We start from the raw sequence: 113,065 nt of genomic DNA, 5'->3' as shown, positions 1-113,065 counted from the left end.
CCGCGATTAATATCAACCCAATGATGTGTGTCTTTTTCATTTGTTACGTTTTTCTAATTCAGTGACTTTTCTCTCCAAACGGAATAAATAGGCAAATAAGCCAATCAATACAACGCTAACCACCGCGATCACCACATAGATTTTTCCATCTGCACGGAATTGATCTGCCATCTCGATATCACTCGCTTGAGCGTTGGCCGTAAAACTTAACGTAAAACTTACTAAGAATAAAAAGAATGATTTCATTATAACTCGTTTTGTTGTTCAATGTTTTTAATGCGGATGCGCAATTGCGCGATCCAATAGCCCAATAATGTCCAACCAATAACCGCTGGATAAAACACCATTCGCATGCGGTTATCTAAGTCCATTTTGGAAAAAGCAGGATTTCCGCCATTTCCTGGATGCAATGAATCGGTCATCCGCGGCAAGATCCAAATCAAGACCATAAAGATCACGAAGGCAAAGATGTTATAAACAGAAGAGATACGCGCTTTTTGCATCTCATCTGGCATGGACGAACGCACTAATGAATAAGCTAGGTAGATCAGTAAGCCGATGGCCACCGAATTCAATTTAGGGTCGTTCGTCCACCAATCACCCCACGTAAACTTTGCCCAAACACTTCCCGTAATCAAACCTAAAATCGCAAACACCATTCCCACCTCCACATAGGTACTTGAAATTAGATCGGATTTCAAATCAGATTTGCGCAAATATTGAATCGAATGATATACGGATGTTCCAAGCAAGAAGATCATCGTGAACCACATGGTTACGTGAAAATACAGATTACGTATCGTCTCGTTCAAAATCGGTTGGCGCGGCACTTGTCCGTTAAAACCGGCATAGACGGTGTAGATCAATAAAATGATCGACAAAATTTTCCAATACTGGCGTTTTAATGTTTCCATATATACGGGAAAAGGATCCCAGAAAATACAATGACTATGATATCTAGCGCTCCTAAAATGGCGATCTCATCCCAGTTTTCTGAGAGCGAGATGCCGTCTAAGGCACTTTTAGATAATTTCAATAATAATAAAAGTAACGGAATGATGAGAGGAAAGCTCATCACCGCCATCAAGGTGGCTGAATTTTCTCCCTGCGCCGCGATTCCTGCGACTAAAGAAAGCGTCGAAGCAAACCCAATTGCGCCCAAAAGAAGGGAGATTAGGTAGAGTGGCATATTACCCACCGGGTTACCCATTACCCAAGAATAAAAGAAAATACCGACCAATGAAACGCCCAACATGACCAAGGTATTATAAATGATTTTACTAAAAATCACCGATTCTGGCTTCGCAAAGGTGTAATAGAAGATGTTGCGGTTCGCAGATTCTTGTGTAAAACTCTTGCCCACTGCATTCACGGCAGAGAATAATAGGATGATCCAAAACAGCGTATTCCACATAATCGGGTGGATGGAATGTTGCTTTGCTTTAAAGGATAAATAGCAGATGAAAATCGTCGCCGCTAAATACAGCACTAGCCCGTGGATCGCATACTTGTTGCGCCACTCTAATTGCATCTCTTTGCGAATTAACACGAAAATTTCAGTTAAGGCCATGAACCTGCAATTTACGACAGAAAAAACTATTTGTATCATTTTTTAGCTCAGAAATACTTAGTACATTTGTGTCTAATTTTGAATTATTCTAAATAGTGAGCATGGCAAATTTGGCCGACTTGAAGATTGGTGAAAAAGGGGAGATTGTGGGCTTCACGGACGAATTGCTTTCTTTAAAGCTATTGGAAATGGGATGTTTGCCAGGAACTGAAGTCCTATTGACTCATTTGGCACCTTTCGGCGACCCTATCGCCATTCGCGTTTCTGGTTCATATACCCTCTCTATGCGGAGAGAAGAAGCGGAAACGATGTTGATTAAACGAACTTAAATTTTGGCAAAAACACCTAAAATAGCACTGATTGGCAATCCCAATGCAGGAAAATCCTCTCTTTTCAATTCCTTAACGGGATTGAATCAGAAGACGGGTAATTTTCCGGGGGTGACGATGGAGAAGCTGACGGGCATTTGGGAATTAGAACCTAAACGTCCGGTAGAGATTTTAGATTTGCCAGGTATTTACAGTATCTACCCGAAGTCCATCGACGAGGAATTAGTCATTAATATCTTAGGCGATCCCAAGCATCCTGATTTTCCGGATATGGCGATTGTCGTCGCTGATGCCTCTAATCTAAAGCGCAATTTACTCTTATTTTCACAAGTGAGAGACTTAGGAATTCCGACAGTCTTAGCTTTGAACATGATTGATGTGGCTGAAAATGAGGGTTATGTCATTAACTCCATCAAATTAGCGCGCGAGTTGAACGTGGAAGTAGCCGAGGTAAATGCTAAAAAAGGGATAGGCCTAAATGGATTAAAGCTAGCTGTTATTAAGACCTTAACGAATCGCTATGCCTCTAATGATGCGTTGCCTTTACCTATTTCAGAGGAACTTATTCAGGACGTTCAAGCAGAATTCGAGGAGGCCGAGCCCTACCGTTCACTATTGTGGTTAATGGAACATGATCGCATGAAGATGTTCTCGAAACAGCAAAGGGAGTTGTTAGATGCTATTCAAGCTAAACACCAGTTTTCAGGGAAAAAATACCAGTCGGAAGAAACGGTAAAGCGTTACGAACAAATAACCGAAGTCGTGGATCGCTGTGTGATTAATTTAAATCGCCAGTGGGATGCGGTGCCTGTTAAAACCTGGACGGATCGTTTAGATAAATTCTTTTTACATCCGGTAGGCGGCTATGTATTCTTTCTAGCTATTCTTTTTGTGATGTTCCAGGCGGTATTTACCTGGGCGACTTACCCAATGGATGCGATTGATGGCGGTGTTGCTTCGTTAAATGATTGGCTGAAAGGGATCTTGCCTGCCTCCGCTTTGACGGGATTATTGACAGATGGTCTGATTGCCGGTATTGGGGGTGTGTTGATTTTTATTCCGCAGATCGCCTTCTTGTTTTTGTTTATCTCCTTGTTAGAGGAAACAGGTTATATGTCGCGCGTGATGTTCATTATGGACAAATTGATGCGTCGCTTTGGCTTGAATGGAAAGTCGGTTGTGCCCTTGATTTCGGGAGTTGCTTGCGCGGTACCGGCGATCATGAGTACGCGTTCGATTGGTTCGTGGAAGGATCGCTTGATTACGATTTTGGTGACACCTTTGATGTCGTGTTCGGCTCGTTTGCCTATTTATACGGTTTTAATTGCCCTGGTGGTGCCAGAGAAAAATACGTTGTTTGGCTTATTTAACCTGCAAGGTGTTGCCTTGTTCGGGTTGTATTTGTTAGGGTTCTTCATGGCACTGGTTTCTGCCTGGGTGATGAAAGTGATTTTGCAGGCCAAAGAAAAGAGTTATTTCATCATGGAATTGCCTACCTACAAGGGCCCTCGATTTAAACACGTAGCCTTGACCATTTGGAATTCGGTGAATGCGTTTGTGTTTGAGGCGGGTAAAATTATTGTGGCTATATCCATTGTTTTATGGGTGTTAGCGAGTTATGGACCTGGGGATGAGATTTCCAAAGCAGAAACCAGAATTCGCCAAGAAAATCCAACTTTAACGGGTTTAGGATTAGAGAATAAAATTTCAGCTGAGAAGTTAGAAAAGTCCTATGCGGGGCATTTTGGGAAGTTTATCGAGCCAGCGATTCGACCACTCGGTTATGATTGGAAAATCGGAATTGCCTTAATCACTTCCTTTGCAGCCCGCGAAGTATTTGTGGGGACGATGTCCACCATCTACAGTATGGGAGGCGAAGTGGACAATGAAAATGCGACCATCAAAAATCGGATGCGTGCGGAGATTAATCCAGCGACTGGAAAGCCGATGTATGATGCGGCGCTTGGATTCTCTTTATTGATATTCTACGCTTTTGCGATGCAATGTATGAGCACGCTGGCTACGACTTACCGCGAAACAAAATCGTGGAAGTATCCTTTGATCCAGTTTAGCTATATGACGGCTTTGGCCTATTTATCAGCCTTCGCCGTCTACCAACTGTTATCTTAGAAAGAAAAGGGAATCGAAGTTGCCGCTAGGTTACTAACTCCTTTTGCGAGCAATTTGCCTTCGGCATTGTGTAATTTAGCCTCGATGTTTGCCACCTTTTTCCCTACCCGGTGAATTTCCGTAGTAACGGTAATTTTCTCGTTTGCCTTGGCGCCGTATAAAAAATCGATGTATAAATTGATCGTCACATACAGGTGATCAATCTTAGCGGTGATCAAGGTCATCCCCATCATCTCGTCTAACATCGCTGAAATAACACCCCCATGAATCACACCTGCGTGGTTTAGGAAGTCAGGGCGCACAACAAATTCAGCGGTTAACTTGCCTGCTTCAGCCTTCACCAAGGTTCCATCTAACCATTTTCCAATGGGCGCTGGATTTCCGTCAGCGATTTTCTTGTTTAAATTTTGATTGAGATAAGCTAATACTTGTTCGTTTGGTTCCATTTTAGGCGGTATATACTATTAAGATCGAGACCAGGTAGATGTTCTTCCAAACATCGAGATTCCTACGAAACCACGAATGTCCAGTGTTTTGTTCCCGTTTTTAATTTTTAGAATACAATCGTAGGTTTTACCTGAATTCGGATCGTAAATAGTTCCATTTTCCCAAGAGGATCCAGTGAACTTGAAGTTTTTTAAGATGACTGCACCTAATAATTCACGACCACGTAATTTTTCGTCTGGATTTTTCCCATCTCTTCTGCCAGTTGTTTTACCCCAGGAAATTTTTCCGAAGTATTGTTCGCCTTGTTTGAAAATGATAATTTTTCCATCTTTTTCCTGTGAAAGCCATTCTCCAAGAATAGCATCAGCGCCTGAATTGGCAAAGCTTGAAAGGGAAATTAAAACGAGTGTGATAAGGGAGAAAATAGTTTTTTTCATCTTTTTGAGGTTTTAGTGAAACAAATATACAAACGAATCTAGTTTATCAGGTTTGTGGCAATCAAATGGAATGCTTATTTTTGTAGATATTTGGCACAAAACCGTACCAATCCATTAATAAACTATATGAATTATCATTTAAATCAAATTCCTGAACGTACAACTAAACCGCGTCAAAAAGGTTTAACGATGGTGATGGATAAAGGACTAAGTCTGCGTCAAGTAGAAGATTTCTTAGAGACTGGCGCTGATTATACCGACATCGTGAAATTAGGCTGGGCAACATCTTATGTCACACCTAATTTAAAAGAGAAATTAGCACTATATAAATCAGCTGGTATTCCGGTCTATTTTGGAGGCACGCTTTTTGAAGCCTTCTATATCCGTGGTCAATTCGAGGATTACCGTCGTCTTTTAGACGAATTCGGTATGGAGCATGCAGAAGTTTCGGATGGTTCGATCGAAATGGAGTCTGACATTAAGTGTGAATTAATCCGTACGTTAGCTACTCAAGTAACTGTACTTTCTGAAGTGGGTTCTAAAGATGAAGCAAAAATCATCCCTCCCTACAAGTGGATCAAGTTGATGCGCATGGAATTAGAAGCTGGTGCTTGGAAAGTAATCGGAGAAGCGCGTGAAGGTGGTAATGTGGGTTTATTCCGTGCATCTGGAGAGGTTCGCCAAGGATTAGTAGAAGAAATTTTAACGGAAATTCCCGAGGAGAGAATCATCTGGGAGGCGCCGCAGAAGTCGCAGCAAGTTTGGTTCGTGAAACTCGTTGGAGCGAACGTAAACGTTGGAAATATTGCTCCTCAGGAGGTTATTTCATTAGAAACGATTCGTTTAGGATTACGTGGCGATACGTTTGACCACTTCTTAACGAAATAGTTCGGATGCTACAACTTTTGTTAGATCTCTTAAAGGATCCCTTGACTTTTTTGTCGGATTTCATTGCCGCTCACGGCGCATTGACCTATGGTCTCTTGTTTGCGATTGTATTTGTAGAGACCGGATTAGTCGTAATGCCCTTTTTGCCAGGTGATTCCCTATTATTTTCGGTGGGTTTATTAGCTGCGGCAAGTGGTGAGTTATCTTTAGGTACGGTGATTCCCTTGTTGATCGGGGCGGCTCTTTTAGGGGATCAAGTCAACTATTTTATTGGTAAATACTTTAGTAGTATCATTCGAGAGCGCGAACAGGTCTTGTTTTTGAAGCGCAAACATATTGAAGAGACAGAGGAGTTTTATGCTAAATATGGCCCGAAAACGGTTATCCTGGCGCGTTTCATTCCTATTGTTCGTACCGTAGCCCCTTTCGTGGCGGGTGCGGGTCGCATGTCTTATCCGGTCTATTTGTTGTACGGCTTTTTAGGGGCAACCCTGTGGGTCAGTAGTATCTCTGCGGCTGGGTATTTCTTAGGTGACAATGAATTTGTGAAGGCAAATTTTGAAAAAGTCGTTTTAGGAATTGTAGGTGTTTCTGTTCTTCCTATTGTTTGGGGATTGATTTCAAAACGCAAATAAGATGGCTATCTCACATTTATATGGTCTGATCGGCTATCCATTAGGTCATTCTTTTTCCAAAGCCTATTTTACCGAAAAATTCGAAAAACTGGGTCTCTCTGAAACTCACGCCTACGAACAATTTCCCATTCCTAGCATCGAGGAGTTCAAGTTGATTCTAGCGGCTAACCCGAATCTGAAAGGACTAAATGTGACCATCCCTTACAAGCAATTGGTGATGCCTTTGCTCGATGAGATCGATTTAGCGGCCGCTCAAATAGGCGCCGTCAATACGATCAAAATCGCCGCTGACGGATATACCCGTGGATACAATACCGATTATTGGGGGTTTCGTACGACGGTCGAGTTTTGGGACAAATTCAAAAACTTTGGATCTCTAAAGGCCTGCGTTTTAGGGCAAGGTGGTGCTGCGAAAGCGATCATCGTGGCCTTAGAGGATATGGGATTCGAGGTGATTAAGGTTTCTCGTCAGGCATCAGATGAAACGGTAAGCTACGAACAAATGCCTGAGTTGATGGAGGAAATAGGGTTGATCGTCAATACAACTCCACTCGGAATGTTCCCGAAGGTGGATGACAAGCCACCTATTCCTTATGAATTGCTAAACAAGCAACATTATCTATACGATATCGTCTACAATCCATTAGAAACTGCTTTTTTAAGAGCGGGACTGGACCAAAAGGTGGGAGGCATTTATGCCGGATTGGAGATGTTGCAAGGCCAGGCCGATAAGGCTTGGGAGATTTGGCAAAAAAACTAAGCTAAATACACTCCTCTTTTTGCAGGATCAGTTAAGATCACTTGGACATGCTCAGAGAGCGTCGTTGAAAGCTCGTATCCTTTGTAATCGGCTGATATAGGGAAGCGCTTGTAGTTCCGATCCACGATCACAGCTACTTGTATGCGTTTTACGTGCATGCTCAGGAATGGAGCCAAACTGTAAGAAAAAGTGCGGCCCGTATTCAAAACGTCATCTACCACGATGATCACCTTATTTTCTAGGGCATCTGTCCCTCCTTCGAATTTCACCGGGCGCTCGTAGGGAAGCTCTTTATTTAAGTCAATTTTGACTGGAATGGCTTTAATCTTGGAGATGCTTTTGATTTCCTCACAAAGTATTTCTGCGAATGCAAAACCCTCACCTACAATACCCGCAATAACAATTTCGGTCTCTTCGAAGTTATTCTCATAGATCTGGAAGGCGATTCTCCGGATCTTTTGAAGAAGGGCAGGGCCATCAAGTACTTGTTTGGCAGACATAGGGATTGCTTTAATTCAAATTGTACGCTTTAAAATTACCAAAATTATCCAATTTTCGTACCTTTACGCCTAAATTAGCGTTTAAAAATCATTTCATATGTCTAAAATGTACGGTGCTCAACAGCGCCAAATGCAAGCACCTTCGAATCCATTAGCGATTAAAACGAAGAAATTCGCATTAGAAAAAAACAAGTTTGTAGGCTTGTGTATGCGTCAGCTTTTCTCTAACCAATGGAAGTTTGCGTTTATTCCCTTAGTACTTGTTTTAGGTAATGTGGCTTTGAATTTAACCGGAACGTATAAAAACTACTGGATCTATATTTTCATCGCGGTTGGTGTCATCGGATATATTCTTTTCTGGTTGATTCAATTTACCGGTATCACGCAATTAGCACAATACAAGCAATTATTTGACAAATACCGCTACGAAATCGATAGCCGTCAAATCTTCATGAAGCTTTCTGACAAAGAAGGCGGAATGATCAAATGGGATATGATTGTAGGAGCGTATAAGGATAAGGATTCGTATATTTTGGAAATGGGTAAATACCAATTCTTGCACTTGCCATTTAGCGTATTCAATAACGATAATGACAAAAAGTTACTGGATAAAATTTTGCGCGACAAGGGATTTTTGAATTCCTAAGATGGGGCGCATTCTAGCGATTGATTTTGGGTTAAAACGAACGGGCATCGCAGTCACGGATCCCTTGCAGATTATCGCCAATGGGTTAGATACGGTTCCTACGCATACCTTACTAGCTTTTCTTCAAAGCTATTTTGTGAAGGAAACGGTGGATCAAGTAGTCATCGGAATGCCAAAAAATCTCGATAATACGGACACGGATTCCACTGCCGGGGTTCGCATTTTTATCAAAAGCTTCCGTAAGAAGTTTCCTTTAATCCCTCTAGAAGAACATGATGAACGTTTTACGTCTAAGCTTGCGATGCAGGCCATGATAGCGGGAGGGATGTCGAAGAAGGATCGAAGAGAAAAGGGGACGGTCGATCGGGTATCTGCCACGATCATATTGCAATCCTATTTAGAATCAAAGTCATAAAAAAAGCGGCCCTTCGAAAAGAGCCGCTTTTTTTTATTTCGTTACCACCTTTGCAAATCGGTGGTAGAATGGAGTCTTACTTTGATCCGTTTTCGGTTTGTATTTACCCGTGATAATCGGGACATACATCACACGACGACGGGATTTTTCACCCACGTTAGGAGAAACTTCCACGCGGTGCCATAAGCGGCCATCGTGTATGGTTAAATCGCCACGTTCGATCTCGAATGCCGCTTCTCTTGGATCTGGTTTGTGGTCGATGAATTGCTTCTTACCGAATAGCAACTTCAAAACCCCTTGCGTATGTGTGCCTGGAAGTACGCGTAAACCACCATTCGAAGAAGGGCAATTGTCTAGGTGAATCCCCACGTTTAACATCGGAAGGATTTTTTGGCCTAAGAATAAATCACGCGGGCTATCGGTATGCCAGCCCATTTGGCTGAACTTAGAATTAGGTTCGTTTATGTAGTGATTGAAAACCAAGCCATCTTTTTCGTCCTCACTGATTCTGCCTTCGTAGGGAGCTAACAATTCGATTAATAATTGCAGGCGTGGATCTCTGATTAATTCGGCTAAAACGGGGCTAAACTGATTCGTGAAGCACATGCGTTGAATCATCGGGTTTCCTTCGTGGTCTTTACCAAACTTTAATGGAATCCCCTTTACTTTTTCAATGCCTTCTTCTAGCCATTGCTTCTCAATTTTCGCTAATTCCGAAATGAAAAGTTCCGCTGTTTCAGGCTCAATAAACTTCTTAAATTGAATTACTCCATACTTCTTGAAGTATTCTTTCTGCTCTTCCGTCAGCTTTTCGCCTAACGTAAAGGTTTTGTTTTCAAATTTCGCAGATGGTTTTCTCATAAGATAATGGTAATGAATTCGGGATGCAATTTACGGCAATATGTACGAATTATAGTTATCGTCGTTCGATTTTCTGATCAAAATCAAGTTTTTGGCCTAAAAAATAGCGACCTTAGCTGACTGAATTTAGAATCACCCCCATGAAAAAATTGCTATTTATTGCCACACTAAGTTTGTGTAGTCTTACTTCTTTTTCTCAACAAACGAATAAAAAAGGTTCTTATTATATCACTTGGGGGTATAATCGATCTACTTATGCAAACTCGGATATCCGTTTTGTGGGTCCAGGTTATGATTTTACTTTACTTAACGCTGAAGCACTGGATGCCCCTACGCCATTGAGTGAATTTAAAACCTATGTTGATCCCGGTTTATTATCTATACCTCAATTTAATTTTCACGCTGGATATTTCATTAAAGATAATTTATCCATTAGCATCGGTTGGGATCACATGAAATACGTGGTAACAGATGGACAAACAGTTAGAGTGACTGGCTATGTTAATCCGCAGACTTCAACTCCTGCCATTGCAGTAAACCCAGCTTATGTGGGTACGTTTAATCAAACACCTTTAGAATTAGATCCTGATAAATTTGTCCATTTAGAACATACGGACGGCTACAATTACGCTTCGATTGAAATTGAACATTATAAATCCCTTTTCCAGAGTAAGAAGAGTCGTTTTGCGATCGATTGGATGCAGGGAGTTGGGATAGGTGCCTTAGTTCCTCGCTCGGATGTCTATGTTTTTGGCGTAGGTAAAAATAATTATTGGAATCTGGCAGGTGGTGGTGCTTCTTTGAAGACAGGGTTAAAGTTTAATTTCTCTAAACTTTTATTCTTTGAAACGACAATTAAGACGGGGGCGACTAAATTATGGGATATTCGCACGACGGGCCGTTCAGTCGATCATGCGGAGCAGTCTATCTATTTTATGGAATTTTACGGGGCATTAGGATTTACATTAAAAGGTTCTTCTAAATAAATTTTTAGACTAAACTAAAAAATACTATCTTCGAGAATGTTTACTCGGATTGTATTCTTTTTGCTTTGGTCTGTCGTCACTCTTGCTCAGAGTGAGGGGCGTATTGAAACTGATCGCCCAGATCAGACAGAATGCCCTTTCATCGTTAAAAAGGGGTTTTTGCAGGCCGAAATAGGTTTCAATCGCTCTAATCGAGAATATTTATTTCCTACTTCTTTATTAAAATACGGAGTAAGTAAGCGATTTGAATTGCGCTATGTTTCTGTTTTGGCTCAAGAACCTGGAATGGAAACCCGTTTTCAAACAGAGGCAATTGGATTTAAGTGGGCGCTGATTCAACCTTCGGGATGGACACCCCGTACCTCTGTGATCGTTCACTATAATTGGGATCACCAAAACCGTGATTTTTCGGAGAAAAACTTGCGGGGACACTCGATAGGTGACGTGGTTTTTACGATGCAAAATGATTTCAATGAGCGGTCTGGAATTGGGTACAATCTTGGAACGGAAATGCATTCGAATGGATCATTTGAAGGGCTATATCGGGTAGCACCCAATGTGTTGATCGGTAAAAAGGGCTATGCCTATGTGGAGGTTTTCGGTCGGTTTCCTGCGTCTGAATTTGCGGATCATTCCTATGATGCCGGGTTTGCCTATTATGTGAATGATGACTTAAAATTAGATATATCAGCCGGCCAAAGTTTTTTACATCCTGAGGATCATTATTTCGCTATTGGACTATCTTTTCGCTTTCGAGTTATTCGATAATGCGGTCAATGCTGTAGGATTTCTTAAATTGCAGCAATGAGACGGATTTTCTTTTTCTTCACGTTCTTTTTAATCGCCTTCACAGAGTCGCGTGCACAAGCTACTTTGCTCGTGGGGGAGAAAGCTATTACGCTGGAAGAGAATTTTGCTTTATCCTTTGTTTTTAAATCCGCGAATGCAAGCGTAGAAACACCTACTTATAAATTCCCTGAACTTCCGGGACTACGAAAACTAGGGGTTTCGCGTTCGAAAGCCACCGATATTCAAAACGGAGAGCCAGTTTATTCTTACACGTTCTCGCAATATTACCAAGCCTCTAATCCAGGGACCTTACTTATCCCACCCGCTGAAATCATCGTGAATCAGCAATCCTTAAAGATGGATGGATTTGCCCTGCAAGTCAGTGCATCAGAACAAAAGGAGGAAGTGATAGAAGAAAATAAAGCTCAAATTGAAGAGCTTTTCAAGGGTCAAAACTCTGTCTTCTTAGCCCTGACCTCCACCCAATTTCAACCCTTTGTAGGCCAAGGATTCACCCTGAAATTCTCCTTATTTATCCCGGACGACAATTCAACGCGCTATAGTTTTGATCGAAATGACATTCAAATACCAGCCTTGATTCAGAAATTAAGGCCTAAAAACTGCTGGGAAGAGAGTTTTGGACTCCAAGAAGTGAAAGTGTCGAAAGTGGTTTACAAGAGTAAAAAATACACCGAGTACCGCTTCTTTCAATCATCCTATTTTGCCTTGGATGCAAAGAAGATTTTTATTCCATCCGTAAGTTTGCAGATGCTGAAAAACACGGAAAAGGTGGTTTTTAGTTCGAAGCCTATCGTGATTAGTCCGAAGGAATTACCTAACCACCCTTTGAAAGGGAAGGTGCCCGTGGGGGATTTCCGCTTGGTAGAAAGTTTGACAGGAAATCAAGTACAAACAGGGGATTCCGTTGTATATGTGTCTAGCGTCATTGGGGATGGGAATAGTATTCTTTGGGATGCCAAATTAGTGGAGTCAGATTACTTCCTGAATTTCTCCCCCTTAGGTACTCAAAGTTTCGTTTATCCCTACGGCGACAAAATGTTAGGCAATAAAACAGAGAAAATACTGATTATTCCATCGCAACCGGGTAAATTTGCACTGAAATCCTATTTTAATTGGATCTACTTTAACACGCGAACGGCGAGCTATGATACCTTGCGTTCTGGGATGACCTTAGCGGTAAGTGGTCAACCCTCCGATCGCGTGCTGAACACGCAGTCGGAAACGATGTTGTTATACCGTGGATTAGAGAAATTAGCCGCGGAAAGGGTGATTGGCTATCGCTGGATGGATTGGAAACAGATTTTTAATGCTTTTTTAGGGCTGGTTTTACTCTGGCTTGTCATTTTGATGATTAAGGCCAAAAGAAAATAATATGGGCAGTATATACGGTAAAATATTTCAAATTAGCACTTTTGGCGAGTCGCATGGTGCTGCGGTAGGGGTGGTAGTAACGGGGTGTCCGGCGGGAGTTGATTTCGATATGGAATTTATTCAATCGGAATTAGATCGACGCAAGCCGGGTCAATCGCGCATTACGACACAACGTAAGGAAGCGGACTCAGTGGAAGTGGTTTCCGGTGTTTTCGAAGGCAAAACGACGGGAACGCCCATCGCGATGCTTGTTTGGAATGGAGACCAGCGCTCGAAAGATTATTCACATATTGCAGATCAATTCCGTCCCTCGCACGCCGATTTTACCTACCAGGAGAAATATGGTGTTCGCGATTACCGTGGAGGCGGCCGTAGCTCGGCGAGAGAAACGGTGGCGCGGGTGGCTGCTGGGGCTTTGGCAAAATTAGTATTAAACCAATTAGGGGTTAAAATTACCGCCTACGTTTCGCAGGTAGGAACTTTAAAATTAGCAACGCCCGTAGAGCAACTAGATTTATCGGTTGCAGAAACGAACGCCGTGCGTTGCCCTGACACTAAATTAGCGGAAGAAATGTTCACCTATATCGACGAAATCCGCAAGCAAGGGGATTCCGTGGGAGGTGTCGTTTCTGCCTACATCACGGGTTGCCCGGTGGGTTTAGGCGAACCTGTTTTCGATAAATTACACGCTGAATTAGGCAAGGCGATGTTAAGCATCAATGCCGTCAAAGGCTTTGAATACGGCTCCGGATTTGATGGAGTTGAACTTCGCGGATCTCAGCACAACGATATTATTGTCAAAGACGAAGCTGGCAAAGTGAGCACGGTTACCAACCATTCGGGTGGTATTCAAGGAGGGATTTCGAATGGAGAGCCCATTTATTTCCGGGTAGGATTCAAGCCAGTGGCTACGATTATGCAGGATCAGGATAGTTTGAACAATTCTGGAGAAAAGATTGTTGTATCAGGCAAAGGTCGTCACGATCCTTGTGTGGTGCCACGCGCCGTACCTATCGTGGAGGCGATGTCAGCGATCGTGTTATTGGATTTCTATTTGCGTAATCGGTTGACAAAATTATCAGACGTTTTATGATTCCAAACGAGGATGAATATTACATGAGACTTGCGCTAAAACAGGCGGAGCGGGCTTTAGAAGACGAAGAGATTCCGGTAGGAGCGGTCGTAGTTTGCCAGGGGAAAATCGTGGCAAAGGCCTACAACCAAACGGAAATTTTGACCGACGTAACGGCGCACGCAGAGATGATTGCGATTACCTCTGCCGCCCAAACGATCGGCGCTAAGTATTTGAAAGATTGCACGCTTTACGTGACGCTGGAACCTTGCCTCATGTGTGCAGGAGCCATTTATTGGTCACAGTTAGGGCGATTAGTATACGGTGCTTCAGAAGAGAAGCGCGGTTTTGAAAAACTAGGAACAGGCATTTTACACCCGAAGACTGAGATTGTTGGCGGGGTTTTAGCAAACGAATCAGAACAACTATTAAAGGAGTTCTTTTCGATGCGACGATAATAAAATGGTAAATGGTAAGCGGTGAATGGTAAATGAAAAGTCAAAAACATTTACCATTCACCATCTACCATTCACCATCTACCATTCACCATTTAAATTATACTATTATGTCATTTACATTAGCCCCATTACCGTATGCAAATAATGCGTTAGAGCCGCATTTCGATGCATTAACGATGGAAATTCACCACGATCGTCACCACAATGCGTATGTGACAAATTTGAACGCAGCTGTAGCTGGAACGGAGTTAGAAGGAAAATCTTTAGAAGAATTATTTACTTCTATCTCTAAATTATCTCCAGCAGTTCGTAATAACGGCGGTGGTCACTTTAACCACGATTTATTCTGGAATATCTTATCGCCAAACGGTGGTGGAGCTCCAGTGGGCACATTAGCCAAAGCGATTGATGCGAAATTTGGTTCTTTTGATGCCTTCAAAGAAGAGTTCAAAAAAGCAGGTTTAACGCGTTTTGGTTCTGGCTGGGCGTGGTTAGTTGCGCAGAAAGATGGTTCGGTAGCGGTTTCAAGCACGCCTAACCAAGACAATCCATTGATGGATGTGGCTGATGTAAAAGGCTTCCCTGTGATTGGATTAGATGTTTGGGAGCACGCTTATTATTTGAAATTCCAAAATAAGCGACCAGATTACATTGATGCATTCTGGAGTGTAGTGGATTGGAACAAAGCGGAAGCGCGTTACCAAGCCGCTCAGAAATAATTGATTAGGACGGGAGGGTGAAAATTCTCCCGTTTTTTTCTGCTTTCTTTTGCAATATTGGAAGCTTTGCGTATTTTTGCAGTCCCAAATGGCGGTTGTAGCTCACTCGGTTAGAGCACTGGTTTGTGGTACCAGGGGTAGTGGGTTCGAATCCCATCATCCGCCCAAAATGCCTCAGTAGAAATGCTGGGGCTTTTTTTGTGTTAATTTTTCTACATTTGTAGCGAAAACTAGTATATGAATCCTGTATTTCTAAAACGTTTTTTGATAGTCTTGTATGCTTCCGGTCTTATCGGGATGCATTTGCCTGCGACTGCGGCCTTATTTACCTCCTTAGTGCCTTTGACACTATGGTTTACGGCCTTTATCTGCGTGGTGTATTTTCCTAAGCCCTCGTTTCAAGCGTATCTTTTTTTAGTAACTCTGGCCATAGCGGGTTGGTTTTTAGAAGTGCAGGGAGTCAGGACGGGTCAAATTTTTGGGGTTTATAGTTATGGCAAGACCATGGGATTTAAGTTGATTAACGTGCCCATCACCATTGGTTTGAATTGGCTTGTGCTTGTCTTAGCGACTAGTGCCTTAGTGGAAGAATGGAATATTGCAGGTAAAATCAGCAAAGCGGCGATAGGCGCTGGTCTGATGACAGCCTTGGATTTTTTAATTGAGCCGGTGGCTGTACATTTTGATTTTTGGACTTGGGCCGGAATTCAGGTACCTACGCAAAACTTTTTAGCCTGGTGGATGGTCTCTTTCTTTTTTCATTTGGCCTATCAAAATACGCCTTTCCCTTCCAAATCAAGCCTTTTTAGACTTATTGCAGCCTTACAATTTTTATTCTTTTTAGGACATTGGTTAATTCTTCAATGGAATTCGTAAACATTTTCTACGTTAGGATGTTACCATGTGGATGAACGTTTACTCGATTAAAGATTTAGAGAATTTCAGTGGTATAAAAGCTCATACGATTCGTATTTGGGAGCAACGCTATCACTTACTTACTCCTGTCCGTACGGAGACAGGGATTCGTACCTATTCTGATGTTGAGTTAAAGCGAATTTTGAACATTGCGACCCTTCAAAATAAAGGAGGAATCAAGATTTCCAAGATTGCCGAATTATCCGAAGCCGAAATTTCCGAGAAAATTCTTCAGCTTTCCGGTGGTGATTTAGATTATCCAGAACACATTCAAGCCATTACCGTGGCGATGATGGACTTGGATGAGTACCGTTTTCAAGAGTTAGCGAAGTCTATTACTGATGCGTATGGTTTTGAAAACTTTATGCTTCGGGTGATTTATCCATTTTTGACGCGTTTAGGCACTTTATGGCTTTCTGGTTCGGTTGGACCAGCTCAGGAGCACTTTATCACGCACTTGATTCGTCAAAAAATTATTGCAGCCATTGATTCTCAAATGGCAAAACCTAAAGCGAATGCAAAGAAATTTTTATTGTATTTGCCAGAAGGGGAGATGCACGAAATTGGATTGTTATTTGCGAGTTACTTAATCCGCGCTCGCCAGCATTCAGCGGTATATTTAGGCCAATCTTTGCCTTTTGATGAATTATGTTTGGCCTACGAAATACACCAACCTGATTATGTCTTCAGTGTATTTACAACTGAACCTTCACAGGATGTATTACCCGCCTATGTGGCAGAATTAGACAAGCATCTTCCAGATGCCCAAATATTATTGACAGGATACAATGTCTTGCACTCTCCTGAACCTATTCCTGCTAGAATTCAATTGATTGGAGATTTCAATACCTTAATTGAAATGATTGAATCTTAGCTGAAGCTAGTATCTAGCTTTGTCGCATCTTCCACGAATTTTTTCACTTGTTGCTCCTGGTCTTTAGGGCAAATCATTAATACATTTCCGTGTTCGGCTACGATGTAATTCGATAGGCCGTGTATCACAACTAATTTATCTTTAGGAGCCTTAATGATGCAATCCTTTGTTTCATACAACATGGCGTTCGCATCAACTGCATTTAATTGATCATCTTTTTCATTGATCTCATGCAAAGATTTCCACGTGCCTAAATCCGACCAGCCAATATCCGCCAAGATCACTTTTACATCGCGTGCCTTTTCCATCACCCCATTGTCCATTGAAATGCTCTTACAAACGGCATAGACCTTTTTAATAAAACCAGGCTCTTCTTCGGTATAATAGAAGGCTCTACCTTCTTCGAATTGCTCAGCAAGTCGAGAAAGATGTTTGGTTAGTTCATGTTTGAAGGTGGGAATGGAGAAAACGAAAATTCCTGCATTCCATACATAGTCGCCACTTTCTAAAAAAGCCTCAGCTAATTCTAAGTTAGGCTTCTCCGTAAATGTTTTTACCATTTTTGCCGCCGCTGCGTTGTCATGGTATTGAATATAGCCATAACCTGTATCAGGTCGAGTAGGAACGATTCCTAAGGTCACTAGCACCGGTTCATTTTTAGCCACTTCAATGGCTTCGTTAATCCGGGCTTTAAATGCCTCTTCTTTTAAGATCACATGATCTGCTGGGGCTACAATTAGCTTTGCTTTTGGGTGCTTTTTGCTAATCTTATAGGCCGCATAGGCGATACAAGGAGCCGTATTTTTACGCTGGGGTTCTTTTAAAATTTGATCTGGGCTAAGAAAAGGGAGTTGTTCTTGAACGATACCTGCGAATTCTTCACTGGTAACGACATAGATATTTTCTTTGGCAACAATTCCATCAAAACGTTCTGCCGTTTGTTGAAGCATGGTTTTTCCCACGCCTAAAACGTCGTGGAATTGTTTCGGATAATTACTTCTGGAGATGGGCCAAAATCGGGTTCCGATTCCGCCCGCCATGATTACAAGGCAGTTAGGCATAAGCTTATTTTTGGCTGAGGAACGTGTTAACACGCAATACAGCGTTTTCTCTAATATTTTGGTAGTATAAATTGATGTCCGCCTTGTGCCAGTTTTTCAATTTGACAAAAGAACGACCTGGGACATAGGGTGTGTTTGTCCACAAGACACCTAAATGGTTTTGCGCATCCGCAAATTCTTTTACGTATTTAAATCCATAGGACACCCCTCCTATGTTCTTCTCTTTGGAGGCAAAACCCTCATCTGTAGACCAGGTTAATGGATTCACCGAAGCCAATTCCGTCACCGTGCCAGGATGCCAAGGCGGTAAATAACCTTGTAAAAAAGTGGTATAAGCAATAAAGCAACCTGTTTGACTAGGGCTTGTGCAAACCGGTATTTGGTTAAATGTATTTTTAGGAGTCGCAATTCCAATGATGTAAGCAGCTACGAGTTGCTTGCCTAATTCTTTTCCATCAAAGTATTCCTTTAATAATCTAGTCGCGTGAACCGTACCTTGGCTGTGACCTGCAATGATGATCGGGCGACCCTTGTTTTCTTTGGCTAAATAATACTCAAAAGCTCTTTTCACATCTGAATATGCAACATCTAACGCAGCTGCTTTGTCCTCTTTGTATTCAGTAACAAAAGCTTGGTAATGTGCCTGACGATAGCGTGGTGCAAAAACACGTCCTGCTGCATTAAACGCAGTGGCCTGATTTAAGATAGTTGAACTATCAGTGCGCATATTTAACGCTGCATCTGTCATAGAAGCATTCCAAACGTATTCGTTTTCTGGTTTATACGTAAATATGGTGGGGTGAATAAAGAAGACATCGGCTTTAGATTCAGCCTGATTATCTTTCAAAAAGGACTTGCGCGGGACTAAATCTGCCGCGTCAAAGCGAGAAGGCAAGGCTGACCAAGAAGCAGGATCTGAATAATCAGCTGGAGCAGGTTGAGGGGCATCCTTCCAACGAGTAGACAACACATAAGGTGTCTGATTGCTCGCGCAGGCACTTAACAGGAATAGAGAAAAAATGAAGAGTGCTCTCATTGGTTAAATTTATAGACAAAGCTACAAGTTTAATCCTCCTTTTTAAAATAAAATAATGGGGCGGTCCATTGCGATTAAATTATTTTTTAAAAGCAGTAAATTTTTTCAATTAACGAAATCATTCATTTAGTATTTTACTTCGAGTACTCAGTTTGAAAAAATAGACACCAGATTTTCAAATTACATTACAGGACTTAGCATTTTTTCTCTCAACTGTGCAAGAACATTTGTCGCAATTAAAATTAGTTTGAGTCTGCCCCTTTAAGTGGAGCCTCTTTTTTTGTACCTTTGTGGATCGATCGATTCCCAACCTATGGCTTCAAAAGCGTCAGATTCTACCGGATTTTCCCACATTCAAGTGCTGGGTGCACGTGAGCATAATTTAAAGAATATTGACGTTTCCATTCCGCGCAATCAGCTCGTGGTGGTGACGGGTATTTCGGGTTCGGGAAAATCGTCTTTAGCCTTTGATACCATTTATGCAGAGGGCCAAAGGCGCTACATGGAATCCTTCTCCGCCTATGCTCGTTCTTTCCTCGGAAACATGGAGCGACCAGACGTAGACAAGATCGAAGGGCTTTCGCCGGTGATCTCCATCGAGCAAAAGACCACCTCTAAAAACCCGCGCTCCACGGTAGGAACGACCACCGAAATCTACGATTTTCTGCGTCTACTCTATGCCCGTGCCGGAGAGGCTTTCTCTTACCTTTCAGGCGAGAAAATGGTCAAGCAATCCGTCGACCAAATCATCGAGACCTTATTAACCCAATTCAACAAAGGTAAAGTCGTTTTACTCGCGCCCGTAGTCAAAGGCCGCAAAGGACATTACCGTGAGTTGTTCGTGCAAATCGCGAAGTGGGGATATACGAAGGTTCGAATCGACGGTGAAATCATGGACATCGAACCGAAGATGCAGGTCGATCGGTTTAAAGTGCACGATATCGAAATAGTGGTCGATCGTTTAGTGGTAACAGAGGACGAACGCTTGCGTTTATCCCAAAGCCTGCAAACGGCGATGAACCAAGGCAAAGGGCAAGTCTACGTTCTAGATGCCAAGAATAAATTACATTACTTCTCCCAGACTTTAATGGATCCGGCGACCGGCTTGTCTTACGATGAACCTGCACCGAATACCTTCTCTTTTAACAGTCCGTATGGCGCCTGCCCTTGTTGCAATGGCTTAGGTGTGGTAGAAGAGATTACGGAAGATTCGGTCATTCCAGATCGTTCTTTAAGTATTATTCGCGGGGCGATTGCGCCCATCGGGGAATACCGAGAGCTTTGGATCTTCAAGCAATTAGAGGTTTTATTGAAGCCCTTTAAAGTGGGACTTTCTACGCCTATAGCAAAGTTTCCAGCGGAGGCCGTGGAGTTGATGTTGTATGGTTCTGATGCGCCTGTGGCTGTTCCATCGAAGAAATACGAGGGAACCGAATGGAATACGAAATACGATGGTATTGTAAACTTCTTAAAGCGCCAGCAAGAGTCAGGTTCTGAGAAGACCCAAGACTGGTTAAAGGATTTCATGATTATCAAAAAATGTCCAGAATGCGAGGGCTATCGCTTAAAGAAAGAATCCTTGCACTTTCGCATAGCGGATAAACACATTGGGCAATTAGCCCAAATGGATATCACTGAACTGGAGGCCTGGTTCGCTGACGTGGAAACACGGATGAGCGATCGCCAGCAGCAGATCGGGGTGGAGGTCTTGAAAGAAATCAGAAAACGCGTGGGCTTTTTGACCCAAATCGGCTTGACCTATTTGACGCTCGATCGACCGATGAAAAGTCTTTCTGGTGGAGAGGCGCAGCGGATTCGTTTAGCGACGCAGATAGGAACGCAACTCGTGGGTGTTTTGTACATTATGGATGAGCCGAGTATCGGTCTGCACCAGCGTGATAACGAGAAATTAATACAGGCTTTAAAAGATTTAAGGGACTTAGGTAATTCAGTGCTAGTCGTGGAACACGATAAGGACATGATGCTAGAGTCTGATTATATTTTGGATATCGGTCCAGGTGCAGGTCGCCACGGAGGAAATGTGGTGGGTTCCGGTACACCAGCTGAGTTCTTAAAACTGAAGACGCCTACGGCGGCTTATTTGAATGGCGCTTTGGAGATTGCGGTGCCAGCCGTTCGCCGCAAAGGCAATGGTCTGAGTATCGAATTGAAAGGGGCGACTGGGAATAATTTGAAGAACGTGTCGGTGAAGTTCCCGTTAGGGACTTTGACGGTCGTGACCGGTGTTTCTGGGTCCGGCAAATCGACTTTGATTCACGATACCTTGGTATTGAAATTGAAGCAGCATTTCGATCGCACGAAGCGAGATGCGATGCCACACAAAGCAATTACGGGTTTAGAAAATATCGATAAGGTAATCGAGGTGGACCAAAGTCCCATCGGCCGCACCCCTCGTTCTAATCCAGCCACCTATACGAATATGTACAGCGACATTCGAACGCTGTATTGCGAATTGCCAGAATCGAAGATTCGCGGATACAAGGCGGGACGATTTAGTTTCAATGTGAAAGGTGGCCGTTGTGAAGGTTGTGAGGGAGCGGGTCGCAAGAAGATTGAGATGGAGTTCTTGCCAGATGTGTTAGTGGAATGTGAGACTTGTAAAGGAAAGCGATTTAATCGGGAGACCTTAGAAGTACGCTTCAAAGGAAAATCAATTTCGGATGTGCTCGATATGACGGTGGAGCAGGCTTTGGAATTCTTCGAAAACCAACCGCGTATTTTCCGCCGTGTGCAGACCTTAGCTGAAGTAGGTTTAGGCTATATCACTTTAGGACAACACGCGACCACCCTTTCTGGAGGTGAGGCGCAACGCGTAAAACTAGCAGAAGAACTTTCCAAAAAGGATACAGGTAAGACTCTCTATGTCTTAGATGAGCCTACGACGGGCTTGCACTTTCAAGATGTACGTCTTCTTTTAGATGTATTGCAGAAACTAGTGGATAAGGGGAATACGGTCTTAATCATCGAACACAATATGGACGTCATCAAGGTGGCCGATTACCTAGTCGATATGGGTCCTGAGGGCGGAAACGCAGGAGGGCAATTATTAGCCAGCGGAACTCCAGAGCAAATTGCCAAAGAAAAAAATAGTCACACGGGACGCTTTTTGAAAAAGGAATTATCGTAGATTTTTTTTACATTTATGTACTTTCTACATCAACGATGAACTATTTGCCTCAGATACTATTTATCGCCCTTCTAGGGGGTATGTCTTACCTGATTTTTCAGCGATTTTCCCTTATCATACAGACGATTCGTTTAGCTCGTCCGGTGGAATTATCGGACCATCCGTCTGAACGTTTTAAACGTATGGCACTTTTGGCTTTCGGTCAAAAGAAAATGTTTTCCAAGCCGATCGTCGGCTTTTTTCACTTCCTGCTCTACATCGGATTTGTACTGATTAATATCGAGATTCTCGAAATCATTTTAGACGGCATTTTAGGTACGCATCGCCTTTTTGCACCGTTTTTAGTTTCGCTCTACCCTGGATTGATGAATTTTTTCGAGATCTTGGCGGGTGGCGTTTTTGTGGCATGTGTGTTCTTTTTTCTCCGTCGTGGGGTATTTCGCACCGGTCGTTTACAAGCCGCTAATCATAAAGAGTTAGCCGGTTTTCCCGTAAAGGATGCGTATCAAATATTGCTGATTGAGGTTGTTTTAATGCTGGCCTTGTGGACGATGAACGGAGCGGACTCGGTGTTGCAAACACGTGGTGTGGAACATTACCAGCCAGTAGGATCTTTTGTGATTTCTGGTCAGTTAGTTGGCATTTTTGCGCAGCTTTCGACTTCCGCTTTAATCTTGCTTGAGCGCGCCGCTTGGTGGTTTCACATCATCGGAATTTTGTCCTTTGCTTTATACGTTACCTATTCAAAACACTTACACATCTTTTTTGCTTTTCCATCGGCGTATTTCTCTAGTCTAGAATCGTCTGCGAAGATGTCTGCGATGCCAGCGGTAACGCATGAGGTCAAATTGATGCTGGGTCAACCAGTAGAAGAGCAGCCAATAACGAACGCGAAGTTTGGTGCTAAAGATGTAATGGACTTAACCTGGAAGAACGCCTTAGATGCGTATTCTTGTACGGAATGTGGCCGTTGCACAGAGCAATGCCCGGCGAATCAAACCGGTCGCGCCTTGTCACCACGTAAAATTATGATGGATACCCGGGATCGATTAGAGGAAGTGGGTGGTATTTTGAAGGCAAATAAAGGGGCTTTTGTGGACGATGGGAAATCATTATTCGACAGAATTTCTGCCGAAGAGTTACGCGCCTGTACGTCTTGTCAGGCTTGCGTGGAAGCATGTCCGATGGAGCTTTCTCCGCTGAGTATCATCTTAGAGATGCGTCGCTTCCAGATCATGGAGCTTTCGGATGCGCCGGGTGCCTGGAATGCCATGTTTGCGAATGTGGAGACGAACCAAAGTCCGTGGAAATTTAACCCTGCCGATCGTTTGAATTGGGCAAAAGAATAAGCTATGAAGAAAATACTGGTTGTTTTAATTTTATTAATAGGCGCCTATTTCGTAGGTCCTAAACCGGAGGCTCCGGTGCTTACGCCTAGTGCGAGTTGGACGGATATCCCGGATTCAGTTAGTCAAATCGATGCCTACATCGCATTTAAAGAATCGAAGACGGTGTTGAAGCCAGGGAATGAGGCGCGTGTTATTTGGGCAGATTCAACTCAGCCTAAAAAGACTAAGATCGTATTAATGTACGTGCATGGATTTTCTGCATCACCTATGGAAGGTGATCCTTTGCACCGCGAGGTGGCGAAGAAATTCGGTGCGAACTTATTGCTTGCTCGTGTGGCGGGTCATGGGGTGCCAGATTCGGACTCAACCTATGCCACGGTGACGGCGGATGACTATTACCAAAGTGTCGAAAACTACTATGCGATCGCGAAGAAATTAGGTGATGAGGTAGTTGTTTTAGGTACGTCTTTCGGTGGTGCGATGTCGCTCGTTTTAGTGGCTAACCATCCAGAAATAAAGGCTTTGATGCTCTACGGTCCTTGCATCGCGATTAAAGACCCGAATGCGACTTTATTAGATAATCCGTGGGGATTGCAAATGGCCCATCTGATAACGGGTAGTGATTACCGGGATATTCCGGTGATGGCGCCAGGTCACGCGGAGAATTGGAGTTTGCATTATAGACTGGAGGGCGTGGTGGCCGTTCAAAATTTGTTGACGCATGCGATGACGAAAGAAGTCTTTGAAAAAGTAAAAATCCCCGTTTTCATGGGCTATTATTACAAAGACGAGGAGCACCAAGACAACGTGGTTTCGGTAGATGCGATGAAAGTGATGTTTGAACAATTAGGTACGCCAGCGGGTTTAAAAAAGTCAGAGGCATTTCCTAATTCAGGGAATCACGTAATAACGTCGAACCTGCTGGGTAAATTAACGGATAAACCAATTGCATCGTCAGAGGCTTTCTTACGCGATGTGGTTAAACTAAACTAAGATGGGTCCTACTTTAATTTTATACGCTGTTCCATTTTTCCTTTTCACGGTCCTACTTGAGTCATATATCCTATATAAAACGCACCGTGATTACGTGGAGGCGAAGGATTCGATGACTTCAATTGGTTTAGGTTTAGGTAATTTAGGGATCGGATTTGTGACGAAGGCGATTACTTTTGGAGCCTCATTTTATGTCTACAATAACTGGAAATTGTTTGATTTAGGCCAAACCTGGCCTGTGTGGGTATTGGCTTTCTTCGGAGAGGATTTAACCTATTATTGGGTGCACCGCATCTCACATGTGATTCGTTTTTACTGGGCCTCTCACATGGTACATCATTCGTCCCCTAAGTATAATTTAGCGGCGGCCTTGCGTCAAACGTGGACGGGAAATCTATCAGGGGGTTTTGTCTTTTGGCTTTGGTTGCCTTTGATAGGTGTGCATCCATTTATCGTGATGTTCTTCCAACAAACCAGTCTACTGTACCAATACTGGATTCACACGGAATTGATTAACAAGATGCCGCGTTGGTTTGAATACATCTTGAATACGCCGTCGCACCACCGCGTGCACCACGGGACTGATTTAGATTATCTAGATACGAATTACGCGGGGGTGTTGATTATTTGGGATCGGATGTTCGGCTCCTTTGTTACAGAAAATCAGCGGCCTTCTTATGGATTGACGAAACAGATTGAGAGTTATAATCCAGCAAAAATTGCCTTTTATGAATGGGTACAGATGATTAAAGATGTGGCCAATGCCAAAAGCATGAAAGGTGTTTTAGGGTATGTTTTCGGGCCTCCAGGCTGGAGTGAAGATGGAAGTCGATTAACGGTGACCCAAATGCGCGAGCAACAGAAGAAATAATGGAGACGATAAAAACGATGGCTGAGTTCGCCGCAGCGGGGGAGCAGCCGGAATTTCTTTTTTGGGTAGGATGCGCGGGTTCTTTTGATGACCGCCATAAGAAAGTGACGAGAGCTTTTGCAGAGATTTTGCAAAAGGTAGGTATCAGTTTCGCCGTTTTAGGGACAGAAGAATCGTGTACTGGGGATCCAGCTCGTCGCGCAGGGAATGAGTTTTTATTCCAAATGCAGGCCATGTCTAACATCGAGGTATTAAACCTCTATGCAGTGAAGAAAATAGTGACGGCATGCCCGCATTGTTTTAATACGTTAAAGAATGAATACCCTACCTTAGGTGGAAATTATGAGGTGATCCACCACAGCCAGCTTTTGGCAGAATTAATCAACTCAGGCAAAGTGAAGGCCTCCGATGGCTCGTCTTTAGAACAAGTGGCCTACCATGATTCCTGCTATTTAGGAAGGGCAAATGGGATTTATGAAGCACCTCGGGAGATCATTTCAGGATTAAAAAAGGATTTAGTCGAGCTGAAAAGCTGTAGAACAAAGGGTCTTTGCTGTGGAGCGGGCGGCGCACAAGTATTCAAAGAACCGGAAACGGGCGGAGAAGACGTGCAGGTGAAAAGAGTTCAAGAAATGGTCGATTCCGGAGTGAGCAAAGTGGCCTTAGCGTGCCCATTCTGCATGGTTATGGTCCAAGACGGCTTGAATAAAGTAGGCAAAGAAAAACACATCCAAGTAGTAGATTTAGCTGAGTTAGTGCAGCAATCCATGTAATATTATGTATTTACCCATCGAAGAAATGCCCGATGATTCCCGCGTATGGGTCTACCAGGCGAACCGTAAATTTACTGTCTCGGAAATCCAAGCGATTCAACAATACCTAGCCCCAGCCTTAACCCAATGGGCGGCGCACGGAGCTGGATTGAATGCGTCTTTTGAGATTCGCTTTCAACAAGTGATCGTCATCGCAGTGGACGAAACCGTGAATGCGGCCTCCGGCTGTTCCATCGATGCGTCTACGCGATGGTTTAAGGAGATGGGAGCAAATCTAGGAATCGATTTCTTCGATCGCAGCACTGCAGTGGTGGAGGGCGAAGAACTTACATTGATCCCTCTGACAGCATTAAAAAATAATCCCTTATTAGCTCCAACCGCTCAGATTATTCCACTCCAAACGGAATCCTTAGGCACTTACCGCGCAGGCTGGTTGCAAGCCGCAAATACCACTTGGTTACAACGTTATTTCGCATAATATGGCAGAGGATTTAGTAAAAATAGACGGAACCCGCGCAGAAAAATACGCAGCCCTGTTTCCCCAAATTCAATCGCTCCTAGCAGGCGAAACTGACAAATATGCGAATTTAGCCAATATCGCAGCAGCGGTGCACGAGGTGTTTGGCTTTTTCTGGGTGGGTTTCTACTTAACGAAAGAGAATCAATTAGTACTCGGGCCATTCCAAGGTCCAGTGGCTTGCACCCGAATTCCATTCCATAAGGGAGTTTGTGGACATGCGTATACCACAAAAGAAACGGTTTTAGTGCCAGATGTGGAGGCATTTCCTGGGCATATTGCCTGCGCCTCAGCGTCGAAATCAGAAATTGTTTTACCTGCGATCGTGAATGGCGAAGTCGTACTCGTTTTTGATCTAGATTCAGATCAATTAGCAGACTTTTCTGAAGTGGATCAGCAAGGTCTTGAAAAGATAATTGGATTAATCGAGGAGTCTTGGACTACGTGGTCTTAGGCTAATTTTGCAATCACCGTTTCGCCACCTACCGGTTTGTCGTCGATGTTTACACAGATTTCTGCGTCTAAAGGCAAGTAGATATCGATACGGCTACCGAATTTGATAAAGCCAAATTCCGTCCCTTGCACGACCGAATCCCCTTCTTTCGCATACCAACAAATACGTTTCGCTAATGCACCCGCGATCTGACGGAATAGAACTTCCGTTCCATTTTCATGCTTTACAACGTAGGTTGTACGCTCGTTTTCGGTACTCGATTTAGGATGCCAAGCGACTAAGAACTTGCCTGGATGGTATTTGAAATAAGATACAATTCCAGAGATCGGATTGAAATTTATGTGCACATTGATGGGTGACATAAAGATCGAAACCTGGCGGCGTGGACCTTTGAAATATTCTGTTTCGACTGTTTCTTCGATCACGACTACTTTGCCATCTGCTGGAGCGATGATATGTTTAGGATTCAGCTCGGTGTGACGCTTAGGAACACGGAAAAATTGTAGGATAATCAGGTAAAATAAGGAGGTGATGACAACGATAGCCTCTCTTAAGTAAACATTTTCAGGGAAGTAATAAGCAACCAGGCCATTAATACCTAATACGATGAGTAATGAAGTGAATAATAGGGTCCGTCCTTCTCTGTGTAATGTCATGCGTTGAATGCTAAATAACCTTGTTAATTTACAAAATTAGTTATTTTTGGGGACGCAACCACAATTCCATGTTAAAAAAAGCGAGTCTGTTTCTCTTCTTGTTTATCCAAATCGCTTACCATGGGCTTGGACAGTATATTAAATGGCAGGAGGATCATTCTGTAAATTATTTGCGCTTAAACCTTATTACGCGTGAAATTGATCGGTTTAATCAGGCCACAGGTTGGGTGAAATTAGATACCGTTAAGTCAGAAAATGCGGATTTTCGTGAAATTCTTCCTACTGCTGAGGGTATTCATGAATTCCGGATTAATCAAACTTCTACCTACTATTTAACGATTCATTGTACTGGACAAGTATATCTGTTAGATAAATCTAATTGGACCTTAAAGCGTATAGATCAGACCTTTTTTCGCGGAGCTAATTGTAAGAGTAGTGTGTTTATTCGGGGAGAGGATATGTATTCCTTTGGTGGCTACGGCTTTTGGAGATCAACGAATATCATTACTAAATATGATTTCATTGCCAAAGAATGGTTAAGTATTGCCGCGGAAGGAGAGGTGCCTGAGTCAATATTCGATGGAATGGCAGGGTATTCATCAAAAAAAGATCGATTTGTTCTTTTGAGTACTGTAAATATGAACGATACAGAAAAGAAGACCGCTTTTAATCGTGATTATGGCATTTATGAATATGATTTTTTTAACCAAAAATTCACTCGAACCGGAGAAATTAAGTTACCAATGGTTTTGAATTTTCTTGACTCCAAGGAAACCAAACCCTTCGTATTTAATGGCCGGTATTTCATTATCTCTGATAAACCGAACAATGAATTTGCCTATGATACCATGTTTTTCATTGATGTAGAAGATAATTACAAGGTCTACCAATGGAAAAATCCTCACCGTATTTACCTAAATGCGCAACAGGGGGATGAATCAGAATCTTATATGCATGTGAGTGGAGATTCCCTTATTTGGTCGAATAATTTAGTAAAAGCTTCCCTAGATGAGCCTGGATATACGGTAGCTTCCGTGCAAACTTTATTAAATGAATCGGAATACATTGGTACATTGGATGAAGGGACCTGGGTTGAAAAGTTTTCGATTTTGGGTGGAATCACTATAGGAGTCTTGGTACTTATTTTTATTTTCATTGTTTACAATCGATACCAACTGAACAAGCTAAATAAGTCGATTCGATTAATGCTGGGAGCAAATGAGCGGTTATTTTTAGATTTTTTGATCCTGAATTACGATCAAGGATTTGTGAATGGACATCAAATCATTGCTTTTTTTGGAAAGCACAAAAGTTCTCCTGAATCTCAAAGACAGTTCAGAGCTAAATTAATTGAGAACTTTACCAAAACCCTAGGTTTGATTTTTTCTGATCAGGAAATTTTAGACATTCAATTAGATGAACGGGATCAACGGATGTTTACGTACCGTTTGCAGTCAGAAATCTACAAAAAACTTAAAAGTCTCTAATCCTTAAAGATGATGATCGGGTCTGTTTCAATCGTGTTACTTTGATTGAATGCGTTATCTCTGATGAAAATTTTGAACTTCAAGGTATCGTTCTTCGCTGTAAACTGTGGGCTATAACCCTTATAAAAGGCATAGACAAATTGTGTAGAATAGTCTATGCTGCCTTCAATAGGTCCCGATTTTTGATTCGGCTTAAAGTTGAAATTCATCAAACCACCTAGTGCAGGAGTAAATGTGATGGGAATAAAGACTCCATTCTTCTGTAGTAGAACCGCTACTTCGAAATTGCGAAAATCCTTGTATTTAACGTCGGATTTTAGTTGAGATTCTGTTAATCCTAAATCACCTTCAGCATCTTGAAAATTAATACTCATGATGACCGAGTCGATTTTTGTGGTTCCGCCAAAACCATCATTACTCGTTTTTGTAATCTTCTGAATGGACTTAAATGAAATTGCAGGCGTAGAGCTAAAGCTAGGTTCTTGTATACAAGCTCCCAGACTCACTAAAATAATCACTACAACTCCGGCTAATTTTCGCATTGATTCATTCGAATTTCGACAGTAAAGTTAATGATTTGCGTTAATTTTGCGCTACATCAGGTAAAATCAAATGGATCAAAAGATCGCACAGGAAAGAGAGAGTTTAAAAAGGCGGGTCTTGCACATGCAGGCAGCTGATTTTGACGCGCTTGCTTTGGACGTGTTTCGTTTTCAGGCTGCTTATAATCCACTTTATCAGCAGTATATGCAAATGTCAGGTGTTTCACCAGAAGAGGTGACACACTGGACACAGATCCCTTTTTTACCGATTGAATTATTTAAAAATCACCAGGTGTTAAGTGGTTCGCAGCCTGTTTTATTTTCTTTCGAAAGCTCAGGAACAACAGGTCAAATCCCCTCCAAACACCCCGTTTGCGATCCCGGATTTTACCAAGAAATTTCGAAAATCGCCTTTGAGCGGGAGTATGGCTCACTCAGCGATTACCATATTTTTGCCTTGTTGCCTTCGTATTTAGAGCGCTCTACTTCTTCGCTGGTCTTCATGATGGATCATTTCATTAAGGCATCCGGGTCAGATTTGTCTGGTTTTTACTTGAATCAGTATGAGGAACTAGTGCAAGCTTTGCGGGAGGCCTTGGCGACGGATAAAAAAGTCTGGTTGATGGGAGTGACCTTTGGTTTGTTAGATTTAGTGGATTCCGGTATTGATTTATCTTTTTTACAAGAGCACAAGGATCGCTTGATCGTGATGGAGACGGGAGGAATGAAAGGTCGCCGCGAGGAGTGGATTCGCGATAAGGTGCACGCCTATTTACAAGAGAAGATGGGACTGGATTCGATCGCTTCTGAATATGGGATGACCGAGTTGTTTTCGCAGGGCTATGCCAAATCTCAGGGTATTTTTTCTCCTGCTTATACGATGCGGGTTTGTTTGCGGGAGGTGGGCGATCCGTTTGCCTTAGTAACTCAGCCGCATAAAACGGGAGGGATTAAAGTCGTGGATTTGGGCAACATCGATTCCTGTTCCTTCATCGAAACGAGAGATTTAGGCTCCTTAGAAGACGATGGGATCCGATTTAAAGTGCTAGGCCGCTTCGATAATTCCGAAATGCGTGGCTGCAGTCTGATGGTTTCAGGGATGGGGAACTAGCCACGATGAGCCGTCCTCATAGAATTCATTTTTCCAAATAGGCACTTCCTGTTTAAGGGTATCAATCAACCATTCGCAGGCTTTGAATGCTTCTGCACGGTGTACGGAGGTTACTCCAATCAATACAGCAATGTCTCCGATTTCCAAAGGACCCGTTCTATGAACTAATACGATACGCTCGATGGGCCATTTTTCGGCCGCTTGATCACACAATAATTCGATTTGCTTCAAGGCCATGGGAGGGTAGGCCTCCATCGTCAATGCTTTGACGTCTTTTCCTTGATTTTTATTTCTGATGGTCCCAATAAACAGACATATGCCACCTGCAACCGGATCCTGTAGGAATTGGTAGTAGTGGTCGATTGAAATCGCCTCCGCGCTCAAGTCGATTTTATGTATCATTTTCTGCTGTAGGTCAAATAGCTGTATTGGTAGGTGTTTTTTTCATCCGTCACTCCGTGTTCTTTTTCCGTTACGCTCCATTGATCCGCTGAAATTTCTGGGAAAAATGCATCCCCCTCGAAAATGTCGTGTAGTTGAGTGACTAAAATTTGATCTGCCACCGCTAGAGATAGGGCATAAATTTCAGCTCCACCCACGATGAAAATATCTTCGCGGCTGAGCGATTTTGCCTTTAAAATGGCCTCTTCGATGGAAGTCGTGCAGATGACGCCTTCAATTTGTAAGCCGGATGTACGCGAAATAACAATCGTCGTACGATTAGGAAGTGGCTTTCCAATGGAATCGTAGGTTTTACGCCCCATGATGATCACGTGACCCGTGGTTAAAGCCTTGAATCTTTTCAGATCCGCAGGCAAATGCCAAATCAGTTCATTGTTTTTTCCAATGACCCGGTTTTCATCAAAAGCTACGAGTATTTTTATCACGATTTCTACAATTTGTTGTCAAAAATAAGGGAAATTTTGGGTTCTGCCTCACCTACACAAAAGTCTCTTTTTTATTTTGCAAATCGACCCTAAAACGCTAACTTTGCACAATTTTGGAGCTTAACCAAAAGCATCCAAAAATACCTATACATTCAGCTTTTAATTTATACCCCCTGTGCCTAAAGATTCCTCGATTAAATCCGTCCTCATTATTGGTTCTGGTCCTATTGTGATAGGTCAAGCTTGTGAATTCGACTACTCTGGTTCCCAAGCCGCTCGTTCCCTGAGAGAAGAAGGCATCGAGGTGATCTTGATTAACTCCAATCCTGCGACGATTATGACCGATCCGATGAACGCGGATCACGTGTATTTGAAGCCCTTAGAGAAAGCGTCGATCATTCACATTTTAGAAAAGCATAAAATAGATGCTGTTTTGCCTACCATGGGAGGTCAAACAGCCTTGAACTTGGCGATTGACTGTGATGCGGCTGGGATTTGGGAAAAATATGGAGTTCGAATCATCGGTGTAGATATTAAAGCCATCGAGACGACAGAAGATCGCGAGAAATTCCGTTTGAAGATGATCGAAATCGGAGTAGGCGTTTGTAAAGGACGTACGGCTCGTTCGTTCCTGGAAGGAAAAGAGATTGCACAAGAGACTGGTTTCCCTTTAGTGATTCGTCCATCGTTTACTTTAGGTGGAACGGGTGGCGGTTTCGTGCACGATCCTAAAGATTTTGATGCTGCCTTGAACAAAGGTTTGCACGCATCACCTACACACGAGGTGTTAGTGGAGCAATCCATCATGGGCTGGCAAGAATATGAATTAGAACTTTTGCGCGATAATTTAGGCAACGTAATCATTATCTGTTCGATCGAAAACTTCGATCCGATGGGTATCCACACGGGTGATTCCATCACGGTGGCGCCTGCGATGACACTTCCAGACACGATCTACCAACGTATGCGCGATATGGCCATCAAGATGATGAACGCCATCGGTCAATTTGCAGGGGGATGTAATGTGCAGTTCTCGTTGAATCCGGAAACAGATGAAATTATCGCGATCGAGATTAACCCACGGGTGTCTCGCTCTTCGGCTTTGGCCTCTAAAGCAACCGGATATCCGATTGCGAAGATCGCTGCGAAAATGGCGATCGGTTATAATTTAGATGAATTAACGAATGCGATTACGGGGACGACGTCTGCTTACTTCGAGCCGGCTTTAGATTACGTGATCGTGAAAGTGCCACGTTGGAATTTTGACAAATTCAAAGGTGCAGATCGTACATTAGGGTTGCAAATGAAATCCGTAGGTGAAACGATGGGTATCGGTCGTAATTTCCAAGAAGCCTTGCAAAAAGCGTGTCAGTCTCTCGAGATCAAGCGTAACGGAATGGGTGCAGATGGAAAAGAATTACGCGATCAAGATGCGATTTTATATTCTCTGGCGAACCCATCTTGGAACCGTTTATTCCATATCTACGATGCCTTCAAAATGGGCATTTCGTTCAAAACGATACAGCAATTAACGAAGATCAACAAATGGTTCTTGAACCAAATCGAAGATCTAGTGCGTGTGGAAAAAGAGATGGAGAAATACTCGATCCACACTATCCCGACGATTTTATTAGAAGAAGCGAAGCACAAAGGTTTCGCAGATCGCCAAATCGCCCACACCTTGCGTTGCCTAGAATCAGAGGTATACGACAAGCGTAATGCGGTAGGCATCAAGCGTATTTACAAATGCGTAGATACCTGTGCGGCAGAATTTGAAGCGAAGACACCGTATTACTACTCGACATTTGGTCAAGAAGGAGCATCGGCGGTTTTAGATAACGAATCCGTGTCCTCAGGACGTAAAAAGGTAGTCGTTTTAGGTTCAGGTCCTAATCGTATCGGTCAAGGGATTGAGTTTGACTACTCGTGTGTGCACGGCGTATTAGCCGCGAAGGAAGCGGGTTACGAGACGATTATGATCAACTCGAATCCAGAGACGGTTTCGACAGACTTTGACATCGCAGATAAATTATACTTCGAACCGGTATTCTGGGAGCACGTGTACGATATCATCCAGCACGAGAAACCGGAGGGAGTTATCGTTCAATTAGGAGGCCAAACAGCCTTGAAATTAGCTGAGAAGCTTTCGAAATACGGTATTAAAATCTTAGGAACTTCGTTCGAAGCCTTGGATTTAGCGGAAGACCGCGGGGCATTCTCTAGCTTGTTGAAAGATTTAAACATTCCATACCCTAAATTTGGGGTGTGTGAAGATGCAGATAATGCGGTGGTGTTAGGTCGCGAATTAGGTTATCCATTATTAGTTCGTCCATCGTATGTATTAGGTGGTCAGTCGATGAAAATCGTGATCAACGAACAAGAATTAGAGCAACACGTAGTGGATATCTTGCGCGATATCCCAGGTAATAAAATTTTATTAGATCACTTCTTAGAGAATGCGATCGAGGCGGAGGCAGATGCGATCTGCGATGGCGAAGACGTGTACATCATCGGAATGATGGAGCACATCGAGCCAGCGGGTATTCACTCAGGTGACTCTCACTCGGTCTTGCCTCCATTCGATTTATCGGAGCATGTGATGAAGCAAATCGAAGATCACACGCGTAAAATTGCAGTAGCTTTGAAGACCAAAGGTCTATTAAACATCCAGTTCGCCGTTAAAGACGAAGTGGTGTACATTATCGAAGCGAATCCACGTGCCTCTCGTACCGTTCCATTCATTTGCAAGGCTTACCAAGAGCCTTACGTGAACTATGCAACGAAAGTAATGTTAGGGGACAAGAAGGTGAAGGATTTCGATTTCAAGCCGGTGAAGAAAGGATTTGCCATCAAAATCCCGGTATTCTCTTTCTCTAAATTCCCGAACGTAAATATGGAATTAGGGCCGGAAATGAAGTCAACGGGTGAAGCAATCTATTTCATTGATGATTTGAAAGACGATTTCTTCCGCAAAGTGTATGGTGAAAGAAACTTATATCTAAGTAGATAAGATGTTAAAACTGATTGCGATCATCTTGGTTATGATTTATGTGGTTATACCGCTACTTCGTTTTTTGATGAAGGGCTATGTAATCACGCAAGTGCACAAAAAGATGTCAGAGCAGGATATTCGCTCGAAGCAAGCTTCGAAGGCACGTAAAGAAGGGACGATTGACGTGGATTTTGTTCCGCCTAAATCGAAACCTAAAACGGATGATGTGGGAGGCGATTATGTTCCCTACGAGGAAATTAAAGATGAATAGGATGCGTCGCATTTTGCTTTATTTCATGTTGTTTTGTTGTCTTTTAACTAAAGATGGACTTTACTATGCATTTGATGTTTTAAAGCAAACGGTAGATATTTCTGTCTTGGCTGACCCTGCCTGTGAAGATACCCTAGAGGAAGAAGGAGCACCGGAAGATTGGTTGGATCACGCAGCCTCAATCAACGTAAATCTTCAATTGCAAATACCTAACCTAAAAAAGACTTCTTTTCCAGAGCGAAATGAGTCTGAATTAAACGTGCTCCTCGAGCAAGTGAGTCCCCCTCCCCGGCTGGCCTAATTTCGAGCCTGCTTTATTGAAACAAAATCATTAAATCTTCTTGTGATCTGTGCATTGCGCACAGGTAAATTATTTCGTTATGAAAACATGCGTATTGACGTCTATGTTTATCTGCACTGTTTTTGTTGGCTTCAGCCAAGGAAAAAACTATAAAAATCAGATAAACCGGACTTTGACCGAAAAAATTAATTTGCAACGACCTGTTGAAGAAAAAGAAATTAAACCTTCAACACAAACACCCAAATACCAGCCTAAATCATCCAATGTGGAATGGGCAGATACGGTGAAAAAGAAAAACCAACCGCCTTCCTATAAGCAACATGGAGGAAGGCCTAACTAAGTAGATATGAAAAAATTCCTATTGGGATTGTTAATTCTGAGTGCTTGCACAGCTAAAAAAGAAGACGCTGTAGAAACGCAAACGCTAGAAGTATCATCCCCTATATCCGTCGATACAACGATCCAGCAGGAGTTTGTAGCCGATATTCATGCCGTTCAAAATGTAGAAATTCGTGCTCGAGTTAAAGGGTATTTAGATCGAATTTTGGTAGACGAGGGCAAGCAAGTGAAGAAAGGGCAAGTGATGTTCACCATCAATAGCCAGGAGTATGTGGCTGATTTAGCGCGCGCAAAAGCGGTGTTGAGTCAAGCATCTGCCGAATTAAAAGCGGAGGAATTGACCTTAGTGAATACACGTTTATTAGTGGACAAAAATGTCATTTCCAAAAACCAATTAGCCATCTCACTCGCGAAAGTAGATGGTTTAAAAGCGAAACGCGAGGAGGCATTAGCCCATGTGCGTGCCGCGGAATTGAAAGTGGAGCATTCGAATATTCGTGCGCCATTTGATGGAATCGTAGACCGCCTGCCCTTTAAAAGGGGGAGTTTAGTGGATGAAGGAACGTTGTTGACCACTTTGTCCGACAACCAAAACGTATTCGCCTATTTCAATGTATCAGAACAAGAATACTTAGCCTTCAGTGATCAAGGAGGGGTAAACAAATCAGCCACGGTTAGTCTAGTTTTAGCGAATGGAGAAAGCTATCCCCAACAGGGCCTAGTCGAAACAATCGATGGAGAATTTGATAAAAACACCGGAAATATTGCTTTCCGTGCGCGTTTCTCTAATCCGAATAAACTACTTCGCCATGGAGCATCTGGAAAGGTGCAATTACCGAAGAAGGTATCCGGCTATTGGGCCATTCCCCAAAAGTCAGTTTTCGAAATTCAAGAGAAAAGTTACGTGTTTGTCAAGGATGCTGGAGGTATTGTCAAGATGAAAAGTATCGTCCCAGACTTACGCATCCCGCATTTTTACTTGGTTAAAAGTGGATTTTCAGCGAAAGACACCGTGCTAATTGAGGGTATCCAATTGGTGAAGCAAGGTCAGAAAATCAAGTCGACCTTCAAGCCGATGCGCCAATTATTAACGGAATATAAAGCACTGTAACATGGTCCAACAATTTATAACCCGACCGGTATTATCGATCGTTGTATCGATATTTATCGTGATTTTAGGGGTGATTGCCATGAAGCAATTGCCCATTACGCAGTTTCCGGATATTGTTCCGCCTGCGGTAACGGTGACCACCAAGTATACGGGAGCAAATGCCGAAGTATGTGCGAAAGCCGTGGTGACGCCACTTGAGCGCGCCATCAACGGGGTGGCTGGGATGACCTACATGACTTCCGTTTCAGGTAATGACGGAACGAGTATTATTCAAGTCTATTTTCAGGTTGGTACTGACCCTGACGTGGCCGCGGTAAACGTGCAAACACGTGTGCAAACCGTACTAGACGAATTACCCGAAGAGGTTATTAAGGCCGGAGTAATCACCGAGAAAGAGGTGAATAGTATGTTGTTGTACGTGAACCTATTGAGTGAGGATACTGATATCGATGAGAAGTTCATTTTTAACTTTGCCGACATCAACGTACTGCCCGAGCTCAAGCGTATTGATGGAGTTGGTTTTGCGGATATTATGGGCCAAAGAGAATATGCCATGCGTATTTGGTTACATCCAGATCGTCTCTTTGCCTACAAGCTCTCAGCTGAAGATGTCATTCAGGCCTTGCGCAATCAAAACGTGGAGGCCGCCCCAGGTAAAATTGGAGAAAGCTCCGGCAAGCATCCGCAAGCCTTGCAATATGTGATGCGTTACACCGGGAAGTTTACCCAGGTGGCACAGTATGAGAATTTGGTTATCAAGGCAACCGAGACGGGCCAAATTTTACGCTTGAAGGATTTAGCCGACGTGGAGTTTGGGTCATTGGATTACGATGTACTTTCGAAAGAAAATGGCCGACCGTCCGCTGCGATTTTATTAAAGCAACGACCAGGTTCGAACGCCGCGGAGGTCATTGAGAATGTAAAGAAACGCTTAGCAGAATTGAAGACGACAACCTTCCCACCAGGTATGGGTTTCACGATTTCGTATGACGTGTCTCGTTTCCTAGATGCCTCGATTCAAGAGGTAATCAAGACTTTATTGGAGGCCTTTTTATTGGTAGCGCTCGTGGTATTTATCTTCTTGCAAGATTGGCGGGCGACGCTCGTGCCCATCATTGCGGTGCCGGTTTCCTTGGTTGGTACGTTTACGTTTATGTTGGCCTTTGGGTTCTCCATTAACTTATTGACCCTATTCTCTCTGGTATTAGCCATCGGTATTGTGGTGGATAATGCGATTGTCGTCGTAGAGGCGGTCCATGCCAAAATGGAGGAAAAAGACATGCCTGTTCTTGCCGCCACGCAAGAGGCAATGCACGAGATTTCTGGAGCGATTTTAGCGATTACCTTGGTGATGGGAGCGGTGTTTGTTCCGGTAGCCTTTCTTTCGGGGCCGATCGGGGTATTCTTCCGACAGTTCTCGGTAACGATGGCAATATCGATTGCTTTATCGGGCTTAACGGCTTTGACCTTAACTCCGGCACTTTGCGTGTTGTTGTTGAAAAAGCCAGAGCATAACCAGAAGAACTTACTCGGTAAATTCTTCCATGCTTTCAATCACCGCTATGATCAAATCGCTCAAAAGTATTTGGTTTGGGTAGGTGTGCTGATCAGTAAGCGGTTGTTGATGTGGTTGATTTTGCTTGGATCTGTGGTGGGAACAGCTGTTCTATCGGGTATCGTTCCGAGTGGATTTATTCCTTCGGAAGATCAGGGAACCTTGTATGTGAATGCGACGACTCCGGCTGGAGCGACCTTAGAGCGTACCGAAAGTGTGATGGATCAGGTCTACAAATCGATTAAAGGGGTAGATGCGATTGAGTCCTTTTCTACTTTGGCCGGATTTAGTTTGTTGACCGATGGTTCTGGAGCTTCTTATGGAACGGGAATTATCACCTTGAAACCTTGGGAGGAGCGTAAAGAGACCGTAGATGAATTAACGGAAATCATTCGTTCGAAGACGAATGGAATCAAGGATGCCAGCATTCAGTTTTTCCCTCCGCCGGCTGTTCCGGGTTTTGGAAACGCGTCTGGTTTTGAATTTAGAATTCAGGATCGAACTGGTTCGGGGGATTTGCAAAAGCTCGCATCCGTATCAAATGAGTTTGCTAAAAAACTTAATGAGGCGCCTGAAATTCAGAATACGTTCTCGAGTTTTGACCCGTTCTTTCCACAGTATATGTTGGAAGTAGACCAAGAAGCTGCCGCGCAAAAAGGCGTGAATGTGCTTCCGGCCATGGATAACCTGCAGACCTTGTTGGGTAGTTTCTACGCAACCAACTTCATCCGCTTTGGCCAAATGTACAAAGTGATGGTCCAAGTGGATCCGCGTTATCGCGCGCATCCAGATGATGTGCTGAAGTTTTATGCTAAAAACAAGGACGGCGAAATGGTGCCTTATTCCTCTTTCGTCAAAATGAAGCGTGTCTACGGACCGGAGCAATTTACCCGTTACAACATGTTTACATCGGCGATGGTGAATGGCGAACCGGCACCCGGATTTTCTTCAGGAGCGGTGTTGGATATCATCCGAGCACAGGCTTTGAAGAGTTTACCGCGCGGGTATACGTTGGAGTGGTCGGGCATGACGCGGGAGGAAGATTTGGCAGGAAATCAGGCCATTTTCATTTTCGCGATCTGTTTGTTATTCGTGTATCTCTTGCTGGCCGCGCAATATGAATCCTTCTTATTGCCATTTCCAGTGCTACTATTCTTGCCGATGGGTGCGATGGGAACCTACGCGTTCTTGTATCTATTTGGCTTGCAAAACAACATTTATGCCCAAGTAGCGCTCGTGATGTTAATCGGTTTATTAGGAAAGAATGCCATTCTAATCGTTGAGTTCGCCATTGCGAAACAGAAGGAAGGGGCATCGATTATCGAAGCGGCGAAAGAGGGAGCTTTCTCTCGTTTGCGCCCCATTTTGATGACTTCTTTTGCCTTTGTCGCGGGCTTAATTCCGTTGATGATTGCTTCTGGCGCAGGTGCGATTGGAAATAGAACCATTGGAACAGCTTCTGCTGGAGGGATGATTTTAGGTACAGTGGGAGGTTTATTAGTAATCCCGGGTTTGTATGTGGTTTTCGCTACACTCTCGGCTAAATGGTCTAAAAATGAGAAATAGTTTAGTTGCTTTTTGTTTTGTATTTGCTCTAAGTTCGTGCACCTCGGGTCTACTCAAGGAGCAGTACAAATTACAGTCGGAGTTAAGTACTTACCGAGATCCTGAAGAGGAAAAGTCTGTTTCTGATGTACAAGAATGTTGGAAGCGGGATACCTTACTTGTTCAATTGATAGATTCGGTATTAGTCCGCAGTAACGATATCAAGATTGGATTTCTGCAGCTAGCGATGGCGAAAGCGGATTTTGGTTACCAAAGAGGATTGATGAAACCTACCGTCAATGGAATTGTTCAGCCCAGTTTAAGGCGCTTTGGTAAATATACCATGGATGGTGTAGGTAATTATGACACGCAATTCTCTACGAACATTACCCGTGATCAGATTATTCCGGAACATCTGCCTGATCTACAAATTGGGCTTCAATCCAGTTGGGAGTTAGATATTTGGGGTAAGTTAGCCAAACGAAGGAAGGCGAGTGCTCTTCGGTATTTAGCAACGGAGTCAGGGCAGCAATGGTTGATTACCTCACTAGTGGCGGAGGTGGCTAATGCCTATGGGCAATTGATCGCCTTAGATAAGGAGCTCGATATTTTGAAAACCAATATCGAAATTCAACGCAAAGCTTTCGAATTAGTCCAAGTGCAAAAGGAAGCTGGATCGGTGAATGAATCTGCGGTGCAGCAACTGGAAGCGCAGTGGTTGAACTCCCGTGCGCAAGAGGGGAATGTATTGCAGCAAATCACGAGTTTAGAAAATGACATTCGCTTGCTGTTAAACAAGCCCAATACCTCCATTCAGCGATCGAAATTTCCTTTTCAATGCGCCTTGGATACGACTTTGTTTGCTCAATTGAAAATAGATCAATTAGGGCGTAGGCCAGATATCAAACAAGCGAAGTTAAATTTGATGGCGGCGTTTGAGACGAAGGAAAGTGCTGCTTTGGCCCTAAAACCATCGATTGTTTTATCGGGCATTTTAGGGGTGCAAGGTTTTCAGCCGGCCTACCTCTTTCAACTACCTGCTTCCATGGCCTATCAATTGTTAGGAGGAATAACGACGCCTTGGTTAAATCGTTCGGCGATTACTGCAGACATGTTGCGAACCGAGTCCTCTTGGAAGTCACATGATTTAGCCTACCAAAATGCGTTAGTGAAAGGTTATTTGGAATGGGATACCCAAGTTAAATCTTTGGCCTATTTACAAAAACAACAGCAGCTAAAACAACGGGAAGTTTTATTAACTAAAGGAGCGATTAATACGGTCGGAACCCTCTTCTTAACAGCTAACGCAAGCTATTTAGAGGTATTGACGGCACAACAAAACGCCTTGCGCTCGGAATTAGAGCTCTTAGAAATATCTCGAAATCAATGGATGCGCGCCATTACTTTATACCGCGTATTAGGAGGAGGCTGGTAAAACAAGCGATTCGATCACCTTAGGGAAATCGCGGTGCTCTAATACCTGACCTTTTTTAGCGACATCTTCTGGAGTATCACTCGGTAACACCGGGAAAGAGCTCTGGAAGATGGTTGCACCTTCATCATAGTGCTCGTTTACGTAGTGAATAGTTATCCCCGATTCCTTTTCGCCTGATGATACGACTGCCTCATGTACGAAATGTCCGTACATGCCTTTCCCGCCAAATTTAGGCAATAAGGCCGGGTGAATATTCACGATTCTTTGAGGGAAGGCCTTGACGAAATCAGCTGGTATCAACCATAAAAATCCGGCTAAAATAATCCAATCCGTCCGCAGCGATTGAACTTCTTTTAACACCGTTCCGTTCTTATAGGATTCTCTGTCAAAAACGCGGCATGGCACACCTAATCGCTCTGCTCGCTGAATAATCCCCGCTGAAGGGTTATTGCAGTAAATGTGAGTGATTCGAACTTGATCGGATCCTTTGAAATGTTCGATGATATTTTCGGCATTAGAACCAGAACCAGACGCAAATAGGACGAGATTTTTCAAAGGTTATCAGTTGTTTATTACAAATTTACATTCTTTCAGCTAAATTTAAGGCATGAAAATAGGGATCGTTTGTTATCCGACGTATGGCGGAAGTGGTGTGGTGGCAACAGAACTGGGCAAAGCATTAGCATTGGCAGGTCATGAAGTACACTTTATTACGTATACGCAACCCCCGAGATTGGATATTTTTTCGGAGAATATCTTTTACCACGAAGTTTCTGTGGCTTCTTACCCCTTATTCGAATACCTGCCTTATGAGTCTGCCTTAGCCAGTAAAATGGTGGATGTTACCATCAATGAGAAGTTGGATTTAATCCACGTGCATTACGCGATTCCGCATGCTTCAGCTGCTTATTTAGCCAAGCAGATTTTGAAATACAAGGGCATTCACGTGCCGGTCATCACCACTTTGCACGGTACTGATATTACGTTAGTAGGTCGTGATCCGTCTTTTGAGCCGGTGGTTACTTTCTCGATTAATGAATCCGATGGGGTAACAGCTGTTTCAGAAAGTTTGAAGAATGATACGTATGATGAATTTGAGATTTTGAGTCATATCGAAGTAATTCCCAATTTTATCGATTTACAACGTTTCCAAAAACGTCCACACGAGCACTTTAAGAAATCCCTTTGTCCGAACGGCGAGAAGCTGTTAATGCACACGTCGAACTTTCGGAAAGTGAAGCGTATTGAGGATATCGTCCGCGTTTTTGCGCTAGTGCGCAAAAAGATTCCTGCAAAATTAGTCTTAATCGGTGATGGTCCGGAACGTTCAGGAATTGAAGTTTTATGTCGTGAACTGGAGGTGCAATGCGATGTCCGTTTCTTAGGGAAGATGGACGGGATTGAGGAGGCTTTGTCTTTAGCGGATCTATTTTTACTCACCTCTGAAAAAGAAAGTTTCGGTCTAGCTGCCTTAGAAGCGATGGCCTGCGAAGTACCTATTATTTCATCCAATGCCGGCGGTATTCCAGAAGTAAATATTCACGGGGTAACTGGTTACGTAAGTGAAGTAGGTGATGTGGAAGATATGGCGGCTAATGCCATTAAAATGCTATCTGACCCTTTATTGCATGATCAAATGAAGGCGAATGCCCTGAAACGTGCGCAGGAATTTGATATCGTAAAGATCTTGCCCCTGTACGAAAAGTTCTATGAACGCATTACCTCGAAAAGTTGGAAATTTCCTAAACAGAACGATTAACCTGGCTGCTATCTTCGCATTCTTCTAATAAGGCTAGCATAGTTTTGTTCGAAGCAGGGTATGTAAAAGAGGGTGCTATCTCTGCCAGCGGAGCTAGAATAAACTTACGTTCAGCGATACGCGGATGTGGAATACTCAAATCGGATTCTGCGATGATCATATCCCCAAAAAATAAAATATCTAAATCAAGCGTTCGCGGTCCCCAGCGTTCTTTCCGCTCTCTTCCAAACTCCCGTTCGATGGCAAGTAATTCTCCTAAACAAGCTTGAGGTTGCAGCCCAGTACTCACTAATAAAACTTGATTTAAGAAGTCAGCTTGTGGGATGGGTCCCCAGGCTTCGGTTTGGTAAATGGAGGAGTAAACCGAAATTTTTCCTATTTTTTTTTCAATTAGCGGGTAGGCACCCTCGAAAATTTCCCGGGTATTTCCTAGATTGCCGCCTAAAGAAAGGAAGAGCTGAGTGATCATCTCTTAAAATTACTAATTTCTGCGCTATGCACCCGAATTATTCTGTGGAGGATTTAGAACCCGGCATGCTTTTGTTAGCCGAGCCCTTCTTAGAGGACCCCTCTTTTCATCGTTCGGTGATTTTGCTTTGCGAGCACACGAATGCACATTCTTTCGGTTTGGTGCTGAATAATAAACAAGAAATTGTGTTCGATTCTTTTGTGGATGAGAAGGTGCTGGAGGATGTTCCTTTGTATTCAGGAGGGCCGGTGGATCCTACGATTATGCAGTTTGTACACCGCAGGCCTGATTTAATTCCGGATGGGGTGTTGATAGGGCCAGGAATTTATTGGTCCGGAAGTTTCGAAGTGGCTATCGATAAAGTGGTGGCTGGGGAGATCGGATTTGATGAAATTAAATTCTTTATTGGCTATTCGGGTTGGGGAGCGGGTCAGCTGGAGCGCGAGGTGAAGTCGAATGCTTGGATTTTACATCCGGGGAATGATAAATTAGTGTTTGATGAGTCGCATGAGCGTTTATGGCGTAAGATTATGTATGCCAAAGGTGGTGATTTCAGAGTACTCTCCACCTATCCAGACGATCCTAATTTGAATTAAGAAATTCTTGCCCAGTTGGTCGTGTCTTTTCGCTGGGAACGGACTTGTTCCCGGATCATTTGATAACCAGGCTTTTCAAGATTAGGATCCTCCTCTAAGATTTTTTGGGCTGTTTCCCGGGCTACTTTTAGTATTTCGCCATCTTTAGCCAGGTCAGCGATCATCAAATCGATGGCACCGCTTTGGCGGGTGCCGGAAATGTCTCCTGGACCACGCAATTGCAAATCTACCTCGGCGATCTCGAATCCATTATTGGTTTTAACCATCGTTTCGATCCGCTTTTTGGTGTCTGCGCTGATTTTATAGCCGGTCATCAAGATGCAATAACTTTGTTCTGCTCCTCGACCCACCCGACCTCTGAGCTGGTGTAATTGCGATAAGCCAAATCTTTCCGCGCTTTCGATGATCATAATGGAGGCGTTAGGCACATTTACGCCTACCTCGATCACGGTGGTGGCTACCATAATTTTTGTCTCGTTTTTCACGAAACGAGCCATCTCTATATCCTTATCAGCAGGTTTCATTTTGCCGTGCAAGATTCCCAAAGGAACCTCGGGGAATGCCCGCGAAATACTTTCGTAACCATCCATTAAGTCCTTGAAGTCCATTTTCTCGGATTCTTCGATCAGCGGATAGACAATGTAGATCTGTCGGCCTTTGCTTAACTCGTTTTGGATAAAGCCAAATACTTGTAATCGGTGACTGTCGTAGCGATGTGTGGTCTGAATAGGCTTGCGCCCCACGGGTAATTCGTTAATTATCGAAATATCTAAATCTCCATAAAGCGTCATAGCTAAAGTCCGCGGAATCGGTGTCGCCGTCATGACTAAAATGTGGGGATGGAACGTTTTGTTTTTGTCCCAAAGTTTCGCCCGCTGCGCCACCCCAAACCGGTGCTGCTCATCAATAATACACATTCCCAGGTTCTTGAACTGTACAGAATCCTCGAATAAAGCATGTGTGCCCACCAAAATCTGTAATTTCCCAGACTGCAAATCCTCATGTAATCCCACGCGGTCTTTCTTCTTGACAGACCCGGTCAGCTTCGCAATCGTGATGCCCAATAAATCGGCAAACTGCTTTAAACCTTGGTAATGCTGGTCAGCCAAAATCTCTGTAGGTGCCATCAAACAGGCTTGCGTCCCATTATCAATCGCCAAAAGCATGGAAATAAAGGCCACAATCGTCTTTCCAGACCCTACATCTCCTTGTAGCAATCGATTCATCTGCTGTCCAGACCGCATATCGGCAAAAATCTCGCGTATCACCTGCTTCTGAGCATTGGTTAATTCGAAAGGCATATGCTCTTGGTAGAACGTCGTTAATAACGCTGCTGAAGAGAAGACTTGTCCCGGGAAAGCGACTTTTCGAATCAAATTCTGCTTAATCAAGCGCAATTGATTATAAAAGAGCTCCTCGAATTTCAACCTGCGGCGAGCCTGGTGAAGCCACGTTTCGCTTTGGGGTAAATGAATATGGTATAAAGCCTCCTGCTTGGAAATTAACTTAAACTGAGAGGTTACATCCCCCGGCAAAGTCTCTCTTATGTAAGGAAACGCAATTTCTAGTAAGTTTTTTTGTAGGGTAGCTATCGCTTTGCTGTCGATGTATTTCTTGCGAAGCTTCTCCGTTAGGGGATAAACGGGCTGGAAATATTTCCCCGATGCCTGTTCCCCTTTGTAGACCTCCATCTCTGGGTGGGTCATTTGAATCGTACCATTGAAGCTGGTGGGCTTGCCATAAAAGAGGTAGTCGACACCCGTATTCAAGGATTTTTCGAGCCATTTTACCCCTTGAAACCAAACGATTTCGATGCAACCCGTTGCATCACACACTTGTGCGACAATGCGTTGACGATGTCCTGCGCCTATTTTTTCTTTGAAACGAATTCGGCCCACAAACTGAGCATGTTCCATCTCGTCCGTAATGGAGGCGATGGGATGAACTACCGTGCGGTCTTCGTATCGAAATGGAAAATATTGAATCAAGTCACCATAGGTGAACATCCCTAGTTCGGTCTGAAGCAGCGTTAGCTTCGCTTGGGTCATCCCGCGGAGTTTAGCTAAATCAGTATCGAAAAAAGGTACGAGTGACATGCACGAAAAATTTTGTGAATTTAGGTATATTTACAGAACGATTGCGAAAATAACCCCAAACATGAAGAGTTTTTTAGACCAAGAATTTGAATCCGACGGCTTTGTGTTGAGCAATGTGGAGGATTTATTTAATTGGGCGAGGGCTAGTTCGCTATGGCCCATGAGTTTTGGTTTAGCGTGTTGCGCGATTGAAATGATGCAAGCATTTGCATCAGGATATGATTTAGATCGTTTTGGGGTCTTCCCAAGGCCTTCCCCGCGACAATCTGACGTGATGATTGTGGCCGGAACCGTCACCTTTAAAATGGCGGATCGCATTCGCCGTCTGTACGAACAAATGCCAGAGCCTCGTTATGTGATTTCCATGGGTTCTTGCGCAAATTGTGGAGGTCCTTACTGGGAACACGGCTACCATGTGGTGAAAGGAGTGGATAAAATTATCCCGGTAGACGTCTACGTTCCGGGTTGCCCTCCACGTCCCGAGGCACTTTTAGGCGGCATCATTAAATTACAACAAAAGATCAGCCAGGAGACCCTTGTGGCTCCTACACGCATATTAGAAGCCTTAAACAAATAGGATGGAACTCTCAGCGATTCAAGCATTCTTGCAAGCAGAATTTGGTTTCGAATCCCAGTGGGAGGAGGAATTAAGTCGATTGACTTTGCCTGCGGAGCAGATTTTGCCGGTTTGTGATTTCTTGTGGAAAAATCCAGCCACCTATTTTGATTCTCTTTCCTGCATCACGGCCATCGATCAAGGCCCAGAAGCGGGTAAAATGGAGGTTGTTTATACCTTGTATTCTATCCCGAATCATATCACTTTACATTTGCGAGTGATTTTAGATCGAGCAAAACCTAGCGTATCCTCTGTTTCATCAGTCTGGAGAACGGCGGATTGGCACGAGAGAGAGGCGTTCGATTTCTTTGGCATCGAATTTACAGGTCATCCTGATTTACGCAGAATATTGCTTCCAGAAGACTGGGAGGGACATCCATTGCGCAAAGATTACGTGGAACAAACGAAATACCACGGTATTCAAGTGAAATACGATCGATGAAAATAGCCGGATTTACCTTTATTCGAAATGCGGTGAAGAACGATTATGCCATCGTGGAAGCCATTACGTCTATTTTGCCCATCTGTGATGAGTTCGTGGTGGCGGTGGGGAAGTCGGAAGATGAGACTTTGGCCTTAATTCAATCAATTCCCTCTGATAAAATTAAAATTCTAGAGACCGTTTGGGATGACTCGAAACGTGACGGAGGTGCCACATTCGCCCTAGAAACGAATAAAGCACTTCAGGCGATTTCTCAAGATGTGGATTGGGCTTTCTACATCCAAGGCGATGAATGTGTACACGAAGCTGATTTGCCCATAATAAAAGCATCGATGGAGTCGAATTTAGCGGATAAAAACGTGGAAGGTCTACTCTTTCATTACCGCCATTTTTATGGTTCCTACGGTCACGTGGCTGTTTCGCGCCGTTGGTATAGAAGAGAAATTCGAGTAGTAAAAATGCACTCGGGTATTCGTTCTTATAAAGATGCACAGGGATTTAGAAAAGACGGCCAAAAGCTAAAAGTGAAATTAATTCCGGCCCATATAAATCATTATGGCTGGGTGAAACCGCCAGAAGGGCTGAATAATAAGGTGCGTAACTTTACGCAATTCTACCACGATGATGATTGGTTAGCAGAGAATGTACCGGCAGATTACCAGTTTGATTACGGTAATGCAGAACGCCTGTTCCGATTTGAAGGCACGCATCCAGCCGTGATGGCGGACCGCGTGGCACGATCGAACTGGCCATTCTATTTTGATCCGGTCGAATTAGAAAAGAAAATGACTTTCCGCCGCAAGATTTTGCAGAAGATCGAAGACCTCACGGGTTACCGCGTGGGTGAATACAAAAACTACCGCATGCTGTAATGGAAGAGTCGATTCAATTTTTCCCAGCATCCCAGGCGCCCACTAATCCCTATTTTTCCATCCTCATTCCGAGCTGGAATAATTTGGCCTACTTGCAATTATGCATCGCGGCCATCCGAAAAAATTCGACCACTTCATTTGAAATCATTTTGCATTTAAATGAGGCCAAAGACGGCTCGAAAGAATGGGTCGAATCACAAAAGGATATTGCTTTTTCGTATAGCGGTGAAAATGTGGGCGTTTGCTATGCGATGAACGCGATGGTCAAGCTAGCACACGCGGATTATTTCTTGTATTTGAACGACGATATGTACGTGCTGCCTAATTGGGACGGTTTTCTGAAAGAGGAAATCGAACTCATCGGACACACGGAATTCTTTTTATCAGCCACAGCTATCGAGCCTAAAGCCCAAAGCGCTTGTTCCATTCAGGCCGATTACGGCCGGAATATGGCCACTTTCGAGGAAGACAGGCTTCTAGAAACTTATAAATCGTTGCCTTTCGAAGACTGGCAAGGAGCGACTTGGCCGCCTAACGTGGTGCACCGTTCCTTATGGGATAAAGTGGGAGGTTATTCGAATGAATTTACGCCTGGGATGTATTCAGATCCTGACTTTTCGATGAAATGCTGGCAAGCAGGTGTCCGCTTGTTTAAGGGAATTTCCCGGAGTAGGGTCTACCATTTTGGATCGATTTCCGTGAAGCGTGTGAAACAGAACAAGGGCTATTATCAGTTTATTCGCAAGTGGGGGATGACCTCGTCTACTTTATCAAAATATTATTTACGAAGGGGGGAGAAATTCGATGGGCCGCTTGTGCAAGGTCCAATTCCAATTCCGGTGCATTTGAAAAATTTGTATTACCGTTTAAGTCTATTTTTTAGAAAATAGAAATAAGTAGCTTAAAGCAATACAGTATATTTCCTAGGTCAGATTTTCCTTTATAAGCTAACATCGTTTGGCGATTTGTAAATAAAATACTAAATCTTTGAATACTTTTTGAAATGGAAGATCCAGCGCAAGCAGAAGCGAACTTTTTCAGCACTTCTTTGTTTTGTCCTACAGGACATCTTTCATAAATCAAGTTTAGTCGCGCTAAAATGAGCGCTTTCCGCTCTTTCTTCGATATAGATTTTTTGGAAGTCTTGTTTAAATTAGCTCCAATGGTATTTGTGGCGTGTTGTCGGTAATGAACTAAGGGTGTGGGTAGGTAGGTAATTCCGCTAGCACACGTTGCCGCAAATCCAATTAAATAATCATGTGTAACAAAATCTACCACAGGTAAAGCAAAGGGCAATAGATCCTTTCGAAATAACATACTATGACCAGGAGCCCAAGCCCCTAAAGTGTACATTAATGGACTGCTATAAGCAATCTGTCGTTTAAGGTCAGACATTTTTTTACCCATCAGATTCCCAGAACTATCGACTAGTTCAGAGTCTGAATACACCAAGGAATGATCTCCAATCACGGCAACTAATTCAGTGATTTTGGATGGAAGCCAGTAATCATCTTGATCTGAAAGCGCTATAAATTCTCCTTGCGCTTTTAAAATGCCCGTTTCAAATGTTTTACGATACCCTTGATTTAGCTTATTTTGGATGAGTAAAATTCTTTTATCCGTAGCTGCATAGCTTGAAAGTAGTTCCCAAGTCCGATCTGTCGAGGCGTCATCCACAAAGATGAATTCTAAATTCGAATAGTTTTGCGCCAGTAAACTGTCGACCTGTTCTGGGAGGTATTTTTCCCCATTAAAGGTGGCCATTACAATGGAAATTAAAGGCGACATTCGGATTAGTTTCTGAAAATTGTCGTAATTTGACCAAAATTTTGATAAAAAGCCGCATTGAAAACATATTTTCGTTTATTGAGCTATGCCGTTTCAATCCGTAAGTATGTGATTCCATACTTTGGGTTTTCTTTGCTAGCAAGTTTGTTTGGCATCTTAAATTTTACCTTGCTGATTCCTTTGCTAAACGTACTGTTTGACCAATCAGCACCAGAGAATTTCCAGATTTACCGCGTTCTACCTGCTTTTTCGCTAAGCCCCTCTTATTTCTCTTTATTGTTCAATCACTATTTTTATGGTGCATTGGAGAATTTTGGTCGAATTGGCGCATTGCAATATGCCTGCGGAGCCATTTTGGCTTCGGTGATTTTGGCGAATTTTTTCCGTTATTTCTCACAAAGAGTGCTTAAAAGGGTTGAAGCGGATACCATTTTCTCGTTACGTCAAGCCGTTTTTGAAAGAGCCATCCGTTTAGATTTAAGCTATTTCACTGAGCAGAAAAAAGGAAACCTGATGTCTCGTTTAACGACGGACGTTCAGGAAGTGGAAAATAGTATTGGCCGAGCCTTTACGGCAACTTTTAAAGAGATCTTTACGTTGGTTTTATTCTTCGTTTTCCTGGCAAGTATGTCGGTAAAACTTACCTTATTTTCATTGATCATCTTACCACTCTCGGGGTCTGTCATAGCCACAATTTCGCGAAGATTAAGGCGAGCAGCTGGCGAGGTTCAGCAGCATTTGAGTGGAATTATTAGTTTGCTCGATGAGACTTTCGGGGCGATGCGCGTGGTGAAGGCTTTTCGGGCGGAGAGAATGATGGATGCGCGCTTTTACGCAGGAAATGATCGGTACCGAAATTCCTTGTTGAGGATGGTTTTTCGCCAAGAATTAACATCACCCACCTCTGAAGCTTTAGGGGTATTCGTTCTAACGGGTATTTTATTGTATGGAGGTAGTTTAGTTATTAGCGGCGAAGGTGAATTGACGGCTTCTACCTTTATTGCCTTCATTGCTACTTTTTCTCAGGTAATGCGTCCTGCTAAGTCAATCGCTGATGCTTTTAGTGGCATTCAACGTGGAATAGCTTCTGCAGATCGCATTATTGAAATATTAGATACGGAATCTGAAATCGTAACGGAAGAACCGATTACGAAAGTGGAAGTATTTACGGATAAAATCAGCTTCCAAAAAGTCGGTTTCGAATATGTGAAGGGGCGCTCTGTGTTGAAAGAAGTGAGTTTTGATATTCCTAAAGGTAAAACGATCGCCCTAGTTGGAACTTCTGGAGGAGGAAAGTCCACATTGGCGGATCTATTGCCTCGTTTTTACGATCCATCGTCAGGTGTGATTACTTTGGATGGAGTACCGCTGAAAAATATACCTTTGGACGACTTAAGGGGCTTAATGGGCATTGTGACCCAGGAATCGGTCTTATTCAATGATACAATATTCAGTAACATCGCTTTTGGGGCGGAAGCCACTTTAGCAGAGGTGCAAGCTGCTGCAAAAATTGCGAACGCACACGATTTTATTTCAGCGAATCCGGAAGGCTACGAAACGATCATCGGGGATAGGGGTTCTAAATTATCAGGGGGCCAAAGACAACGCATCTCCATCGCCCGCGCTGTTCTCAAAAATCCACCCATCTTGATTCTGGATGAAGCAACGAGTGCTTTAGATAACGAATCTGAAAAATTGGTACAAGAGGCTTTAAGTCATTTGATGGAAAACCGCACGGTTCTAGTCATTGCGCACCGCTTGTCTACAATCCAACATGCTGACCAAATTTTAGTCGTTCAGCAAGGTGAAATCATCGAGCGAGGTACTCACGAAGAATTGATGAAGATCGAGAAAGGGGCCTACGCGATTTTGGCACAAGGTATTACAGCCTAATTTTTACACATTTTATTAGCTTATCCGTCTGCAAAAAAGTAATTTTGCAGTCGATTTTATATACAAATATTCGTTTCTAAATACCATGTCACAAGCACAATTAGCCCAAAGAATTCAAGCATTAGAAGAATCCTCTACTTTAGGGATGACGAAAAAAGCGCGCGAATTAGCAGCTCAAGGTCACAAAGTAATCAGCCTTTCCGTAGGAGAGCCGGATTTTAAAACACCAGCTCACATCTGTGAGGCAGCAAAAAAGGCAATTGATGATGGTTTTCACGGGTATTCACCTGTTGCAGGTTATCCAGACTTGCGCATGGCGATCGCGAATAAATTAAAGCGTGATAACAACTTAGAGTGGGGTTCAGAAAATATTGTAGTGAGCACGGGCGCAAAACACTCCCTAGCAAACGCAATTGCAGCTTTAATTAACCCAGGCGATGAAGTAATCATTTTCTCTCCGTATTGGGTTTCATACTCGGAGATGGTGAAACTAGCGGAAGGAACTTCGGTGATCGTTCAAGGTGCTTTTGAAAATAATTTCAAAGTTACGCCAGAGCAATTTGAAGCTGCCATCACCCCTAAAACGAAAATGGTGATGTTCGCATCTCCTAACAATCCAACAGGATCGGTTTACACAGAATCAGAATTGCGTGATATCGCAAACGTGGTAGCACGTCACGAAAATATCTTCGTCCTAGCAGATGAAATCTATGAATACATCAACTTCACACAAGGTGGTCACTTTTCAATCGGATCTATTCCAGAGATCAAAGAACGAGTGATCACGGTGAATGGAGTGGCGAAAGGTCACGCCATGACAGGTTGGAGAATTGGTTTTATTGCAGCCGCTAAATGGATTGCAGACGGAATTGAAAAATTACAAGGTCAAGTCACTTCAGGAACGAACTCGGTCGCTCAAAAAGCGGCGGTAGCAGCCTTTAACGGTACATTGGATCACGCGTACGAAATGAAAGCGGCTTATGATCGCCGTCGTAAATTAGTGGTTGAAAAATTACGTGAAATCCCAGGATTTAAAGTGAATATGCCGGAGGGTGCATTCTATGCCTTCCCTGATATTTCTTATTACTTCGGAAAAACAGATGGTACTACGGTGATCAATGATTCAGATGATTTCTGTTCATGGTTATTAGCCGATGCTTTTGTGGCAACAGTAGCGGGTTCTGGTTTCGGTGCACCAGATTGCATGCGTATTTCAACTGCTGCTGCAGACGAACAATTAGTAGAAGCTTGCGATCGCATTAAGGCGGCCGTGGCTAAATTAAAATAAGATGGGAATCGCGTCCATTATTTTCTTTATTCTAGGATATTTAGCTATTACGTTAGAGCATCCTCTAAAGATTAATAAAACAGCTACTGCCTTGGTTACCGGTGTACTTGTTTGGACGCTCTATGCGATTTCTACAGGAGATGCCACTGAATTAGGGCATCATTTAGCGTCTACTTCGGAGATCTTATTCTTTTTGTTAGGTGCGATGACGCTAGTGGAATTAGTCGATGCCCACCAGGGTTTCTACTTCGTCTCTCGATTAATTAAAACTGACAAGGTGATTAAACTGCTATGGATAGTGGGTTTGATCACCTTTTTTATGTCTGCCGTTTTAGACAATTTGACAACCTCCATCGTGATGGTCACCCTGCTTCGTAAGTTGATTAGCCATAGGGAAACACGCAAGTATTTTGTCGGTATCGTAGTCATCGCTGCGAATGCTGGAGGTGCCTGGTCACCCATTGGTGATGTGACGACGACGATGCTGTGGATTGGAGGCCAAATATCAGCTACCGGCATTATTCAAAGTTTATTATTACCTTCTTTGGTTGCTTTATTTGTCCCTTTATTCATCGCTTCTTTTGTCTTGAAAAAACAAGCTATTGGGCAGCCGGCAGTCTCTGCAGCCTTAAGTTCGATAGAAGAGCGAGATGGAAAGATCATGCTTTTCGCGGGTGCAGGGTCCTTAATTGGTGTTCCCATCTTCAAAACATTAACTCATTTGCCTCCCTATATGGGTATTTTGTTGGCCTTGGGTTTGGTTTGGATTTTGTCAGAACTATTGCATTCAGAAAAAGATGAGGAAGCTAAAAAGCATTTGAGTGTGGGTTATGCCTTAACTAAAATAGATACCTCCAGCATTCTCTTTTTCTTGGGAATTCTTTTAGCCATTGGCGGTTTGGAGTCTTTCGGTTATTTGCACGCACTTTCTGATCAATTAGCACACGCATTAGGTAATCAAAACCTAATCGTCACCATCATTGGTTTGGCTTCTGCCGTGGTTGATAATGTACCTCTTGTGGCAGCTACGATGGGAATGTATACGTTGACTGATTTTCCGATGGATCACACGATGTGGGAATACTTGGCATTCTGTGCCGGAACGGGTGGTAGTATCCTGATAATTGGATCTGCAGCAGGAGTTGCCGTCATGGGAATGGAGAAAATCGAATTCGGCTGGTACCTGAAAAAAATAGGCTTTCTTGCCTTAATGGGGTATTTTGCAGGTGCTGGCTTGTATTTACTATTGCACTAAAATCCAACAGTCATACGCGCACCATAATACGCTGGTGCCACTTGAGGTGTCAAGGTAAAACGATTCAGTTTTTGCCATTGTGTACGCACTTTAGGGTACAATATATAGGCTAATTCTGCCGAAGCGATACCAATAGCCGAACCCATTAACACATCTGTTACCCAATGCTTATTGTTTGCGATGCGTAAAGCCCCAGTTGCGGTGGCCAAAGCATATCCAGCAATGACAAATTCGGGATGTGTATCTCGGTATTCATGCGCTAAAATAGTCGCTCCGAAAAAGGCGGTGGCTGTATGGCCAGAAGAGAACGTTTTTTCCGTTCCGTCAGGTCTAGCCTCTGTGATCGCTAATTTTAATCCTTGAGTAGTCGCTACATAAATTCCGGTACCTAGAAGAAATACTCCTGCTTGATCGAAAGCCTCTTCTTTGCTCTTAAATTCAGCGATATTTAAGCCCACATACATCGCTGCAGGTCCGTATTGAATATAGTCATCCAGTGGAGTGACATGACCCTGAGCCACAATTTTCGTTTGAATCTGTTTTGCAAATGGGTTGTAGGTTAATCCACTTGCGATACCTAAAGCTAGAGGAGTCTTCCACTTTTTAAAAGACGGTTTCTCTGCAAATGCAGAAAAGGGAATAAGGCAAATTAGGGCTAGAATTTTCATTATTTCTCAGCTAAAAGGCTCTGAATCGTATGCTCAAATTCAGCAATCCAATCCACATAATATTTCCCGGTTCCAGGCCCGGAGAATCCGGTTTGAATCACTCTAACAATTCCTTTTTTATCGATGATAAAAGTGGTCGGATAGCCGTTCATCTTACCAAGCATAGGTAGCACTTGAGCAATCGTTTTGTCCTCTGCCGTACCTGCAAATAGGAGGGGATAGCTGATGCCGATTTTCTTTTGGAAGTTATTTATTTTCGGACCAGAAATCGCTAGGTCTGCTGAATTTTCAAAGGAAAGACCTATCACCTCTACGCCTTTATCCTTGTATTTCTTGTAAAAAGGAGACAAATACCTTGACTCATCCAAACAGTTTGGACACCAAGACCCCATTAATTCAATAACGACCACTTTATTTTTGAAGCGCTCATCTTGCAAACTAATAAGCTCGCCTGACGTAGTAGGTAATTTGAAATCGATTCGGTCGTAACCTGGTTTTAGGAAGCTCAATTTCTTCAAATCCGGTAAAGCCGCTGCTGGGTTAAGTGAGGCAAGCATATTTCTTTCACCATTTAATCCAGAGGTGAATTTTCCAGCGAGTTTAGTGCCTGTAATTTTGGTTTTTATTAAATACAAGTTGCTACCATCGAAATAACTAAGCAATAAGCTGTCTCCACTGACATTTCCTTGCAGAAATCGGTAATCACCTGAGATGCGTAAAACAGTTCCACTCACTTGGCTGCCGTTTTGTTCGAACACGCCTACTCCTGGACTATGGTTTGTGGCATCGTTAAAGAAATCGGCCATCCATTTGCCGCTGACGTTTACCGTTGCTGGCTTAAGGTTTAAAAACCGGTCTGCGATGCCTGATTTTGCTGTAACAGCTAGTTTAAATAGGGTACTTCCATTTTTTTTCTTGACGAAAAACCCCTTCATCTCTGAGGTTTTTGAAATGTCAAAGACTAATTCTGATTCATATAAATCAAATGGAACTACTAAGGAGTCCGCTCTTAAATAGGATTCACCTAGGCTTGATTTTTCGGATCCATTGATCAATTTAATATCCCATTGTCCAGGAACTGATCCCGCATTTACTTCAAATTGAAAAGGTAATGGCCCTCCATGTGTAGAAATTTCCGCTCGCCAAAATCCCGTCAACGGAGATTGTGCAGTGCAATAAAATGAGCTCAAGATTAAAAGTAGAAGTATCTTTTTCATTCAGGTATTTGAAAGGCGTTTGGGCAAAGATACGGGTTCGAAACTAGTCACAAAAAAAACCGCTACAAATTCATAATTTGATGGCATAGCCGAGGGATAATTTGTATTTTTGTTTTCAGCCAAAAATATGTCAGAAAACACCTACCATACCTCCGTCATGTTGCACGAATGCATCGATGGTTTACACATTGATCCTTCGGGTACTTATGTGGATGTGACCTTTGGAGGAGGAGGACATTCTAAAGCAATTCTAGCTAAACTGGGTCCAGAGGGAAGATTGTTTTCTTTTGACCAAGATCCCGATGCGTGGGAGCAGGCAGAAAAGATCGATGACGAGCGTTTAACATTAATTACGGCAAATTTCCGCCACTTAGAGAAATATTTGCGGTTGCAACGCGTGAAACAGGTAGATGGTATTTTAGCGGATTTTGGAGTATCCTCCTTTCAATTAGATGCACCTGAAAGAGGCTTTTCGATTCGTTTTGATGGCCCTTTGGACATGCGGATGGGACCCTCGGCGTCTATGACTGCTGCGGAATTATTGAACAGCTATTCTGCTGACGAATTACAACGCATTTTAGGCATGTATGGGGAAGTGAAAAATGCCCGAACTTTGGCCCAAGCTATTATACAAGCCCGTACAAGAAAAGCCCTAGAGACCACGCAGGAATTTAAAGAAATTTTGAATAAATTAGCTCCTAAACACCGGGAGTTTAAATACTTCGCTCAGGTCTTTCAGGCGATTCGAATTGAAGTGAATCAAGAGCTAGCCGTCATCGAAGAATTTTTAGCACAAGCCCCAACCGTTTTGAAACCAGAAGGTAGATTAGTCATCATGTCGTTTCATTCGTTAGAGGATCGTTTGGTGAAGAATTTTATTAAAGCAGGGAATGTGCAAGGGAAAGAAGATAAGGATTTGTTCGGGGTGGTACACCGCCCCTTGGAGTCGGTGATTCGCAAACCAATCACCGCCTCGGAAGAAGAATTGAAATTAAACCCGCGCTCTAGAAGCGCTAAATTAAGAATAGCGTCTAAATTATAATATGGCAACACCGATCGAACCAAATCAGGAAGGGGCTAAGCGAATTTCATCACCTAAAAAGGAGGGGATCTTTGATTCCATCTTCAATATCGATTATTTCACGGGTGGTGAGCTGCCTGTCATGTGGGTGAAAAGAATTGCTTTCGTAGCCTTTTTGACCCTCGTTAATATCTATTATTCGATGTTAGCGGATGGAAAACTACATCAAATACAGAAGGAGAAAAGTGCATTAGAAGAGGATCGGGCAGATTATACAACGCAAAAAGCGGAGTACATGAAAGTAAGTAAGCAAAGTAATTTGGAAGAAACCTTAAGGCGTTACCAGATAGGTGTAAGCACGATTCCTCCTACTAAAATCATCATTAAAGTAGACAAAGATTAGTAATGGCTAAAGAGAAAAGACCTAATATTCGGGGCTTAATTACAAGACGTTTTTATTCGTTTTTTATTATCATTTTGGCTGTTTTCTTGTACCTACTTTTCAGTTTGTACAAGGTGGTCGTTTTAAAAGGACCTAGATTTCGCTCGGAGGCAATGGCTACCTATGTAAAGAAGCGGAAGATCGAGGCGACGCGAGGTAACATCTATTCAGATGACGGAAGTTTGTTGTCTACTACTTTGCCTAAATACCGTTTAGGGATGGATCCCTCTGTATTGACAGGGAATACGAAAGCTGATGAGTTTTACAAGCAGCACATTGATGGCCTAGCTGCGGCGCTTTCTAATTTCTTTAAAGATCGCACAGCAGATGAATACAAGGAGAAAATTGCGGCTGCTAGACGCAGTGGTCGAACTTATTTGCTGTTGAATAATCGCCTATTGGATTACCAAGAAAAGAAGAAGGTATTGAGTTTCCCTTTGTTTAAGGATGCAAAAACATCGAATCAATCGGGGGTTGTTTTTGATAAGATTAATGTGCGTTACGCACCCTTTGGCCAAATGGCTTATCGTACCGTCGGATATCTAAAAGACTTGCGTGATAAGGGCCGCGTGGGAATTGAAAATAGTTTTGACAAGGAATTACGTGGTGAGTTTGGTGAGGGGATGTATGAGAAAATGGATAATAACACCTGGCGTCCAGAGCCTGGCGATGAGCCTAAGCTGCCGGTAGCTGGGGTAGACTTACACTCTACTTTGGATATTAATATCCAAGAGATAGTGGAATCTGCCTTATTAAATGGGATGAAAATCTTTAAGGGGAATTATGCGGTGGCGATTGTGATGGAGACCAAGACTGGTAAAATCAAGGCTTTATCGAATATTGCAGCTAATCCGCTCTCACCCACAGGTTATTCTGAAACCTATAATTATGCTTTATTGGAGGCACGCGATCCCGGATCGGTATTTAAGTTACCATCGATTATGGCGGTTTTGGAAGAAAAAGAGTATGCTTTAACCAAGATGGTAAATACCGGTGATGGGAAGTTTCGTCTGTATAATGGTGTGATGTCGGATTCCCATCCGCTCGGAACCATTTCCTTAGAGCAAGTGATCACAAGCTCTTCTAATGTGGGTACGATGAAATTAGTGCAAGAGGCTTTTGGAACTTCGAATAACGAGAAGTTTTACAATTACTTGAAAAAATATCACCTGATTGAATCGTTAGACTTTCAATTAAAACCAAGTAGAAAACCTGTTTTTCCTGTCCCCTCTAAATGGGATGGATTGCAACTTCTTTGGTCTTCTGTAGGTTATTCGACGCAGTATACACCCTTACAAATTCTAGCCTTTTATAATGCGATTGCGAATAATGGCTACTGGATACAGCCTTTGATAGTTAGTAAGGCGACGCGTGGAGATGAGGTCGTGGTGGATTATACGGCCTCTCAAGTGCGTGACTCGAAGCCTTTGTGTTCGCCAGAGACCTTACAAAAATTAAGAATTATGTTGGAGGGTGTTGTGACGAAAGGAACGGCTAACAATATCAAGGGTTCTGTCTACGGTATTGCCGGAAAAACAGGAACTGCCCAACGAACTGTGACCGGGGCGAAAGGCTATCGAAAAGGAAATTATTACACGACTTTTGCGGGCTATTTCCCAGTTAAGAATCCTAAATATACGATGATTATCGCCGTGGACGAGCCTAAGGGTAGTGCAGAAGGCACCTATGCGCGTCAGGTTACTGCGCCGGTATTTAAGGAAATTTCGGATCGCATCTATTTGCGTGACATGAAGTTGCAACAAACATTACAAGGCTATTTGCCAGATTCATTGAATAAAAACAAATTAGCACATACCCTTCATCCAGCTGATCAAAACATCTTATTCTCTCGTTTGGGCTTGCCTAAAGTAGAAGAAAATGGACAGTGGTTGAACTTTAATTTGGAGAAGAAAACGGTGAAAAATCAGGCGCTTACCATGACCCCTAAAACAGTGCCGAACGTGGTAGGTATGAATCTGCGGGATGCCTTGTTTGCGTTAGAAAACAAAGGTTTGAAGGTTCGGGCGAATGGTTTTGGGACCGTAACGAATCAATCCATTCCTGCCGGCTCAGCTGCCGCAAAAAACAGTTTAGTCTTTATTCAACTGCATTAAGATGGCACAAATCGCTTTATTTCCAGGAATTGAAATTCAACAGTTGTGCTTTGACTCCCGTAAGGCAGTGTCAGGTTCCGTATTTTTTGCCATTCCAGGAACGCAGGTGGATGGTCATTCCTTTCTGGCTCAAGTATACGAGCAAGGATGCAAACATTGGGTGGTGGAAAAAACACAAGCAGATCTTCCAGCGGATGTAATTTGTGTGCAAGTGGCTGATTCGAATCAAGCGTTAGCGGAGGCTGCGGCTGAATTTTTTGGTCATCCTTCGAAGAAATTAAAATTAGTAGGGATCACAGGGACAAACGGAAAAACGACCACTGTGACGTTGTTATTTGAATTGTTTAAGCGTTTGGGTCATCGCTGTGGATTGATTTCGACCGTGGTGAATAAGATAGAGGATAAGGTTATCCCTTCGACGCACACGACGCCAGATGCATTAAGCTTGAATGCTTTATTAGCTGATATGGTTTCGGCGGGTTGTAGTCATGCCTTCATGGAGGTGAGTTCGCACGCTGTCGTTCAGAAACGTATTCACGGGGTGCAATTTTCAGGTGCCATTTTCTCGAATATTACCCGCGATCACCTAGACTTTCACGAGACATTTGACGAATACATTAAGGCCAAAAAAGGTTTCTTTGACACCCTACCCGCATCTTCCTTCGCGTTAACAAATGTAGATGACAAACGCGGAATGGTGATGTTACAGAACACAGCGGCGAAGAAATATGGTTTCGGCTTGTTGAACGCAGCGGACTTCAAAGCGAAAATTATCAGCAACGGAGTAGGCGGTTTGCAATTAGAGATCGATCACCAGCAAGTACATGCACAATTAATAGGGACTTTCAATGCCTACAATTTGTTGGGAATATACGCTGCGGCACTGTTATTAGGCGAAGAATCTCACGAAGTATTGGTGCAGATTTCAGCCCTTAAAACAGCCCCAGGTCGTTTTGAGCAATTAGTGGGATCCCAGCAAAAAATGGGGATCGTGGATTATGCCCATACGCCTGATGCCTTGGAAAATGTTCTGAAGACGATTCAAACGATTCGGGATAAGTCACAGCGAATCATTACAGTGGTGGGTTGTGGTGGAAACCGGGATACAGGGAAGCGCCCTATTATGGCGGAATTAGCCGCAAAATACAGTGATTCAGTAGTATTGACTTCGGATAATCCGCGTAAAGAAGATCCGGAATTGATTTTAGACCAAATGGAAGCGGGTGTTCCAGTTGAATTAAAATCAAAAGTACACCGTGTTTCTGATCGTAAAGAAGGGATATTTTATGCGGTTCGGGAATTAGCGGGTGCAGGAGATATCATTTTAGTGGCTGGAAAAGGCCATGAAAATTACCAAGACATTCAGGGTGTGAAATACGACTTTGATGATAAAATAGTCCTTGGGGAGGCGTTTAGTTGAGTTTGAATTCCCCTCGAATTTTTGCAATTTTATAAATTAAAAACCATTTAGATGCTTTATTACCTGTTTGAATACCTAGACAAGACCTTGAATATTCCGGGCGCCGGTGTGTTTCAATACATCACCTTCCGTGCTTTCGCGGCGATTATTACGTCTTTAGGTATTGCAGCTATTTGGGGTAAATCAGTGATATACCGTTTGCAAAGATTACAGATCGGAGAAGAAATTCGGGATTTAGGATTAGAAGGCCAAATGGCTAAAAAAGGCACTCCTACGATGGGAGGCTTTATTATTTTGTTGTCTTTGTTGATTCCTACCCTATTATTTTCGAAGATTACGAATGTATATATTGTACTATTGGTGACTTCAGCGATTTGGTTAGGAGCGGTTGGTTTTGCAGATGATTACATCAAAGTATTCAAGAAAAACAAAGAAGGTTTATCGGGTAAATTTAAGGTGATTGGCCAAATCGGTTTAGGCATCATCGTAGGTTTAACGATGTATTTTAATCAGCATATCAAGGTTCGTGAATTCGCTACTGATGGTACCTTTGTAGATCATAAATCGCTGGTAACGACCGTTCCTTTTATGAAGGATAACCAGTTCGATTATAACATGCTATTGCCTAGCTTTATTCCCGATGAATATGTGTGGATTGTATACGTTTTAGTCGTTATTTTTATCATTACGGCCGTTTCGAATGGCGCCAATATTACGGACGGTATCGATGGTTTAGCGGCTGGTACTTCAGTAATTATCGGTATTGCCTTAGCTATCCTAGCTTACGTTTCTGGAAACAAGGTGATTTCACAGTATTTAAATGTCATGTTTATCCCAAATTCCGGGGAGCTCGCCGTCTTTTGCGCGGCCTTCGTAGGGGCTTGTATCGGTTTTCTTTGGTATAATGCGTATCCGGCACAGGTATTTATGGGCGACACAGGAAGTTTGATGTTGGGTGGAGTGATTGCGACTTTAGCGATCGTGATCCGCAAAGAGATGTTGATTCCCGTATTATGTGGCATCTTTTTAATTGAGAATTTATCCGTCATCATTCAGGTGGCCTATTTTAAATATACAAAACGCAAGTATGGAGAGGGGCGTCGCGTCTTTTTGATGTCGCCATTGCACCACCATTTCCAAAAGAAAAATTACCACGAATCGAAGATCGTCATTCGCTTTTTAATCGTTGGAATTATCTTAGCGGTTCTGTCATTAGTCACTTTAAAATTGCGTTAGTCGCAGCCCTGTTTTGAGTCAAATTACTTTATTTCCACGTTCGTCGTCTTTTGCAGAAATCATCCCTTTGCCGGCTTCTAAGTCCGAAAGCAATCGAGCTTTAGTGATTAATGCGTTAGCTAAGGGAACGATTGAAAATCTTTCTAATCTAGCGGAGGCACGTGACACGCAAACGATGATTCGATTGTTGTCTGAGAATGGTGCGGAGGCGGATGTATTAGATGCGGGAACGACGATGCGTTTTTTGACGGCCTATTATGCGGTGACGGGTGCCACGAAAAAAATGACGGGAACACCTCGCATGTGCGAGCGCCCTATTGGTATTTTAGTGGATGCTTTAAGAACGCTGGGAGCTGATATTACCTATTTGAACCAAGAGGGATATCCACCCATGCAATTAAATGGTTTTTCCTTTCAAGGTAATCGCGAAATCTCGATCCGTGGCGATGTGAGTTCGCAGTTTATATCAGCCATCTTGATGGTAGCTCCTTTGCTGCCTGATGGTCTGAAATTGCAGATCACGGGTGCTTTAGGATCGAAGCCTTATATCGAAATGACATTGGCTCAGATGAAGCATTTTGGTATTCATTCTATTACTGATTGGTCTAAAGGAAGCATCGAGATTCCTGCTCAAAAATACACTTTGCATCCTTTTGCTGTGGAATCGGATTGGTCTGGTGCCAGCTATTGGTATTCGATGGTGGCTTTGTCCCCATTTGAAGAAAGTTCATTAGAATTATTAGGCCTTAAGGAAGATTCCTTGCAAGGTGATTCGGCGATCAAAGCCATTATGGAGCCATTAGGTGTAAAAAGTACGTATACGGGTCGTGGTTATTTGTTGACCAAAATCCCTGCGCAAGCTTCTTTGACTTGGGACTTCACAGATTGTCCAGATTTAGCCCAAACGATTTGCGTTATAGCTGCGGTCAAGAATATTTCGTTGACTTTAACAGGATTAGAGTCCTTGAAAGTAAAGGAAACCGATCGCGTGCTAGCCTTGCAGCAAGAATTAAAGAAATTAGGGGCAAGTTTAGTGGAAAAAGAAGCCAATCACCTGTACGAAGTGATGGGGGATTTTTCGACAGTTTCTACTATTCAACCTATTGAGACCTATGACGATCACCGCATGGCGATGGCCTTCGCTCCGGTAGCCATGCAAAAAGAAATTACCCTATTGGATCCTTCGGTAGTGAATAAAAGCTATCCAAGTTTCTGGAAACATGTTTCAACCTTAATAACATCTAAACTATGAAAAAAGTATTGACCCTGGGTTTAAGCCTAGTAGCATTCGCTAGTTTTGCCCAAAAAACGATTTTACACTGCGGTTCTTTAATTGACGTGAAAACGCAGACGGTTTTGAAAAACCGTTCGATTGTGGTGGAAGGAAAGAAAATTGTAGCCGTTTCTGAAGGCTTTTTAAGTCCTGCAAAAGGAGATGTAGTGATTAACTTGAAAGATAGAACGGTGATGCCGGGCTTGATAGATTCACATGTGCATCTTGAATCAGAAACAAATCCAGGCGCCTATTTAGATCGCTTTGTGAAGAATCCAGGTGATGTGGCTTACCAGGCTTTAGTGTATGCAAAAAGGAATTTGATGGCAGGATTCACTACGGTGCGTGATTTAGGCGGTACTAACGTCGTAATTAGTCTTCGCAATGCCATTAATAAAGGTTTGGTTGAAGGCCCACGTATTTTTACAGCTGGAGTTACGATCGGGACAACCGGAGGTCACGCGGATGATACGAATGGTATCAATGATGCATTCAAAAAGGATTTAGGTCCAGAAGATGGCGTTGTAAATGGAGTGGCTGATGCGGCTAAAGCGGTGCGTCAACGCTACAAGGAAGGCTCTGATTTAATTAAAATCACAGCAACCGGTGGTGTATTAAGCTATGCTAAAGATGGAGCAGGTGCCCAATTTACAGATGAAGAAATACGCACAATTGTGCAAACAGCGAAAGATTACGGCTATAAAGTCGCCGCACACGCGCATGGAAAAGATGGCATGAAACGCGCCGTATTAGGCGGTGTTACCTCTATCGAACACGGAACTTATATGGACGAAGAGGTGATGGAATTGATGAAAAAGATGGGAACTTTTTATGTGCCTACGGTTATTGCCGGACGTTCTACGGCAGATTCGTCTAAGATTCCTAACTATTACCCGGAAATGGTGGCTAAGAAAGCCGCTGCTATTGGACCGATCATTCAAGGAACTTTTGCGAAGGCTTACAAGGCTGGTGTGAAGATTGCCTTTGGTACGGACGCAGGCGTTTTCGGCCATGGTAAAAATGGCTATGAATTCGTATTGATGAATGAAGCAGGAATGCCTGTTTTAGAGGCGATTAAATCAGCGACGGTAACGGCGGCGGATTTATTAGGCCAAAGTGATTTGATCGGATCCATCGAGGTAGGGAAAGCGGCAGACATTGTTGCGGTACCAGGTGATCCAGTGGTAGATGTGAAGTTAATGACGAAGGTGAACTTTGTGATGAAAGACGGAAAGATCTACAAAAACTAGATAGGAATAAATAAAAAAGGGTCGGCTCGCATGCGCAAGCCGACCCTTTTTTTATGGTTGAAAGTCTAGCGCAACGCTGGAACTTGTTTTTTCAATACTTCAAAAGCTCCGAAAAACAATCCTGAGAATAAGAATTGACTAGCTATCGTATTCTTTAAGAAAGGAATACCGGCTGCGTAGCAGCTTAACAAACCTGTTAAATCTCTCGTGTAGGTATGGTCTGGCGACACCCAAGAGTTGAAATTAGAAATCAAAAAGAACCCGACTGCCGCGACTACATTTGTACCGATAAAGCGAGAGGTACTTGCGTTCGCATTTTGGCCTAATAAAGCAATTAAGGCGAATGCGAGCATATGATAACCATCAATTCCGAAGGAGAAACCTGGGAAAAAGGCGTCATATAAGGTATTGTTAAGGATCAAATTAGACCCCCAAACCGCTAGTAAAGTCCAAGCTACTGCTTGTTTGCGGTTGTGTAAATAAGCACCTACAAAAAGGGCCATAGAAGCCATAGGTGAGAAGTTAGCCCAACCGGGTCCGGCTAAAATCAATAAACGACTCGCGATAGCAAGTAAGATAAAAGCGATAATCGTGGTATTTCTTTTTGACATGGTCTTTAATTGGATTCCAAATAATTTCCAAAGGTAAAACAAAAGCCGTAATTTTACCCATTGAATTCGAATTTATGTCTAAATCACTTCCCCAAATCGGATTATTAGGTGGCGGCCAGCTAGGGCGAATGCTGTTACAAGCAGCGATTGACTTAGACTTGCAAATTGCCTGCCTTGATCCCGATCCAGAAGCTTCTTGTCATACCTTAACGACCCAGTTCACACAAGGGTCGTTCCAGGATTATGATACGGTGTATAACTTTGGGAAACAATTTGATTTAATTAGCATTGAAATCGAACACGTCAATATTGAAGCTTTAGAGCAACTAGAAGCAGAGGGAATTAAGGTCTATCCGCAACCTCATTTGCTTCGAATGATTCAAGACAAACGCATCCAAAAGACCTTTTTCCAAACCCATGGCTTTCCTACCGCTGATTTCAGATTGATCGAATCGTCGTCAGAAATTGTGGCTAACGAAGATTTTTTGCCTGCTTTTAATAAGCTAGGTAAAGGAGGATATGATGGGAAAGGGGTGCAATACATTGGTTCAGCTGCTGATGCCGCTAAGGGGTTCTCGGAACCTGGATTGTTAGAAAAAGCAATTGATTTCGACAAGGAATTAGCCGTGATTGTAGCACGCAATCCACAAGGAGAAATTAAAGCGTTTCCAGCAGTAGAGATGGTGTTTCACCCAGTCCAAAACCTAGTCGAGTTTTTAGTATCTCCAGCTGCTATTTCGCGCGAGATTGAGCAGGAAGCGGAGCAAATCGCTATTAATTTGATTGATAAAATGGGCTTAGTGGGGGTTTTAGCCGTAGAGATGTTTCTGACCAAAGACGGTAAAATTCTCATCAACGAAGTCGCTCCGCGACCACATAATTCGGGCCATCAAACGATCCGAGCGAACGATACCTCGCAATATGAACAGCATTTGAGAGCGATTACGGGGCTTCCTTTGGGAGATACGTATGCACATAGCTTTTCAGGAATGTTGAATTTGTTGGGAGCTGAAGGATACACGGGACCGGCGAAATACGAAGGTTTGGATACGATTTTAGGTATACCGGGCGTTCATCCTTTCTTGTATGGAAAGAAAATAACGAAGCCTTTTCGCAAGATGGGGCACATAACTTTATTAGCGGCCTCTCGAGAGGAGATCGAACAAAAAGCAGAATTAGTTAAACAAAGTATACGCGTAATCGCATAAATTGATAGCTATGGTAGGAATTATAATGGGCAGTAGCTCAGACTTAGGAGTGATGCAAGAGGCCATTCAGGTTTGCAAGGATTTTGGTGTGGCTTACGAAGTAGATATCGTTTCAGCACACCGCACACCGGTTAAAATGATGACTTATGCGCAGCAGGCTAAGTCCCGTGGCATTCAAGTGATTATCGCGGGAGCCGGTGGAGCAGCACATTTACCGGGGATGATTGCTTCAGCAACGATTTTGCCGGTGATAGGTGTACCTGTCAAATCATCTAATTCAATAGATGGTTGGGATTCGGTTTTATCGATTTTGCAAATGCCCAATGGGGTTCCGGTAGCTACAGTTGCCTTGAATGCAGCAAAAAATGCAGGTCTTTTAGCTATCCAAATGTTGGCTATTTCAGATGATGCTTTGGCAGAGAAATACGTCGCTTATAAAGCGGAATTAGAAAATAAGGTGGCTGATATGAGCCAAGAAACGAAAGCTAAATTTTCAAAATAATGAGCGAGAACGAAGAAAGCAGTAAGCTGCCCGTGATTACATTGGGCATACTTTTATTGACACTTGTAGGATTAATTGCCGTTGGTTTCGAGCACTTTGTGAGTCCTGATAAGGATGAATTAATCAAGGCAGAGAAATTTGTAGAGCTAGAGGAAGAGGTTTTGCCAGAAGCGTCGCAGGTGGTGATCGATTCGGTCCAGGATCCAGCCGATTCCTTAATTGTGCCTAAAGATTCATTGATTGGCAAGTCTGACGAAGAGGAATTAGCGGAGCAAAAGAAAGAAGCAGAGGCTGAAGTCGTACCAGAAGTAGCAACGCCTGCAGGAAAATCTCATTCCATTACGGTAGAAAAAGGGGAGACCTTCTCTGCTGTTGCGAGAAAATTTGGTTTGAAAGTGGATCAATTAAAAGCCCTAAATCCAGGAGTGAATCCAGATGGCATAAAAAGCGGGTCGACGAAATTAAATGTCAAAATTCAAGCCATTCATACGGTGGGGCCTGGTGATATATTGCGTAAAGTAGCCGAAAAATACGGTGTCAGTAAACAAGCCATTATGGACGCCAACCACAAAAAAGATGACATTACACTTCGTGGCGAAGCGCTGATCATTCCATTAAAAAAATGATTGTAATTGGTTTGCTGCCACTTTTGTGGTTCTTTTTGAGTTTTAGTGATTTAGATGCGGAACAACGGATTTGCGAGCCCGTCCCACTAGAATCGCTGGATTGGGAAGAGTTCAAGTGGCTTTACAAGCAACAAGATTCTACCTTCTCAGGGGATTCAGTCGCGAACTATGTCTTTATTCGAATTAATCCGGATGGCACTCATGAGGCGCGTGAAGTGGCTGAATTACATAGGCCATGGACAGAGCTTTTGGCGACCGAAATTGACTCCTTCGAAATAAAGCGGGATAGCTTAATTAAGCGTATTCATACCCCTTATCGATTGCGGTATACCTCTACCACTCGGAATAAGAAGCAACAATTAGCCTTGCAGAAAAGGGGTTTTTCGAAAGCTTTTATTTCCTTTCATAACTTTGGTCTAGCCGCGGACGGAGCAATTGCTAGAAAGGGTAAACATTTACGTCATGGTGCTATATATGATCAGTATGGTGCCAAAGCGAAGGAAATAGGCTTGTACTGGGGCGGTGACTTTGTGGGATTTCCAGATCCTGGCCACATTCAAGCCTTTTCAAACAGTGCTAACTTGATTCAAAAATATCCGGAAGTAGCCTTGGAATACGAGCCTTTCAAGACTGCGTACGAACGGAATTACTTTAAAAAGGTGGATATCGGTAGAGAAGAGTTGGTGGAGGATTCGCGTGATTTATTGAATGAATTAAATAAGTTGCGTGTTAACAAACCCTGTGCTTGCTCATCTGCGATTCCTTTTCCGAGTTCAGCAAAGGATCTTACCTTGAAACCATATACGATAACCGTATTAGCGAACTTACAGGAGAATTATATTTTCATCCAAAAAGGCTCCTATGGCTACTTTTATTCGACTGGTCGCTGGAAATTACGTTAGAAATTGAAGTTGTATCCGCGTAAAAAATCCTCGATTTTTAATCGTTTTTTACCCTCCATCTGCCATTCCAAAATGTTGATATAACCATCTTTGCAGCCCACTCGCAGGAAGGATTTTTGGTCCGTATCCCAAATCCCAACGCCTAAGTCCGGGATGATTTCTGGAAGAAACTCAACGGCTATCAATTTGCAATTTTTACCTTGAAATTCTGTGTGCGCACTAGGAAATGGATTCATTCCCCGCACGAGATTGACGATGTCCTTACCTGAGCGAGTCCAATGTACTTCACCTGTGCTTCGATCTAATTTAGGAGCAGATTTTAAAGTAGCCATTTCTTGTTGCGGCTTCGGATGAATATCCCCGGATTCAATTGATTTGGCCGTTTTGACCACCAAGGCACCGCCTTTGTTCATCAAACGCTCGTATAATTCTCCTGTTGTATCAGTCTCCGAGATAGGTTCCTTTTCTTGAAATAAGAGATCCCCCGTATCTATTTCATGTTGCAAGAAGAAGGTCGTAATACCTGTTTCCGTCTCGCCATTGATGACCGCCCAGTGAATGGGCGCCGCACCACGGTACTGAGGTAGTAAAGAGGCGTGCAAATTAAAAGTCCCCATTGGCGGCATGTTCCAAACCGCTTCCGGCAGCATTCTGAAAGCAACAATAATCTGAAGATCGGCCTGATAAGAAGCAAGTTCCTCTAAAAAAGCAGGATCCTTTAACTTCAATGGCTGCAAAATAGGCAGGCCTGCAGATGCAGCATACATTTTTACGGGAGAGGATTGAATTTGTTGTCCCCGCCCGGCAGGTTTGTCTGGGGCAGTAACGACAGCAACCACCTCCATTTTAGCTTCTACTAAGGCTTGTAAACTCGCTACAGCAAACTCTGGGGTTCCAAAAAATATAATCCGCATCCTTGATCTTGATAGTTTGTGGAATCCGTCTGAATTTTTATTATCTTTGTCCCCTACAAAACAACCCTTACGTGCTGTTAGAAAAACAAAAATTTTAGTTGCGAATCCGAAACAAAACTACACATAAATTAGGTAGAACGGTCGGAGGCCGTTCTATTTTGTTTTTAAGCACAGAGGTAAAACCCTAAAAAGAGTATGGCAAAGTTTCAATATTACACGGCAGAGGCGCTCGATAAATTAAAAGCGGAATTACATTATTTGAAAATTACAGGTCGTTCAGATATGGCCAAACAGATCGCAGAAGCACGTGATAAAGGTGATTTAAGTGAGAACGCAGAATACGATGCAGCGAAAGATGCACAAGGTTTATTGGAATTGAAGATCTCTAAAATGGAGGAAATCATTTCGATAGCGCGCGTTTTGGATGAGTCGACCATCGATTTATCAGTTGTTTCGATCTATTCCATTGTTCAAATCAAAAACACGAAAAGTGGCATGACCGTAACCTATACGATTGTTTCAGAAGAAGAGGCAGATTTGAAATTAGGAAAAATCTCGGTTTCATCTCCTTTTGGAAGAGGTTTATTAGGCAAGAAGGTAGGTGATTTAGCTGAAATTACAGCACCTGCAGGAAAGCTTGAATTTGAGATTATGTCCTTAACGCGTTAGTGACGAGGGCCATAGATCGCAGAACCTACGCGAACCAAGGTAGAGCCTAGCTCAGCTGCAATCAAATAATCACCAGACATACCCATGGACAATTCAGTCCATTCTACAATACCGGTCGAAACGCCGGTTTTGTTGTTTTTAAGCTTTTGGAAAAAATCAGCTAAGCTCGCGAACTCCTTCCGAATTTGTGCTTCATTTTCAGTAAAACTTGCCATGCCCATTAATCCCACAATGCGGATATGTTGCATTTGCGCGAAAGATGGATCCGCCAGCAAAGACTCTGCCTCCGCGAAATCTAATCCAAACTTACTTTCCTCGGTCGCAATAAAAACCTGCAATAAACATTGGATAACCCGATTGTTTTTCGCCCCTTGCTTATTGATCTCCTGTAATAAATTCAACGAATCTACGGAGTGAATTAAGTGCACGAAAGGGGCAATATATTTTACCTTGTTCGTCTGTAAGTGCCCTATTTGATGCCAAAGAATGTCCTTAGGCAATACCGCCTGCTTCTCCACCATTTCCTGTACGCGGTTTTCCCCAAATTCAACAGCACCTGCCGCATACGTTTCCTTTAACTCTTCAATGCTCCTAGTCTTAGTCACCACAATAAGTCGAGCACTGCTGTCGTTTAATTGCTTGTTAATCAAGGAAATTTGTTCTGCGATGGCCATGGGGCTTGGAGGGTAAATTTTGTTTGGGCTAAAAAATATTATTAAAATTAATTTATTATTTTTGATTCAAGAGTATAAGATTAAATAAAGCAGATTAAATGGAATCGGATAATTCGAAAGTAAAGGAGAATGGCTTGCAGCGACGTGTATTGCTTTTGACTATTTTGGTCTGTTTGTTAGTGGGCTGGATTTTTGTAGACAAGCTCGTATTTGGTGGTTCATTGGCACCAACTTCTCAAGATGAATTTGTTGAGAATGCACAATATAAATTGGATTCGGTTTCTGAGCAATTGAATCTTCGTCTGATTCAAATCAAGAAATTAGGAGGGAAAGTAAACGAATTAGAAACAGCGCAGGAACAGATTATTGGAGATCAAGCGCATTTGGAAGATATTAAGCCTGAAGAGTTTAAAAGGAAAATAAGTTTCTATTTGCATCTATTAGGTCTAAAAGATGCGGAGATTAAAAAGTTGAAAAACGAGAATGTGACTTTAACGCAGCGCAATGACTCATTAAGTAGAGAGGCCCAAAATCTAAAGGTAGGTTTAGTAACTATTCAGAAAGCGTTAAAGGACTCCAGTAAGACCTTTGGTTTAAAAGCAAGAGAGTTAAGTGAAAGGTCTCGTGTTTTGGAAATCAAGAACAAAGAGTTAGCCGAAAAAGTAAGTGCAGCTGCTGCCTTGCGTGCAGAGGGCGTCAATGTCTATGCTATTTCTTCCCGTGGCAAAGAGTCTACGGTGAATAATCAGAAGGCAAAAAAAGTAGATAAAATACGGGTCATGTTTCATTTGCAAGAAAATACCCTTGCTGCTAAAGAAATAAAGACTGTTTTTCTGCGTATTATTGAGCCTACAGGATCCACTATTTCAGATTACAATTTAGGTTCAGGGTCCTTTGAATTTAAAGGCCGTGATTTAACCTTTACGAGCCGCCAGCGAATCTTTTATGAAAATAACCACCAATCGGTGGAGTTTATTTATACCAGACCCAATGGATTTAAAAACGGGAAGCATGAAATCGAACTTTATGCAGAAGGTTATTTAATCGGTTTGGGTACCTTCGAAGTGCGCTAATTCCAAAATTTTGTTGTTAACGTTTTGATTGTGAAGGATTTTTTGTACCTTTGCAGTCCAAATTTTTACCAGTTTTTAAACAACAATTTTTTTATGGAATTAAAAAACTATGAGACGGTGTTCATTTTAACTCCCGTTTTGTCTGAACAACAGACAAAGGACACTGTTGAGAAATTCAAGAATCTGTTGGTAGAAAACGGTGCGCAAATCGTTCATGAAGACGCTTGGGGCTTACGTAAGTTAGCTTACCCGATTCAGAACAAGCACACTGGATATTACCAAATTTTCGAATTCGCAGCAGCTCCTACCTTAGTCGCTAAATTAGAATTAGAATACAAGCGTGATGAGCGCGTTATTCGTTTCTTAACCCTAGCGGTTGATAAGCACGCTTTAGCGTACAACGAAAAAAAGAGAAAAGGATTAGTAGGTAGAAAACCAGAAAAAACAGAAGAATAATATGACACTAGTTAACGAACCTGTAGATAAGAACGGTAACCGTAAGAAATATTGCCGTTTCAAGAAATCTGGTATTCAATACATTGATTTCAAAAACCCGGATTATTTATTGAAGTTAGTGAATGAGCAAGGTAAAATTTTACCTCGTCGTATCACTGGAACTTCATTGAAATTCCAACGTCGTGTGGCACAAGCTATCAAGCGTGCTCGTCATTTGGCATTAATGCCTTACGTGGCTGACGGTTTAAAATAGATCCTTATCCAATAAACATTTGATTGTACACATAAGATGGAAATTATATTAAAAACAGATATTGCTGGATTAGGTTATAAGAACGATATCGTTGCAGTGAAAGCTGGTTACGGTCGTAATTACTTAATTCCACAAGGATTCGCTATCATGGCGACTCCATCTAACCGCAAGGTTGTAGCGGAAAACATCAAGCAAGCTGCTCACAAAGTGGAGAAAGTTCGTCAAGATGCATTTGATTTAGCTACAGCGATCGGTGAAATGACATTGACTATTCCTGCGAAGACAGGTGATAGCGGAAAAATCTTTGGTCGTGTGACTAGCCTTCAAATTTCAGAGATGCTGAAAGAAAAAGGTTTCGATATCGATCGCAAGAAGATTTCATTCGATACAGAAGTGAAGACAACTGGCGATTACGCTGCTACGCTTGACTTACACAAGGAAGTAAAACACAAGATTGCTTTCTCTGTGGTTTCAGAATAGTATTTGAAACAAAACGATAAGAAGGAATCGCGCTGAGCAATCGGCGCGATTTTTTTTTGGGCCTAAGCCCAAAAAAATAGTGGACAGTTGTCAGTGGGCAGTTGTCAGTAGTTGGTAGTCAAAGTATTTGTATAGGGTCAAATAAAAAAAGAGTCAGAACGAAGTTCTGACTCTTTTTTTATACTGATTACTGGATACTAGCTACTGAATACTTGCGTCAGTTTTCGCATCGCGAAAACTACGCCAGCGCAGCCTTCAAATTCGTATCTAAAGCTTCTAAGAACTCTTCTGTATATAAGTAGTGCTCTCCGTGAGTAACTTTGTTACCGTGGATACAAACGGCTAAGTCTTTGGTCATCTTACCTGACTCTACTGTAGCCACACATACTTTTTCCAATGTTTGGCAGAAATTAATCAACGCCGCATTGTTATCTAATTTACCACGGAATTCTAAACCACGTGTCCATGCAAAGATAGACGCGATTGGATTCGTAGAAGTAGGCTTTCCAGCTTGGTGATCGCGGTAGTGACGAGTCACCGTTCCGTGAGCAGCTTCTGCTTCCATTACTTTTCCGTCTGGCGTAATCAATACAGACGTCATTAAGCCTAATGAACCGAAACCTTGAGCAACGGTATCAGACTGAACGTCTCCATCATAGTTTTTACAAGCCCAAACGAAGTTACCATTCCACTTTAACGCAGAAGCCACCATGTCATCGATCAAACGGTGCTCATAAACGATGCCTTTAGCGTCGAATTGTGCCTTATAATCTGCTTGGAAGATCTCTTCGAAGATGTCTTTGAAACGACCATCGTATTTCTTCAAGATCGTGTTCTTCGTAGATAAATATAAAGGCCAGCCTTTGCTCAATGCCATGTTAAAGCAAGAGTGCGCGAAACCTTTGATAGATTCATCTGTGTTGTACATGGTCATCGCAACGCCATCGCCTTTGAAGTTGTATACTTCGAACGTTTGAGCTGCACCACCATCTTCTGGTTGGAAAGTAACGGTTAATTTACCTTTTCCTTTGGTTACGAAATCGGTTGCTCTGTATTGATCACCAAAAGCGTGACGACCAATCATGATTGGAGCTGTCCAGTTAGGAACTAAACGAGGAACGTTTGCACAAACGATAGGCTCACGGAAAACAGTACCATCTAGGATGTTACGGATGGTTCCGTTAGGGGATTTCCACATTTGCTTCAAATCGAATTCTGTTACACGAGCCTCATCTGGAGTAATGGTAGCACATTTGATACCTACGCCGTATTTTTTGATTGCCTCAGCTGCTTCGATCGTTACCTGGTCATTGGTCTCATCGCGGTATTCTACGCCTAAATCATAGTACTTAATGTCTAGATCTAAATAAGGCAAGATTAATTTATCCTTGATGAATTTCCAGATAATTCGAGTCATTTCGTCGCCGTCTAATTCAACGACAGGGTTGGCAACTTTAATTTTTTCCATTTTTGTTATATCAAAATTTTGATAGGTTATGTTAATCCTGCAAAGGTAAAGACTAAATCTTTTTCCTCCATTATTTTGGGGTATTTTTGTCAAAATTTCGCTTTTTTTTGATGGAAACAGTAATTAAGATTGCTTGTAGGGATGAGAAGGGTTTAGTTCATAAAATAACGGGGGTGTTATTCGCTAAATTATTGAATGTCACCCAAACCAATGAATTTGTGGATGAACCTAAGGATCGCTTTTTTATGCGGGTTTCTTTTAGCGGATCTACAGATCTGAGGTCGCTGACTAGGGAAATCGAAGCCGTCTTGCCTTCAGATGCAAAAGTCGAGGTGATTCCGCCAGCTAAGAAGCGAGTTTTAGTATGTGTGACGAAAGAGCATCATTGTTTGGGAGATTTATTGATTAAATCTCAATTCGAAGATATGCCCTTTTCGATTGTGGGGGTGGTAGGTAATCATGCGGTGTTAGCACCACTTTGTGCCCAGTTTTCGATACCATTTACTCACGTGCCGGCAGAAGGGTTAACGAGAGAAGCGCATGAGGCGCAGCTTAGGCTGATTATTGATGCAGCAAATCCTGATTTAATTGTGCTGGCTAAATATATGCGCATTCTGACACCAGAATTTGCTTCTGCCTATTTAGGTAAGATGATCAATATTCACCATTCTTTTTTGCCTGCCTTTGTCGGAGCTAATCCGTACCAGCAAGCTTTTCAGCGTGGCGTAAAGATTATTGGAGCGACCGCTCATTTTGTGACGGATGATTTAGATGAAGGTCCGATTATTTGTCAAGATGTGGTGTCAGTAAACCACTCTTATGATGCGAAACAAATGTCGAAGGCGGGAAAGGAAGTAGAAAAATCGGTTTTGGCCAAAGCTTTGCAACTCGTCCTCGAAGATCGCGTCTTTATTCATGAAAACAAGACCATTTTATTTGATTAAAATTTGCCTGAAAAAGCGTAAATTGCAGTCCTTTTTTTAGATACTATGTTTGAGAATTTAAGTTCGAAGTTGACCACTGCTATGCGTACCCTGAAGGGGAACGGCAGAATTACCGATATTAACGTTGCCGCTACGGTGAAGGAAATTCGCCGCGCCTTAATGGACGCGGACGTTAACTACAAGGTAGCGAAAGAAATCACGGATCGTATTAAGGATCAGGCGATGGGCCAAAAAATCCTGATCGCCGTAGAGCCTGGTCAATTATTGACTAAAATTGTGCACGATGAATTAACCCAGTTGATGGGTGGTCAAAAGCAGGAAATCAACCTGAAAGGAGATCCTTCGGTCGTTTTAATCGCGGGTTTACAAGGTTCTGGTAAAACGACTTTCTCGGGTAAATTAGCTCAATACATTAAAAAAGGAGGACGCAATGTCTTATTAGTAGCTTGTGATATTTACCGTCCAGCGGCGATTGACCAATTGAAAGTATTGGGAGAGCAGGTAGGGGTGGAAGTATACGCGGAGCCTGAAAATAAAAATGCGGTAAGCATCGCGGAGAACGCGTTGTCATATGCCCGCAAGATGGGTAAAAAAGTAGTTATCGTCGATACTGCGGGTCGTTTAGCGGTGGATGAGGCAATGATGAATGAAATCGCAGCCGTGAAGGAGGCGATTAAGCCGACGGAGATTTTGTTCGTCGTGGATTCCATGACGGGTCAAGATGCAGTCAATACGGCGAAGACCTTTAATGATCGCTTGAATTTTGATGGTGTTGTCTTAACTAAATTGGATGGGGATTCCCGCGGTGGTGCGGCCCTTTCTATCCGTCAAATTGTAGATAAACCGATTAAATTCATCTCTACAGGAGAGAAAATGGAAGCCTTGGATCAGTTCTATCCTGATCGTATGGCGAATCGTATCCTCGGAATGGGAGACGTGTTGTCTTTAGTGGAGCGTGCGCAGCAGGCTTTTGACGAAGATGAAGCGGCTCGATTAAATAAGAAGATCCGTCAAAACAACTTCACATTCGAAGACTTCTATGCACAACTACAGCAAATCAAGAAGATGGGGAACATCAAAGATTTGATGGGCATGGTGCCGGGAATGGGTCAAGCGGTGAAGGATGTGGATATTTCCAATGATTCTTTCAAGCCCATCGAAGCGATCATCAATTCGATGACAGCGAAAGAGCGTCAGAATCCGGATATTTTGAATCCATCACGCAAGAATCGAATTGTGGCAGGGTCGGGAACGTCGATTCAAGAGGTGAATAACCTGTTGAAGCAGTTCGAGGACATGCGCAAAATGATGAAGATGATGAACAAGGTTCAGGACGGAAAGATGAAGATGCCTAATTTAGGTGGCATGTTCAAGCGCTAATTACTTTCGAATTATTGCTCCTATTTCCTTCTCGAATCCTTTCATTAAGCGATCCATCGTGGACTCAATCACCTTATCCGTTAAGGTTTGAGCCTCATCCTGTAGTGTAAAGCTCACAGAATAGGCCTTCTTGCCTTCGCCAAGGTTTTTGCCCTCGTAGACATCGAATATCGATACGTTTTTCAGTAAATTCTTCTCGTATTGCTCCGCTAGTTTACGAATCGCTTGGTAACTAACTGTTTTATCTACGACAAGTGATAAGTCTCGACGTACCTCTGGGAATTTGGAAATCTCTTGGTAGACGAAGTCTGCCTTTTCTTGCTTCACCCAGTAATCCCAATCGAAATCAGCGAAGAAGACATCCTGTTTCACTTCCCATTGGCTGGCTAAATTCGGGTGAATCATACCCACTTCTAGACACGCTTTCTTGTTGATGGAAATGCGTAATCCGAAGGCAAATACACTCGAATTTTCGATGGTATCTGTCTCAAATTCGTTTACACCGAGTGAGCGCATTAATTCAATGCTGACTTGGTATAAGTGGTGTAGCGCGCTTTTCGCAGGTGCGCTGGACCAGGTTTCTCCCGCCCATAAACCCGTCGTAAATAAGGCTAAATGTTTCTTCTCGATGTATTTAGCACCTTTTTTATGGTATGTTTTGCCAAATTCAAAGACTTTCAAGTCTTTTTGGCGGCGGTTAATATTGTGTGCTAAGACTTCTAATCCAGCGAAAGACATATGCTGTCTCATGACGCCAAGATCTTCAGAAAGGCGGTTTAGAATTTCTACCGTTTCGAAGGTTAAATCTTTGGCGATGGCAGCATGCGCATCGGCTTTCGTAAGCGAGTTGGTGATGATTTCCTGGAAACCTTTGGCCGTCAAAATCTGCGAGATATTCAACTGCACGCGCTCCTTATCTAACAGAGGGAATTCCGAGATGAAATTCGCACTCAAATGATCCGATAACGGGATGTTATCCAAACCGTGGATACGCAAGATTTCCTCGATAATATCTGCTTCTCTCGTCACATCGACGCGGTATGCAGGGGAAATGGCAACGAATTCGTCGCCTTTATCTGCGTCGATTTTGAAATCCAACAGTGTCAAAATCTCTTTGATTCGCTCTGCCGGTAATTCAATACCAATGTATTGTTGTACGCGACGTACGCTGACAGGAATACGAACTAATTCAACCTGCGTAGGATAATATTCAATCGGCTCAGAGGTAATTTTTCCGCCGGCTAATTCTTGAATTAATTGGGCTGCGTATTCTAATGCGAATAATTTTGCCTGAATATCTGTCCCACGCTCGAAACGGAAAGAGGCATCCGTTTTAAGGCCATGTGTTTGGCTTGCCTTGCGAATACGTTCTGGCTTAAAGTGAGCAACTTCTAGGAAAACACGAGTCGTAGCCTCTTTAATGCTAGAAAATTCTCCACCCATCACGCCTGCTAATCCGATGGCGCCAGAGGCGTCGCAGATCATTAATTCTTCGCCAGTCAATTTACGTTCAACACCATCTAAGGTTTTGAATAAAGTACCTGCAGGCAAAGTATTCACGATTAATTTACCGCCTTTGATTTCATTCCAATCGTAGGCGTGCATCGGTTGGCCTAATCCATGGCAAATGAAATTCGTGATATCTACCACGTTATTGATGGGACGCAATCCGATAGCCGATAAACGCTCCTGTAACCAAGCTGGTGATGGAGCTACTTGAATGCCATCAATCGTGATGCCACAAAAACGATCACAACCAGCGTCTTTAACCTCTACCGTGATGGGATTCGCATTGCTTTCGATCACTAAGGCTGGCGATGGCAATTGAATAGGTAGGCCAGTTACAGCGCGAATATCTCGTGCTACGCCCCAGTGAGAGGCAGCGTCCGCGCGGTTTGGTGTTAATCCAATTTCTAAAACTAAATCTCCTGCGATGTTAAAAAACGAAGCCGCTGGAGTACCATTAGGCACCTGAGTGTCTAAGACTAAAATACCATCGTGCGAAGTGCCAATGCCGATTTCATCTTCTGCACAAATCATTCCTTCGGAAGGCTGTCCGTAGACCTTGCGCTTCTCGATTTTGAATAGTTCTTTGCCCTCTTTGTCGTATAATTGGGTGCCAGGGATGGCAACGATCACTTTTTGGCCTGCTGCTACATTTGCAGCTCCACATACAATCGTTAATATTTCAGCTAAACCTGCATCTACTGTCGTCAGGCTCAAAGTTTTCTCTTTCACTTCGAATTTTTCGCAGGTCAATACTTCACCCACCACAAAGCCTTTCAATCCACCCGGAATCTTATCGTGTGGCTCAATGCCTTCCACTTCTAGTCCAGTGTTAGTTAATAAAACGTCTAACTCTTCTGGGCTACCTTGTGCAGGAAGCTTCGAAATATCAATAAAATCACGTAACCAATTAAGGGAAATTTTCATCTGTATAATTAACGAGTAAGCTTCATTTTGTAATCCACGGAAACTTTTCCTCGCGTGATATCACTTAACTTATTTTTGATGAGGCGCTTTTTCACTGGATTCAAATGATCCGTGAACAAGATGCCTTCGATATGATCGTATTCATGTTGGATAATGCGAGCGGCTAAGCTTTCGAAAATATCCGTTCTTTCTTCGCCTTGCTCTGTCCAATAATGGATTTTTACGTATTCTGGGCGATACACTTCACCGCGAATTCCTGGGATAGAAAGGCATCCTTCCTCGAATCCCCATTCGTCGCCTGTTTCTTCTAAAATAGTCGGATTGACAAACACTTTCTTGAAACCAATTAAAGACTCATCCACGTCCTCGTCCTTTTCTCCTTCGTTCATTGGGCGTCCATCCACCACAAACAAGCGAATGTCCATGCCGATTTGAGGCGCAGCTAAACCCACTCCACTGGCAGCATACATGGTCTCAAACATATCTTCCGATAATTTGATTAAATCCAAACTACCTAATTCAATAGGAGAAGCAACTTTTCGTAAAACGGGATCCCCGTAGGGAATAATTGGATAGATCATGTCTAATAGAGCAATGCAAACAACAAATTTAGCAGAATTTATCCTTTGTTTTTCGTAATTTGCACGGATTTTTAACCTAAGTGAGATTTAATAAACAGAATATGAATAGAAACTTCTTTAAGGCACATCCTTGGCATGGTGTACAGATTGGGGACCAAATGCCTGAATTAGTGACTGCATTTATTGAAATTGTTCCTACTGATACAGTTAAGTATGAGATAGATAAGCAAACGGGCTATTTGAAAATTGATCGCCCGCAGAAATTTTCTAATATTGTACCTGCCTTGTATGGCTTTTTGCCACAAACGTATTGTTCAGATGGTATTGCTGAGCTAGCTCGCAAGTATTCTGGAAAGGATATAGAAAGAGGAGATGGGGATCCGTTGGATATTTTAGTGCTTTCTGAGCGTGCCATCACACATGGAGATATTTTATGTCAAGCAATTCCGATTGGAGGAATTCGCATGATTGACAAGGGTGAGGCGGATGATAAAATTATTGCGGTATTAAAGGATGATCCGATTTATGGTAGATGGAAAGATATTTCTGATGCGCCTAAAGATATTGTAGAGCGTTTAAGACATTATTTTTGGACGTATAAAATGTTGCCGGGTGAAACCTCTTCAAATTCGGTTGATATTGACGATATTTATGGTCGCGAGGTGGCATATGAAGTGATTCGCCAAGCTCGCGAAGATTACCGTAAAAACTTTGGTTAGAATCTTTATATATAGAAAGTTATGTGGCAATTTGTCAAGTATTCATTAGCGACTGTTTTCGGTCTATTTCTTTTTTTTATTGTCTCTTTATTGCTTCTGGCTGGCGTAGGTGCCGCGATAGGTAGTTCAGATGAGGTATATGATTTGAAAGACAATTCTGTATTACGACTCGATTTGAATCGTCCGATCGTGGAAAATGCATCGACGGAGGATAATCCATTTTCAGCTTTAACAGATACGTATTTTGCACCGACTGAAAATGTAGGTTTGATTCAAGTTTTATCAGCCTTAGAGCGCGCAAAGGTAGATCCTAAAATCAAGGGAATTTATTTAGATGCTAGTTTTCCGATGGCAGGCTATGCTCAACTTTCTGAAATTCGGGAGGCTATTCAGAAGTTCCAAAAATCAGGCAAATTTGTCTATGCTTATGCGAATTCCTACACCGAAAAGGGGTATTATATCGCCTCTGTGGCGGATAAGACGTATTTAAATCCGAACGGTTTGTTGGATTTTAATGGCATTAGCGTTCAGTACACGTTCTACAAAAAAGCCTTGGACAAATTAGACATAGAGCCTTTAGTGTTTCGGGTAGGAACCTATAAGTCAGCGGTGGAGCCTTTCATCCGAGAGGATATGAGCGAAGAAAGCAAGGCGCAGACCTCGTCTTTCTTGCAATCAATTAACACCTATATTTTCGATAAAATTGGGCGTAGCAAGAATATTCCTGTGCGCAAATTAGATCAGATTGCCGATAGTTTACAAGCATTTGAACCTTCGTCTGCGGAGAAGTTGGGGATGATCAAACAAGGTTATTGGGATGAATTTGAGGCCTTATTGATGAAGGCATCTGGGGAGAAAGAAAAAGTGAAATATGTTTCTTTGAATAATTACTTAAATGCTAAAAACCCGATTGATGAAGTGGAAGGTAAAGATCGAATAGCGGTTTTGGTAGCTGAGGGTGAGATTTCTGGAACAAGAGCTAGTGAGGGGAATATTGGTTCTGATGATTTCGTGAAAGAATTGAAGAAATTGCGGGAGAGTAAGTCGGTGAAAGCGATCGTGCTTCGCATCGATTCTCCAGGTGGATCTTCTTTAGCCTCAGATATCATGTGGCGCGAGATTGAGCTAACAAAGAAAGTGAAGCCTATTATTTCGTCCATGTCAAATTATGCTGCATCTGGCGGTTATTACATGGCGATGGGAACAGATGTTATCGTAGCGCAACCGACGACGATTACGGGTTCAATCGGAATCTTTGCGGCGTGGTTTAATGTGGATAATTTCTTGAAAAATACCTTGGGGATTACCCAGGATCATGTGAATACGCATGCCAACTCGAATTTTATGACTTCGGCAGGTGCTCTTACAGATTTTCAAAAATCTGTCGTTCAAAATTCTGTTAACAAAGGCTATCTGTCGTTTACATCTAAAGCGGCGGCGGGTCGTAAGATGACTTTGCAACGTTTGCAGTCATTAGCTGGTGGGCGTGTTTGGACAGGTGCTCAAGCAAAACAAGTGGGTTTAGTAGATGAGTTGGGTGGTTTAGATAAGGCAATTGAGATCGCAGCATCTAAGGCGAAGTTAAAACCTGGCGCATACAAAGTAGCGGTTTACCCGAAGGCTAAATCTTTTGTGGATGAGTTGTTGAGTACAGCAACGTCTGAATCTTCACTTTCGGAGCGTTTGCTTGCAAAGAATATCCCTTGGGCATCGTCTGTTTTAGAGGTGAATCGTTGGAAAAAAAGAGAAGGCTTCTTAGCAATGATGCCTTATTTAATGGAATTTGAATAGAAATAAAGTTTATATGGTACGTACTAATTGGACTCGTGAAGAGGTAGAAAAAATATACAACCAACCCTTTTTGGATTTGGTCTATCAAGCGGCGACGGTGCACCGCGAGAATTTTGACCCGAATGAGGTTCAAATCTCGACTTTACTTTCCATCAAAACTGGAGGTTGTCCTGAGGATTGTTCTTATTGCTCTCAAGCCGCTCGTTACCACACGAATGTGAAAGTGCAAAAATTACTTCCTTATGAGGAGGTGATCCAAGCAGCTAATCGCGCAAAAGACAATGGAAGTTCTCGTTTCTGTATGGGAGCAGCTTGGCGTGAGGTGCGTGATAACAAGGATTTTGACCGTGTATTAGACATGGTGAAAGGCGTAAACTCGCTAGGTATGGAGGTTTGCTGTACGTTAGGGATGTTGTCAGAGGAACAAGCACAGAAATTAAAAGACGCAGGCCTTTATGCCTACAACCACAATATTGATACGAGTGAAGAATATTACGAGGACGTTATTTCCACGCGTACCTATGATGATCGTTTAGAGACTTTAGGAAACGTCCGTAAGGCGAATTTATCTGTTTGTTCTGGAGGCATTATTGGAATGGGCGAAAGTGCAGGAGATCGCATCGGAATGCTTTTGACTCTAGCGAATTTGCCAGAGCATCCAGAATCAGTTCCGGTAAATAACTTAGTTCCAGTAGAAGGTACACCTTTTGAGAATCAAAAGACGGCGTCTGTTTGGGATTTAGTTCGCGTGATTGCTACGGCTAGAATTATGATGCCAAAGTCTGCAGTTCGATTATCTGCCGGTCGTTTAGAATTAAACTACGAAGGCCAGGCTTTCTGCTTTATGGCAGGAGCGAATTCGATCTTCTCTGGTGACGTCTTATTAACGACACCTAACCCGGATACGAAATCGGACCAGGAATTATTCCAAATTTTGAGTATTAAGCCAAAGGCAGCCTTCAAAGATGCGCGTAAATCAGGGATTGAATTCAATCAGATTCCAAGTGCACAAGGCCTTGAGCATACGCACTAGTTTTACAAAAATGATTGAAGCGCTATTTCGAAAGAGGTAGCGCTTTTTTCATGCGGTAATGTTGAATTTCTCCGAATAACAGATAGGATTCCGCTACAATCGCATAGCCAATTGCCTCGTAAAAGGGCACCGCATTTTCCCTTGCTTCTAACACGATTTCAGTCCAGCCTTTCGTTTTCGCTTGATCTTCCAAGTAGGTCATAATAGCTTTACCAATTCCCTTACCTTGAGCTTTAGTTGCCGTGGCTACACAACGCACCTGACCTTGCTTTTCAGCGGACTCGTGCATGCGAGCCACGCCCAAAACTTCGCCTTGTTCCATAGCAATCGCGTGAATGGCTTGATCTTCATCAGCTAAAACTTCTGATCCTAATGGTTGATTCCAAGGTTCTCTTAGTACGTTAAAACGCAAGGCGTAATAGGCTTTCCAGTCGGAGTCGGTTGTAGGGGATTTTATTTCCAGCATGGTAGTGTAAAAAAAATGGCGCCACCCGCAGGGTGGCGCCATAAATATACTCGATTTCGATCCTATTTTGCAAAGTTCACGGCGCGCATTTCGCGAATCACCGTTACTTTGATTTGACCTGGATATTGCATCTCTTTCTCGATTTTCTGAGAAATGTCAAACGATAAGTTCGATGCTTTTTCGTCACTCACATTCTCTGAATCGACCATGATACGAAGCTCACGACCCGCTTGGATCGCATAACACTTTTGAACTCCATCGAATGAAGTAGCTAAAGCTTCTAAATCACGTAAACGCTTCATATACGACTCCATCATCTCGCGACGTGCGCCTGGACGAGATCCGGAGATCGCATCACATACCTGAATGATAGGTGAGATCATCGAAGTCATCTCACACTCATCGTGGTGAGCTCCGATCGCATTACAAACTTCTGGATGCTCTTTGTATTTCTGAGCCAGTTCCATTCCGAGCAATGCGTGTGGAAGTTCTGGTTCTTCATGCCAAACCTTACCAATATCATGCAATAGTCCCGCACGCTTCGCTAGTTTCGCATTTAATCCTAATTCAGCAGCCATTGTTGCACAAAGTTTCGCTACTTCGCGCGAGTGTTGCAAGAGGTTTTGGCCATAAGAAGAACGGAAGCGCATGCGACCAATCATCTTAATTAATTCTGGATGTAAGCCGTGAATATCTAAGTCGATGACCGTCTTCTCCCCGATTTCGATGATCTCATCGTCAATGTTCTTACGAGTCTTGTTTACTACTTCCTCAATGCGTGCGGGGTGAATACGCCCATCTTGTACCAAACGGTGCAAAGACAAACGAGCGATCTCGCGACGCACTGGATCAAATCCAGAAATGATAATGGCTTCTGGCGTATCATCTACGATGAATTCCACACCTGTGGCAGCTTCTAGCGCACGGATGTTACGACCTTCACGACCAATAATTTTACCCTTGATATCATCTGATTCGATGTTGAAAACAGACACGCAGTTTTCGATGGCATTTTCTGCCGCCGTACGTTGAATCGTTTCGATCACTACTTTCTTCGCTTCTTTTGTTGCGGTTAATTTCGCTTCTTCGATCGCTTGCTTCACTAAAGAGCTTGCTTTCGATTCTGCCTCTGCCTTTAAAGCATCCATAATTTGTTGGCGCGCCTCATCTGCTGAAAGACCGGCAATTTTCTCTAATTGACTGATCTGATTCGCTAGCATCGCTTCTGCTTCCTCGCGCTTCTTCTCTACATCTTCTAGCTTCTTGCGGAAGTTTTCTTCCTTCGCTTGAACACTTTGTTTAGCTGAATGTAGTTCCTGTTCCGCTGTGCGTTGTTGTTCCGCTTGTTGGGCTAAGGTCCGCTCTTTCTCGCGTAGTTTTTGCTCATTTTCTAAAAGGATTCCTTTTTTGTTTTGAGACTCTTCTTCAAATTCAGAACGAAGGCGTAGGAAGTTTTCCTTCGCTTCTAACATGCGATCTTTCTTGATATTTTCTGCAGAGATTTCTGCATTTTTTAAGATGTCTTCCGCTTTACGTTGAGCATCTGTTTCGATGTTTTTATTTACCTTCGAGTAGAATACTTTCCCGGCAAATAATCCTCCAGCCGCAGCGATAAGAGGGATAATAAAAGTTAATATAGTGGACATATAGAACGAATGTGTGTTTATACATTAGTTCCCTGAAAAATCGAAATAAAAGTAAAATTATACCGTGAACTCGGCCGCTAGAGATAACAATTCGCTATTTTCTTCCAGCACGTCGGCCTGGAGTGAATTGTGTTCTGCGTCAAATTTCAAACCACACATGGCTAAATCGAGTGCCACCATCGCCATCACGGCTGCGGGATCTGAACTATTTGTTTGTTGTTCGTAATAACGAACAAGTTTGTTCACTAATGATGCTGCATTTCGTACGTAAGCCTCCTCTCCCGGACTAACCTTCAAGGCAATACTTTGTATGCCTACAATTAGATTACAAGGGATTTTAGGATTCATGGATTGCGTAATTGGTCAATGCAATGATCTATTTTTGTAATATATTCTTCTAACTTTTGTTTCAACTCAGCGGTGGGAACTGCTGTGTTATCTGTACTAGCTACAATTTTAGCGAAATTATCTGATTTTTTAAAGTTTTTCTCCAATTCTTTTAGGCGTCTTTGGGATTTAGCAAGCTCCTCTGATTTAACGGCCAGTTTTTGCTGGAGATCTTCGAGTTCAGCCTGTTTTTGTACCAGAGTACCTTGAAATTCGTGTAAACGCGCCACCATCCCGCTGATCTTCAGCTTGAGGTTTAGGTATTGCATTTTTAGTTCACTTTTCATTTCAAGGCTAAGCTAGGTTTTCCGTTTTTCCAGGAGAATTCTTTGAAAATAATATAGGCCAAAATACAAATAAATCCGATGTTTTGGCTGATGAGTAATGGAATTTGTATGCTCGCAAGTATGGGTCCTGACTTTATGGCTATAACTCCTAAACTGATGTATACGATAGCAGCCATCCAGCGGTAGGGTGCGGGATCGTATTTTTGGCCACCTGCATAACACAATAAGGTCATCACGATGGCTGAAGTTAAGAAGGAATACGCACAGGCCATGTAGCCATAAACGGGGATAAATAGGACATTGCCTACCAAGGTCACCGCCAGACCAGTCACGGTAATTACCGTTCCCATGTACGTTCTATTCGTCTTTTTGAACCAAACAGACTGCGTATAATAAACCCCTAAAAATAAGTTCGCAAGTAACAAAACGGGTACCACCTCAATGCCTTCCCAATAGATAGACTGGCGCAAAAATAAGCCTTGTATCCAGAATAAATTCGAACTCACTCCCACCCACAAGATCAGACAAACGATCACAAACCAATGATTCACTAAGGCTAAATTGGACTGAGAATTCTCGGCAGATTTAGAGCCTAAGAAGAAGGGTTCTGCCGCATACTTGAATGCCTGGATCGCTAAACTCATAAACACGGAGAGCTTGTAGCAATTACCATATATGCCAAGTGCATCTTCAGAAGTCCTTCCCGAATAAAACCCATCGGGTAAAAATTCTTCTAATAGAAGTCGGTCAAACATTAAGTTAAACATCGCTGCTAGACTCATGAACATAATGGGGTAGGAATAGACCCATAATTTCTTCAATTCAGGGCCATCCCAAGTCCACTTGAAATCAGCAAAAGAAGAACGCAACCAATAAAAGAGACTGGCATTTGCCAGTAAATTCGCTAAGAAAATATAACCGGCGCCTATGCTTGGAAAATAGAGATTCTGCAAAAATGCGGGCCCCCAATGACCTTCGTGCATCGGCTTCAAAAGGGATAAAAAGAACAGATTCAATCCCACATTAATCAAAATGGAGACGATTTTTGCCTTGACGAATAATTGAATTTTACGTTCCAGTCTTAAACGCGCGAAAGGGATTGCTGTCACGGCATCGATAGCTAAAATCAAAGCTAACCAGCGCATAAACTGTCCTTTTCCTTCATAGCCTAATTGAGCCATCAAGGGGTCTGCAAAGATGAATAATCCGATGGTAAATACGCCTGATGTCAGGATGATGGCCGTTAGTATGATATTGTAATAGCGTTCAGGAGCCTCTTTTGCGTACCGGAAATAGGCCGTTTCCATCCCGTAGGTGTAGAGAATATTGGCGATGGCTACGTAACCATACAATTTTACATTAACGCCTAAGGCAGCCGGCATAAAGGCGGCGGTGTGTATGAAAACCAATAAAAAATTTAGGGAGCGCCCCAGGATGGTACTGAATCCGTAGGAAAGGGTTTCGCCAGCTAATTTTTTAAGAATGGACATGCGTGAATGTTCGGTCAATTCTCAAAGTTACAATTTATTGCTTTTGATAGCCGATGATTTGGTAAAAATGCTCAGAATAACTTTCGCTGATTGGAATGTGGTTCTCGCCTATTTTGATTTTTTGGCTGCGAATAGACTCCATCTTGCTGAGTGAAACGATGAAAGATTTATGCACTCGAATAAAATCGGTGGACGGTAATTTTTCCTCGATAGATTTCATTGTCATACGACAGACTACCGGGAATTTTTGGGTTCTTAGGTGGATTTTAATATAATCTTTTAAACCCTCGATGTAGAGGATATCTTCCAGCATAATCTTCATTAACGAATAATCTGCATGAATGAAAATGAATTCTAGTTTAGGCGCTTCCGCTGGTTTATGTGAAATTTGTTTACTCTTGTAATAGTCTAGCGCTTTGTGACTTGCCTTTAAGAAACGCTCGAAATTGATCGGTTTAAGGACATAATCAATCACGTCTAAGTTAAATCCATCCAAGGCATATTGTTGGTAGGCGGTCACGAAAATGACCATGGGTTTTGTTGTCAAACTCTCTAGAAATTGGAGCCCCGTCATGCCAGGCATTTGGATATCGAGAAATAACAAATCTACCGGATTGTTCTCTAAGTATTCTACCGCCTCCATCGCATTGCGGCAACGTTTTACGAGTTGCAAAAAGGGGACTTTGGAGATATTATCTTCGACTAAGTCTAATGCCAAACTCTCGTCATCCACCGCCATACACTTCAAAATGGTACCCGGGATTTCCACTAGATTTTCTTCTGACATGTTAGCTGTGTTGAATAGTAAGTGTAATGGTAAAATCTGAACCCGAATCCATGACATCCAACTGGTGATTCGTTGGGTACAATAATTCTAATCGGCGCTTTACATTCGCGAGACCGATTCCCGAACTCTCATCTTTCGTCTCATTCATCGTAGTACCTTTCTTATTCGCTACTCTGAAATAAAGTTCAGTGGCACTGTCTTTTAATTCGATGTCGATCGTTGGATTCTCAATAAATCCAACCCCATGCTTGAAAGCGTTTTCCACAAATGGAATCAGTAACATAGGCTCGATATGGCTTGTTTTGGGACCTAATTCATGTGCGAAGTTGATCTTTATATCATCGCCAAACCGAATCTTTTGCAAATCAATATAACTTTCTAGGTATACTAATTCCTTGCTGATCGGAACAATGGAATCATTCGTCTCATAGATCATGTAACGCATCAATTCGGATAATTTAACCACCACCGGCTCCACCATTTCGGGCTTTCGGCGAGATAAGGAAACCACGCTGTTCAACACGTTAAACATGAAATGCGGACTGATCTGTGAGCGCAAAAAAGAGAGCTCAGATTTCAAACGCTCATTCTCCTGTTCTTTGACCTGCTCATCTTCCTTCATTCGATCAGAAATCAATCGATACGAAGTTCCAATGGCCGCGTAAAACAACAATTGAAAAATCATTCGCATCAAAGCTCCTCTTCGTGGACCACCTCCGCCTCCTTGGCTATCTGGATGAATGAAATGGGTATAAAACCAGTGGAATACCTCCTCGTGAATCCAAAGCATTAATAAAATAGCTCCAATCAGGGTAAGGAGGTAGATAATAACTCCTTTAGCTCGTAATAATTTAGGTAATAGTACTTCGGTATTTATGTAAAAGAAGGGGATATTAATGACCGTAAAACTAGTCATATAGAAGATCCAAAAATAAGAACGGCGAATCTCTTCCGGGTTATTGGAATTTGTATTCGGCCCTAACAGAATCGGAAGCGCAATCAGGAAAGCCCAAAAAAACAGGTGCAATAACAGGTTCCTGAATGTAGACGTCTTATTTATCATGGGTTTATTTTTGCTTTTTTTATTCAGCGAATTCAAATTAAGAGAATCTTCCTTATATTTCAATTAAATTTTCTACCACCATCCTGAATGTGCCGATGAATTGGCCAAATGATTTTCGGTAGATTGGATCAAACCTACCTATTAACCATGAAGAAATTCCTATTTTCGATGCTGCTCGTCACGCCCATTTGCGCTTGGGCTCAGCAATCGATTCCCTTCACAGATTTGTCCGCCTTTGATCAGCCCAGCAAGAACTGGACGATTGAGCAGGCCGTTAATTCCACTTATTCAGATACATTATTTCAGGTTAGTCCTGGAAAAGGGGTCTTATTAAATACGCTTAGAAGCGGCAAATACCATCGAACAGATGATTTGAAAACTAAAATGCAGCACGGAGATATTCGTCTTTTAGTGGATTTTATGTTGCCTAAAAGAATGAATTCAGGCATTTATTTGCAAGGCCGCTATGAGGTGCAATTATATGATTCCTGGGGTAAGAAAACTGTAAAATACGATGATTGTGGTGGTATTTACGAACGTTGGGATGATAGTCGCGGTAAGGATAACGAAGGATATGAGGGCTATGCGCCACGCCAAAACGCCAGCAAAGCACCCGGTCTTTGGCAGACACTTGAAATCGATTTTCAAGCCCCTCGCTTCGATGCGAATGGCAAAAAAATTGCCAATGCAATCTTTAAAAAGGTGACCCTAAACGGTTTAGTGGTTCAAGAAAATATCGAAGTGTCAGGCATGACTCGCGGGGCGATATTCGATAAGGAAGCGCCTTTTGGCCCTATCCTAATCCAAGGCGATCACGGCCCAGTGGCCTTTCGCAATCTGCGTTACGAGACCTACGAAAAACCAACGGCTTCACTAGGGGAAGTGTCCTACGATTATTACACAGGCAAATTTACCGACCCCATCATCCCTTCAACGAAGCCCGTTTCATCTGGTAAAATCCCTGCCTTAACTTATCGAGTAATTCCAGTGAACAATGACTATTTGATTCATTACAAAGCGGAATTAACGATTCCCGAGGATGATACATACGAATTTCAAACCTATTGGACAGGTTCTGGAGAATTGAAAATTGACGGAAAGATCCTAAATCAAGGGGCACATTGGTTCAATGAAATGGTAACCACTTCAACGTTCTTAAAAGCTGGAAAGCATCAATTCGAGATTGTTCATATCAAAGATTTCCCTTGGGGTCCTAAGGCTTTGGGATTGAACGTGAAACGTATCGGAGCTCGACTAGTTTCACTTCACGAGAGAACGTCGTTAGTAGATCCGGATGCGGTAGGTCTAATCGAGGTGAAGGCAAATGCTGAAACGGTATTGCAACGTTCATTTGCTTTTCATCAAGGAAAGAAAAAGACGCACGTGATTCACGTAGGTGATCCAGCGGGATTGCATTACAGTTACGACTTAAAACAGGGAGCGATTCTTCAGGTTTGGCGTGGTAAATTTCTAGATGCCACCCAAATGTGGGATAACCGTGGCGAACCACAGACTTCTGAACCATTAGGTTTAACCGTCGTTCAGGATGGTAAATTTCCTTTGGTTTTAGCGCATCAAGCACAACCTGATTCAACGGATTTGGTTTTTAAGGGATATCGCTTAGAGGCTGGACGCCCCGTATTTATGTATGAATGGCCAGCAGCGAAATTACGTCTTGAAGATCGCATTCTGCCAGCTGGAAATGGTTTAAAACGCACCTTAACCTTGATCGGAGCGAGTCCGCCAAAAAGTGATGTAGAAGTAGTTTTAGCCAATGGACATCACCTTTCTATGTTGCAGAATGGCCTTGCATCAATTCCAGGTAACTTTATTGAATGGAAAGGTGCCACTGCTGAATTATTGAAAATAGCTTCCGGTGCACAACAGATTCGTGTGCCTTTTTCTGGAGCACAATTCACTTATGACTTGATTTGGTAACGATGAAAAAATATACAGCCTTTGTTTTATTGTTTGCAGTCGTGCTAGGCGCTTTTGCACAAACAAAACCGACTTCTAAAAAGGAGCAAGAATATTACGAAATTAAGACCCTTCCCATCCCCAAAGAGATCTATTTAGAGGTGGGTGGTCTAGCTACCATGCCAGATGGCCGTTTAGCGGTAAGTACGCGGAGAGGAGAGATTTGGATCGTGGAAAACCCCTATCAAAAATCGAGTCACCAAACTTATTTCCGTCGTTTTGCCAGTGGTTTGCACGAGGTGTTAGGCCTTGCCTACAAAGATGGGGCGTTTTATTGCTCACAACGCGGCGAGTTGACGAAGATTTCGGATACGGATCGCGATGGCGTGGCGGATTTATATGAGCCTATTTACCAGTTTGATCTCTCTGGAAATTACCACGAATATACCTATGGTCCCGTGATCGATAAGAATGGGGATATGTGGGTGAGTTTGAATTTAGCGTGGGTGGGTTTTGGAGAAGGTAAGTTTGCCAAATGGCGCGGCTGGTTCGTTAAAATCTCTCCAGATGGGAAAATGGAACCTTTTGCTGGTGGTTTACGCTCTCCAGCAGGTTATAGTTTTAACGAGGAGGGAGACCTTTTTTATGGAGAGAATCAAGGTGATTGGGTAGGTTCTGGTAGAGTAACCCACCTAACAAAGGGCGACTTTGCAGGGAACCCAGGAGGTCTCAAATGGGCTAAAGAACCGAATAGTCCGCTGAAATTAAGCCTAGAAGAGATTCAAGATAATGGTTCACCTATGTTTGAGGCGGCTAAGAAAAATCCCAAAATAAAATTGCCAGCCGTTTGGTTTCCGCATGCGATTATGGGGATTTCCACTTCAGACATTTTGCAGGATACTACAAAGGGCAAGTTTAGCCCATTCCCTGGCCAGTATTTCGTGGCAGATCAAGGTCAGTCCAAAGTGATGCGTATGGGTCTTGAGAAAGTAAATGGCGTCTACCAAGGATTTGCAATCAACTACCGCGAAGGGTTTCAGTCGGGTATTTTACGCGAACGCTTTGGTTTAGATGGAAGTATGTTTGTAGGAATGACCTCTCGCGGTTGGGGAAGTACGGGTAAGGACGATTTTGGGTTACAGCGTTTATTTTGGAATGGAATTATGCCATTTGAAATCGACATGATTAAAGCGAAATCAGATGGATTCGAGTTTAGCTTCACGCAGCCAGTGGACGTGAATTCAGTGAAGAAAGCCGCTTCTTATGCGATTCGCTCCTATATCTACAAATACCAACACCAATACGGTTCGCCAATTATCGAGCTAAAGGACTTAAAAATAAAGGGGTTAGAAGTGTCAGCTGATCGCAAGAAGGTACGCATCTCGATCGATGGCATTCGGCAATTCTTCATTCATGAATTTACTTTGAAAGGGGTATTGAATGAGAAAGGGGAGCCTTTATTGCACGAAACGGCTTATTATACTTTAAATGAGATTCCGGCGGGGCCTGCTTTAGTAGCTGCGGCACCTCAGGATCAAATTTTCACGAAGGTAACAGAAGTGAGGGTTGTTAAAAATTCGATGGGTTATGAATTAGGCATCGCTGGTCTATTGAAGAAACATACCTGCTCCGCTTGCCATGCGAAAGACAGTAAATTAATTGGCCCTGCCTTCACCGAAATAGCCAAGCGCAATTATTCAAATCAGAAGATTTTAGAGTTAGTGTACAAACCTAATCCGCAAAATTGGCCTGATTATGCCACCGAAATGGCGCCTATGAGCCATGTGCCCAAGGCGGATGTGCTTAAGATAGCAGGCTGGATTAATGGCTTGCGGGAAACAGAAGGTCTTAAGAACCGCGACTAATAAAAAAAGCTCTCTGCGATAAACAGAGAGCTTTTTTTTAGAAACTCGTGAAATTTATTTCTTCGAAGAAACGTTACCTTGAATCGCTAAAATGATTTGAGAAACCTGTCCGTTATTCATAACGGTTACCGTTTTGTTGAAGTTTCCTGGGCGACCCGCTGAGTTATACGAAGCGGTTACTTTACCTGTTTTACCTGGCATAACCGGCTCTCTAGTCCATTCTGGAGTAGTACATCCGCAAGATGGTTGCACGTTAGAAATAACAACTGGAGTTTTTCCTGTGTTCGTAAATTCAAAGCTATATGTGGCAACAGTTCCTTCTTTGATCGTTCCAAAATCGTGCTTCTCTTGTTTGAATTTTAAAGCTCCTTGCGCATTCGATGCGAAAGCAAAGCCTAAAACAAGCGCAAATAGGGCGATTATTTTTTTCATAACTTATTTTTTTATTGTTTTATTACGTTTCAAATCTATAAACAATAATAGATTTCTGCAAGTTTCTTGTCTGTATTCTCTTTGGACGCAGAGGATTTTGTTGTATTTTTACGTGTTTAATAACACCAAGCATTTGAATCCAGTCACTTTCTCAAATCCTAACCTTTTGTTCGATCCTACCCAGGTGCTCGATGACTATCGATTAGCGGTAATTAGCCGTGCGTGTAGTCTTTTAGTGCGTAAAGAGGTATTTTCAGGTCGAGCAAAATTTGGTATTTACGGGGATGGAAAGGAGCTTTGCCAAATTGCTTTAGCGCGCTCCATGCGCCCCGGAGACTATATTTCGGGTTACTATAGAGATCAAACCATTGGCGCTGCCATCGGAGATCTAACTTGGGCTCAGTATTTTGCCCAATTATACGGACATCCTGATATACAATTTGACCCACATTCTGGCGGTCGACAGATGAATAACCACCACGCGACGCGCTGGTTAGATGAAGACGGGAAATGGTTAGATCAAACTTCTCGATATAATACGGTGGCGGGAATTTCGTCCACAGCTGGCCAAATACCCCGCGCTTTAGGCATTGCCTATGCCTCTAAAATGTACCGTGAAAGAGCTGATTTAAAAGAGCATGAGGCGCTATTCTCTAAGCAAGGCCAAGAAGTTTGCTTTACCACCATCGGCGACGCTTCCACTTCTGAGGGGATGTTTTTAGAATGTATCAATGCAGCAGGTGTATTACAGATTCCGATCGTCTTTTCGGTCTGGGATGATGGCTACGGTATCTCGGTGCCCATAGAATTTCAAACGACAAAATCTTCCATTTCAAAGGCTTTAGCTGGTTATCAGCGCAACGAGCAGGAGAAAGGTTTAGAAATAATCCAGGTGAAAGCTTGGGATTACCCTGGTTTAGTGGCTGCTTATCAAAAGGCAGCGGAATTAGCACGTAAGGACTTTGTTCCTTGCCTAGTTCATGTGGTAGAATGTACGCAACCACAAGGTCACTCAGCTTCGGGTTCGCACGAACGTTATAAGTCGGCTGAACGTTTGGCTTGGGAATTAGAGGCGGATTGTAATGTGTTGTTCCGTCAATGGATATTAGATCAAAAAATAGCGTCAGAAGAGCAATTAAAAGCCATCGACGAGGAGGCCACTGTTTTAGCGCGTAAGTACCAAAAAGAAGCTTTTGCTGCCTACATGGCCTCTGTTGAAGTAGATAAAAAAGGGTTTTTGCGTATCGCAAAGAACCTATTGGAATCTACGAATGAGCCTAGTTTATTGCAGCCCATCATTGATGAATTGAATGCGCTACCCTATCCTATTTTTAGTGATTTAGTTCGTGCGGGACGTAAGACTTTGCGTGCCTTCCGATTTTACCAAGGGCCAGCCGTTAAATTGCTGCGCAAGTGGTTAGATGACCTCGAAAAATTAAATCGCAGACGCTTTAGCTCACATCAAACAAGTGAGTCAGATGAATCTCCTTTGTTAATTCAAGGAATACGACCTACCTATGAAAAAGAACCTGCTTTAGTCGATGGTAGAGAGATCTTGAATAAGGCATTTTCGCAGTTTTTAACCGATCCGCGTGTATTTATTTTAGGGGAAGATGTAGGAAAAATAGGGGATGTGAACCAAACCTTAGCTGGATTACAAGATATTTATGGACCGCTAAAAGTAACCGATACCGGTATTCGAGAGGTGAGTATAGTGGGTCAAGGAATTGGGGCAGCCATGCGTGGTTTGAAGCCTATCGTAGAGATTCAATATTTGGATTATATATTTTATCCCTTCCCGATTCTTTCGGATGATTGGGCCTGTTTACATTACCGTACCGCAGGAGGCCAAAAAGCACCTATGATTTTGCGTACCAGAGGACATCGTTTAGAAGGCATTTGGCATTCAGGAAGTCCTATGGCCGTTTTAATCAATGGATTACGAGGCGTTCATTTCTGCGTACCACGGAATATGACCCAAGCAGCGGGTATGTACCGAACTTTGTTAAAAGGGGATGATCCCGGTATTGTGATTGAATGTTTGAACGGATATCGCTTGAAAGAGCCGATGCCGTCTAATTTAGACGAGATGGAGGTACCTCTTGGTATTCCTGAAATCTTGCGTGAAGGAACGGATATTACGGTGGTAACCTATGGTTCGATGTGTCGAATTGTGATGGAGGCGGCTGAAACCTTAGCGGGATTAGGTATATCGGTGGAAGTCATTGATGCCCAAACTTTATTGCCTTTTGATCGCCATCACAGCATCTTGGCCTCGATTCAAAAGACCCATCGGGTCATCTTTGCAGATGAGGATATGCCGGGTGGCGCATCAGCTTATATGATGCAGGAGGTTTTAGATAAGCAAGGGGCATTCACTTGGTTAGAGAGTCCAGCGGTTTGTATCGCGGCGACTGCTCATCGACCTGCTTACAGCTCAGATGGGGATTACTTCTCCAAGCCGAATACCGAAAATGTCGTGGATACGGTGTATGAAATTATGCGCGAATCCGATCCATCTACGTATCCAGCCATCTATTTTTAACATGAAACCCTACTTTCAGGCTATTTGGGATGGAATTCAAAGCACTCGAAAAGGGATGGCTTTAACGTGGAAACATGCCTGGGCGGCAAGAAATCAGCGTAGCATCCAAAATGTCCAAGATCCTGATTATTTTAATCAAAAAGCAGGTATTGTCACTTTGCAATATCCGGAGCAGCAAATCCCCACACCCGTTAACGGACGCTATCAATTACATAACGAGATGGACGATTGCATCGTCTGTGATAAGTGTGTCAAGGTTTGTCCAGTGGATTGCATTGAGATCGATCCCATCAAAGCAACGGGCCTGGTAGGAACAACCTCTGATGGTTCACCTATTCGTCTGTATGCGGCTAAGTTCGATATTGATATGTCCAAATGCTGCTTCTGCGGCCTTTGCACCACGGTTTGTCCGACGGAATGTTTGACGATGACTTCGGAATACGATTTCTCGGTCTTCGATGTGAAGGAACATAATTTTGAATTCGCGAATTTGACGCCAGAGCAAGCTGCTGAAAAACGTGCGCTGTATGAGCAATTCGTGGCGGAAAAAGAGGCGTTAAAAGAAGCAGCAAAATCGGCAGAACCAGCTATTGAGCCGACGGTAGAAAAACCAACAGCTAAACCCGCTTTCAAACCTAGCTTCAAACCCAAGCCTAAACCAGACGCAAAATGAGCACGCTTGTAATTGCTTTCTTGGTATTAGCCTTATTGACGTGCGGAAGCGCGCTGTCGATGTTGTGGACGAAGAATTTGTTGCACGCGGCTTTGGCGATGTTCTTAACCATGCTCGGCTTAGCCGGATTGTATGTCTTAGCCTATGCGGACGTCTTAGCGGTTGCCCATTTATTAGTCTATGTGGGAGGGGTGCTAATCCTGATTCTATTCGGGATTATGTTAACAAATCAAACTGATCCAGCCACCGGGAAGAATCATTTGATGACGCGGGAATCGAGTCGATTGTTGCCCATATCCATTGGATTGTCCTTTTTCTTAGGCCTTTTTTGGTTATTCACGAAAGGACCTTGGGTGAATAATTTGCCTGTAACCGGTGAGTCTAAATTGCGGGAAGTAGGTCTAGGTTTATTGACCGAGTATGCCTTTCCGTTCGAATTAGCAGGTGTATTTTTATTGATTGCCTTAATTGGTGCCACCTTTGTTGCGAAGAGCCATGACTGATATTCCGGTTATCTATTTCTTGTGGGTGTCTGCGTTTTTGTTTGCGACGGGTTTAGCAATCTTGTTGTTGAAGAAGAATACGATTTTTGTGTTGATGGGAATCGAATTGATTTTGAATGCTGCCAACTTGAATTTAGTTGCCTTTTCGAAAAATGACCCGTCATTGCAGGGTTTGTATCTGAGTATTTTCGTGTTAGTCGTGGGTGTGTGCGAGATGGCGATTGCCTTAGCGATTGTATTGCAAGTATATCGAAACTACCGCGCGATCGAAGTGGATCAGTTCAAATCAGAATACTAGAGGTTTTCTAATTGCTTTTTGAATTTGAGGGCTTTCATTTTGCCTAGGACTTTGGCCAAATCCTCTTCCGACGCCTCCTTCAGCTGCGCCACCGTCCCAAAAGCTTTCAACAACTTCGCAGCCGTTAACTTTCCAATGCCATCCATTGTCTCTAATTGAGACACGATGAAATTCTTGCTTCGCTTATTTCTGTGCGCCGTAATCCCGAACCGGTGAGCCTCATCCCGCAACTGCTGAATGAGTTTAAGCGACTCCGATTTCTTATCTATATAAAGAGGCAAGCTGTCTTCGGGGAAATAAATCTCTTCTAAGCGTTTCGCGATGCCGATAATGGGAATTTGGCCGTACAATCCGATCGCTTTCAAGGCGTCGCAAGCGGAACTCAACTGCCCTTTTCCTCCATCGACGATGATTAGATTAGGTAATTCAGCCTCTTCTTCTAAAAGTCGCGTATACCGACGGGTAATTACTTCATACATCGTGGCAAAGTCGTCTGGACCTTCGACCGTTTTAGGGGTAAACGTACGGTAATCCTTTTTCGACGGCAACGAATTTTTGAAACACACCATCGCAGAGACCGGATTGGTACCTTGCAAGTTCGAGTTATCGAAACATTCAATGTGTTTAGGTAAGTCGTTTAGACGCAAATCGTTTTTTAATTTGATCATCACGCGCATTTTGCGATCGCCGCCACTTTCTTCTGCTGCCTTGCGGTCTGCTTTTTCCTTTCTGAAGTATAAGACGTTCTTCAGCGACATATCCAATAGCTTCCGTTTATCGCCTTGACTTGGTAATGTATTTTTCGCGCCCTCGAATTCAATCGACATGGGGATGTTGGTGATAATTTCTTTGGCCTTACTCTGAAATTGATCGCGTTTCTCCCAAATCAGCATTGTCAACAACTCCGCTTCCTCTTCTTCTAATTTCTTTTTCACCTCCCAGGTCTGCGACTGTAAAATCGTCCCATTGATGACCTTCATAAAGTTAATATAGGCCAAAGATTCGTCCGATACCATCGAAAACACATCCACATCGTGGATCGACGGATTCACCACGGTCGACTTCGCCTGGAAGTTCTCTAATAGTTGCCATTTCTCTTTCCATTCCTGGGCCTGCTCGAAGGCCATTCGAGTGGAGGCCTCCTGCATTTGGGAAATAAGGAAACTCTTTGCCTTCTGGTAATTCCCTTTCAAAATTTGCGACACCTGATCGATGTAATCCATATAGCGAACCTCTTGCTCCAAACCCTCGCAAGGGCCTTTGCAATTCCCAATGTGGTATTCCAAGCAAACCTTGTATTTTCCCGCCTCCACATTCGACTCCTTCAGGTTCAGCGCACAGGTCCTGAGTGGATACAGCTGATGCAGCATCTCGAGCAAGGCATTCATTAATTTTGGATTCGCGTAAGGCCCAAAAAACGTCCCCAAGGAATGATTAATTCTTCGCTCCGTAATCAAGCGCGGAAAACGCTCTCGAGTTAAACAAATAAAGGGATAGGTCTTGTCGTCTCTTAATAGGATATTATATTTCGGTTGAAACTGCTTAATTAAGGTATTCTCTAAAAGCAAGGCATCGAATTCCGAATGAACAATCGTGAATTCCAAATTCCGAATCTGTGCTACCAGGCGCCTTGTCTTATTGTCCTTGCTTTTCGTATTCGTGAAATACGAGCTAACCCTATTTTTTAAATTCTTCGCCTTACCTATATAGATAATCGTACCGCTTTCGTCAAAATAGCGATAAACCCCCGGATCTTCGGGTAAAGTAGGAAGGATAAGCTTTGGGTCAAAGGTGGACATAGGTCAAAATTAAACAAAAAAATCTTCATTGCATTTTTTGTAATAATCCAAGTTAGACCTTTACAGAAACGGAAGTAATGTGGGATAGGATGACGAAAATCTAATCTACCTATAAGTGTATTTTGAAGACTAACCCAATATCAAAAGCCTACATAAATAGGTATCCTCAGGCCTAATTCGTGGTTTTAAAATTTAAAGTAAAAAAAAGCTTGCATAGCTTTTGAGTAATGGACATATTTAGATGTATGTCATAGCACAGCATAGTTAAAGCGAGTCTTTAATTTCCATCTAAAAAATGGGCAAATGTTGTACTATTTGAATATTTGTTTGACATTTAAACCTATGAAAATTTAAAATCATCATCAAACTGTAAAGAAAGGAGGCCAGCTAGTTTAGAAAAATAGTTACTTGTTGAACGTCCACCCATCAAGGGGTCAGGAAAATAGAGATAGTTTTACATTATTCCGGTATAGCTGTTGCTGTTGAATTGATTAGGGTAGAATCCCCACCGATACCTCCTACACAGCTAAAGTCAAATGCGATGTTCTCAGGCTTAATAAAGGGCATTTTTTGGTATCCATCTAGTGCAAGAGATTTGTCCTCATAGACCTTTTCCATAAATTTAGTGAAGGCTGGCATGGCCATTTTAGCTCCTTGACCTAATTGAATATTTCGGAAGTGAATACTTCTGTCATCTCCACCTACCCATACTCCCGTTACTAACTTTTGAGTGATCCCCATAAACCAACCATCTGAGAAGTTTGAGGTGGTACCCGTTTTAGCTCCTATTTCATTTCCAGCTGCTATTGAACTTCGGTTAAGGCCTTCTGCCGTTCCCCCGGGTTCACGGACTGCACCTTGCAACATAAAGGTCATCAAATAGGCAGTCTCTGGCTTCATGACTGCTTTAGCTGTTGGAGAGAATTCACGCAACACAACTCCATTCTTATCGGTAATTTTTAGGATGATGATGGGGTCGATTTTTTCTCCTCCATTTGCGAAAGTACTATAAGCAGATACCTGTTCAAATACAGATACTTCTGAGGTACCTAAGCAGAGTGAAGGGCCTTCATAAAGCGAACTGGTAATACCTGCTTTGTGCGCAAAATCAGCAATCTTACTCGCGCCCATCGCCTTCATTAATTTAGCTGAAATTGTGTTAATGGAGCGCCCCATTGCCCTGCGAAGCGTTAAATTCTCGTAGCTGTATTTGCCATCTGAATTTTGCGGAGTCCACGTGTCATTCGTTAGTCCATCCTCTGTCCCAAATGTAACCGGTTCATCAACATACTTGTCACAGGGTGTAGCTATTTCATTTTCAATGGCAGCGCCATAAACAAAAGGCTTGAAGGTAGAACCCGGTTGACGCTTACTTTGGGAAATATGATCATATTTAAAGTACTTATAATTGATTCCTCCGATCCAGGCTTTGACGTGACCATTTGTGGGGTCCATCGACATCATTCCAATATTCAGAATTCGTTTGTAATAACGCATCGAATCGAGTGGACTTAACGTAGTATCAATGTCTCCATGATATGAAAATACAGTCATTTTAATCGGGCGCTTTAATTCTTCCCAAACCCGCATCTCATCATTATTGTAGGCTTCCATCAAATCGCGGTAACGCTGTGTACGTTTCATCGCTGTTGAAATAAAGCCTTTCAGCTCTTGCATTTTCTCATTTACCCAAGGGTTTCTGCCTGCCCAATGTTGATTAAAAGCGATTTGCTCCGCTTTCATGTGTTCTTGTACCGCATCTTGAGCATATTTTTGCATCCTCGAGTCAATACTCGTGTGAATACGTAAGCCGCTCGTATATAGGTTTAATTGCTGATCTTCTGGACGGTCTTTATTGATTTCTTGAAGGATACTTAGAATCTCTTTACGAATCGATTCGCGTAAATAGGGTGCTGCCCCCGTATTTTGGTTCTCGACTTTGTAACGCAGATTCAAAGGGTCAGCCTTCATCTTTTCGGCATCCTCTTCCGTTAGGAACTCGTATTTAGCTAGTTGGCCTAAAACGGTATTTCGGCGAGCAAGTGTCCGCTCCGGTCTGATACGTGGATCATAGAGGGAAGGATTTTGTAGTAAACCGATTAAGGTAGCTGCTTCTGGGTAGGTAATTGTTTGGACATTTTTTTGGAAATAGGTCCGGCAGGCCACCTGTATTCCATAGGCATTATTCCCAAAACTCACCTCATTCAGATACATCGCTAAGATTTCTTGCTTCGTATATCTACGCTCTAATTTGATAGCTAAAATCCATTCTTTGATTTTTGCAATCGCCGTTTTTAAACCACCCACCTTCATTAATAAACCCATATAAATAGGGTCATCTTCTCCGTATTCTAATGAACGCGTATGGAATAAATTCTTCGCTAATTGCTGGGATATGGTACTTCCTCCTCCAGATGTACCAAATGAAAATAATACGCGCGCCATGGAACGCACATCAATACCCGAGTGGTTAATGAATCGAGCATCTTCGGTAGCCATTAGCGTATTGATAAGGATGGGTGAAAGTTCTTCAAATTCAACAGGATTCCTATTTTCCCGAAAGTACTTGCCTATTTCTTCTCCATCTTCAGAGATTAAAAGGGAGGCTTCTTGGCTTTTAGGATTTTCTAACTCCTGAAGGCTAGGCATGCCTCCGAATAACCAAAGAAAATTATAATTTACAGAAGTAATAAATAGGATGGCAAATAGGAAAGTGCCGCCAAAAATTTTGTAGGCTAAACCAATTTTATTCACCTTATTTTCTTGCTTAAATTCCATCATTTATTCATCAACTTTAGCATTTCAGTTGCCTCCTTCAAAAGGGGACTTGTAGGGAAGGAAATAACAAATTCTTCCAATAGGCGCTTAGATTCTGTTATTTCGTGCATACCCGCTTTAGATAACGCCATTAAAAATACGATTTTATCTTCCAATTTACTACCTGGATAATTTTGTTGAATTAAGAGACAGTTGTCAAAAGTGGAGCTAAACTCTTTTTCTTTGAAACGTTCATATGCCTCCTCATATTTTTTCTGAGCTTGCATTTCTTTGTTTTCAGACAAGGAACCATTCTCTAATTTGAGTATCATGGTTTTAAAATAGGAACTCGGATATCGCTCAAACAAAGTAGATCGATAGCTGGCTTTTATTGCTCCTTCATTACTTAAATACAAAATATAAAGAGCCTCTGCTTCATAGCCTGTGCTCGGGAATTCTGTTAATAATCGCTTTAATGCAGCATTAGCTAACTCATTTTCTGCTAATTCCAATCTAGCAAGTTTACCTAATTTATAAAGAGACTCCTCTATTATTTTAGCAGCTTTTGCCTTGTCTGTAGCACTTGTTGGAATGGCTTTTAGCCAATTTTCCTCCGCTTTATCTTTCGAAACAACATTTTTAGTAAGGTTTTTTTCAGTGGAACGATTTACTTCACTTGACAGGCTTAAACTGACGTTCTTGTTTCTACGATTCCAAAAATCTTCTAAAGTTCGATTACCCCAGCGATTACTAAATTCGATACTTCCCTGAATGCGAGCTTGCACATTGTTAAAGTAAAAATTTTGTTGATCCGTACTAGAGGGGCGTCGGGTGAAAACAGGGATTATTTTGACGGGCGCATTGGTCACCTTTGTACTCGTATCTTTTTGTTGTTTTAAAAAAATCGAATGCAAGTCAGCTGGGCTAAGTTTTGAAATTCGAAGTAAGGAATCCTGCAAGTTGATTTGATTAGATAGTGTGGAAAAAGTACCCCAGGATTTTTTTAATTTTTGCGCTTTTGCATAATCGGGATGGTTGCTAGAAAGGTAGGTAGCAGCACTATCATAGTAATGCGCAGCCAGATCGTAGTCTTTCATTTGCTTCGCAAAGAGACCCCCTAATTGAAAATAGAGCTCTCCTTTATTTGGATTGTTTTCTCCCCCTTTTTCCCAGTTCTCTTTTGCCTTTTTATAGTCTTTTTTAGCGTAATAATATTGCCCAATTTTCACATAGATAAAGGATAGATTATCCTCATGTTTGGGATCTTTTATCATGTCTTGTAAGGCCGTTATATTGCCCTCTAGTTGATGAATAGCTAAGCTGGCCTGCAGTTGTAAATCGTAGCTTGGTTTGTTAATTAGGGTAGTTTTATAGCTTTCCAAAGCTAAACTGGGTTGATTATTGTCTGAAAATAATTGACCCATAATAAACGAAATGCGCGCTTTTTCATCTCCCTTCTTCAGGTATTTTGATGCTTCTTGAAGAAGGGCTACGGCTTTTATGGGCTCATTTAAGAGTTGAAAAGAATAAGCCTTCAAGAGTAAGAATTGCTTTCTTTCATTTGAATTCAGAGGGTTCTCACTGATAAATTCTTCTATTTTTTCTGCGGCACTAAATTCGCGTTGCTGCAAATAGATTTCATATAAGGCGAGTAAAGCCGCGGGTCTAATTTCAAGCGAATTAACATATTTATAGGTTTCAATCGCATTTTTTAGGTCGTATTGGTACAAACGACCTTTCCCAATTAACAGGTAGGCATCTACAATAAAATGGGAATTCTGATGGCGATCGATGACGAGAGACGCTTTGCGAATTAATTCTTTACTATCTTTCTCGTTGCGTTGTTTAAAGCTTGAATCCAGAGGAATAATAATGGGTAACGTCGAGTTATAACTCTCTTTTCGTTCTGAGAATTGTTTTTTTTGCAATTCCTTGTCTAATCTAGAGGCTTGCCAAATAGCATTGTACTTTGCATTCACATTGTGAAAGGTAACAGCCATAGGCTTGTTGCTATATTGAGAACAAGACCAGGTGCTGAGGACTAGAAATAATAAGACGAGAAGCCTTTGCATACGATTCAAAGAAACAATTTTCAAATTTACGATTTATCTTCCCGAAAATTGGATAATTTTAGTTGAATATGAATTCTTATCAAAAATTCTTGGGTGCCGCTTTTCAGATGCTTGTCACCATTTTACTTGGGGTGTTTTTGGGACGGTATTTAGACGGCTACTTTTTTACAGTTAAACCGTGGTTTACGATTCTATTCTCGTTAGGATCGATTGCTTTCGCCCTTTTAGCGCTCATTAAAAGTCTTCCCAAATAGGACTCGCAGAAGCCCAGATAATTCTGTATTTTTGTCATTAAAATCTAATTCAATTGTTTACTCAGCGGCGAAATCTCATCTTCTTGTTCTTCGGTATCGTGGGGGCCTTATTCATTGGGAAACTATTTTTCCTCCAGGTGATCGATGACACCTATGAAAAGGCGGCCGACAATAACGCGATTCGCAAGATTATTCAGATTCCTTTCCGGGGTGAAGTCTATGACCGTTTTGGGAAATTAATTGTCTATAATACACCGGTATACGATTTGTATATGATTCCGCGCAAAGCCGTGGTGAAGGATACGAATCATTTTTGCCGAGTTTTTCGGGTTACGAAAGAATATTTCATTAAAACAACCCAGCGTGCTCGCGCCTATTCGCGGGTGAAACCAAGTCTGTTTTTGAAACATTTATCCAAAGAAGACTTTGCCAGTGTACAAGATGCGATGGTCGATTTCCCGGGTTTCTTTTTTGAAACAATTGCCTTCCGCACTTACCAATCTCATTCATTTTCAAATGCCTTGGGCTATGTAGCAGAAATTAGTCCTACTGCTCTTTTAGATCAAAAGGACGATTATTACCGCCAAGGTGACTATGTCGGAATCTCCGGAATTGAATCCTTTTATGAAGAAACACTGCGAGGTCAACGCGGGGTGAAATACCGGATGGTGAACAGCAATGGGGTGGAAAAAGGGGATTATAAAAATGGTTCATTAAATATCAATCCGGTCTCAGGGAATAACTTATACACTTCCATTGATCTCGCGATTCAAGAATATGCAGATAGTTTGATGCAGCATAAGGTGGGAAGTTTAGTGGCGATTGAACCTTCGACAGGGGAAATTTTGGCGATGGTTTCCGCGCCGTCTTACGATGCGAGTCAATTAACGGGAAATAATTTCTCCAAATATTACCAGCAGCTTGCCTTGGATCCAATGAAGCCTTTGCTGAACCGTCCTCCTTCTGCCTATTACCGCCCGGGTTCCACTTTTAAATTAGTGCAAGCACTCGTGGGCCAACAATTGGGATTTATTGGGCCCGGTACGGTGTTTTCTCACGCAGGTGCCCCAGTGAAGTGCCATGGCCACGGACCAGTGGATTTGCGCGGTGCGATTCGGGTTTCGTGTAACCCGTATTTCTACCACGCGTTCCGTAAGATGATTTACGATAATACGACAGGTGATACCTATGAACGATCCGCTAAAGGCTTGCAACGCTGGGCTGATTTAGTAGCTAACTTTGGATTTGGACGTAAACTAGGAGTGGATTTAGGAAATGAGAAGAAGGGGATATTACCGAATGTGGAATATTATAATTCCGTTTACAAAGGAGAAAAAATGTGGAAGTTCTCGAATATTTATTCGATTAGTATTGGGGAAGGGGAGATAGTCGTAAGCCCACTAAAAATGGCGAATCTCGCGGCAATCATCGCTAACAGAGGTTGGTATATTCCGCCGCATGTTGTAAAAGGAGTTGGACTTCAGAAATCGATTGATCCCTTCTATAAGACGCCTGTAAAAGTAGGGGTGGACGCTAAATATTTCAATGTGGTCATCGACGGAATGGAAGATGCCGTGACGCATGGAACGGTTGAGGCGGATGGTCGAATTCCGGATATTAAGATGGTGGGGAAAACGGGTACTTCTCAAAACCAAAAAGGCAAAGATCATTCAATCTTCATCGCGTTTGCTCCACGCGATAATCCGAAAATTGCGATTGCGGTCTTTGTGGAGAATGCGGGTTTTGGGGGATCAGCCGCGGCACCGATTGCCTCGCTTGTGGTAGAAAAATACTTGAAGCGCAAGGTAGATCGCAAAGCTGTAGAGACTAAGTTTATGAATATGAATTACCTGCCTAATGTGTATAGCGTAACGCGCAAAAAGGCAGCCCCAGATTCTACCAAAAAATGACAGATTCAAATCACATACAAGGCCGTATTGACTGGATCACCGTGGGATTCTATGTCTTATTTGTGGGTATGGGCTGGTTGAATATCTATTCGGCAGTCTATAGTCCAGATGCACCATTAGCCTTTTCTGATTCTGCTTTTTATGATTCTAATGCGGGGAAACAGTTGGTTTGGATAGGGACGAGTTTTGTGTTGATCATCTGCATTTTAGTGATTGATTTTCGTTTTTTCGAATCATTCGCGCTGTTTATTTACCTTGGCTTATTGCTTTTGCTAATTACGGTGCCTTTTTTAGGAGTCACCATCAATGGCTCTCACTCCTGGTTCAAATTTGGGTCTGTGACGATTCAGCCAGCAGAGTTTGCGAAAACGGCCACGGCTCTCTTGCTCGCTAAATACCTGAATGATCCGCTCGTTAATTTGAGTAAATTCCCCTTTCAGTGGAAAGCAGCACTTATTATTAGTATTCCGATGCTATTAATCATAGGCTCGAATGAAACGGGTTCCGCCTTGGTGTTCGCCTCCTTTTTGATTCTATTATACCGGGAAGGATTGCCAGGTGTATATCCAGCCCTGTTTATTGGCGGGATCGTCTTATTCGTCTCTGCTTTACTGGTGCCAGCGTGGATAATTTTACTCGCATTGGTGATTTTAGCGGGGCTTCTAGTCTTATTTATGCCTATTTACATGCAACGGGATCCGAAGACCTATTTGCGACTATCGGGTGCGATTGCCGTAATTATGACACTGGCTTTGCTAGTGGATTGGGTAGTGAATAATGTCTTAAAAGAGCACCAAAGAAATAGAATTCGTGTCTTAATAGACCCCGGTTTTGATCCCCGTGGATTAGGTTACCAAGTGACACAATCGAAGATTGCGATTGGATCTGGAGGCTTTTGGGGAAAAGGTTTTCTGGGCGGAACGCAGACCAAGTTTGATTTTGTACCGGAACAAAGTACCGATATGGTTTTCTGCACGATTGGAGAGGAGCATGGTTTTGTGGGAGTGATGTTGATGATTATTTGTTTCTTGGGATTTCTTTGGCGATTGATGTATTTAGCGGACTTACAGCGCTCACGGTTTGCCCGGGCTTATGGTTTTGGATTAGTAGGAATTCTGTTTTTTCACTTTTTAGTTAATATAGGGATGACTATCGGCTTGATGCCCATTATGGGGATTCCTTTACCCTTCTTTTCGTATGGTGGATCGTCTCTTTGGTCATTCACTATTTTGTTATTTATTTTTTTAAAATTAGACTCTCACCGGTCAGATATGCTTTCTCGCTAATATGGAAAATGATAAAATTTCTGGCAAAGCTAAAATGCTCATCGCCGTCGCCGCTCTTGGCTATTTTGTAGATGTGTATGACCTGATCTTATTTTCTGTGGTCAGAAATCCCAGTTTAATGAGTCTAGGTTTGAAAGGGGATGAACTATTGAATCAAGGCTTGAGCTTGATGAACATCCAAATGGGTGGAATGCTTCTGGGCGGAATCTTGTGGGGAGTCTATGGGGATAAGAAAGGACGTAAATCCGTTTTGTTTGGCTCTATTCTTCTCTATTCAGCGGCAAATGCCTTGAATGGTTTAGTGACAGATATGGACACTTATGCCATCTTACGCTTTATCGCTGGTATAGGCCTGGCGGGTGAACTGGGTGCAGGGATTACCCTGGTAAACGAAACTTTGCCTCCATCCAAACGTGGAATTGGAACGCTAATTATTGCAGGAGTAGGTGCGGCGGGAGCTGTTTTTGCCCCGATCATAGCAGGTTTAAGTTCAGATCCCGAATGGTGGAGATCCTGCTATTTTATTGGCGGAGGAATGGGTTTAGCGCTTCTGTTATTGCGCTTAGGCACCTTTGAATCTTCGATGTATACCGAGATGGATGATAAAGTAGAACGAGGTAATTTCTTTCAGCTTTTTTCAAATGGGGCCACTTTTAAGAAATACCTCTATTGTATTTTGATGGGGTTGCCTATCTGGTATATCATCGGAATTCTCGTTTTCTCGGCACCTGAAATAGCGAAAATCATCGGCATCGATGGCAAAATAAGTGGAGGTGATGCGATTATGTTCTGCTATATAGGTCTGGCTACAGGGGACTTTGCTGCAGGGGCTTTAAGTCAATGGTTTAAAAGTAGGAGAAATGCCGTGTTAACCTATCTTTTCATCGCGATGGGTATTTGTATCTATTATTTGTTTGGTATGTCGAACATTACAACGACCCATGCCTACGTGATGATTACGCTTTTGGGTTTCTTCGGAGGTTATTGGGCTGTGTTCTTGACTTTCTCCTCCGAGCAGTTTGGTACGAACGTGCGGATGACGGTGACAACGACGGTGCCCAATTTTGTGCGGGGTGCCTTGATTCCTATTTCTCTATTATTTAAGTTTTTAATTCCATCGGTGGGTCTGATTCATTCCGCGGCCTATGTAGGAGTATTGTGCTTTGCTTTGGCCATCTACTCGGTCCTTCAGTTGAAAGAAACGTTTGGTAAATCACTAGACTACACCGAATAATGGCGCTCATCTCGAAGAAGAAAAATCTCTATCGGATTAATCAGCAGCTTCGGCGGTATTTGCATAAATACAACCGGGAGCACTCGATGAATATCAGCTATGCAGACTTGCTGCGCTATGATAACTCCATTGTGTTGTATGATAAGAATGAGGTAGACACGCTTTGGGAAACGGTTTTTTATTCTCCTGGCGATCAGGAAGAAGTGTATGAATCGCTGAAACAGATCTATGCCGATTTAAAGACAGATGGGAATGAGGAGGTGATTAAGCACTTAGTCATAGATCGGGTCGATTATTGCACCTATGGGAATACGCATCCCTTTCGAATTCGGATTGTGAATCGGGTGAACGATAACTTTGATTATTTCTATATTAAAATTGCGGATGCTTCACGTGTATATGGACTAGAATTAGAACATATTTTATCGCCAAATCGCATCAATTACGTCACTCACGATAATACACTCGTCGAGGAACATATTGCGGGCGTGCCTGGAGATGCTTTTCTGAAGCAGGATTTAGAACTCAATTTAGAGTCGCCTATCCGTTTAGCGAAAGAGTTTGTAAAGTTCAATGAGCGTTGCCTCGTTCAATTATTAGGGGATATGCACAGTGCGAACTTTGTCATCATTACCACGCCGGATTTTGAGGAGATTTATTATCGGATTCGTCCCATTGACTTTGATCAGCAATGTTACGAGGGAAAGAAGACCGTCTACCTGCCACAGTATTTCAAACAAAATAATGCCCTAATTGAGCTGGGAATGAAGTATATGACGCCGGAATCGGTTTGGCAATACCAAATCGAAGAACGCTCGATGATTTCCTCTCGTCTAAAGTCAGAGAGTCAACGGGTGTATGATTTGATGAATGTGATGGCAAAGGATGAGATTGCACCACCAGAAAATGTGGTGCAATTGAAAACGGAATTAGCGAAGCATTACGAGGATGACCGCTTTTTAAAGTGTCAAACGATGGGTGAAATTGTTTGGTTGAGTCTTGAATTAGTAATGCGTCACTAATTACTTCTTAAAGATGGACCACATCATCAGTCCATAACCTATCATATAGCAGACCCCTCCGATGGGTGCAATCGCTCCGAATATGGACATATTCGTTAGGCAGATCAGATAAAGAGATCCAGGAAAGATAATGCTTCCGGCGAACTGAAAATAGGCTGCAGACTTCAAGTGCTTATTGCTGAAATTCATTTGCCAAACTCCTAAGATCAAAAGGACTAACCCTCCATACATTTGGTAACGAGCTGCCGTCTCAAAGGTCTCCTGGCGATTAATTCCGTTTAAATAGTCTTTCCACGCGTGTGCCCCAAAGGCTCCAATCGCCACCGATAATCCCGCCATAAGCGATCCTGTAAACAAGGCAAATTTTTTCATACTAAGGCTATAAAAAAAGGCCTTGATCCCAAGGCCTTTTGATTAAGATGCTAAAGAAACTTTTAAGTCGTTCAGCTTCCGCTTGATCGAATCATCGATCTGCTGGTCGCCTACCTTCAAAATGAATCCACCGATGAGGCTTTCATCAATTTGCTCGATCAATTCTACTTCTTTACCGGTATACTCTTTCACGATTTTCGCTACCGTTGCTTTTTGATCTGCTGTTAAGCTAGAAGCTGTGGTCACGGTCGCTTTCTGTATTCCTTTATAGTCCGTGTACATCGAAATAAACTCTTTTGCGACAGCAGGAAGAATTTTTTCGCGGTTCTTGTTCGTGATAATCACGAAGATACCGTAGGTAACGGGATTGAATTTATCCTTGAATAACTTCGCAAGGATAGCTAATTTGGTGTAATGCTTGATGATTGGGCTCTTTAGCGCTAGCACTAATTCATAACTTCCATCGCAAGTATCTGCGAAGTCAATCATATCTTTAGCCACAGCCTCTACCGCGTTCTTCTCGATCGCGAAGTCTAGCAGTGATTTAGCGTAACGGTGAGCTACAATTAATTCTGACATGGTCTATTCGATTAAGATAATTTAACGTCAGCCATCCACTCAGAAACTAATTTTTCTTGAGCTGATTTGTCTTTTAACTGGCTTTTTAACACTTTCTCCGCTAAATCTAACGAAAGAGTCGCTGCTTCCTTACGGATCGCTGCTACGGCACTTGCTTTCTCTTGTTCGAATGCCACGCGCGCTTTTTCGATTTCTTGGTTAGCGGCAGATTGTGCATCTAATTTCGCTTGAGAAATCATCGCATCGGATGCTTCTTTCGCTTGCTTTATCAATGCATCACGTTCAGCACGTGCTGAAGCGATTAATTGCTCATTACCTGCTTTCAATTCGGCCATTTCAGCACGCGTCGTTTCAGATAATTTGATGGCTTCGTCGATAGATTGCTCGCGCTCAGCTAATGATTGAATGATGGGTTTCCAAGCAAATTTGGCTAGAAGGAAGAATAAAACTCCAAAGACAAGTAATTGCCAAAAAATAAGTCCAAAGTCTGGGGTGATTAACTCCATAGTATTTTAATTTATTGTAAATCGTGTTAAAAACGCAATTTGGCACCTAATGTAAACCAAATTGCGTTTTAAATGGGGTAGAATCAGGTGCAAAGGCTAACCCTTTGGAGATTCTGATTGGTCTCTTACTTCAAAGTAACCAATAAACAAATTACTGCTGCGAATAACGCAACCGCCTCAACGAAGGCAGCAACGATCAACATCGCACCCTGAATTTTTCCAGATGCTTCTGGTTGGCGAGCGATAGCTTCCATTGCAGAACCACCGATACGGCCGATACCAACTCCAGCTCCTAAAGCAGCTAAACCAGCACCAATACCTGCAAGACCAAGACCTACAGAAACTTCTAATAAAATCGATAAAATAGACATACGATTTGGGTTTATATAATAAAAAAAATTTACAAATTAATGGTGATGCTCCTCTACCGCCGAACCGATATAGTTCGACACTAACATCGTAAAGATGAAAGCTTGGATGAAGGCAACAATTAGCTCGATTACGTTCATGAAAAGCGAGAAAGGAACTACTGCGAGTCCTAAAGCCGCATTTTCAAAAATGAAAATCAAGGATACTAAACTTAATAAAATGATGTGACCTGCGGTGATGTTCGCAAACAAACGAACCATTAACGAGAACGGTTTCATGAATACGCCCACAATTTCTACTGGAGTTAAGATAATTAACATCCACTTCGGAACACCTGGCATCGCAAAGATGTGTGTCCAATAGGTAGAGCGGCCATTCACGTTAGTTACAATGAATGCGATAATCGCTAAAACTAGTGTCACAGCGATATTCCCTGTTACGTTTGCACCTCCCGGAATCAAGCCTAACATGTTGTTAAACCAAATAAAGAAGAAGATCGTCAACAAATAAGGCATGAAACGGCGGTAATGCTTTTCGCCAATGTTATTTTTTGCAATCTCATCACGTACGAAAATGATGATGGGCTCGAACATAGACTGAAGTCCTTTAGGAGCTCTGTGTGGATTATCTTGGTATTTTTTACCAATTCCAATGAAGATAGTCAATAATAAAAAAGCTGATAATAATAAAGAGGCTACGTTTTTCGTGATCGAAATATCATAAACCTTCTCGCCATTCTCCGCGTGAATTTTACCGTGCTCTAAAACGAAACCATTGTAAGGAACCTCTTCGTGGTGCTCATTTTTGAAATTAGATGAGGAGAAAACCTGAAGACCCGACGATGCTGTGTAAACAAT

Annotated in this window: 114 protein-coding genes and 1 tRNA gene (2 of these 115 cut by a window edge); 73 read left to right on the top strand and 42 right to left on the bottom strand. The window is 42.7% G+C overall.

Annotation, left to right across the window (positions count from 1 at the left end):
- The 4 genes in view from ACRZ9O_RS07455 to ACRZ9O_RS07440 are tightly spaced (each overlapping or abutting the next) and all read right to left on the bottom strand, a layout consistent with a single transcriptional unit that may run on beyond the window.
- Window positions 1-40 carry the start of a cytochrome c maturation protein CcmE domain-containing protein gene (locus ACRZ9O_RS07455; RefSeq protein ID WP_459457869.1) on the bottom strand. It extends 404 nt beyond the left edge of the window, so only the first 40 of its 444 coding nucleotides appear in the window; its start codon is at window positions 38-40; its stop codon lies beyond the left edge, outside the window.
- A complete protein-coding gene (locus ACRZ9O_RS07450; protein WP_459457867.1) occupies window positions 37-246 on the bottom strand; it encodes a CcmD family protein in 210 nt (69 codons plus the stop codon). Before ACRZ9O_RS07450 ends, ACRZ9O_RS07455 begins: the two co-directional genes overlap by 4 nt.
- A complete protein-coding gene (ccsA, locus tag ACRZ9O_RS07445) occupies window positions 246-914 on the bottom strand; it encodes a cytochrome c biogenesis protein CcsA (RefSeq protein WP_459457865.1) in 669 nt (222 codons plus the stop codon). Before ccsA ends, ACRZ9O_RS07450 begins: the two co-directional genes overlap by 1 nt.
- Window positions 902-1,570 carry a heme exporter protein CcmB gene (locus ACRZ9O_RS07440; RefSeq protein ID WP_459457863.1) on the bottom strand — a complete coding sequence of 223 codons (669 nt, stop codon included), beginning with the start codon at window positions 1,568-1,570 and terminating at the stop codon, window positions 902-904. The genes ccsA and ACRZ9O_RS07440 overlap by 13 nt, the downstream gene beginning before the upstream one ends.
- A gap of 101 nt (window positions 1,571-1,671) precedes the next feature.
- On the opposite strand from ACRZ9O_RS07440, the gene ACRZ9O_RS07435 reads away from it, so the two are divergent.
- Together ACRZ9O_RS07435 and feoB are read left to right on the top strand one after the other, a co-directional pair.
- The gene (locus ACRZ9O_RS07435) at window positions 1,672-1,899 is read left to right on the top strand and encodes a FeoA family protein (protein ID WP_459457861.1); all 228 of its coding nucleotides are present in this window, start codon (window positions 1,672-1,674) and stop codon (window positions 1,897-1,899) included.
- 3 nt (window positions 1,900-1,902) lie between these two features.
- Entirely contained in the window at window positions 1,903-4,029 is a 2,127-nt protein-coding gene (feoB, locus tag ACRZ9O_RS07430; RefSeq protein WP_459457859.1) for a ferrous iron transport protein B, read from the top strand.
- Here feoB and ACRZ9O_RS07425 read toward each other — a convergent pair.
- Window positions 4,026-4,475, bottom strand: coding sequence for a PaaI family thioesterase (locus ACRZ9O_RS07425; protein ID WP_459457857.1), 450 nt, complete (start codon window positions 4,473-4,475; stop codon window positions 4,026-4,028). The genes feoB and ACRZ9O_RS07425 overlap by 4 nt on opposite strands.
- An 18-nt stretch (window positions 4,476-4,493) precedes the next feature.
- Window positions 4,494-4,913 (bottom strand): DUF2147 domain-containing protein, encoded by a 420-nt coding sequence (locus ACRZ9O_RS07420; protein ID WP_459457855.1) that lies wholly within the window; start codon window positions 4,911-4,913, stop codon window positions 4,494-4,496.
- Between the two features lie 126 nt (window positions 4,914-5,039).
- On the opposite strand from ACRZ9O_RS07420, the gene ACRZ9O_RS07415 reads away from it, so the two are divergent.
- Genes ACRZ9O_RS07415 through ACRZ9O_RS07405 form a run of 3 tightly spaced genes read left to right on the top strand, consistent with a single transcriptional unit; the run spans window position 5,040 to window position 7,196 of the window.
- Window positions 5,040-5,801: a phosphosulfolactate synthase gene (locus tag ACRZ9O_RS07415; protein ID WP_459457853.1), complete on the top strand. Its 762-nt coding sequence runs from the start codon at window positions 5,040-5,042 to the stop codon at window positions 5,799-5,801.
- 5 nt (window positions 5,802-5,806) lie between these two features.
- Window positions 5,807-6,436 (top strand): VTT domain-containing protein, encoded by a 630-nt coding sequence (locus ACRZ9O_RS07410; protein WP_459457851.1) that lies wholly within the window; start codon window positions 5,807-5,809, stop codon window positions 6,434-6,436.
- Between the two features lies 1 nt (window position 6,437).
- The gene (locus tag ACRZ9O_RS07405; RefSeq protein ID WP_459457849.1) at window positions 6,438-7,196 is read left to right on the top strand and encodes a shikimate dehydrogenase family protein; all 759 of its coding nucleotides are present in this window, start codon (window positions 6,438-6,440) and stop codon (window positions 7,194-7,196) included.
- On the opposite strand, the gene ACRZ9O_RS07400 is transcribed toward ACRZ9O_RS07405, so the two are convergent.
- Window positions 7,193-7,696, bottom strand: coding sequence for a phosphoribosyltransferase family protein (locus ACRZ9O_RS07400; RefSeq protein WP_459457847.1), 504 nt, complete (start codon window positions 7,694-7,696; stop codon window positions 7,193-7,195). The genes ACRZ9O_RS07405 and ACRZ9O_RS07400 overlap by 4 nt on opposite strands.
- Before the next feature lie 97 nt (window positions 7,697-7,793).
- Here ACRZ9O_RS07400 and ACRZ9O_RS07395 point away from each other — a divergent pair, with 97 nt between their 5' ends.
- Window positions 7,794-8,342, top strand: coding sequence for a YcxB family protein (locus ACRZ9O_RS07395; protein WP_459457845.1), 549 nt, complete (start codon window positions 7,794-7,796; stop codon window positions 8,340-8,342).
- A gap of 1 nt (window position 8,343) precedes the next feature.
- Window positions 8,344-8,757, top strand: a complete 414-nt coding sequence (gene ruvX / locus ACRZ9O_RS07390; protein ID WP_459457843.1) for a Holliday junction resolvase RuvX — start codon at window positions 8,344-8,346, stop codon at window positions 8,755-8,757.
- Between the two features lie 33 nt (window positions 8,758-8,790).
- On the opposite strand, the gene ACRZ9O_RS07385 is transcribed toward ruvX, so the two are convergent.
- Window positions 8,791-9,618 (bottom strand): phytanoyl-CoA dioxygenase family protein, encoded by an 828-nt coding sequence (locus ACRZ9O_RS07385; protein WP_459457841.1) that lies wholly within the window; start codon window positions 9,616-9,618, stop codon window positions 8,791-8,793.
- Between the two features lie 140 nt (window positions 9,619-9,758).
- Here ACRZ9O_RS07385 and ACRZ9O_RS07380 point away from each other — a divergent pair, with 140 nt between their 5' ends.
- The 9 genes from ACRZ9O_RS07380 to ACRZ9O_RS07340 all read left to right on the top strand — a co-directional run bounded on the left by ACRZ9O_RS07380 (window position 9,759) and on the right by ACRZ9O_RS07340 (window position 16,823).
- Window positions 9,759-10,604 carry a hypothetical protein gene (locus ACRZ9O_RS07380; protein WP_459457839.1) on the top strand — a complete coding sequence of 282 codons (846 nt, stop codon included), beginning with the start codon at window positions 9,759-9,761 and terminating at the stop codon, window positions 10,602-10,604.
- A gap of 36 nt (window positions 10,605-10,640) precedes the next feature.
- Window positions 10,641-11,372 carry a transporter gene (locus ACRZ9O_RS07375; RefSeq protein WP_459457837.1) on the top strand — a complete coding sequence of 244 codons (732 nt, stop codon included), beginning with the start codon at window positions 10,641-10,643 and terminating at the stop codon, window positions 11,370-11,372.
- Between the two features lie 36 nt (window positions 11,373-11,408).
- A complete protein-coding gene (locus ACRZ9O_RS07370; protein ID WP_459457835.1) occupies window positions 11,409-12,785 on the top strand; it encodes a BatD family protein in 1,377 nt (458 codons plus the stop codon).
- Between the two features lies 1 nt (window position 12,786).
- Window positions 12,787-13,878, top strand: coding sequence for a chorismate synthase (gene aroC / locus ACRZ9O_RS07365; protein WP_459457833.1), 1,092 nt, complete (start codon window positions 12,787-12,789; stop codon window positions 13,876-13,878).
- Window positions 13,875-14,315 (top strand): nucleoside deaminase, encoded by a 441-nt coding sequence (locus ACRZ9O_RS07360; RefSeq protein WP_459457831.1) that lies wholly within the window; start codon window positions 13,875-13,877, stop codon window positions 14,313-14,315. Before aroC ends, ACRZ9O_RS07360 begins: the two co-directional genes overlap by 4 nt.
- 107 nt (window positions 14,316-14,422) lie before the next feature.
- Window positions 14,423-15,034 carry a superoxide dismutase gene (locus ACRZ9O_RS07355; RefSeq protein ID WP_459457829.1) on the top strand — a complete coding sequence of 204 codons (612 nt, stop codon included), beginning with the start codon at window positions 14,423-14,425 and terminating at the stop codon, window positions 15,032-15,034.
- Window positions 15,035-15,125: 91 nt separating this feature from the next.
- A tRNA-His gene (locus ACRZ9O_RS07350) sits at window positions 15,126-15,199 on the top strand.
- Between the two features lie 72 nt (window positions 15,200-15,271).
- Entirely contained in the window at window positions 15,272-15,910 is a 639-nt protein-coding gene (locus ACRZ9O_RS07345) for a carotenoid biosynthesis protein (RefSeq protein WP_459457827.1), read from the top strand.
- 31 nt (window positions 15,911-15,941) lie between these two features.
- Window positions 15,942-16,823 carry a MerR family transcriptional regulator gene (locus ACRZ9O_RS07340; RefSeq protein ID WP_459457825.1) on the top strand — a complete coding sequence of 294 codons (882 nt, stop codon included), beginning with the start codon at window positions 15,942-15,944 and terminating at the stop codon, window positions 16,821-16,823.
- On the opposite strand, the gene ACRZ9O_RS07335 is transcribed toward ACRZ9O_RS07340, so the two are convergent.
- Together ACRZ9O_RS07335 and ACRZ9O_RS07330 are read right to left on the bottom strand one after the other, a co-directional pair.
- On the bottom strand, window positions 16,820-17,884 hold the full coding sequence (locus tag ACRZ9O_RS07335) for a mannose-1-phosphate guanylyltransferase (RefSeq protein ID WP_459457823.1): 1,065 nt from the start codon (window positions 17,882-17,884) through the stop codon (window positions 16,820-16,822). The two genes, ACRZ9O_RS07340 and ACRZ9O_RS07335, sit on opposite strands and share 4 nt — an antisense overlap.
- Before the next feature lie 4 nt (window positions 17,885-17,888).
- On the bottom strand, window positions 17,889-18,920 hold the full coding sequence (locus ACRZ9O_RS07330) for a DUF3089 domain-containing protein (RefSeq protein WP_459457821.1): 1,032 nt from the start codon (window positions 18,918-18,920) through the stop codon (window positions 17,889-17,891).
- A gap of 313 nt (window positions 18,921-19,233) precedes the next feature.
- Here ACRZ9O_RS07330 and uvrA point away from each other — a divergent pair, with 313 nt between their 5' ends.
- The 7 genes from uvrA to ACRZ9O_RS07295 all read left to right on the top strand — a co-directional run bounded on the left by uvrA (window position 19,234) and on the right by ACRZ9O_RS07295 (window position 27,025).
- Window positions 19,234-22,068: an excinuclease ABC subunit UvrA gene (gene uvrA / locus ACRZ9O_RS07325; protein WP_459457819.1), complete on the top strand. Its 2,835-nt coding sequence runs from the start codon at window positions 19,234-19,236 to the stop codon at window positions 22,066-22,068.
- An 80-nt stretch (window positions 22,069-22,148) separates the two neighbouring features.
- Entirely contained in the window at window positions 22,149-23,417 is a 1,269-nt protein-coding gene (locus ACRZ9O_RS07320) for a 4Fe-4S dicluster domain-containing protein (RefSeq protein WP_459457817.1), read from the top strand.
- A 3-nt stretch (window positions 23,418-23,420) separates the two neighbouring features.
- A complete protein-coding gene (locus ACRZ9O_RS07315) occupies window positions 23,421-24,410 on the top strand; it encodes an alpha/beta hydrolase (protein WP_459457815.1) in 990 nt (329 codons plus the stop codon).
- 1 nt (window position 24,411) lies between these two features.
- Window positions 24,412-25,281 carry a sterol desaturase family protein gene (locus ACRZ9O_RS07310; RefSeq protein WP_459457813.1) on the top strand — a complete coding sequence of 290 codons (870 nt, stop codon included), beginning with the start codon at window positions 24,412-24,414 and terminating at the stop codon, window positions 25,279-25,281.
- Window positions 25,281-26,054: a (Fe-S)-binding protein gene (locus ACRZ9O_RS07305; protein ID WP_459457811.1), complete on the top strand. Its 774-nt coding sequence runs from the start codon at window positions 25,281-25,283 to the stop codon at window positions 26,052-26,054. Before ACRZ9O_RS07310 ends, ACRZ9O_RS07305 begins: the two co-directional genes overlap by 1 nt.
- 4 nt (window positions 26,055-26,058) lie before the next feature.
- Window positions 26,059-26,532 (top strand): hypothetical protein, encoded by a 474-nt coding sequence (locus tag ACRZ9O_RS07300; RefSeq protein WP_459457809.1) that lies wholly within the window; start codon window positions 26,059-26,061, stop codon window positions 26,530-26,532.
- Window position 26,533: 1 nt separating this feature from the next.
- A complete protein-coding gene (locus ACRZ9O_RS07295) occupies window positions 26,534-27,025 on the top strand; it encodes a GAF domain-containing protein (RefSeq protein ID WP_459457807.1) in 492 nt (163 codons plus the stop codon).
- Here the strand turns inward: ACRZ9O_RS07295 and ACRZ9O_RS07290 are convergent.
- Entirely contained in the window at window positions 27,022-27,681 is a 660-nt protein-coding gene (locus ACRZ9O_RS07290) for a phosphatidylserine decarboxylase family protein (protein ID WP_459457805.1), read from the bottom strand. The genes ACRZ9O_RS07295 and ACRZ9O_RS07290 overlap by 4 nt on opposite strands.
- 68 nt (window positions 27,682-27,749) lie before the next feature.
- Here ACRZ9O_RS07290 and ACRZ9O_RS07285 point away from each other — a divergent pair, with 68 nt between their 5' ends.
- Window positions 27,750-29,168 (top strand): hypothetical protein, encoded by a 1,419-nt coding sequence (locus ACRZ9O_RS07285; RefSeq protein WP_459457803.1) that lies wholly within the window; start codon window positions 27,750-27,752, stop codon window positions 29,166-29,168.
- On the opposite strand, the gene ACRZ9O_RS07280 is transcribed toward ACRZ9O_RS07285, so the two are convergent.
- On the bottom strand, window positions 29,165-29,710 hold the full coding sequence (locus ACRZ9O_RS07280) for a hypothetical protein (RefSeq protein ID WP_459457802.1): 546 nt from the start codon (window positions 29,708-29,710) through the stop codon (window positions 29,165-29,167). The two genes, ACRZ9O_RS07285 and ACRZ9O_RS07280, sit on opposite strands and share 4 nt — an antisense overlap.
- A gap of 70 nt (window positions 29,711-29,780) precedes the next feature.
- On the opposite strand from ACRZ9O_RS07280, the gene ACRZ9O_RS07275 reads away from it, so the two are divergent.
- Window positions 29,781-30,821, top strand: a complete 1,041-nt coding sequence (locus ACRZ9O_RS07275; protein ID WP_459457800.1) for a long-chain-fatty-acid--protein ligase — start codon at window positions 29,781-29,783, stop codon at window positions 30,819-30,821.
- On the opposite strand, the gene ACRZ9O_RS07270 is transcribed toward ACRZ9O_RS07275, so the two are convergent.
- Both ACRZ9O_RS07270 and ACRZ9O_RS07265 read right to left on the bottom strand, forming a co-directional pair.
- A complete protein-coding gene (locus ACRZ9O_RS07270) occupies window positions 30,804-31,223 on the bottom strand; it encodes a molybdenum cofactor biosynthesis protein MoaE (RefSeq protein ID WP_459457798.1) in 420 nt (139 codons plus the stop codon). The genes ACRZ9O_RS07275 and ACRZ9O_RS07270 overlap by 18 nt on opposite strands.
- Window positions 31,220-31,708, bottom strand: coding sequence for a dihydrofolate reductase (locus tag ACRZ9O_RS07265; protein ID WP_459457796.1), 489 nt, complete (start codon window positions 31,706-31,708; stop codon window positions 31,220-31,222). The genes ACRZ9O_RS07270 and ACRZ9O_RS07265 overlap by 4 nt, the downstream gene beginning before the upstream one ends.
- Before the next feature lie 175 nt (window positions 31,709-31,883).
- Between ACRZ9O_RS07265 and carB the strand changes: the two genes are divergently transcribed.
- From carB to ACRZ9O_RS07230, 7 genes are all read left to right on the top strand, one after another.
- Window positions 31,884-34,718, top strand: coding sequence for a carbamoyl-phosphate synthase large subunit (gene carB, locus ACRZ9O_RS07260; protein ID WP_459457794.1), 2,835 nt, complete (start codon window positions 31,884-31,886; stop codon window positions 34,716-34,718).
- A 1-nt stretch (window position 34,719) separates the two neighbouring features.
- Window positions 34,720-34,971, top strand: a complete 252-nt coding sequence (locus ACRZ9O_RS07255; RefSeq protein WP_459457793.1) for a hypothetical protein — start codon at window positions 34,720-34,722, stop codon at window positions 34,969-34,971.
- Between the two features lies 1 nt (window position 34,972).
- Window positions 34,973-35,272 (top strand): hypothetical protein, encoded by a 300-nt coding sequence (locus ACRZ9O_RS07250; protein ID WP_459457791.1) that lies wholly within the window; start codon window positions 34,973-34,975, stop codon window positions 35,270-35,272.
- Between the two features lie 79 nt (window positions 35,273-35,351).
- Window positions 35,352-35,612, top strand: coding sequence for a hypothetical protein (locus ACRZ9O_RS07245; protein ID WP_459457789.1), 261 nt, complete (start codon window positions 35,352-35,354; stop codon window positions 35,610-35,612).
- Window positions 35,613-35,618: 6 nt separating this feature from the next.
- Window positions 35,619-36,722, top strand: a complete 1,104-nt coding sequence (locus ACRZ9O_RS07240; protein WP_459457787.1) for an efflux RND transporter periplasmic adaptor subunit — start codon at window positions 35,619-35,621, stop codon at window positions 36,720-36,722.
- Between the two features lies 1 nt (window position 36,723).
- Window positions 36,724-39,843, top strand: a complete 3,120-nt coding sequence (locus ACRZ9O_RS07235; protein ID WP_459457785.1) for an efflux RND transporter permease subunit — start codon at window positions 36,724-36,726, stop codon at window positions 39,841-39,843.
- Window positions 39,833-41,257 carry a TolC family protein gene (locus ACRZ9O_RS07230; protein WP_459457783.1) on the top strand — a complete coding sequence of 475 codons (1,425 nt, stop codon included), beginning with the start codon at window positions 39,833-39,835 and terminating at the stop codon, window positions 41,255-41,257. Before ACRZ9O_RS07235 ends, ACRZ9O_RS07230 begins: the two co-directional genes overlap by 11 nt.
- Here the strand turns inward: ACRZ9O_RS07230 and purN are convergent.
- On the bottom strand, window positions 41,240-41,812 hold the full coding sequence (gene purN, locus ACRZ9O_RS07225) for a phosphoribosylglycinamide formyltransferase (RefSeq protein ID WP_459457781.1): 573 nt from the start codon (window positions 41,810-41,812) through the stop codon (window positions 41,240-41,242). The two genes, ACRZ9O_RS07230 and purN, sit on opposite strands and share 18 nt — an antisense overlap.
- Before the next feature lie 52 nt (window positions 41,813-41,864).
- Between purN and bshA the strand changes: the two genes are divergently transcribed.
- Window positions 41,865-43,016: an N-acetyl-alpha-D-glucosaminyl L-malate synthase BshA gene (gene bshA / locus ACRZ9O_RS07220; protein WP_459457779.1), complete on the top strand. Its 1,152-nt coding sequence runs from the start codon at window positions 41,865-41,867 to the stop codon at window positions 43,014-43,016.
- Here the strand turns inward: bshA and folK are convergent.
- Complete coding sequence (gene folK / locus ACRZ9O_RS07215; RefSeq protein WP_459457777.1) at window positions 43,000-43,485, bottom strand: 2-amino-4-hydroxy-6-hydroxymethyldihydropteridine diphosphokinase; 486 nt, start codon at window positions 43,483-43,485, stop codon at window positions 43,000-43,002. The two genes, bshA and folK, sit on opposite strands and share 17 nt — an antisense overlap.
- 26 nt (window positions 43,486-43,511) lie before the next feature.
- Between folK and ACRZ9O_RS07210 the strand changes: the two genes are divergently transcribed.
- The gene (locus ACRZ9O_RS07210) at window positions 43,512-44,081 is read left to right on the top strand and encodes a YqgE/AlgH family protein (RefSeq protein WP_459457775.1); all 570 of its coding nucleotides are present in this window, start codon (window positions 43,512-43,514) and stop codon (window positions 44,079-44,081) included.
- Here the strand turns inward: ACRZ9O_RS07210 and recG are convergent.
- Window positions 44,078-46,177 (bottom strand): ATP-dependent DNA helicase RecG, encoded by a 2,100-nt coding sequence (gene recG, locus ACRZ9O_RS07205; RefSeq protein ID WP_459457773.1) that lies wholly within the window; start codon window positions 46,175-46,177, stop codon window positions 44,078-44,080. The two genes, ACRZ9O_RS07210 and recG, sit on opposite strands and share 4 nt — an antisense overlap.
- Window positions 46,178-46,238: 61 nt before the next feature.
- Between recG and ACRZ9O_RS07200 the strand changes: the two genes are divergently transcribed.
- From ACRZ9O_RS07200 to ACRZ9O_RS07185, 4 genes are read left to right on the top strand one after another with little or no spacing between them, the layout of a single operon-like run.
- On the top strand, window positions 46,239-46,754 hold the full coding sequence (locus ACRZ9O_RS07200; RefSeq protein WP_130922779.1) for an NADH-quinone oxidoreductase subunit B: 516 nt from the start codon (window positions 46,239-46,241) through the stop codon (window positions 46,752-46,754).
- 1 nt (window position 46,755) lies between these two features.
- Window positions 46,756-47,235, top strand: coding sequence for an NADH-quinone oxidoreductase subunit C (locus ACRZ9O_RS07195; protein ID WP_459457771.1), 480 nt, complete (start codon window positions 46,756-46,758; stop codon window positions 47,233-47,235).
- Window positions 47,232-48,107: a glycosyltransferase family protein gene (locus ACRZ9O_RS07190; RefSeq protein ID WP_459457769.1), complete on the top strand. Its 876-nt coding sequence runs from the start codon at window positions 47,232-47,234 to the stop codon at window positions 48,105-48,107. The genes ACRZ9O_RS07195 and ACRZ9O_RS07190 overlap by 4 nt, the downstream gene beginning before the upstream one ends.
- Entirely contained in the window at window positions 48,107-48,997 is an 891-nt protein-coding gene (locus tag ACRZ9O_RS07185) for a glycosyltransferase family 2 protein (protein ID WP_459457767.1), read from the top strand. The genes ACRZ9O_RS07190 and ACRZ9O_RS07185 overlap by 1 nt, the downstream gene beginning before the upstream one ends.
- Here ACRZ9O_RS07185 and ACRZ9O_RS07180 read toward each other — a convergent pair.
- A complete protein-coding gene (locus ACRZ9O_RS07180) occupies window positions 48,987-49,895 on the bottom strand; it encodes a glycosyltransferase (protein ID WP_459457765.1) in 909 nt (302 codons plus the stop codon). The two genes, ACRZ9O_RS07185 and ACRZ9O_RS07180, sit on opposite strands and share 11 nt — an antisense overlap.
- Window positions 49,896-49,952: 57 nt before the next feature.
- Between ACRZ9O_RS07180 and ACRZ9O_RS07175 the strand changes: the two genes are divergently transcribed.
- The 3 genes from ACRZ9O_RS07175 (at window position 49,953) to nhaD (ending at window position 54,331) form a co-directional block, all read left to right on the top strand.
- Entirely contained in the window at window positions 49,953-51,788 is a 1,836-nt protein-coding gene (locus ACRZ9O_RS07175; RefSeq protein ID WP_459457763.1) for an ABC transporter ATP-binding protein, read from the top strand.
- Between the two features lie 85 nt (window positions 51,789-51,873).
- Window positions 51,874-53,076 carry a pyridoxal phosphate-dependent aminotransferase gene (locus ACRZ9O_RS07170; protein ID WP_459457761.1) on the top strand — a complete coding sequence of 401 codons (1,203 nt, stop codon included), beginning with the start codon at window positions 51,874-51,876 and terminating at the stop codon, window positions 53,074-53,076.
- A gap of 1 nt (window position 53,077) precedes the next feature.
- Complete coding sequence (gene nhaD, locus ACRZ9O_RS07165; RefSeq protein ID WP_459457759.1) at window positions 53,078-54,331, top strand: sodium:proton antiporter NhaD; 1,254 nt, start codon at window positions 53,078-53,080, stop codon at window positions 54,329-54,331.
- Here nhaD and ACRZ9O_RS07160 read toward each other — a convergent pair.
- Both ACRZ9O_RS07160 and ACRZ9O_RS07155 read right to left on the bottom strand, forming a co-directional pair.
- Window positions 54,328-54,999: a phosphatase PAP2 family protein gene (locus tag ACRZ9O_RS07160; protein WP_459457757.1), complete on the bottom strand. Its 672-nt coding sequence runs from the start codon at window positions 54,997-54,999 to the stop codon at window positions 54,328-54,330. The two genes, nhaD and ACRZ9O_RS07160, sit on opposite strands and share 4 nt — an antisense overlap.
- The gene (locus ACRZ9O_RS07155; protein ID WP_459457755.1) at window positions 54,999-56,216 is read right to left on the bottom strand and encodes a peroxiredoxin family protein; all 1,218 of its coding nucleotides are present in this window, start codon (window positions 56,214-56,216) and stop codon (window positions 54,999-55,001) included. The genes ACRZ9O_RS07160 and ACRZ9O_RS07155 overlap by 1 nt, the downstream gene beginning before the upstream one ends.
- A 127-nt stretch (window positions 56,217-56,343) precedes the next feature.
- Here ACRZ9O_RS07155 and rsmH point away from each other — a divergent pair, with 127 nt between their 5' ends.
- Genes rsmH through ACRZ9O_RS07120 form a run of 7 tightly spaced genes read left to right on the top strand, consistent with a single transcriptional unit; the run spans window position 56,344 to window position 64,972 of the window.
- The gene (gene rsmH / locus ACRZ9O_RS07150; RefSeq protein WP_459457753.1) at window positions 56,344-57,258 is read left to right on the top strand and encodes a 16S rRNA (cytosine(1402)-N(4))-methyltransferase RsmH; all 915 of its coding nucleotides are present in this window, start codon (window positions 56,344-56,346) and stop codon (window positions 57,256-57,258) included.
- Between the two features lies 1 nt (window position 57,259).
- The gene (locus ACRZ9O_RS07145) at window positions 57,260-57,640 is read left to right on the top strand and encodes an FtsL-like putative cell division protein (RefSeq protein WP_459457751.1); all 381 of its coding nucleotides are present in this window, start codon (window positions 57,260-57,262) and stop codon (window positions 57,638-57,640) included.
- Between the two features lie 2 nt (window positions 57,641-57,642).
- The gene (locus ACRZ9O_RS07140) at window positions 57,643-59,793 is read left to right on the top strand and encodes a penicillin-binding protein (protein WP_459457749.1); all 2,151 of its coding nucleotides are present in this window, start codon (window positions 57,643-57,645) and stop codon (window positions 59,791-59,793) included.
- 1 nt (window position 59,794) lies between these two features.
- A complete protein-coding gene (locus tag ACRZ9O_RS07135; RefSeq protein ID WP_459457747.1) occupies window positions 59,795-61,213 on the top strand; it encodes a UDP-N-acetylmuramoyl-L-alanyl-D-glutamate--2,6-diaminopimelate ligase in 1,419 nt (472 codons plus the stop codon).
- A 51-nt stretch (window positions 61,214-61,264) separates the two neighbouring features.
- Window positions 61,265-62,449 (top strand): phospho-N-acetylmuramoyl-pentapeptide-transferase, encoded by a 1,185-nt coding sequence (gene mraY / locus ACRZ9O_RS07130; RefSeq protein ID WP_459457745.1) that lies wholly within the window; start codon window positions 61,265-61,267, stop codon window positions 62,447-62,449.
- A 13-nt stretch (window positions 62,450-62,462) separates the two neighbouring features.
- Window positions 62,463-63,701: a 3-phosphoshikimate 1-carboxyvinyltransferase gene (locus tag ACRZ9O_RS07125; RefSeq protein ID WP_459457743.1), complete on the top strand. Its 1,239-nt coding sequence runs from the start codon at window positions 62,463-62,465 to the stop codon at window positions 63,699-63,701.
- Window positions 63,698-64,972 carry a metal-dependent hydrolase family protein gene (locus ACRZ9O_RS07120; protein WP_459457741.1) on the top strand — a complete coding sequence of 425 codons (1,275 nt, stop codon included), beginning with the start codon at window positions 63,698-63,700 and terminating at the stop codon, window positions 64,970-64,972. Before ACRZ9O_RS07125 ends, ACRZ9O_RS07120 begins: the two co-directional genes overlap by 4 nt.
- A 65-nt stretch (window positions 64,973-65,037) precedes the next feature.
- Here the strand turns inward: ACRZ9O_RS07120 and ACRZ9O_RS07115 are convergent, their stop codons facing one another.
- The gene (locus ACRZ9O_RS07115; RefSeq protein WP_459457739.1) at window positions 65,038-65,583 is read right to left on the bottom strand and encodes a DUF6580 family putative transport protein; all 546 of its coding nucleotides are present in this window, start codon (window positions 65,581-65,583) and stop codon (window positions 65,038-65,040) included.
- A gap of 74 nt (window positions 65,584-65,657) precedes the next feature.
- On the opposite strand from ACRZ9O_RS07115, the gene ACRZ9O_RS07110 reads away from it, so the two are divergent.
- From ACRZ9O_RS07110 to ACRZ9O_RS07095, 4 genes are read left to right on the top strand one after another with little or no spacing between them, the layout of a single operon-like run.
- On the top strand, window positions 65,658-66,791 hold the full coding sequence (locus ACRZ9O_RS07110; protein WP_459457737.1) for a 5-(carboxyamino)imidazole ribonucleotide synthase: 1,134 nt from the start codon (window positions 65,658-65,660) through the stop codon (window positions 66,789-66,791).
- Between the two features lie 10 nt (window positions 66,792-66,801).
- Complete coding sequence (purE, locus tag ACRZ9O_RS07105) at window positions 66,802-67,293, top strand: 5-(carboxyamino)imidazole ribonucleotide mutase (RefSeq protein ID WP_459457735.1); 492 nt, start codon at window positions 66,802-66,804, stop codon at window positions 67,291-67,293.
- On the top strand, window positions 67,293-67,919 hold the full coding sequence (locus ACRZ9O_RS07100; RefSeq protein ID WP_459457733.1) for a LysM peptidoglycan-binding domain-containing protein: 627 nt from the start codon (window positions 67,293-67,295) through the stop codon (window positions 67,917-67,919). The genes purE and ACRZ9O_RS07100 overlap by 1 nt, the downstream gene beginning before the upstream one ends.
- Window positions 67,916-68,821, top strand: a complete 906-nt coding sequence (locus ACRZ9O_RS07095) for a M15 family metallopeptidase (RefSeq protein ID WP_459457731.1) — start codon at window positions 67,916-67,918, stop codon at window positions 68,819-68,821. The genes ACRZ9O_RS07100 and ACRZ9O_RS07095 overlap by 4 nt, the downstream gene beginning before the upstream one ends.
- On the opposite strand, the gene fmt is transcribed toward ACRZ9O_RS07095, so the two are convergent.
- Complete coding sequence (gene fmt, locus ACRZ9O_RS07090) at window positions 68,818-69,735, bottom strand: methionyl-tRNA formyltransferase (protein WP_459457729.1); 918 nt, start codon at window positions 69,733-69,735, stop codon at window positions 68,818-68,820. The genes ACRZ9O_RS07095 and fmt overlap by 4 nt on opposite strands.
- Window positions 69,736-69,930: 195 nt before the next feature.
- Here fmt and greA point away from each other — a divergent pair, with 195 nt between their 5' ends.
- Window positions 69,931-70,404 (top strand): transcription elongation factor GreA, encoded by a 474-nt coding sequence (gene greA, locus ACRZ9O_RS07085; protein WP_459457728.1) that lies wholly within the window; start codon window positions 69,931-69,933, stop codon window positions 70,402-70,404.
- Here the strand turns inward: greA and ACRZ9O_RS07080 are convergent.
- The gene (locus tag ACRZ9O_RS07080) at window positions 70,401-71,078 is read right to left on the bottom strand and encodes a YggS family pyridoxal phosphate-dependent enzyme (protein ID WP_459457726.1); all 678 of its coding nucleotides are present in this window, start codon (window positions 71,076-71,078) and stop codon (window positions 70,401-70,403) included. The two genes, greA and ACRZ9O_RS07080, sit on opposite strands and share 4 nt — an antisense overlap.
- A gap of 98 nt (window positions 71,079-71,176) precedes the next feature.
- Between ACRZ9O_RS07080 and ACRZ9O_RS07075 the strand changes: the two genes are divergently transcribed.
- The 4 genes from ACRZ9O_RS07075 to rplI all read left to right on the top strand — a co-directional run bounded on the left by ACRZ9O_RS07075 (window position 71,177) and on the right by rplI (window position 73,340).
- Complete coding sequence (locus ACRZ9O_RS07075; RefSeq protein ID WP_459457724.1) at window positions 71,177-72,151, top strand: hypothetical protein; 975 nt, start codon at window positions 71,177-71,179, stop codon at window positions 72,149-72,151.
- A gap of 93 nt (window positions 72,152-72,244) precedes the next feature.
- Entirely contained in the window at window positions 72,245-72,607 is a 363-nt protein-coding gene (rpsF, locus tag ACRZ9O_RS07070; protein ID WP_395617254.1) for a 30S ribosomal protein S6, read from the top strand.
- A 1-nt stretch (window position 72,608) separates the two neighbouring features.
- Entirely contained in the window at window positions 72,609-72,860 is a 252-nt protein-coding gene (gene rpsR, locus ACRZ9O_RS07065) for a 30S ribosomal protein S18 (RefSeq protein WP_130894912.1), read from the top strand.
- A gap of 36 nt (window positions 72,861-72,896) precedes the next feature.
- Window positions 72,897-73,340: a 50S ribosomal protein L9 gene (gene rplI, locus ACRZ9O_RS07060; protein WP_130894913.1), complete on the top strand. Its 444-nt coding sequence runs from the start codon at window positions 72,897-72,899 to the stop codon at window positions 73,338-73,340.
- 238 nt (window positions 73,341-73,578) lie between these two features.
- On the opposite strand, the gene ACRZ9O_RS07055 is transcribed toward rplI, so the two are convergent.
- Window positions 73,579-74,808 carry an isocitrate dehydrogenase (NADP(+)) gene (locus tag ACRZ9O_RS07055; RefSeq protein ID WP_459457721.1) on the bottom strand — a complete coding sequence of 410 codons (1,230 nt, stop codon included), beginning with the start codon at window positions 74,806-74,808 and terminating at the stop codon, window positions 73,579-73,581.
- 110 nt (window positions 74,809-74,918) lie between these two features.
- Here ACRZ9O_RS07055 and purU point away from each other — a divergent pair, with 110 nt between their 5' ends.
- Both purU and ffh read left to right on the top strand, forming a co-directional pair.
- The gene (purU, locus tag ACRZ9O_RS07050) at window positions 74,919-75,752 is read left to right on the top strand and encodes a formyltetrahydrofolate deformylase (RefSeq protein WP_459457719.1); all 834 of its coding nucleotides are present in this window, start codon (window positions 74,919-74,921) and stop codon (window positions 75,750-75,752) included.
- A gap of 45 nt (window positions 75,753-75,797) precedes the next feature.
- Window positions 75,798-77,132 (top strand): signal recognition particle protein, encoded by a 1,335-nt coding sequence (gene ffh, locus ACRZ9O_RS07045; protein ID WP_459457717.1) that lies wholly within the window; start codon window positions 75,798-75,800, stop codon window positions 77,130-77,132.
- Here the strand turns inward: ffh and pheT are convergent, their stop codons facing one another.
- Window positions 77,133-79,565: a phenylalanine--tRNA ligase subunit beta gene (gene pheT, locus ACRZ9O_RS07040; protein WP_459457715.1), complete on the bottom strand. Its 2,433-nt coding sequence runs from the start codon at window positions 79,563-79,565 to the stop codon at window positions 77,133-77,135.
- Between the two features lie 8 nt (window positions 79,566-79,573).
- Complete coding sequence (gene def / locus ACRZ9O_RS07035; RefSeq protein ID WP_377981472.1) at window positions 79,574-80,146, bottom strand: peptide deformylase; 573 nt, start codon at window positions 80,144-80,146, stop codon at window positions 79,574-79,576.
- Window positions 80,147-80,247: 101 nt separating this feature from the next.
- Here def and ACRZ9O_RS07030 point away from each other — a divergent pair, with 101 nt between their 5' ends.
- From ACRZ9O_RS07030 to bioB, 3 genes are read left to right on the top strand one after another with little or no spacing between them, the layout of a single operon-like run.
- Entirely contained in the window at window positions 80,248-80,865 is a 618-nt protein-coding gene (locus tag ACRZ9O_RS07030) for an inorganic pyrophosphatase (RefSeq protein WP_459457712.1), read from the top strand.
- 21 nt (window positions 80,866-80,886) lie between these two features.
- Complete coding sequence (sppA, locus tag ACRZ9O_RS07025; protein WP_459457710.1) at window positions 80,887-82,656, top strand: signal peptide peptidase SppA; 1,770 nt, start codon at window positions 80,887-80,889, stop codon at window positions 82,654-82,656.
- A gap of 13 nt (window positions 82,657-82,669) precedes the next feature.
- Entirely contained in the window at window positions 82,670-83,689 is a 1,020-nt protein-coding gene (gene bioB / locus ACRZ9O_RS07020) for a biotin synthase BioB (RefSeq protein WP_459457708.1), read from the top strand.
- A 22-nt stretch (window positions 83,690-83,711) separates the two neighbouring features.
- Here the strand turns inward: bioB and ACRZ9O_RS07015 are convergent, their stop codons facing one another.
- From ACRZ9O_RS07015 to ACRZ9O_RS06985, 7 genes are all read right to left on the bottom strand, one after another.
- Entirely contained in the window at window positions 83,712-84,155 is a 444-nt protein-coding gene (locus ACRZ9O_RS07015) for a GNAT family N-acetyltransferase (RefSeq protein ID WP_459457707.1), read from the bottom strand.
- A gap of 62 nt (window positions 84,156-84,217) precedes the next feature.
- The gene (gene rny / locus ACRZ9O_RS07010; protein WP_459457705.1) at window positions 84,218-85,801 is read right to left on the bottom strand and encodes a ribonuclease Y; all 1,584 of its coding nucleotides are present in this window, start codon (window positions 85,799-85,801) and stop codon (window positions 84,218-84,220) included.
- Between the two features lie 57 nt (window positions 85,802-85,858).
- Window positions 85,859-86,149: a cell division protein ZapA gene (locus tag ACRZ9O_RS07005; RefSeq protein ID WP_459457703.1), complete on the bottom strand. Its 291-nt coding sequence runs from the start codon at window positions 86,147-86,149 to the stop codon at window positions 85,859-85,861.
- On the bottom strand, window positions 86,146-86,475 hold the full coding sequence (locus ACRZ9O_RS07000; RefSeq protein ID WP_459457701.1) for a ubiquitin family protein: 330 nt from the start codon (window positions 86,473-86,475) through the stop codon (window positions 86,146-86,148). The genes ACRZ9O_RS07005 and ACRZ9O_RS07000 overlap by 4 nt, the downstream gene beginning before the upstream one ends.
- Window positions 86,472-87,965 carry a lipopolysaccharide biosynthesis protein gene (locus tag ACRZ9O_RS06995; RefSeq protein WP_459457699.1) on the bottom strand — a complete coding sequence of 498 codons (1,494 nt, stop codon included), beginning with the start codon at window positions 87,963-87,965 and terminating at the stop codon, window positions 86,472-86,474. Before ACRZ9O_RS06995 ends, ACRZ9O_RS07000 begins: the two co-directional genes overlap by 4 nt.
- Before the next feature lie 34 nt (window positions 87,966-87,999).
- Window positions 88,000-88,752, bottom strand: coding sequence for a LytR/AlgR family response regulator transcription factor (locus tag ACRZ9O_RS06990; RefSeq protein ID WP_459457697.1), 753 nt, complete (start codon window positions 88,750-88,752; stop codon window positions 88,000-88,002).
- A 1-nt stretch (window position 88,753) separates the two neighbouring features.
- Window positions 88,754-89,815: a sensor histidine kinase gene (locus ACRZ9O_RS06985; RefSeq protein ID WP_459457695.1), complete on the bottom strand. Its 1,062-nt coding sequence runs from the start codon at window positions 89,813-89,815 to the stop codon at window positions 88,754-88,756.
- A 108-nt stretch (window positions 89,816-89,923) separates the two neighbouring features.
- Between ACRZ9O_RS06985 and ACRZ9O_RS06980 the strand changes: the two genes are divergently transcribed.
- Window positions 89,924-91,753: a family 16 glycoside hydrolase gene (locus ACRZ9O_RS06980; RefSeq protein WP_459457693.1), complete on the top strand. Its 1,830-nt coding sequence runs from the start codon at window positions 89,924-89,926 to the stop codon at window positions 91,751-91,753.
- Between the two features lie 2 nt (window positions 91,754-91,755).
- A complete protein-coding gene (locus ACRZ9O_RS06975) occupies window positions 91,756-93,597 on the top strand; it encodes a hypothetical protein (protein ID WP_459457691.1) in 1,842 nt (613 codons plus the stop codon).
- A gap of 54 nt (window positions 93,598-93,651) precedes the next feature.
- Here ACRZ9O_RS06975 and ACRZ9O_RS06970 read toward each other — a convergent pair whose 3' ends face one another.
- Window positions 93,652-94,029, bottom strand: coding sequence for a DUF1573 domain-containing protein (locus ACRZ9O_RS06970; protein ID WP_459457689.1), 378 nt, complete (start codon window positions 94,027-94,029; stop codon window positions 93,652-93,654).
- Between the two features lie 133 nt (window positions 94,030-94,162).
- Here ACRZ9O_RS06970 and ACRZ9O_RS06965 point away from each other — a divergent pair, with 133 nt between their 5' ends.
- Genes ACRZ9O_RS06965 through nuoK form a run of 4 tightly spaced genes read left to right on the top strand, consistent with a single transcriptional unit; the run spans window position 94,163 to window position 98,048 of the window.
- Window positions 94,163-96,574, top strand: coding sequence for an alpha-ketoacid dehydrogenase subunit alpha/beta (locus tag ACRZ9O_RS06965; protein WP_459457687.1), 2,412 nt, complete (start codon window positions 94,163-94,165; stop codon window positions 96,572-96,574).
- 1 nt (window position 96,575) lies between these two features.
- Complete coding sequence (locus ACRZ9O_RS06960; RefSeq protein ID WP_459457686.1) at window positions 96,576-97,247, top strand: 4Fe-4S binding protein; 672 nt, start codon at window positions 96,576-96,578, stop codon at window positions 97,245-97,247.
- On the top strand, window positions 97,244-97,750 hold the full coding sequence (locus ACRZ9O_RS06955; protein ID WP_459457684.1) for an NADH-quinone oxidoreductase subunit J family protein: 507 nt from the start codon (window positions 97,244-97,246) through the stop codon (window positions 97,748-97,750). Before ACRZ9O_RS06960 ends, ACRZ9O_RS06955 begins: the two co-directional genes overlap by 4 nt.
- Window positions 97,743-98,048 (top strand): NADH-quinone oxidoreductase subunit NuoK, encoded by a 306-nt coding sequence (gene nuoK / locus ACRZ9O_RS06950; RefSeq protein WP_459457682.1) that lies wholly within the window; start codon window positions 97,743-97,745, stop codon window positions 98,046-98,048. Before ACRZ9O_RS06955 ends, nuoK begins: the two co-directional genes overlap by 8 nt.
- Here the strand turns inward: nuoK and uvrC are convergent.
- The 3 genes from uvrC to porW all read right to left on the bottom strand — a co-directional run bounded on the left by uvrC (window position 98,045) and on the right by porW (window position 104,676).
- Window positions 98,045-99,847, bottom strand: coding sequence for an excinuclease ABC subunit UvrC (gene uvrC, locus ACRZ9O_RS06945; protein ID WP_459457680.1), 1,803 nt, complete (start codon window positions 99,845-99,847; stop codon window positions 98,045-98,047). The genes nuoK and uvrC overlap by 4 nt on opposite strands.
- 459 nt (window positions 99,848-100,306) lie before the next feature.
- The gene (locus tag ACRZ9O_RS06940; RefSeq protein WP_459457678.1) at window positions 100,307-102,628 is read right to left on the bottom strand and encodes a penicillin-binding protein 1A; all 2,322 of its coding nucleotides are present in this window, start codon (window positions 102,626-102,628) and stop codon (window positions 100,307-100,309) included.
- Entirely contained in the window at window positions 102,625-104,676 is a 2,052-nt protein-coding gene (gene porW, locus ACRZ9O_RS06935) for a type IX secretion system periplasmic lipoprotein PorW/SprE (protein WP_459457676.1), read from the bottom strand. Before porW ends, ACRZ9O_RS06940 begins: the two co-directional genes overlap by 4 nt.
- Before the next feature lie 68 nt (window positions 104,677-104,744).
- Here porW and ACRZ9O_RS06930 point away from each other — a divergent pair, with 68 nt between their 5' ends.
- The 5 genes from ACRZ9O_RS06930 to ACRZ9O_RS06910 are packed head-to-tail and all read left to right on the top strand — an operon-like array spanning window position 104,745 to window position 110,382.
- Window positions 104,745-104,930 carry an AtpZ/AtpI family protein gene (locus ACRZ9O_RS06930; protein ID WP_459457674.1) on the top strand — a complete coding sequence of 62 codons (186 nt, stop codon included), beginning with the start codon at window positions 104,745-104,747 and terminating at the stop codon, window positions 104,928-104,930.
- A gap of 53 nt (window positions 104,931-104,983) precedes the next feature.
- On the top strand, window positions 104,984-106,840 hold the full coding sequence (locus ACRZ9O_RS06925; protein WP_459457672.1) for a penicillin-binding transpeptidase domain-containing protein: 1,857 nt from the start codon (window positions 104,984-104,986) through the stop codon (window positions 106,838-106,840).
- Window positions 106,837-108,126 carry a rod shape-determining protein RodA gene (gene rodA, locus ACRZ9O_RS06920; protein ID WP_459457670.1) on the top strand — a complete coding sequence of 430 codons (1,290 nt, stop codon included), beginning with the start codon at window positions 106,837-106,839 and terminating at the stop codon, window positions 108,124-108,126. Before ACRZ9O_RS06925 ends, rodA begins: the two co-directional genes overlap by 4 nt.
- Window position 108,127: 1 nt before the next feature.
- Window positions 108,128-109,360 carry an MFS transporter gene (locus tag ACRZ9O_RS06915; protein ID WP_459457668.1) on the top strand — a complete coding sequence of 411 codons (1,233 nt, stop codon included), beginning with the start codon at window positions 108,128-108,130 and terminating at the stop codon, window positions 109,358-109,360.
- Entirely contained in the window at window positions 109,360-110,382 is a 1,023-nt protein-coding gene (locus ACRZ9O_RS06910; RefSeq protein WP_459457666.1) for a hypothetical protein, read from the top strand. Before ACRZ9O_RS06915 ends, ACRZ9O_RS06910 begins: the two co-directional genes overlap by 1 nt.
- Here ACRZ9O_RS06910 and ACRZ9O_RS06905 read toward each other — a convergent pair whose 3' ends face one another.
- The 5 genes from ACRZ9O_RS06905 to atpB all read right to left on the bottom strand — a co-directional run.
- Window positions 110,383-110,754 carry a DUF423 domain-containing protein gene (locus ACRZ9O_RS06905; RefSeq protein WP_459457664.1) on the bottom strand — a complete coding sequence of 124 codons (372 nt, stop codon included), beginning with the start codon at window positions 110,752-110,754 and terminating at the stop codon, window positions 110,383-110,385. It lies immediately after the preceding gene.
- 42 nt (window positions 110,755-110,796) lie between these two features.
- Window positions 110,797-111,333, bottom strand: coding sequence for an ATP synthase F1 subunit delta (gene atpH, locus ACRZ9O_RS06900; RefSeq protein ID WP_459457662.1), 537 nt, complete (start codon window positions 111,331-111,333; stop codon window positions 110,797-110,799).
- A gap of 11 nt (window positions 111,334-111,344) precedes the next feature.
- Complete coding sequence (gene atpF, locus ACRZ9O_RS06895) at window positions 111,345-111,839, bottom strand: F0F1 ATP synthase subunit B (protein WP_459457660.1); 495 nt, start codon at window positions 111,837-111,839, stop codon at window positions 111,345-111,347.
- A gap of 125 nt (window positions 111,840-111,964) precedes the next feature.
- On the bottom strand, window positions 111,965-112,210 hold the full coding sequence (gene atpE / locus ACRZ9O_RS06890; protein WP_395617216.1) for an ATP synthase F0 subunit C: 246 nt from the start codon (window positions 112,208-112,210) through the stop codon (window positions 111,965-111,967).
- Window positions 112,211-112,246: 36 nt separating this feature from the next.
- Window positions 112,247-113,065: the 3' portion of a F0F1 ATP synthase subunit A gene (gene atpB, locus ACRZ9O_RS06885; protein ID WP_459457658.1), read on the bottom strand. Its footprint extends 234 nt past the window's final position; the window shows 819 of its 1,053 coding nt (coding positions 235-1,053); its start codon lies beyond the right edge, outside the window; the stop codon is at window positions 112,247-112,249.

It is taken from the genome of Aquirufa sp. HETE-40SA (assembly GCF_054558635.1).
The sequence above is the reverse complement of the archived record's forward strand: the minus strand, read 5'-3'. Positions and strand labels throughout refer to the sequence as shown.

What these genes read in the sequence shown, in the direction of transcription:
- ACRZ9O_RS07370 (WP_459457835.1), top strand. Translation starts at nt 11,409, where the DNA reads ATGAGACGGATTTTCTTTTTCTTCACGTTCTTTTTAATCGCCTTCACA.
- ACRZ9O_RS07240 (WP_459457787.1), top strand. Translation starts at nt 35,619, where the DNA reads ATGAAAAAATTCCTATTGGGATTGTTAATTCTGAGTGCTTGCACAGCT.
- rplI (WP_130894913.1), top strand. Translation starts at nt 72,897, where the DNA reads ATGGAAATTATATTAAAAACAGATATTGCTGGATTAGGTTATAAGAAC.
- ACRZ9O_RS07075 (WP_459457724.1), top strand. Translation starts at nt 71,177, where the DNA reads ATGGAATCGGATAATTCGAAAGTAAAGGAGAATGGCTTGCAGCGACGT.
- atpE (WP_395617216.1), bottom strand. Translation starts at nt 112,210, where the DNA reads ATGTCTATTTTATCGATTTTATTAGAAGTTTCTGTAGGTCTTGGTCTT.
- ACRZ9O_RS07195 (WP_459457771.1), top strand. Translation starts at nt 46,756, where the DNA reads ATGGAACTCTCAGCGATTCAAGCATTCTTGCAAGCAGAATTTGGTTTC.
- atpH (WP_459457662.1), bottom strand. Translation starts at nt 111,333, where the DNA reads ATGTCAGAATTAATTGTAGCTCACCGTTACGCTAAATCACTGCTAGAC.
- ACRZ9O_RS07155 (WP_459457755.1), bottom strand. Translation starts at nt 56,216, where the DNA reads ATGAAAAAGATACTTCTACTTTTAATCTTGAGCTCATTTTATTGCACT.
- ACRZ9O_RS06990 (WP_459457697.1), bottom strand. Translation starts at nt 88,752, where the DNA reads ATGTCAGAAGAAAATCTAGTGGAAATCCCGGGTACCATTTTGAAGTGT.
- rsmH (WP_459457753.1), top strand. Translation starts at nt 56,344, where the DNA reads ATGTCAGAAAACACCTACCATACCTCCGTCATGTTGCACGAATGCATC.
- ACRZ9O_RS07435 (WP_459457861.1), top strand. Translation starts at nt 1,672, where the DNA reads ATGGCAAATTTGGCCGACTTGAAGATTGGTGAAAAAGGGGAGATTGTG.
- porW (WP_459457676.1), bottom strand. Translation starts at nt 104,676, where the DNA reads ATGCAAAGGCTTCTCGTCTTATTATTTCTAGTCCTCAGCACCTGGTCT.
- rpsR (WP_130894912.1), top strand. Translation starts at nt 72,609, where the DNA reads ATGACACTAGTTAACGAACCTGTAGATAAGAACGGTAACCGTAAGAAA.
- mraY (WP_459457745.1), top strand. Translation starts at nt 61,265, where the DNA reads ATGCTTTATTACCTGTTTGAATACCTAGACAAGACCTTGAATATTCCG.
- ACRZ9O_RS07415 (WP_459457853.1), top strand. Translation starts at nt 5,040, where the DNA reads ATGAATTATCATTTAAATCAAATTCCTGAACGTACAACTAAACCGCGT.
- ACRZ9O_RS07305 (WP_459457811.1), top strand. Translation starts at nt 25,281, where the DNA reads ATGGAGACGATAAAAACGATGGCTGAGTTCGCCGCAGCGGGGGAGCAG.
- ACRZ9O_RS07310 (WP_459457813.1), top strand. Translation starts at nt 24,412, where the DNA reads ATGGGTCCTACTTTAATTTTATACGCTGTTCCATTTTTCCTTTTCACG.
- ACRZ9O_RS07185 (WP_459457767.1), top strand. Translation starts at nt 48,107, where the DNA reads ATGGAAGAGTCGATTCAATTTTTCCCAGCATCCCAGGCGCCCACTAAT.
- ACRZ9O_RS07405 (WP_459457849.1), top strand. Translation starts at nt 6,438, where the DNA reads ATGGCTATCTCACATTTATATGGTCTGATCGGCTATCCATTAGGTCAT.
- ACRZ9O_RS07180 (WP_459457765.1), bottom strand. Translation starts at nt 49,895, where the DNA reads ATGTCGCCTTTAATTTCCATTGTAATGGCCACCTTTAATGGGGAAAAA.
- ACRZ9O_RS07290 (WP_459457805.1), bottom strand. Translation starts at nt 27,681, where the DNA reads ATGACATTACACAGAGAAGGACGGACCCTATTATTCACTTCATTACTC.
- uvrC (WP_459457680.1), bottom strand. Translation starts at nt 99,847, where the DNA reads ATGTCCACCTTTGACCCAAAGCTTATCCTTCCTACTTTACCCGAAGAT.
- ACRZ9O_RS07400 (WP_459457847.1), bottom strand. Translation starts at nt 7,696, where the DNA reads ATGTCTGCCAAACAAGTACTTGATGGCCCTGCCCTTCTTCAAAAGATC.
- ACRZ9O_RS07055 (WP_459457721.1), bottom strand. Translation starts at nt 74,808, where the DNA reads ATGGAAAAAATTAAAGTTGCCAACCCTGTCGTTGAATTAGACGGCGAC.
- greA (WP_459457728.1), top strand. Translation starts at nt 69,931, where the DNA reads ATGGCAAAGTTTCAATATTACACGGCAGAGGCGCTCGATAAATTAAAA.
- ACRZ9O_RS07200 (WP_130922779.1), top strand. Translation starts at nt 46,239, where the DNA reads ATGAAGAGTTTTTTAGACCAAGAATTTGAATCCGACGGCTTTGTGTTG.
- nhaD (WP_459457759.1), top strand. Translation starts at nt 53,078, where the DNA reads ATGGGAATCGCGTCCATTATTTTCTTTATTCTAGGATATTTAGCTATT.
- ACRZ9O_RS07380 (WP_459457839.1), top strand. Translation starts at nt 9,759, where the DNA reads ATGAAAAAATTGCTATTTATTGCCACACTAAGTTTGTGTAGTCTTACT.
- ACRZ9O_RS07080 (WP_459457726.1), bottom strand. Translation starts at nt 71,078, where the DNA reads ATGGCCATCGCAGAACAAATTTCCTTGATTAACAAGCAATTAAACGAC.
- nuoK (WP_459457682.1), top strand. Translation starts at nt 97,743, where the DNA reads ATGACTGATATTCCGGTTATCTATTTCTTGTGGGTGTCTGCGTTTTTG.
- ACRZ9O_RS07410 (WP_459457851.1), top strand. Translation starts at nt 5,807, where the DNA reads ATGCTACAACTTTTGTTAGATCTCTTAAAGGATCCCTTGACTTTTTTG.
- ACRZ9O_RS07160 (WP_459457757.1), bottom strand. Translation starts at nt 54,999, where the DNA reads ATGAAAATTCTAGCCCTAATTTGCCTTATTCCCTTTTCTGCATTTGCA.
- ACRZ9O_RS07140 (WP_459457749.1), top strand. Translation starts at nt 57,643, where the DNA reads ATGGCTAAAGAGAAAAGACCTAATATTCGGGGCTTAATTACAAGACGT.
- ACRZ9O_RS07120 (WP_459457741.1), top strand. Translation starts at nt 63,698, where the DNA reads ATGAAAAAAGTATTGACCCTGGGTTTAAGCCTAGTAGCATTCGCTAGT.
- ffh (WP_459457717.1), top strand. Translation starts at nt 75,798, where the DNA reads ATGTTTGAGAATTTAAGTTCGAAGTTGACCACTGCTATGCGTACCCTG.
- ACRZ9O_RS07420 (WP_459457855.1), bottom strand. Translation starts at nt 4,913, where the DNA reads ATGAAAAAAACTATTTTCTCCCTTATCACACTCGTTTTAATTTCCCTT.
- ACRZ9O_RS07355 (WP_459457829.1), top strand. Translation starts at nt 14,423, where the DNA reads ATGTCATTTACATTAGCCCCATTACCGTATGCAAATAATGCGTTAGAG.
- ACRZ9O_RS07190 (WP_459457769.1), top strand. Translation starts at nt 47,232, where the DNA reads ATGAAAATAGCCGGATTTACCTTTATTCGAAATGCGGTGAAGAACGAT.
- ACRZ9O_RS07270 (WP_459457798.1), bottom strand. Translation starts at nt 31,223, where the DNA reads ATGATACATAAAATCGACTTGAGCGCGGAGGCGATTTCAATCGACCAC.
- ACRZ9O_RS07135 (WP_459457747.1), top strand. Translation starts at nt 59,795, where the DNA reads ATGGCACAAATCGCTTTATTTCCAGGAATTGAAATTCAACAGTTGTGC.
- ACRZ9O_RS07030 (WP_459457712.1), top strand. Translation starts at nt 80,248, where the DNA reads ATGAATAGAAACTTCTTTAAGGCACATCCTTGGCATGGTGTACAGATT.
- ACRZ9O_RS07145 (WP_459457751.1), top strand. Translation starts at nt 57,260, where the DNA reads ATGGCAACACCGATCGAACCAAATCAGGAAGGGGCTAAGCGAATTTCA.
- ACRZ9O_RS06910 (WP_459457666.1), top strand. Translation starts at nt 109,360, where the DNA reads ATGGCGCTCATCTCGAAGAAGAAAAATCTCTATCGGATTAATCAGCAG.
- ACRZ9O_RS07345 (WP_459457827.1), top strand. Translation starts at nt 15,272, where the DNA reads ATGAATCCTGTATTTCTAAAACGTTTTTTGATAGTCTTGTATGCTTCC.
- ACRZ9O_RS07315 (WP_459457815.1), top strand. Translation starts at nt 23,421, where the DNA reads ATGAAGAAAATACTGGTTGTTTTAATTTTATTAATAGGCGCCTATTTC.
- ACRZ9O_RS07235 (WP_459457785.1), top strand. Translation starts at nt 36,724, where the DNA reads ATGGTCCAACAATTTATAACCCGACCGGTATTATCGATCGTTGTATCG.
- ACRZ9O_RS07005 (WP_459457703.1), bottom strand. Translation starts at nt 86,149, where the DNA reads ATGAATCCTAAAATCCCTTGTAATCTAATTGTAGGCATACAAAGTATT.
- purU (WP_459457719.1), top strand. Translation starts at nt 74,919, where the DNA reads ATGGAAACAGTAATTAAGATTGCTTGTAGGGATGAGAAGGGTTTAGTT.
- ACRZ9O_RS07115 (WP_459457739.1), bottom strand. Translation starts at nt 65,583, where the DNA reads ATGTCAAAAAGAAATACCACGATTATCGCTTTTATCTTACTTGCTATC.
- ACRZ9O_RS07110 (WP_459457737.1), top strand. Translation starts at nt 65,658, where the DNA reads ATGTCTAAATCACTTCCCCAAATCGGATTATTAGGTGGCGGCCAGCTA.
- ACRZ9O_RS07255 (WP_459457793.1), top strand. Translation starts at nt 34,720, where the DNA reads ATGTTAAAACTGATTGCGATCATCTTGGTTATGATTTATGTGGTTATA.
- ACRZ9O_RS07450 (WP_459457867.1), bottom strand. Translation starts at nt 246, where the DNA reads ATGAAATCATTCTTTTTATTCTTAGTAAGTTTTACGTTAAGTTTTACG.
- ACRZ9O_RS07340 (WP_459457825.1), top strand. Translation starts at nt 15,942, where the DNA reads ATGAACGTTTACTCGATTAAAGATTTAGAGAATTTCAGTGGTATAAAA.
- ACRZ9O_RS07300 (WP_459457809.1), top strand. Translation starts at nt 26,059, where the DNA reads ATGTATTTACCCATCGAAGAAATGCCCGATGATTCCCGCGTATGGGTC.
- ACRZ9O_RS06985 (WP_459457695.1), bottom strand. Translation starts at nt 89,815, where the DNA reads ATGATAAATAAGACGTCTACATTCAGGAACCTGTTATTGCACCTGTTT.
- ACRZ9O_RS07375 (WP_459457837.1), top strand. Translation starts at nt 10,641, where the DNA reads ATGTTTACTCGGATTGTATTCTTTTTGCTTTGGTCTGTCGTCACTCTT.
- def (WP_377981472.1), bottom strand. Translation starts at nt 80,146, where the DNA reads ATGATCTATCCAATTATTCCCTACGGGGATCCCGTTTTACGAAAAGTT.
- ACRZ9O_RS06960 (WP_459457686.1), top strand. Translation starts at nt 96,576, where the DNA reads ATGAAACCCTACTTTCAGGCTATTTGGGATGGAATTCAAAGCACTCGA.
- ACRZ9O_RS06995 (WP_459457699.1), bottom strand. Translation starts at nt 87,965, where the DNA reads ATGTCCATTCTTAAAAAATTAGCTGGCGAAACCCTTTCCTACGGATTC.
- bioB (WP_459457708.1), top strand. Translation starts at nt 82,670, where the DNA reads ATGGTACGTACTAATTGGACTCGTGAAGAGGTAGAAAAAATATACAAC.
- ACRZ9O_RS07280 (WP_459457802.1), bottom strand. Translation starts at nt 29,710, where the DNA reads ATGCGAAAATTAGCCGGAGTTGTAGTGATTATTTTAGTGAGTCTGGGA.
- folK (WP_459457777.1), bottom strand. Translation starts at nt 43,485, where the DNA reads ATGATCACTCAGCTCTTCCTTTCTTTAGGCGGCAATCTAGGAAATACC.
- purE (WP_459457735.1), top strand. Translation starts at nt 66,802, where the DNA reads ATGGTAGGAATTATAATGGGCAGTAGCTCAGACTTAGGAGTGATGCAA.
- ACRZ9O_RS07210 (WP_459457775.1), top strand. Translation starts at nt 43,512, where the DNA reads ATGCACCCGAATTATTCTGTGGAGGATTTAGAACCCGGCATGCTTTTG.
- ACRZ9O_RS06930 (WP_459457674.1), top strand. Translation starts at nt 104,745, where the DNA reads ATGAATTCTTATCAAAAATTCTTGGGTGCCGCTTTTCAGATGCTTGTC.
- ACRZ9O_RS07245 (WP_459457789.1), top strand. Translation starts at nt 35,352, where the DNA reads ATGAAAACATGCGTATTGACGTCTATGTTTATCTGCACTGTTTTTGTT.
- ACRZ9O_RS06915 (WP_459457668.1), top strand. Translation starts at nt 108,128, where the DNA reads ATGGAAAATGATAAAATTTCTGGCAAAGCTAAAATGCTCATCGCCGTC.
- fmt (WP_459457729.1), bottom strand. Translation starts at nt 69,735, where the DNA reads ATGCGGATTATATTTTTTGGAACCCCAGAGTTTGCTGTAGCGAGTTTA.
- rodA (WP_459457670.1), top strand. Translation starts at nt 106,837, where the DNA reads ATGACAGATTCAAATCACATACAAGGCCGTATTGACTGGATCACCGTG.
- ACRZ9O_RS07425 (WP_459457857.1), bottom strand. Translation starts at nt 4,475, where the DNA reads ATGGAACCAAACGAACAAGTATTAGCTTATCTCAATCAAAATTTAAAC.
- ACRZ9O_RS07230 (WP_459457783.1), top strand. Translation starts at nt 39,833, where the DNA reads ATGAGAAATAGTTTAGTTGCTTTTTGTTTTGTATTTGCTCTAAGTTCG.
- ACRZ9O_RS07440 (WP_459457863.1), bottom strand. Translation starts at nt 1,570, where the DNA reads ATGGCCTTAACTGAAATTTTCGTGTTAATTCGCAAAGAGATGCAATTA.
- ACRZ9O_RS07395 (WP_459457845.1), top strand. Translation starts at nt 7,794, where the DNA reads ATGTCTAAAATGTACGGTGCTCAACAGCGCCAAATGCAAGCACCTTCG.
- sppA (WP_459457710.1), top strand. Translation starts at nt 80,887, where the DNA reads ATGTGGCAATTTGTCAAGTATTCATTAGCGACTGTTTTCGGTCTATTT.
- ACRZ9O_RS07015 (WP_459457707.1), bottom strand. Translation starts at nt 84,155, where the DNA reads ATGCTGGAAATAAAATCCCCTACAACCGACTCCGACTGGAAAGCCTAT.
- rpsF (WP_395617254.1), top strand. Translation starts at nt 72,245, where the DNA reads ATGGAATTAAAAAACTATGAGACGGTGTTCATTTTAACTCCCGTTTTG.
- recG (WP_459457773.1), bottom strand. Translation starts at nt 46,177, where the DNA reads ATGTCACTCGTACCTTTTTTCGATACTGATTTAGCTAAACTCCGCGGG.
- rny (WP_459457705.1), bottom strand. Translation starts at nt 85,801, where the DNA reads ATGTCCACTATATTAACTTTTATTATCCCTCTTATCGCTGCGGCTGGA.
- ACRZ9O_RS07170 (WP_459457761.1), top strand. Translation starts at nt 51,874, where the DNA reads ATGTCACAAGCACAATTAGCCCAAAGAATTCAAGCATTAGAAGAATCC.
- ccsA (WP_459457865.1), bottom strand. Translation starts at nt 914, where the DNA reads ATGGAAACATTAAAACGCCAGTATTGGAAAATTTTGTCGATCATTTTA.
- ACRZ9O_RS07385 (WP_459457841.1), bottom strand. Translation starts at nt 9,618, where the DNA reads ATGAGAAAACCATCTGCGAAATTTGAAAACAAAACCTTTACGTTAGGC.
- ACRZ9O_RS06980 (WP_459457693.1), top strand. Translation starts at nt 89,924, where the DNA reads ATGATTTTCGGTAGATTGGATCAAACCTACCTATTAACCATGAAGAAA.
- ACRZ9O_RS07250 (WP_459457791.1), top strand. Translation starts at nt 34,973, where the DNA reads ATGCGTCGCATTTTGCTTTATTTCATGTTGTTTTGTTGTCTTTTAACT.
- ACRZ9O_RS06975 (WP_459457691.1), top strand. Translation starts at nt 91,756, where the DNA reads ATGAAAAAATATACAGCCTTTGTTTTATTGTTTGCAGTCGTGCTAGGC.
- ACRZ9O_RS07330 (WP_459457821.1), bottom strand. Translation starts at nt 18,920, where the DNA reads ATGAGAGCACTCTTCATTTTTTCTCTATTCCTGTTAAGTGCCTGCGCG.
- ACRZ9O_RS07000 (WP_459457701.1), bottom strand. Translation starts at nt 86,475, where the DNA reads ATGAAAAGTGAACTAAAAATGCAATACCTAAACCTCAAGCTGAAGATC.
- ACRZ9O_RS06905 (WP_459457664.1), bottom strand. Translation starts at nt 110,754, where the DNA reads ATGAAAAAATTTGCCTTGTTTACAGGATCGCTTATGGCGGGATTATCG.
- ACRZ9O_RS07295 (WP_459457807.1), top strand. Translation starts at nt 26,534, where the DNA reads ATGGCAGAGGATTTAGTAAAAATAGACGGAACCCGCGCAGAAAAATAC.
- ACRZ9O_RS07360 (WP_459457831.1), top strand. Translation starts at nt 13,875, where the DNA reads ATGATTCCAAACGAGGATGAATATTACATGAGACTTGCGCTAAAACAG.
- atpF (WP_459457660.1), bottom strand. Translation starts at nt 111,839, where the DNA reads ATGGAGTTAATCACCCCAGACTTTGGACTTATTTTTTGGCAATTACTT.
- aroC (WP_459457833.1), top strand. Translation starts at nt 12,787, where the DNA reads ATGGGCAGTATATACGGTAAAATATTTCAAATTAGCACTTTTGGCGAG.
- uvrA (WP_459457819.1), top strand. Translation starts at nt 19,234, where the DNA reads ATGGCTTCAAAAGCGTCAGATTCTACCGGATTTTCCCACATTCAAGTG.
- ACRZ9O_RS07275 (WP_459457800.1), top strand. Translation starts at nt 29,781, where the DNA reads ATGGATCAAAAGATCGCACAGGAAAGAGAGAGTTTAAAAAGGCGGGTC.
- ACRZ9O_RS07320 (WP_459457817.1), top strand. Translation starts at nt 22,149, where the DNA reads ATGTCTTACCTGATTTTTCAGCGATTTTCCCTTATCATACAGACGATT.
- bshA (WP_459457779.1), top strand. Translation starts at nt 41,865, where the DNA reads ATGAAAATAGGGATCGTTTGTTATCCGACGTATGGCGGAAGTGGTGTG.
- pheT (WP_459457715.1), bottom strand. Translation starts at nt 79,565, where the DNA reads ATGAAAATTTCCCTTAATTGGTTACGTGATTTTATTGATATTTCGAAG.
- ACRZ9O_RS06955 (WP_459457684.1), top strand. Translation starts at nt 97,244, where the DNA reads ATGAGCACGCTTGTAATTGCTTTCTTGGTATTAGCCTTATTGACGTGC.
- ACRZ9O_RS07100 (WP_459457733.1), top strand. Translation starts at nt 67,293, where the DNA reads ATGAGCGAGAACGAAGAAAGCAGTAAGCTGCCCGTGATTACATTGGGC.
- ACRZ9O_RS07285 (WP_459457803.1), top strand. Translation starts at nt 27,750, where the DNA reads ATGTTAAAAAAAGCGAGTCTGTTTCTCTTCTTGTTTATCCAAATCGCT.
- ruvX (WP_459457843.1), top strand. Translation starts at nt 8,344, where the DNA reads ATGGGGCGCATTCTAGCGATTGATTTTGGGTTAAAACGAACGGGCATC.
- ACRZ9O_RS07095 (WP_459457731.1), top strand. Translation starts at nt 67,916, where the DNA reads ATGATTGTAATTGGTTTGCTGCCACTTTTGTGGTTCTTTTTGAGTTTT.
- ACRZ9O_RS07335 (WP_459457823.1), bottom strand. Translation starts at nt 17,884, where the DNA reads ATGCCTAACTGCCTTGTAATCATGGCGGGCGGAATCGGAACCCGATTT.
- ACRZ9O_RS06970 (WP_459457689.1), bottom strand. Translation starts at nt 94,029, where the DNA reads ATGAAAAAAATAATCGCCCTATTTGCGCTTGTTTTAGGCTTTGCTTTC.
- ACRZ9O_RS06940 (WP_459457678.1), bottom strand. Translation starts at nt 102,628, where the DNA reads ATGATGGAATTTAAGCAAGAAAATAAGGTGAATAAAATTGGTTTAGCC.